The 115,343-nt window shown below is 70.4% G+C and carries 99 protein-coding genes (2 of these 99 cut by a window edge); 31 read left to right on the top strand and 68 right to left on the bottom strand.

Features of this window, described 5'->3' with window-relative positions:
* On the top strand, positions 1-390 hold the 3' portion of the coding sequence (locus KV097_RS01310; protein ID WP_220364887.1) for a pyridoxamine 5'-phosphate oxidase family protein. It extends 57 nt beyond the left edge of the window; only the last 390 of its 447 coding nucleotides appear in the window; its start codon lies beyond the left edge, outside the window; its stop codon occupies positions 388-390.
* Between the two features lie 504 nt (positions 391-894).
* Here KV097_RS01310 and KV097_RS01305 read toward each other — a convergent pair.
* The 6 genes from KV097_RS01305 to KV097_RS01280 all read right to left on the bottom strand — a co-directional run bounded on the left by KV097_RS01305 (position 895) and on the right by KV097_RS01280 (position 7,499).
* Positions 895-2,472: an ABC transporter permease subunit gene (locus tag KV097_RS01305; RefSeq protein WP_220364886.1), complete on the bottom strand. Its 1,578-nt coding sequence runs from the start codon at positions 2,470-2,472 to the stop codon at positions 895-897.
* A gap of 65 nt (positions 2,473-2,537) precedes the next feature.
* On the bottom strand, positions 2,538-3,467 hold the full coding sequence (locus KV097_RS01300; protein WP_220364885.1) for an ABC transporter ATP-binding protein: 930 nt from the start codon (positions 3,465-3,467) through the stop codon (positions 2,538-2,540).
* 4 nt (positions 3,468-3,471) lie between these two features.
* A complete protein-coding gene (locus tag KV097_RS01295) occupies positions 3,472-4,260 on the bottom strand; it encodes a MerR family transcriptional regulator (protein ID WP_220342160.1) in 789 nt (262 codons plus the stop codon).
* A 284-nt stretch (positions 4,261-4,544) separates the two neighbouring features.
* The gene (locus KV097_RS01290; RefSeq protein ID WP_220342161.1) at positions 4,545-5,216 is read right to left on the bottom strand and encodes a GAF and ANTAR domain-containing protein; all 672 of its coding nucleotides are present in this window, start codon (positions 5,214-5,216) and stop codon (positions 4,545-4,547) included.
* Between the two features lie 124 nt (positions 5,217-5,340).
* Positions 5,341-6,315: an AraC family transcriptional regulator gene (locus KV097_RS19595; protein ID WP_220364884.1), complete on the bottom strand. Its 975-nt coding sequence runs from the start codon at positions 6,313-6,315 to the stop codon at positions 5,341-5,343.
* A 128-nt stretch (positions 6,316-6,443) separates the two neighbouring features.
* Positions 6,444-7,499, bottom strand: a complete 1,056-nt coding sequence (locus KV097_RS01280; protein WP_220364883.1) for an AMP-binding protein — start codon at positions 7,497-7,499, stop codon at positions 6,444-6,446.
* 61 nt (positions 7,500-7,560) lie between these two features.
* Here KV097_RS01280 and KV097_RS01275 point away from each other — a divergent pair, with 61 nt between their 5' ends.
* On the top strand, positions 7,561-8,433 hold the full coding sequence (locus KV097_RS01275; protein ID WP_220364882.1) for a 1,4-dihydroxy-2-naphthoate polyprenyltransferase: 873 nt from the start codon (positions 7,561-7,563) through the stop codon (positions 8,431-8,433).
* Between the two features lie 9 nt (positions 8,434-8,442).
* On the opposite strand, the gene KV097_RS01270 is transcribed toward KV097_RS01275, so the two are convergent.
* Positions 8,443-8,997, bottom strand: a complete 555-nt coding sequence (locus tag KV097_RS01270) for a hemerythrin domain-containing protein (protein WP_220364881.1) — start codon at positions 8,995-8,997, stop codon at positions 8,443-8,445.
* Between the two features lie 106 nt (positions 8,998-9,103).
* Between KV097_RS01270 and KV097_RS01265 the strand changes: the two genes are divergently transcribed.
* The gene (locus tag KV097_RS01265; RefSeq protein ID WP_220345379.1) at positions 9,104-10,702 is read left to right on the top strand and encodes an alkaline phosphatase; all 1,599 of its coding nucleotides are present in this window, start codon (positions 9,104-9,106) and stop codon (positions 10,700-10,702) included.
* Between the two features lie 33 nt (positions 10,703-10,735).
* Here KV097_RS01265 and KV097_RS01260 read toward each other — a convergent pair whose 3' ends face one another.
* Positions 10,736-11,620, bottom strand: a complete 885-nt coding sequence (locus KV097_RS01260; protein WP_220364880.1) for a diacylglycerol kinase family protein — start codon at positions 11,618-11,620, stop codon at positions 10,736-10,738.
* On the bottom strand, positions 11,617-13,221 hold the full coding sequence (locus KV097_RS01255; RefSeq protein WP_220364879.1) for an FAD-binding oxidoreductase: 1,605 nt from the start codon (positions 13,219-13,221) through the stop codon (positions 11,617-11,619). The genes KV097_RS01260 and KV097_RS01255 overlap by 4 nt, the downstream gene beginning before the upstream one ends.
* Before the next feature lie 48 nt (positions 13,222-13,269).
* On the opposite strand from KV097_RS01255, the gene KV097_RS01250 reads away from it, so the two are divergent.
* Positions 13,270-13,929 (top strand): TetR/AcrR family transcriptional regulator, encoded by a 660-nt coding sequence (locus tag KV097_RS01250; protein ID WP_220345382.1) that lies wholly within the window; start codon positions 13,270-13,272, stop codon positions 13,927-13,929.
* A 2-nt stretch (positions 13,930-13,931) separates the two neighbouring features.
* Positions 13,932-15,467, top strand: a complete 1,536-nt coding sequence (locus tag KV097_RS01245; protein ID WP_220364878.1) for a glycerol-3-phosphate dehydrogenase/oxidase — start codon at positions 13,932-13,934, stop codon at positions 15,465-15,467.
* On the opposite strand, the gene KV097_RS01240 is transcribed toward KV097_RS01245, so the two are convergent.
* From KV097_RS01240 to KV097_RS01205, 8 genes are all read right to left on the bottom strand, one after another.
* On the bottom strand, positions 15,464-16,561 hold the full coding sequence (locus KV097_RS01240; RefSeq protein ID WP_220364877.1) for a PLP-dependent cysteine synthase family protein: 1,098 nt from the start codon (positions 16,559-16,561) through the stop codon (positions 15,464-15,466). The two genes, KV097_RS01245 and KV097_RS01240, sit on opposite strands and share 4 nt — an antisense overlap.
* A 4-nt stretch (positions 16,562-16,565) precedes the next feature.
* Complete coding sequence (locus KV097_RS01235) at positions 16,566-16,832, bottom strand: DUF4229 domain-containing protein (protein ID WP_220342171.1); 267 nt, start codon at positions 16,830-16,832, stop codon at positions 16,566-16,568.
* Positions 16,833-16,858: 26 nt separating this feature from the next.
* Positions 16,859-18,514, bottom strand: coding sequence for a serine/threonine-protein kinase (locus KV097_RS01230; protein ID WP_220364876.1), 1,656 nt, complete (start codon positions 18,512-18,514; stop codon positions 16,859-16,861).
* Positions 18,515-18,621: 107 nt separating this feature from the next.
* The gene (locus KV097_RS01225; protein WP_220364875.1) at positions 18,622-21,066 is read right to left on the bottom strand and encodes an ABC transporter permease; all 2,445 of its coding nucleotides are present in this window, start codon (positions 21,064-21,066) and stop codon (positions 18,622-18,624) included.
* Positions 21,066-21,854, bottom strand: coding sequence for an ABC transporter ATP-binding protein (locus tag KV097_RS01220; RefSeq protein ID WP_220364874.1), 789 nt, complete (start codon positions 21,852-21,854; stop codon positions 21,066-21,068). Before KV097_RS01220 ends, KV097_RS01225 begins: the two co-directional genes overlap by 1 nt.
* A 102-nt stretch (positions 21,855-21,956) precedes the next feature.
* Positions 21,957-22,652 carry a response regulator transcription factor gene (locus KV097_RS01215; protein ID WP_301022180.1) on the bottom strand — a complete coding sequence of 232 codons (696 nt, stop codon included), beginning with the start codon at positions 22,650-22,652 and terminating at the stop codon, positions 21,957-21,959.
* A complete protein-coding gene (locus KV097_RS19590; protein WP_220364873.1) occupies positions 22,649-23,830 on the bottom strand; it encodes a sensor histidine kinase in 1,182 nt (393 codons plus the stop codon). Before KV097_RS19590 ends, KV097_RS01215 begins: the two co-directional genes overlap by 4 nt.
* A 63-nt stretch (positions 23,831-23,893) precedes the next feature.
* Positions 23,894-24,856 carry a threonine/serine dehydratase gene (locus tag KV097_RS01205; protein WP_220364872.1) on the bottom strand — a complete coding sequence of 321 codons (963 nt, stop codon included), beginning with the start codon at positions 24,854-24,856 and terminating at the stop codon, positions 23,894-23,896.
* A gap of 63 nt (positions 24,857-24,919) precedes the next feature.
* On the opposite strand from KV097_RS01205, the gene KV097_RS01200 reads away from it, so the two are divergent.
* A complete protein-coding gene (locus KV097_RS01200; RefSeq protein ID WP_220345389.1) occupies positions 24,920-25,177 on the top strand; it encodes a PLDc N-terminal domain-containing protein in 258 nt (85 codons plus the stop codon).
* A gap of 9 nt (positions 25,178-25,186) precedes the next feature.
* Here the strand turns inward: KV097_RS01200 and ccsB are convergent, their stop codons facing one another.
* The 6 genes from ccsB to hemL all read right to left on the bottom strand — a co-directional run bounded on the left by ccsB (position 25,187) and on the right by hemL (position 31,254).
* Entirely contained in the window at positions 25,187-26,191 is a 1,005-nt protein-coding gene (ccsB, locus tag KV097_RS01195; protein WP_220364871.1) for a c-type cytochrome biogenesis protein CcsB, read from the bottom strand.
* Positions 26,188-27,873: a cytochrome c biogenesis protein ResB gene (locus KV097_RS01190; protein WP_220364870.1), complete on the bottom strand. Its 1,686-nt coding sequence runs from the start codon at positions 27,871-27,873 to the stop codon at positions 26,188-26,190. The genes ccsB and KV097_RS01190 overlap by 4 nt, the downstream gene beginning before the upstream one ends.
* Entirely contained in the window at positions 27,873-28,607 is a 735-nt protein-coding gene (locus tag KV097_RS01185; RefSeq protein WP_255559003.1) for a cytochrome c biogenesis CcdA family protein, read from the bottom strand. Before KV097_RS01185 ends, KV097_RS01190 begins: the two co-directional genes overlap by 1 nt.
* A 26-nt stretch (positions 28,608-28,633) precedes the next feature.
* Positions 28,634-29,215 (bottom strand): TlpA disulfide reductase family protein, encoded by a 582-nt coding sequence (locus KV097_RS01180; RefSeq protein ID WP_220364869.1) that lies wholly within the window; start codon positions 29,213-29,215, stop codon positions 28,634-28,636.
* Positions 29,212-29,868 (bottom strand): histidine phosphatase family protein, encoded by a 657-nt coding sequence (locus tag KV097_RS01175; protein WP_220345394.1) that lies wholly within the window; start codon positions 29,866-29,868, stop codon positions 29,212-29,214. The genes KV097_RS01180 and KV097_RS01175 overlap by 4 nt, the downstream gene beginning before the upstream one ends.
* Positions 29,869-29,940: 72 nt before the next feature.
* Positions 29,941-31,254 carry a glutamate-1-semialdehyde 2,1-aminomutase gene (gene hemL, locus KV097_RS01170; RefSeq protein ID WP_220342183.1) on the bottom strand — a complete coding sequence of 438 codons (1,314 nt, stop codon included), beginning with the start codon at positions 31,252-31,254 and terminating at the stop codon, positions 29,941-29,943.
* Between the two features lie 222 nt (positions 31,255-31,476).
* Between hemL and KV097_RS18990 the strand changes: the two genes are divergently transcribed.
* Positions 31,477-32,880, top strand: a complete 1,404-nt coding sequence (locus KV097_RS18990; protein ID WP_255559002.1) for a lytic transglycosylase domain-containing protein — start codon at positions 31,477-31,479, stop codon at positions 32,878-32,880.
* A 15-nt stretch (positions 32,881-32,895) separates the two neighbouring features.
* On the opposite strand, the gene hemB is transcribed toward KV097_RS18990, so the two are convergent.
* The 7 genes from hemB to KV097_RS01130 form a co-directional block, all read right to left on the bottom strand.
* Positions 32,896-33,888, bottom strand: a complete 993-nt coding sequence (gene hemB / locus KV097_RS01160; protein ID WP_220342184.1) for a porphobilinogen synthase — start codon at positions 33,886-33,888, stop codon at positions 32,896-32,898.
* Positions 33,889-33,890: 2 nt separating this feature from the next.
* Complete coding sequence (locus KV097_RS01155; protein ID WP_220342185.1) at positions 33,891-35,567, bottom strand: uroporphyrinogen-III synthase; 1,677 nt, start codon at positions 35,565-35,567, stop codon at positions 33,891-33,893.
* 43 nt (positions 35,568-35,610) lie between these two features.
* Positions 35,611-36,534 carry a hydroxymethylbilane synthase gene (gene hemC, locus KV097_RS01150; RefSeq protein WP_220342186.1) on the bottom strand — a complete coding sequence of 308 codons (924 nt, stop codon included), beginning with the start codon at positions 36,532-36,534 and terminating at the stop codon, positions 35,611-35,613.
* On the bottom strand, positions 36,531-37,889 hold the full coding sequence (locus KV097_RS01145) for a glutamyl-tRNA reductase (protein ID WP_220364868.1): 1,359 nt from the start codon (positions 37,887-37,889) through the stop codon (positions 36,531-36,533). The genes hemC and KV097_RS01145 overlap by 4 nt, the downstream gene beginning before the upstream one ends.
* Positions 37,886-38,572: a redox-sensing transcriptional repressor Rex gene (locus KV097_RS01140; protein ID WP_220364867.1), complete on the bottom strand. Its 687-nt coding sequence runs from the start codon at positions 38,570-38,572 to the stop codon at positions 37,886-37,888. The genes KV097_RS01145 and KV097_RS01140 overlap by 4 nt, the downstream gene beginning before the upstream one ends.
* A gap of 182 nt (positions 38,573-38,754) precedes the next feature.
* Entirely contained in the window at positions 38,755-39,012 is a 258-nt protein-coding gene (locus KV097_RS01135) for a glutaredoxin family protein (RefSeq protein ID WP_301022533.1), read from the bottom strand.
* The gene (locus KV097_RS01130) at positions 39,002-40,555 is read right to left on the bottom strand and encodes an AMP-binding protein (RefSeq protein ID WP_220364866.1); all 1,554 of its coding nucleotides are present in this window, start codon (positions 40,553-40,555) and stop codon (positions 39,002-39,004) included. The genes KV097_RS01135 and KV097_RS01130 overlap by 11 nt, the downstream gene beginning before the upstream one ends.
* A gap of 62 nt (positions 40,556-40,617) precedes the next feature.
* Here KV097_RS01130 and KV097_RS01125 point away from each other — a divergent pair, with 62 nt between their 5' ends.
* Positions 40,618-41,493 (top strand): HAD family hydrolase, encoded by an 876-nt coding sequence (locus KV097_RS01125; protein WP_374106970.1) that lies wholly within the window; start codon positions 40,618-40,620, stop codon positions 41,491-41,493.
* 41 nt (positions 41,494-41,534) lie between these two features.
* Here KV097_RS01125 and KV097_RS19585 read toward each other — a convergent pair whose 3' ends face one another.
* From KV097_RS19585 to KV097_RS01085, 8 genes are all read right to left on the bottom strand, one after another.
* Positions 41,535-42,905: a 1-acyl-sn-glycerol-3-phosphate acyltransferase gene (locus KV097_RS19585; RefSeq protein WP_308289294.1), complete on the bottom strand. Its 1,371-nt coding sequence runs from the start codon at positions 42,903-42,905 to the stop codon at positions 41,535-41,537.
* The gene (locus KV097_RS01115; protein ID WP_220364865.1) at positions 42,898-43,881 is read right to left on the bottom strand and encodes an NAD-dependent epimerase/dehydratase family protein; all 984 of its coding nucleotides are present in this window, start codon (positions 43,879-43,881) and stop codon (positions 42,898-42,900) included. Before KV097_RS01115 ends, KV097_RS19585 begins: the two co-directional genes overlap by 8 nt.
* 16 nt (positions 43,882-43,897) lie before the next feature.
* Entirely contained in the window at positions 43,898-43,999 is a 102-nt protein-coding gene (locus KV097_RS01110) for a 30S ribosomal protein bS22 (RefSeq protein ID WP_019143756.1), read from the bottom strand.
* Between the two features lie 117 nt (positions 44,000-44,116).
* Complete coding sequence (locus KV097_RS01105) at positions 44,117-45,307, bottom strand: acetoin utilization protein AcuC (protein WP_220342191.1); 1,191 nt, start codon at positions 45,305-45,307, stop codon at positions 44,117-44,119.
* Positions 45,308-45,371: 64 nt separating this feature from the next.
* Complete coding sequence (gene proC / locus KV097_RS01100; protein ID WP_220364864.1) at positions 45,372-46,172, bottom strand: pyrroline-5-carboxylate reductase; 801 nt, start codon at positions 46,170-46,172, stop codon at positions 45,372-45,374.
* A 28-nt stretch (positions 46,173-46,200) separates the two neighbouring features.
* On the bottom strand, positions 46,201-46,812 hold the full coding sequence (locus KV097_RS01095) for a TetR family transcriptional regulator (protein ID WP_220342193.1): 612 nt from the start codon (positions 46,810-46,812) through the stop codon (positions 46,201-46,203).
* A gap of 82 nt (positions 46,813-46,894) precedes the next feature.
* Entirely contained in the window at positions 46,895-47,728 is an 834-nt protein-coding gene (locus KV097_RS01090) for a sugar phosphate isomerase/epimerase (protein WP_220342194.1), read from the bottom strand.
* A 51-nt stretch (positions 47,729-47,779) separates the two neighbouring features.
* Positions 47,780-48,703 carry a Ppx/GppA phosphatase family protein gene (locus tag KV097_RS01085; RefSeq protein WP_220342195.1) on the bottom strand — a complete coding sequence of 308 codons (924 nt, stop codon included), beginning with the start codon at positions 48,701-48,703 and terminating at the stop codon, positions 47,780-47,782.
* A 49-nt stretch (positions 48,704-48,752) separates the two neighbouring features.
* Between KV097_RS01085 and KV097_RS01080 the strand changes: the two genes are divergently transcribed.
* From KV097_RS01080 to disA, 5 genes are all read left to right on the top strand, one after another.
* A complete protein-coding gene (locus tag KV097_RS01080) occupies positions 48,753-49,499 on the top strand; it encodes a hypothetical protein (protein ID WP_220345396.1) in 747 nt (248 codons plus the stop codon).
* A gap of 69 nt (positions 49,500-49,568) precedes the next feature.
* Positions 49,569-50,207 (top strand): VOC family protein, encoded by a 639-nt coding sequence (locus KV097_RS01075; RefSeq protein ID WP_220342197.1) that lies wholly within the window; start codon positions 49,569-49,571, stop codon positions 50,205-50,207.
* 80 nt (positions 50,208-50,287) lie between these two features.
* Positions 50,288-50,734, top strand: a complete 447-nt coding sequence (locus KV097_RS01070) for a hypothetical protein (RefSeq protein ID WP_220345397.1) — start codon at positions 50,288-50,290, stop codon at positions 50,732-50,734.
* A 76-nt stretch (positions 50,735-50,810) separates the two neighbouring features.
* Positions 50,811-52,193, top strand: coding sequence for a DNA repair protein RadA (radA, locus tag KV097_RS01065; RefSeq protein WP_220364863.1), 1,383 nt, complete (start codon positions 50,811-50,813; stop codon positions 52,191-52,193).
* 59 nt (positions 52,194-52,252) lie between these two features.
* On the top strand, positions 52,253-53,359 hold the full coding sequence (disA, locus tag KV097_RS01060) for a DNA integrity scanning diadenylate cyclase DisA (protein WP_308289298.1): 1,107 nt from the start codon (positions 52,253-52,255) through the stop codon (positions 53,357-53,359).
* Between the two features lie 10 nt (positions 53,360-53,369).
* Here the strand turns inward: disA and KV097_RS01055 are convergent, their stop codons facing one another.
* Positions 53,370-54,149 (bottom strand): hypothetical protein, encoded by a 780-nt coding sequence (locus tag KV097_RS01055; RefSeq protein WP_220364862.1) that lies wholly within the window; start codon positions 54,147-54,149, stop codon positions 53,370-53,372.
* 47 nt (positions 54,150-54,196) lie between these two features.
* Between KV097_RS01055 and KV097_RS01050 the strand changes: the two genes are divergently transcribed.
* Positions 54,197-55,108 carry an A/G-specific adenine glycosylase gene (locus KV097_RS01050; protein ID WP_220364861.1) on the top strand — a complete coding sequence of 304 codons (912 nt, stop codon included), beginning with the start codon at positions 54,197-54,199 and terminating at the stop codon, positions 55,106-55,108.
* Between the two features lie 95 nt (positions 55,109-55,203).
* On the opposite strand, the gene KV097_RS01045 is transcribed toward KV097_RS01050, so the two are convergent.
* Complete coding sequence (locus tag KV097_RS01045) at positions 55,204-57,741, bottom strand: ATP-dependent Clp protease ATP-binding subunit (protein WP_220342202.1); 2,538 nt, start codon at positions 57,739-57,741, stop codon at positions 55,204-55,206.
* Between the two features lie 202 nt (positions 57,742-57,943).
* Positions 57,944-59,620, bottom strand: coding sequence for a glycosyltransferase family 2 protein (locus KV097_RS01040; protein WP_220364860.1), 1,677 nt, complete (start codon positions 59,618-59,620; stop codon positions 57,944-57,946).
* A gap of 215 nt (positions 59,621-59,835) precedes the next feature.
* On the opposite strand from KV097_RS01040, the gene KV097_RS01035 reads away from it, so the two are divergent.
* The 3 genes from KV097_RS01035 (at position 59,836) to KV097_RS19860 (ending at position 66,057) form a co-directional block, all read left to right on the top strand.
* Positions 59,836-60,774, top strand: a complete 939-nt coding sequence (locus tag KV097_RS01035; protein WP_220364859.1) for a class I SAM-dependent methyltransferase — start codon at positions 59,836-59,838, stop codon at positions 60,772-60,774.
* Between the two features lie 79 nt (positions 60,775-60,853).
* Complete coding sequence (locus KV097_RS01030) at positions 60,854-64,339, top strand: glycosyltransferase (RefSeq protein ID WP_220364858.1); 3,486 nt, start codon at positions 60,854-60,856, stop codon at positions 64,337-64,339.
* Between the two features lie 89 nt (positions 64,340-64,428).
* Positions 64,429-66,057 (top strand): hypothetical protein, encoded by a 1,629-nt coding sequence (locus KV097_RS19860; RefSeq protein WP_374106969.1) that lies wholly within the window; start codon positions 64,429-64,431, stop codon positions 66,055-66,057.
* A gap of 233 nt (positions 66,058-66,290) precedes the next feature.
* Here the strand turns inward: KV097_RS19860 and KV097_RS01020 are convergent, their stop codons facing one another.
* Positions 66,291-67,487 carry a glycosyltransferase family 2 protein gene (locus tag KV097_RS01020; protein ID WP_308289292.1) on the bottom strand — a complete coding sequence of 399 codons (1,197 nt, stop codon included), beginning with the start codon at positions 67,485-67,487 and terminating at the stop codon, positions 66,291-66,293.
* Positions 67,488-67,609: 122 nt separating this feature from the next.
* Here KV097_RS01020 and KV097_RS01015 point away from each other — a divergent pair, with 122 nt between their 5' ends.
* The gene (locus KV097_RS01015; RefSeq protein WP_308289291.1) at positions 67,610-68,917 is read left to right on the top strand and encodes a UDP-glucose/GDP-mannose dehydrogenase family protein; all 1,308 of its coding nucleotides are present in this window, start codon (positions 67,610-67,612) and stop codon (positions 68,915-68,917) included.
* Positions 68,918-68,970: 53 nt separating this feature from the next.
* On the opposite strand, the gene KV097_RS01010 is transcribed toward KV097_RS01015, so the two are convergent.
* Genes KV097_RS01010 through KV097_RS01000 form a run of 3 tightly spaced genes read right to left on the bottom strand, consistent with a single transcriptional unit; the run spans position 68,971 to position 71,676 of the window.
* Complete coding sequence (locus KV097_RS01010) at positions 68,971-69,309, bottom strand: Lsr2 family protein (protein WP_220364856.1); 339 nt, start codon at positions 69,307-69,309, stop codon at positions 68,971-68,973.
* 55 nt (positions 69,310-69,364) lie between these two features.
* Entirely contained in the window at positions 69,365-70,870 is a 1,506-nt protein-coding gene (gene lysS, locus KV097_RS01005; protein ID WP_220364855.1) for a lysine--tRNA ligase, read from the bottom strand.
* A gap of 35 nt (positions 70,871-70,905) precedes the next feature.
* A complete protein-coding gene (locus tag KV097_RS01000; RefSeq protein ID WP_374106968.1) occupies positions 70,906-71,676 on the bottom strand; it encodes a type III pantothenate kinase in 771 nt (256 codons plus the stop codon).
* A 381-nt stretch (positions 71,677-72,057) separates the two neighbouring features.
* On the opposite strand from KV097_RS01000, the gene KV097_RS00995 reads away from it, so the two are divergent.
* On the top strand, positions 72,058-74,292 hold the full coding sequence (locus KV097_RS00995) for an FkbM family methyltransferase (RefSeq protein WP_220364854.1): 2,235 nt from the start codon (positions 72,058-72,060) through the stop codon (positions 74,290-74,292).
* Between the two features lie 53 nt (positions 74,293-74,345).
* Here KV097_RS00995 and KV097_RS00990 read toward each other — a convergent pair whose 3' ends face one another.
* On the bottom strand, positions 74,346-75,368 hold the full coding sequence (locus tag KV097_RS00990) for a GDP-L-fucose synthase (protein ID WP_220364853.1): 1,023 nt from the start codon (positions 75,366-75,368) through the stop codon (positions 74,346-74,348).
* Positions 75,365-76,396, bottom strand: coding sequence for a GDP-mannose 4,6-dehydratase (gene gmd / locus KV097_RS00985; RefSeq protein WP_220364852.1), 1,032 nt, complete (start codon positions 76,394-76,396; stop codon positions 75,365-75,367). Before gmd ends, KV097_RS00990 begins: the two co-directional genes overlap by 4 nt.
* A gap of 200 nt (positions 76,397-76,596) precedes the next feature.
* Here gmd and KV097_RS00980 point away from each other — a divergent pair, with 200 nt between their 5' ends.
* A complete protein-coding gene (locus KV097_RS00980) occupies positions 76,597-78,921 on the top strand; it encodes a hypothetical protein (protein WP_220364851.1) in 2,325 nt (774 codons plus the stop codon).
* 355 nt (positions 78,922-79,276) lie between these two features.
* Here KV097_RS00980 and panD read toward each other — a convergent pair whose 3' ends face one another.
* The 4 genes from panD to KV097_RS00960 all read right to left on the bottom strand — a co-directional run bounded on the left by panD (position 79,277) and on the right by KV097_RS00960 (position 82,634).
* On the bottom strand, positions 79,277-79,699 hold the full coding sequence (panD, locus tag KV097_RS00975; protein ID WP_220364850.1) for an aspartate 1-decarboxylase: 423 nt from the start codon (positions 79,697-79,699) through the stop codon (positions 79,277-79,279).
* Entirely contained in the window at positions 79,699-80,565 is an 867-nt protein-coding gene (gene panC, locus KV097_RS00970) for a pantoate--beta-alanine ligase (RefSeq protein WP_220364849.1), read from the bottom strand. Before panC ends, panD begins: the two co-directional genes overlap by 1 nt.
* A complete protein-coding gene (locus KV097_RS00965) occupies positions 80,562-81,482 on the bottom strand; it encodes a Rossmann-like and DUF2520 domain-containing protein (RefSeq protein ID WP_220364848.1) in 921 nt (306 codons plus the stop codon). Before KV097_RS00965 ends, panC begins: the two co-directional genes overlap by 4 nt.
* A 111-nt stretch (positions 81,483-81,593) precedes the next feature.
* Complete coding sequence (locus KV097_RS00960; RefSeq protein ID WP_220364847.1) at positions 81,594-82,634, bottom strand: DUF6270 domain-containing protein; 1,041 nt, start codon at positions 82,632-82,634, stop codon at positions 81,594-81,596.
* Between the two features lie 163 nt (positions 82,635-82,797).
* Here KV097_RS00960 and KV097_RS00955 point away from each other — a divergent pair, with 163 nt between their 5' ends.
* A complete protein-coding gene (locus KV097_RS00955) occupies positions 82,798-86,022 on the top strand; it encodes a CDP-glycerol glycerophosphotransferase family protein (RefSeq protein ID WP_220364846.1) in 3,225 nt (1,074 codons plus the stop codon).
* Between the two features lie 517 nt (positions 86,023-86,539).
* Here the strand turns inward: KV097_RS00955 and KV097_RS00950 are convergent.
* From KV097_RS00950 to KV097_RS00940, 3 genes are all read right to left on the bottom strand, one after another.
* The gene (locus KV097_RS00950) at positions 86,540-88,792 is read right to left on the bottom strand and encodes a CDP-glycerol glycerophosphotransferase family protein (RefSeq protein ID WP_220364845.1); all 2,253 of its coding nucleotides are present in this window, start codon (positions 88,790-88,792) and stop codon (positions 86,540-86,542) included.
* Positions 88,793-88,981: 189 nt separating this feature from the next.
* The gene (locus KV097_RS00945; RefSeq protein ID WP_220364844.1) at positions 88,982-91,108 is read right to left on the bottom strand and encodes an acyltransferase family protein; all 2,127 of its coding nucleotides are present in this window, start codon (positions 91,106-91,108) and stop codon (positions 88,982-88,984) included.
* A 60-nt stretch (positions 91,109-91,168) separates the two neighbouring features.
* Positions 91,169-91,702, bottom strand: a complete 534-nt coding sequence (locus tag KV097_RS00940) for an SGNH hydrolase domain-containing protein (protein WP_220364843.1) — start codon at positions 91,700-91,702, stop codon at positions 91,169-91,171.
* Between the two features lie 223 nt (positions 91,703-91,925).
* Between KV097_RS00940 and KV097_RS00935 the strand changes: the two genes are divergently transcribed.
* Positions 91,926-93,035 (top strand): mannose-1-phosphate guanylyltransferase, encoded by a 1,110-nt coding sequence (locus KV097_RS00935; protein WP_220364842.1) that lies wholly within the window; start codon positions 91,926-91,928, stop codon positions 93,033-93,035.
* A 23-nt stretch (positions 93,036-93,058) separates the two neighbouring features.
* Here KV097_RS00935 and rfbA read toward each other — a convergent pair whose 3' ends face one another.
* Entirely contained in the window at positions 93,059-93,922 is an 864-nt protein-coding gene (rfbA, locus tag KV097_RS00930) for a glucose-1-phosphate thymidylyltransferase RfbA (protein ID WP_220364841.1), read from the bottom strand.
* 69 nt (positions 93,923-93,991) lie between these two features.
* Here rfbA and KV097_RS00925 point away from each other — a divergent pair, with 69 nt between their 5' ends.
* The 5 genes from KV097_RS00925 to KV097_RS00905 all read left to right on the top strand — a co-directional run bounded on the left by KV097_RS00925 (position 93,992) and on the right by KV097_RS00905 (position 99,966).
* Complete coding sequence (locus KV097_RS00925) at positions 93,992-95,755, top strand: DUF563 domain-containing protein (protein WP_220364840.1); 1,764 nt, start codon at positions 93,992-93,994, stop codon at positions 95,753-95,755.
* A gap of 26 nt (positions 95,756-95,781) precedes the next feature.
* Positions 95,782-96,780, top strand: a complete 999-nt coding sequence (rfbB, locus tag KV097_RS00920; protein WP_220364839.1) for a dTDP-glucose 4,6-dehydratase — start codon at positions 95,782-95,784, stop codon at positions 96,778-96,780.
* Positions 96,777-98,156, top strand: a complete 1,380-nt coding sequence (locus KV097_RS00915; RefSeq protein WP_220364838.1) for a bifunctional dTDP-4-dehydrorhamnose 3,5-epimerase family protein/NAD(P)-dependent oxidoreductase — start codon at positions 96,777-96,779, stop codon at positions 98,154-98,156. The genes rfbB and KV097_RS00915 overlap by 4 nt, the downstream gene beginning before the upstream one ends.
* 65 nt (positions 98,157-98,221) lie before the next feature.
* Positions 98,222-99,052: a hypothetical protein gene (locus KV097_RS00910; protein ID WP_220364837.1), complete on the top strand. Its 831-nt coding sequence runs from the start codon at positions 98,222-98,224 to the stop codon at positions 99,050-99,052.
* A complete protein-coding gene (locus tag KV097_RS00905; RefSeq protein WP_220364836.1) occupies positions 99,049-99,966 on the top strand; it encodes an SAM-dependent methyltransferase in 918 nt (305 codons plus the stop codon). The genes KV097_RS00910 and KV097_RS00905 overlap by 4 nt, the downstream gene beginning before the upstream one ends.
* Before the next feature lie 21 nt (positions 99,967-99,987).
* Here KV097_RS00905 and KV097_RS00900 read toward each other — a convergent pair whose 3' ends face one another.
* The gene (locus tag KV097_RS00900; protein WP_220364835.1) at positions 99,988-101,628 is read right to left on the bottom strand and encodes a long-chain fatty acid--CoA ligase; all 1,641 of its coding nucleotides are present in this window, start codon (positions 101,626-101,628) and stop codon (positions 99,988-99,990) included.
* A gap of 214 nt (positions 101,629-101,842) precedes the next feature.
* Here KV097_RS00900 and KV097_RS00895 point away from each other — a divergent pair, with 214 nt between their 5' ends.
* Entirely contained in the window at positions 101,843-103,225 is a 1,383-nt protein-coding gene (locus KV097_RS00895) for a M14 family zinc carboxypeptidase (protein ID WP_220364834.1), read from the top strand.
* An 87-nt stretch (positions 103,226-103,312) separates the two neighbouring features.
* Here KV097_RS00895 and KV097_RS19580 read toward each other — a convergent pair whose 3' ends face one another.
* The gene (locus tag KV097_RS19580) at positions 103,313-104,830 is read right to left on the bottom strand and encodes an Ig-like domain repeat protein (protein ID WP_220364833.1); all 1,518 of its coding nucleotides are present in this window, start codon (positions 104,828-104,830) and stop codon (positions 103,313-103,315) included.
* A 109-nt stretch (positions 104,831-104,939) separates the two neighbouring features.
* Between KV097_RS19580 and KV097_RS00885 the strand changes: the two genes are divergently transcribed.
* Positions 104,940-106,151: an NADH-quinone oxidoreductase subunit D gene (locus KV097_RS00885; RefSeq protein ID WP_220364832.1), complete on the top strand. Its 1,212-nt coding sequence runs from the start codon at positions 104,940-104,942 to the stop codon at positions 106,149-106,151.
* Between the two features lie 71 nt (positions 106,152-106,222).
* Entirely contained in the window at positions 106,223-107,029 is an 807-nt protein-coding gene (locus tag KV097_RS00880) for a metallophosphoesterase (RefSeq protein WP_220364831.1), read from the top strand.
* On the opposite strand, the gene KV097_RS00875 is transcribed toward KV097_RS00880, so the two are convergent.
* Genes KV097_RS00875 through KV097_RS00865 form a run of 3 tightly spaced genes read right to left on the bottom strand, consistent with a single transcriptional unit; the run spans position 107,026 to position 109,474 of the window.
* Complete coding sequence (locus KV097_RS00875) at positions 107,026-107,979, bottom strand: ABC transporter substrate-binding protein (protein WP_220364830.1); 954 nt, start codon at positions 107,977-107,979, stop codon at positions 107,026-107,028. The two genes, KV097_RS00880 and KV097_RS00875, sit on opposite strands and share 4 nt — an antisense overlap.
* A 14-nt stretch (positions 107,980-107,993) precedes the next feature.
* Positions 107,994-108,758, bottom strand: a complete 765-nt coding sequence (locus KV097_RS00870; RefSeq protein WP_220364829.1) for an ABC transporter permease — start codon at positions 108,756-108,758, stop codon at positions 107,994-107,996.
* Positions 108,755-109,474 carry an ABC transporter permease gene (locus KV097_RS00865; RefSeq protein ID WP_301022112.1) on the bottom strand — a complete coding sequence of 240 codons (720 nt, stop codon included), beginning with the start codon at positions 109,472-109,474 and terminating at the stop codon, positions 108,755-108,757. Before KV097_RS00865 ends, KV097_RS00870 begins: the two co-directional genes overlap by 4 nt.
* Positions 109,475-109,477: 3 nt before the next feature.
* On the opposite strand from KV097_RS00865, the gene KV097_RS00860 reads away from it, so the two are divergent.
* Positions 109,478-110,611 carry a betaine/proline/choline family ABC transporter ATP-binding protein gene (locus KV097_RS00860; RefSeq protein WP_374106967.1) on the top strand — a complete coding sequence of 378 codons (1,134 nt, stop codon included), beginning with the start codon at positions 109,478-109,480 and terminating at the stop codon, positions 110,609-110,611.
* Between the two features lie 18 nt (positions 110,612-110,629).
* Here KV097_RS00860 and KV097_RS00855 read toward each other — a convergent pair whose 3' ends face one another.
* The 8 genes from KV097_RS00855 to ftsH form a co-directional block, all read right to left on the bottom strand.
* A complete protein-coding gene (locus tag KV097_RS00855) occupies positions 110,630-111,229 on the bottom strand; it encodes a hypothetical protein (RefSeq protein WP_220345445.1) in 600 nt (199 codons plus the stop codon).
* 64 nt (positions 111,230-111,293) lie between these two features.
* Positions 111,294-111,776 carry a DUF3180 domain-containing protein gene (locus tag KV097_RS00850; RefSeq protein WP_220345446.1) on the bottom strand — a complete coding sequence of 161 codons (483 nt, stop codon included), beginning with the start codon at positions 111,774-111,776 and terminating at the stop codon, positions 111,294-111,296.
* Positions 111,777-111,781: 5 nt separating this feature from the next.
* Positions 111,782-112,345 (bottom strand): 2-amino-4-hydroxy-6-hydroxymethyldihydropteridine diphosphokinase, encoded by a 564-nt coding sequence (gene folK, locus KV097_RS00845; protein ID WP_220342254.1) that lies wholly within the window; start codon positions 112,343-112,345, stop codon positions 111,782-111,784.
* Positions 112,342-112,713 (bottom strand): dihydroneopterin aldolase, encoded by a 372-nt coding sequence (folB, locus tag KV097_RS00840; protein ID WP_308289289.1) that lies wholly within the window; start codon positions 112,711-112,713, stop codon positions 112,342-112,344. Before folB ends, folK begins: the two co-directional genes overlap by 4 nt.
* Before the next feature lie 2 nt (positions 112,714-112,715).
* Positions 112,716-113,120 carry a nuclear transport factor 2 family protein gene (locus KV097_RS00835; RefSeq protein ID WP_301022113.1) on the bottom strand — a complete coding sequence of 135 codons (405 nt, stop codon included), beginning with the start codon at positions 113,118-113,120 and terminating at the stop codon, positions 112,716-112,718.
* Entirely contained in the window at positions 113,113-113,967 is an 855-nt protein-coding gene (gene folP / locus KV097_RS00830; protein ID WP_255558999.1) for a dihydropteroate synthase, read from the bottom strand. The genes KV097_RS00835 and folP overlap by 8 nt, the downstream gene beginning before the upstream one ends.
* Positions 113,967-114,572 carry a GTP cyclohydrolase I FolE gene (gene folE, locus KV097_RS00825; protein WP_220342257.1) on the bottom strand — a complete coding sequence of 202 codons (606 nt, stop codon included), beginning with the start codon at positions 114,570-114,572 and terminating at the stop codon, positions 113,967-113,969. Before folE ends, folP begins: the two co-directional genes overlap by 1 nt.
* A 1-nt stretch (position 114,573) precedes the next feature.
* Positions 114,574-115,343: the 3' end of an ATP-dependent zinc metalloprotease FtsH gene (gene ftsH / locus KV097_RS00820; protein ID WP_220342258.1), read on the bottom strand. It continues 1,273 nt past the right edge of the window; only the last 770 of its 2,043 coding nucleotides appear in the window; the start codon falls outside the window, past its right edge; the stop codon is at positions 114,574-114,576.

Here is a 115,343-nt window from a genome sequence, read left to right as displayed (position 1 = left end):
CGGTGCTTCGACATCCGCAAACACTGCACCCTGGCCACACTCCGCAAGGACGGCTCGCCGCGGATCAGCGGCACCGAGGTCGAGTTCAGCGACGGCAACGTCTGGCTGGGCAGCATGCCGAACGCGGTCAAGGCTCTCGACCTCCGGCGAGACGGGCGGTTCGCCCTCCACTCGCCCTCGGTGGACCCGCCCGAGGAGGATCACTCACGGTGGACAGGAGAGGCCAAGCTCGCCGGAACCGCCGTGGAGGTGAACGACCTGGAGTCGGGCGGTTCGGGGCACCGATTCCGCCTCGATATCAGCGAGGTCGTCTTCACCCATCTCGCCAACGGCGGGTTGGAGATTCAGTCCTGGCACCCAGGCCGTGGCATTTCGATTCGGCGGCGGTAAGCCACAAGGTTTTAGCCCAGGTGAGCGTTGACGCCGCTTGGTAGATGTGTCCCGACGCCGTCCGCGCAATAGGGTCACAGCCTGTTAGACGTCGGCCCGCTCGGCCATGATCATCTCCAACGAGGACTCACCGAAGCGCCGGACGGCTGCACGCGGTTGCTGGCCTCGCGTCACCAGGGTGTCTGAGGGCACGCGCGGAGGAGGAAGGGAACGGTGCATCGGCAGGAAGCTCGGGGTATGGCGAGCAGGGAACGCGCCCCTTCGCCTATGCGCCGCGCGGAGCGAACGCGTTTGTGCAGGTCAGGTGGTGTCTTTCGGCCATTCTCGGCGTTGGCCAGCGACCACCAATAGTCCGCGTGATCGTTCCGCTTCAACGTCTGAATCGCCACGTCTGTGCAGGCCAGACGGGGCCTTGAGTCCGGTGCACAGTCCGCAAGAAGGTCTGTGGAGTGAGCCCGAGCTCGCCGTCCGGAGGCCGATCACCGGGCTGGGATGAGCAGTCAGTCAGGCGGCGAGGTCCCGCCGCCGCAAGAGGATCAGGGCTCCGGTGAGCGCGACAGTGGCCAGGGCGAGCAGCATGAGTTGGGCCGTGGGGCGGGTGCTGGAGGCGACACCCGCCGAGGTGTGGCCGAACATGCTGAGGTCGATGACGCGTGGAGGAACCTGGAGCTGCTTGCCGAGCAGGGTGAGTCCGCCGCCGGCGAGGAGTGGAAGCCAGGCGGACCAGGCGGCTCGCGGTGCTGCGGCGACGACGAGAGCGGTGAGACCGATGACGAGCGCTACGGCGGGCCACTGCTCGATCGACTGGCTGAAGGCGTCGCGGGCCACATGTGGACCGCCGATGAGCCCGCGACCGACCATCGCGGAGACCGTTCCACTCAGCGCGAGAGTGACCAGGGAGGCGACGGAGGCCGCGACGACGTAGGCCCGCAGCAGGGCTGAGTGGGCCGCTCCGGTAGCCCGCACGTGCTCGGCCAGCCCGGCGCGCTCGTCGGCGGCCGCCTGCACGACCACGGTGACGCAGACCGCGGCCACCACCAGGGCAGTGACCGTGCCCTCGAACGCGAAATAGGCGGCGGCGGGATCGCGCCCGGAGAGCTGGGCGCCCAGGAACCCGCCGTCGATGCGACCGCTGCGCATGTTGGCGATCGCTCCGCTGCCGAGGCCGGTGAACATCGCGGCGCCGGCCGTGATCAGCAGCCCGGACCAGATGAGCCGACGGCGGTCAAGGCGCCGCACCAGTCCTGTGACGTCGGTGATCGGTAGCCGGGCGCCCGTGCGCTGCGGGAGCCGGACGAGGCTGGCACCCACCTCGGTCGAGGTGGCCAAGCGCAGGAGCAGCCAGCCGAGCACGGCAGCCTCCACGGCTGCCGGCAGGAGCGACAACACCCGGTCGCCGTCGAAGGGTTGCGCCAGCGCACGCAGGGACATCGGCGCCACCCACTGCAGCGCGGGCGCGTGCTCGACGTCGGCGACCGCACGCACCCCCACCGCCACCGCCACCGCCAGCCCACCCGCGGCCCGGGCGCTCCACGTGGTCGGCAGCAGTAGTGCCAGCACCCCTGTGAGGAGCCCGACCAGGAGGAAGGTGAGCGCGACCACCAGGCCGAGAACTGCTGCACCGACCACGTCCACCCCGTCGACACGGCCGGCGTATGCCGCGGTCGCCGCGAAACATGCCACCCCGAGCCCGACGCCGACCCCGACGAGCACGACCATCGCGGCGCGGGCAACGTCGCGGCGCTGGTGGCCGGTGGACAGCAGCAGTTCGAGGGAGCCGTCCTCGTCGAGGGCTCGGGTGAGCCGGACGGCAAGCAGGATCGCCATGACCGCGGCGATCATCGTCAGGAACGTGCCCAGCTCCCAGGCGAACACCTGGGCCGGGGTTCCGGCCTGGCCGAGCTGGCCATAGAGAAACAGCGTGGCTGGGTCATGGCGCACCTGGGCCAGGGCCTCCCGGGCGGCGTCCGCATCGGCGTAGGTGGAGGCGTAGCCGGGCAGGGCGGCCGCGGCGAGGCCGCCAGTGACCAACAGCCAGGCCACCGTCCAGGTGCGGTGACGGCGCCACAGCAGGCACGCCACCCGGAGTGTCCCGCGTGTCGTACGCGATGGCGCTTGTACCCCCGGGTCCTGGGCGAGCGTGCCCGTCACCGGGCGGCCGTCGCGTAGTGGCGCAGGAACAACTCTTCCAGCGTGGCCGGCTCGCACGTGATCGAGGTCGCCCCAAGCGTCACGAGAGCAAGCAGCACCTCGTTGACCTCGCTCACCTCGACCCGCATCGAGACCCGATCACCGGTCCAGGAAACCTCGACGTCGGTGGTCGCGCCGGTTCCATCCAGGCGGCTCGCCAGCTCGCCTGGGAGCCGGTGCCGCAGGCCGAGGGGGACGACGGCACCGATGGTCGAGGAGGCGAGGTGGCGCAACTCCTCGACCCGCCCGGTCTCCACGAGCCGCCCGTCCTTGAGGATCGTGACCCGCTCGCACAGGTGCTCCACCTCGCTGAGGATGTGGCTGGACAGCAGTACGGTCCGGCCCGCGTCGGCGGCCTCCCGCACACACGCGGCGAACACCTCCTCCATCAGCGGGTCCAGCCCAGAGGTCGGCTCATCGAGCACAAGCAGGTCCGTCCGGGCGGCGAAGGCCGCAACCAACATCACCTTCTGGCGATTGCCCTTGGAGTAGGTCCGCACCCGGCGCGTGGGATCGAGCGAGAACGCCTCCACCAGCCGACGTTCGGCGGCTCCGTCGTAGGCGCCGCGGAGCCCGGCGAGCGCGTCGAGCACCTCCTGACCGGTCAGGTTGGGCCACAACGACACCTCACCGGGCACATACGACGTCCGCCGGCACACCGCGCCAGGGTCCACCCCCGGGTCCAGCCCCAGCACGCGGACCCGCCCCGAGGTCCCCCGGTACAGGCCGAGCAGGATCCGGATCGCGGTGCTCTTCCCGGCGCCGTTCGGGCCCAGGAACCCATGGACCTCGCCAGCGGTCACCGAAAGGTCCAGCCCATCCAGGGCACGGAAGTCGCCGAACGTCTTGACCAGCCCCTCGACGACGACGGCCTCTTGACTGCTCACGACCTCACTCCGCACTGGTCCACCCGCTCTCGATCTCACGGGTCAGGTGGCGCTGCATGGCCGCCCCGATCCGCCGACCGCGCTCGTCGCTCGTCACCTCGAACAGCGCATAGAGGCGAGCCACGACGTCGAGATCGATCGACGCCACGATCTCGGGAGTCCGGCCGCCCACCCGCCGCTTCATCCGCGCGACGTTGGCCGCGGCGAACGCGTCGACCTCCTCATCGCTGAGCTCCGCTGCAGTCAGCGACTCCGCGAAGGCCGCCATCGCCTCCTGCATCAGCTCCGGCGTACCCGCGAACAGTGCCTCCGCCTCCGACGGCACCTCGCCGCGGAAGTAGGCCAACTCCAAGAAGTCCCGCTCTGCGTTGATCGCACGTCGGGTGCCCGCGTCGGGCGCGCGTGCCTCGAGGTCGTCGTAGAAGTCCGCGACCACGTTCGGCAGCGGTGTCAGCGCGCCACCCGCCAGCACCGATTCGAGCAGCCGCGCCAGCCGCTCACGCCGATCGGCCAGTTCCACCAGCCGCGCATCCAACGTCGCCAATGCCTCACGCAGGTCACCCACCCCGGCCCCGGGATGGCTGGGCTCGGGAGCCAGAAGATCGGCGATCCGAGCCAGGCTCAGACCCGACTCGACCAGCCACCGAACCCGAATCAACCGCGCTACATGCTCCAAGCCATAGTCACGCACCCCACCCACCGTGGGCGGCACCGGGACCAGCCCACAGGCGTGGTAGTGGCGCACCGTCCGCACGCTCACTCCGGCCAGGTCTGCCGCGTCTCTCACCCGCATGCCACCAGCATGCCGCTGTGACGCTACGTCACAGCAAGTCCCGGCGAGCCCTCGCACAAGACTGCCGGGCCCGTGCGGCCCTACGGATCGGAACGAGAGATTGCGGGCGTCTGTCAGTGTGCTGCCGCACAGGTCGGCGCGGCGCTGGAGGAGAAGGTCGATCGCGACGCAGATGAGTGTGTTGTCGGTGATCCGCTCGCCGTTCACCCCCCGCGCGCGGTTGGAGTTGGCGGACGCGCCATGAAGCCAGATCGCGGAGACGAGCGAACCGCACCGAGGACCGGTCAGTCCTCGTCGGCGACCCGGGGCATCTGACGCGTCTCGATCAGCTCCTCCGCGACCTCCCGGAGCGGGACGTCACGGCTCATCGCGGACCGTCGCAGGACGTTGAACGCCTGATAGCCCTCGAGCCCGAAACGCTCCATGAGGATGCCCTGGGCCTGCCCGATCGCGACCCGGCCCGCCAGAGCGGACCGGAAGTTTTGCTCCTTGCGCGTGGTGGCGAGCACGACGGCGATCTGGGTGGCCGCGACGTAGCCGAGCTCTCGTGCCTCCACGTCGAAGGGATCCAGCGTCTTGCCGTACAGCGTCAGCGAACCGATCGTCTCGGCGCTGGTGAACAACCGATAGCTCACCATGCTGCGGATCCCGAGCTCCTCGACCGCACGTGGCCCCCAGAGCGGCCAGCGCGGATCCGTGGCGAGGTCGGGCGAATAGATCGTGGGGACGTCCACGACCGCATCGAGCGAAGGGCCCTGCCCGAGCTCGGCCTGGAGCTCGTCACCGCGACGCGCAAGGGAGTCGCTGGCGGCGAGGGTGTCGAAGGTGTGGAGGTAGGCGATCGTGATGCCGGCTGCCACGCATCCGTCGATGTAGGAGGCGACGAACTGCACGGACTGAGCGGCTGCTGCGTCGACCGTCTCTGCCGCCGAGATGTCGCGGGCCGCTGTCGCCATATCATGAAGCGCGCCTGCGGGCCGATTGATGATCACATCTGAGTGTGTGCGCTGGGGGTCCCCTCCCGACAGCCGCGGAACGAAGGCGGCCCGGCCACTATGCGCGTCGGGGGTGAGTCGGGTCTCATCGAGCACGGGTGTCTCCCGGGTTCTCGCCGTACAGCTCGCGGTACTCCGCGGCGAACCGGCCGTGGTTGTGGAAGCCCCAGCGCGACGCCACCGCCGTCACCGTGTCACCGTCGCGCCCCGCGAGGAGGTCGCGGCGCGCGTGGTCGAGCCGTACCCGGCGCGCGTAGGCCATCGGCGTCGTCCCGAGGTGGCGCCGGAAGGCGATCTGGAGCGACCTCGGCGTGACGCGAGCGGCGTCGGCGATGTCGGCCACGCTCAGCTCGGTGTCGGCGTGCTCCTCCATGAAGGCGATGGCACGGTTCACCGCGTGCTCTGACGCGTCACGGCGGTCCTGGGCCTCGTCGCGCATCGTCTCCTCGGCGATCGAGTCGCTCCCGAACATGATCAGCGCCGTACGGGAGAGCAGACGGCCGACGGCATCGAGCGATCGCGCCGAGACGATCTCCTGGCCGTCGGCCAGGAGATCCTCGACGTAGTCGACGAGGTTGCGCCAGTGGAGCACCGCGGCGCGGTCAGCGGGTCGGTAGCGGGTGAAGCGCATCGGCGCCGTCGGTCGGTCTCCACGAAGGTCACGCGTGGCGCTGGTCATCAGGTCCCAGCGCAGGCTGATGCCGCGCACGGCGAGATCGCTCGAGCGACCGGTGCAGGCGTCACCGGGTCCTGCGACCATGACCAGGTCCCCAGGGCCGGCCTGGTCGGTCGTGCCGCCGCGGACATACTCCGCCCAGCCTCGCCGCCCCTCCAGGATCGTGAGGTAGCCGAGCGGGTCGCAGTCATAGCTGATGTCGGCACCGAGGTCGACGTGGTCCAGCGTGAAGTCGCGGGTGTCGGCGCGCGAGAAGCCGACGTGTCGAAGATCGCCTGTCAGCCGCAGGTTGCTGCCGTAGGCGTGGTCGAGAACCTCACGGCCGAGCTCGGCATCGATCGTGCGGAGGTGGGACCGTCGTACGGGGTCGCCAAGGTCGGGCACATCAAACCTCCCAGCTTCGCCGCGACAGACCTCGCCACGGCAGATCACGCGCTGGGCACGCTTTTGAACCTCAGCTACGCCGCCAGTCTAGGGGGCGAAACCACCGATCTGTGAAGGCCCTCGGCAGATCAGCGCTTCTCGGCCAGTCGGCGGACGGCCAACCGGTCGACCTTCCCGTGCTCGAGGACGGGAATCTCCGGGACCACGACGACGCGACGCGGGGCCCAGGAACGAGGCAGCCCGGCGGCCTCCACCCCGTCGCGGAGCGCATCGAGGGCGGGTGCGACGGAGCCGGCCGCTGGCGCCACGACGGCCACCACGACCTGTCCCCACTCGTCGTCCGCGACGCCGACGGCCTCGGCTTCCGCGACCCCCTCGAGGCCACGCACGGCCTCGGTGACACGAGGGAGGGCGACGTTGACCCCACCCGAGATCACCACGTCGTCCACCCGGCCGAGGACGGTCAGCCGCCCGTCGTCGTCGAGCCGGCCCAGGTCATGAGTCCGGAGCCAGCCGCCCTGCAGCGCCTCGGCCGTGGCCCGGGGGTCGCCGTCGTACCCGTCGAAGAGGACGGCGCCGCCGATCCAGATCCGTCGATCGACGTCGATGCGCACGGCGACCCCGTCGAGCGGCACGCCGTCGTAGACGCACCCACCGGCGGTCTCGCTCATCCCGTACGTCCGGACGACCCGCACCCCGGCCTCTGAGGCGCGCCTCCGCAGGCTCGGATCGAGCGCGGCCCCGCCGACCAGGACCGCGTCCAGCTCGGCGAGGAGATCGAGCCGCCCTGCCTCCGCGAGCCGGTGGAGCTGGGTGGGGACGAGCGAGGCGTAGCGGCGCTCGCCGGTCATCGCCCCGATCGCCGCCTCCAGACCGGAGTGCTCCGACGCCACCACCGGCGCCGTGCCCCCGAGCACCGACCGGGCGAGGACCTGGACGCCGGCGACGTACTGCGGAGGAAGGTCGAGCAGCCACTGCCCGGGCCCGCCCAGACGAGCGTGGGTGGCGCGCGCCGACGCTGTCACCGCGCGACGGGAGAGCAGCACGTCCTTGGGTCGGCCGGTGGAGCCCGAGGTGCGGATGGTGAGCGGTGCGGGCTCGGCCTGCGCGGTCAGCCAGGCCTCCAGCGCCGCCTGGACCTCCCGCGCGGAGCCGCTCACCGGACGAAGGGATCGTTCCGTCACGCACCCACGCTAACCAACCCCTCGACGCGACGACGCGGCCCGGGTGGGAGGATGGGCGGTCGTGGCAACAGCATCGCAGTGGATCGAAGGCGCCCGGCCCCGCACACTCCCGGCGGCGGTGGCCCCTGTCGTCGCCGGCACCGGAGCCGCACTGTACGCCGGCGAGGCCGTCTGGTGGAAGGCCGCCGTCTGCCTGCTGCTGTCGCTCGCCCTCCAGGTCGGCGTCAACTACGCCAACGACTACTCCGACGGCGTCAAGGGCACCGACGACGACCGGGTAGGCCCGTTGCGCCTGGTCGGCTCTGGTGCGGCCGACGCTGCGGCGGTCAAGCGTGCCGCACTCGTCTGCTTCGCTGTCGGCGGCCTCCTCGGACTCCTGCTGGCGGCGACCTCAGGGTGGTGGCTGGTCCTCGTCGGCGTCGCCGCGATCGCGGCGGCGTGGTTCTACACCGGGGGCTCTCGGCCGTACGGCTACCACGCACTCGGCGAGGTGAGCGTCTTCGTCTTCTTCGGACTCGTCGCCGTGATGGGCACCACCTACGTCCAGGTGGGGGCGTTCACCTGGCCCAGCCTCGCCGCGGGGATCGGTGTGGGCGCGCTCGCGTGCGCCATCCTGGTCGCCAACAACCTGCGCGACATCCCCACGGACACCGCCACCGGCAAGCGGACCCTCGCCGTCGTGCTGGGCGACCGGGGGACGCGGATCTTCTACGTCGTCCTGCTCGTCGTCACCCTCGTCACCGTGTGGTGGCTGGCCTCGTACACGCCCGCGGCGCTCCTGGGTCTCCTCGCGTTCCCCTGGGCGCTGCGGGCCGCGACCCCGGTGGCACGCGGCGAGCGGGGCTTGGCCCTCGTCCCCACGCTGCGCGACACCGGGATCGCCGAGCTGGTCCTCGCCGTCGGCGTGGCGGTCGGGTTGGCGATCGGAGGCTGATCCCTCCGGTCACTCCTCGTCGTCGTCGAGGAGCCCTTCCTTTTCGGCACGCGTGACGAGCTCACGGACGTTGTCGATCCGGCCGCAGTCGGCGTCGACCTGGGCGTTGCGCTCACGGGCGAACGCCTCACCGAGGTCGTGCCTCACCTTCTCGGCGACCGCCTCGCGCGCCGGGTTGAGGATCGTCAGCTCCTCCTCCGTCAGGTGGTGGTTGACCACCCGCGCGAGCTCCTCGACCGCGTCGTCGAAGGCCTGCGTGTCCGTGGCCACGAGCTCGAGCACGGCCAGCAGCGCCTGGTTGCCCTCGGCGTGCTCCTCCTCGCCGTGCTCCTCCTCGTGCGCGCCGATCGCGTCGCGGCGCCGCAGCGTCGGGTAGACCTTCTTCTCCTCCGCCTCCGCGTGGGCGACGTGCAGGGCGGCGAACGCCTTCCTGACGGCGTCACGGTCGGCGCTGGCGTCGCGGAGCTGCCGCAGGAGATCCTCGAAGCGCCGGTGGTCGTCGAGGATGAGGTCGATGACGTCGCCGGAGACGGGACGTCCGAGGTCGATGGCTGTGGTTGGCATGGCGCCAACGTAGACGGCCCGGCGCCCCCGCGCCGGTCACGAGCCCGCCCCCTGCATCTCACCGTGGAGTCACCTGGCGTTCGCCGGGGCCCGCGACCGTGTCTGCATGACCCAGACCCCGCCCGAACCCCAGCTCGGCCGCCGCACCCTCCTGCGGGGCGCGGCCGTCGTCGGAGCCGGAGCCGCCGTCCTCGGCTCCGTACCCGCCTCCGCCACCACCGCTCGCGCGACCTCCGGCTCCGCTGCCGCCCTGGTCCGTGGCGACCGCCCAGCCCTCACCCACGGCGTCCAAGCCGGTGACGTCCTGACCCGTCAGGCGACGCTCTGGTCCCGGGCCGACCGACCGTCCCGTCTCGTCGCGGAGATCGCCCGAGACCGCTCGTTCCGAAGGTCCGTGACCGTCCAGGGCCCGGTCGTCACCCCCGACACCGACTTCACGGGCCGCTTCACCGTGCGCGGGCTCCCGTCCGGCGCCGATCTCTTCTACCGCGTACGCGCGGTCGACCTCCGCGATCCCCGTCGCTCCAGCGCACCGGAGACCGGGCACCTGCGGACCGCGTCGCGCCGACGCGAGGATGTCCGGTTCCTGTGGTCCGGCGACATCGCCGGGCAGGGATGGGGGGTCAACCCTGCGTACGGCGGCTTCCGCATCGTCGACGCGATGGCGCGACGGCGCCCCGACTTCTTCCTCTGCAGCGGCGACAACGTCTACGCCGACGGCCCGCTCAGCGAGACGGTCACGCTGCCCGACGGCACGCTCTGGCGCAACGTCGTGACGGAGGAGAAGACGAAGGTCGCCGAGACCCTGGCCGAGTTCAGAGGACAGTTCCGCTACAACCTGCTCGCCGACAACTGGCGCCGGTTCCTCGCCGAGACACCGCAGGTGACGCAGTGGGACGACCATGAGGTGACCAACAACTGGTATCCCGGCGAGCTCCTGACCGACGCCCGCTACACCGAGAAGCGCGTCGACGTGCTCTCCGCGCGGGGGCGGCGGGCCTTTCACGAGTACATCCCGGTAGCGCCGATCTCGCCCGACCCCGACGGACGGGTGTACCGCGTCCTGCACCTCGGCCCCCTGATCGACCTGTTCGTGCTCGACATGCGTACGCACAAGGACCCCAACACCGCCGACAAGGAGACCCTCCGCGACGGAGGCGTGCTCGGCGCGAAGCAGACACGCTGGCTGATCAGTGAGCTCGAGAGGTCGCGTGCCACCTGGAAGGTGATCGCCGCCGACCTCCCGGTCGGCCTGGTCGTGCCGGACGGGACGGAGCAGGAAGGCATCGCCCAGGGCGACCCGGGAGCACCGCTGGGGCGCGAGCTCGACATCGCTCCCGTCCTCACCGCACTGAAGCGTGCCGGCATCCGCAACCACGTGTGGCTGACGGCCGACGTCCACTACACCGCCGCGCACCACTACTCGCCCGACCGGGCGGCGTACCAGGACTTCGACCCGTTCTGGGAGTTCGTCTCGGGTCCGCTGAACGCCGGGGCGTTCGGCCCGAACGCGCTCGACGCGACCTTCGGGCCACGTGCGGAGTTCGTGGCGGCACCACCACGGGCGAATACGTCACCCGCCGAGGGGTTCCAGTTCTTCGGGGAGGTCGAGGTCGACGGCGACACGGCTGCCCTGACGGTCACGCTCCGCGACGTCGACGGTGGCGCCCTGTTCTCGAAGACGCTGGTGCCCCACCGCCGCTAGCCGCAGCCGAGTGAGGTTCGTCGACGCGTGTGCTCAGACCGGCACCACCATCCGCAACGCGCCGGCACGCACGCGGACGGTGATCGGCAACGCGCCGATCTCGTCACCGTCGATGCCGACGGGGACCGGTCCGTCGGCGGCGATCGTGACAGAACGCGTCCGCACCACGTCGACGGCATCGCGGCGCACGTGCGCACCGGTGCCTGCCTCGACCATGTAGGCGGCCATGTGGCGGCGTCCGAGGCCGTCGGTGCTCGCGACCAGCAGGTCGATGAGCCCGTCGTCGACCCGTGCCGACGGCACGATGTCCAGCCCGCGGCCGTACCGGCCGGAGTTCGCCGCGATCACGCTGTGCGCGCGTACGGTGCGGGTCCCGCCGTCGGTGGTCAGCGTGAACGTCGGTGCCCGCCACGTGAGCATGGCCAGCGGTCCGCTCGCCCGGTAGGCGACGACCGCGGGGAAGCGGCGCATCCGGTTGATCAGCCGGGTCGCTCGCGAGTCGACCCCGACGTAGACGTTGCCCAGGACCACGACGCCGTCGGCGTCGAGCACGTCGATCGGGCGCACGGGCCCGTGCAGGAGCATCTCGAGGAGCGTCGCCGGGTCCTCGGTGATCCCGAACCCTCGGGCGAAGTCGTTGCCGCGACCACCGGGAACCACCGCCATGACTCCGTCACCCCGGACGACACCACCGCCCACGTCGCGCACCATCCCGTCTCCGCCGACGGCGACCACGACGCGGCCCGCGCAGGCCGCCTCGAACGCCGCCTCACCGACGTGGTGCACGCTGGTCGTGACGACGGTCGCGACGTCGACCCCGGCCGCTTGAAGGCGCTCCTCGAGCGGGTCCCAGACCCGTTGGGAATCGCCCCGTCCCGAGATCGGGTTGACCAGCGCGGTGATCTGCCGGGTGCTCATCGCGCCACCAGGACGCCGGGGTTGAGGATCCCCGCCGGATCGAGCGTCGCCTTGACGGCACGGAGGACCTCCACACCGAGCGGCCCGATCTCCTCGGCGTACGGGGCACGATGGTCGGTCCCGACCCCGTGGTGGTGGCTGATCGCTGCCCCTGCGGCGCGGATGGCGGCGTTCGCCGCCGCCTTCGCCGGGGCCCACTGGGCGAGCGGGTCGTCCGCCTGGGCGCAGGCGATCGTGAAGTAGAGGGACGCCCCGGTCTCGTACACGTGCGAGACGTGGCAGAGGACGATCGCCGGGGTGCCCTGCTCGCCGAGCGCCCCCTGCACCGCCTCGGTGACCGCAGCTTTGAGACGTGGGACGTTCGACCAGAAGGTGACCGTCTCCAGGGTCTCCACGAAGGCGCCCGCATCCAGGAGGGGGTCGCGTTGGTAGGGCCCATGGAAGCGGCCGCGCCGCCACGCCTCGCCGGATTCCAGACCGAGCGGCTCGCCACCGCACGCCTGAAGCACCGCCGTGGCACGCCCGCGGCGGACGGCGACGTCCTCCGGATCGCCCTCGTAGCCGGTGATCGCCAGGCATCCGCCCTCGCCCGGCGCGGGGCCGCCCGACGGGTCGGCGAGGTTGATCGCGGTCTCGGCCTCGTCCGAGAGCCGGAGCACGGTGGGCAACGGCCCGTCCTGGGCCAGGCGGCGCACCGCCTCCAGGCCGGCCCCGAACGACGGGAACCGCCATCCCTCGAACACGCGCTCGCGCGGCACGGGCCGGACCCGGACGGTGAGCGACGTGATCACGCCCAGGACACCCTCCGAGCCGAGGACGAGCTGACGAAGGTCGGGTCCGGATGCGGACTTCGGCGCGGTGCCGAGCTCCAGCGTCCCTCGCGGGGTGGCGAGGACCAACCCGACGACCATCTCGTCGAAGCGCCCGTAGCCCGCCGAGGACTGGCCCGCCGACCGTGCGGCCGCGTATCCGCCGAGCGAGGCGCCCTCGTACGACTGCGGGAAGTGCCCCAGCGTGAAGCCCTCCGCCTGGAGCAGCTCCTCGGCACGGGGGCCGCGCATCCCCGCCTGGAGCGTCGCCGTCCGCGACACCGGGTCGAGCGCGACGGGGGCGTCCAGGCGGGCCAGGTCCAGGGCCACCATCCCGGCGAAGCCTTCTCGGTCGGGAGCCAGACCGCCCACCACGGACGTCCCGCCCGAGTAGGGGACGACGGCGACGCCTGCCTCGGAGCACGCCTGCAGGACGCGGACCACCTCGTCGTGCGACCCCGGCCGCACGACCAGGTCGGGCGCATCGGCGACGTCGCCGGCCCGCATGCGCAGGATGTCGGGCGTCGACCAGCCGCGGGTGTGACGCAGACGGTCCATCTCCTCGTCGCTGACGTACGCGGCCCCGACGGCCGCCTCCAGCGCGGTACGGGCGGAGGCCGGCACCGCCGGGCCTGGCAGCACCACGTCCTCCGGGGCCACCGCGACGCTGCGGGGGCGCACCCCGAGCGCGTCGAGCGCCTCCTTGGTGGCCGGGGAGAGCCCCGTCGCGTGGGCCGGGTTGCCCCACCGGTCCGGCGCGAACTCCACGACAGGCAGTGCCAGCTCCGACATGGTTCTCCGATCTCGACACCCTCGATGTCATGCTAAGTTGAACACATTATGGCGAAGCGTTTCAATGCCGGATCGGAGCTCGAGCGGCTGCGTGCCCGCCCAGCTGACTCCGGCAAGGCCATCCCCGAGGATCGCATCCTCGACGCGGCCGCGGACGCGTTGCTCGACAACGGCCTCGAGCGCGTCACGATGGCCGACATCGCCACGCGCGCCGGTGTCGCCCGCGCGACGCTCTACCGCCGCTGGGAGAACGTGCACTCGGTGATCGCCGCGCTGCTCACGCGCGAGTGGACGGCCGTCGCGACCGAGGCCGCCGACCGCGTCTTCCCGACCGGACGCGAACGCGTCGTCGCCGCGGCCGTCGCCACCATCGCGACCATCCGGGCCCATCCCCTCCACCGCGCGATCGTCGACTCCGACCCCGAGTTTCTCGTGCCCTACGTGTTCCAGCGCATGGGGAGGACCAGCACGCACATGCTGCAGGTGCTCGAGGACCTGCTCCGAGAGGGGCACCACGACGGATCGATCCGTCCCCTCGACGTCGCCCTGCAGGCGCGTACGGTCCTCCTGCTGGCGTGGTCGTTCGCGATGACCGCACCGGCGGTGACAGCGTCCGCCACCGGCAGCGGAGTCACCCTCGAGGCACTGGACGACCAGCTGGCCGAGGCGCTCGACCGCTATCTCTCCCCCGACCGCCGCGAGGACTGACGATGCACACCGCGCCTGCCTCGCTCGACGCCGCCCGTCGGGCCCGAGAGCTCGACGACCTGGCCTCGGGGGACGCTGTCGACCTGCTCGTCGTGGGTGGAGGCGTGACCGGGGCCGGGGTCGCTCTGGACGCGGCGTCGCGAGGGCTGTCGGTCGCCCTGGTCGAGAAGCACGACCTGGCCTTCGGGACCAGCCGGTGGAGCTCCAAGCTGGTCCACGGTGGGCTCCGTTATCTGGGCAGCGGTGACGTCGGTCTCGCCTACGGGAGCGCCGTCGAGCGCGGTGTGCTCATCGAGCGCACGGCACCCCACCTGGTCCAGGCGCTTCCCAACGTCTTTCCCCTGCTGGACGGTGTGAGTCGCAGGACCGCGGCGACCGTACGGGCCGGCTACCTGATCGGAGACGCCCTTCGTCAGGCGGCCGGGACGTCGAGCCGGACCCTCCCCCGCTCCCGCCGTCTGTCGGCGCTCGAGGTCCGGCGCTACGCCCCCACGATGCGTGCCGACGGCCTCCGCGGGGGCCTGGTCTTCTGGGACGGGCAGGTGGTCGACGACGCGCGGTTGGTCGTCGGCATCGCCCGGACCGCGGCCTCCCTCGGAGCACGGGTCCTGACACGGACGAGCGCGGTCGAGCTCAGCGGCACCGGTGCGGTGCTGCGCGACGAGCAGACGGGCGCCACGATGCAGGTCGACGCCCGGATGGTGGTCAACGCGGCGGGCGTCTGGGCCGGGACGCTCGCCGACGGGGTCCGTCTGCGGCCGAGCCGCGGGACCCACCTCGTCCTGCGGGCGGAGACGCTGGGCGGGCTCACCTCGGGACTGACCATCCCGGTGCCGGGTGCTACGAACCAGTTCATCCTCGTGCTGCCGGCCTGGGACGGCCGCGTGTATGTCGGCCTGACCGACGAGGAGGTCCACGGCGACGTCCCCGACGTCCCGGTCGCCACCGAGTCCGAGATCGCGTTCCTCCTCGACACGGTGTCGCCGGCGCTCGAGCGCCCACTCACCCGCGACGACGTGGTCGGCACCTTCTCGGGCCTGCGCCCGCTCCTCGACGGAGAGGGCGGACGCACCTCCGACCTGTCGCGCCGACACGTCGTGCTCACGGCCGACGACGGCCTGGTCAGCATCGTCGGCGGCAAGCTGACGACCTACCGCCGGATGGCCGAGGACGCGGTCGACGCCGCACTCGAGGCAACGCGGCGCACCGCCGGGCCCTCACGGACCACGACGCTCCCGCTGGTGGGGGCCGCCGATCGGGTGACGCTCTCGCACATCCCCGCTCCCCAGCGGCTCGTCGCCCGGTACGGGACCGAGGCCGCCGCGGTCCTCGCCGACGCCGAGGGAGACCCGACCCTGCTCGAGCCGATCGCCCCGCACATCGCGACCACGCCGGCCGAGCTGCGGTTCGCCGTACGCCACGAGGGAGCGCTGGACGTCGACGACCTGCTCGACCGACGGACGCGTGTCGGTCTCGTGGCGGCCGACCGAGAGATCGCGCTGCCGTTCGCCGAGGCGGCCCTGGAGGCCGACCGCTAGACGCCGCCCGCGCCGGGCGTGAACCGTCCGGTCGCGTCGTAGTTGGCCAGCACCGCCTCGTAGGGCGCCAGGTCGAGTCCCTGCTGCGCTACCCAGTCGTCGTCGTAGTAGGTCGACGCGTAGCGGTCACCGGAGTCGCACAGCAGCGTCACGACGCTGCCCGACTCCCCCGCGGCGCGCATCCGCTCGATGACGGTCAGCGCGCCCCACACATTCGTGCCGGTCGACCCACCCACGCTGCGCCCCAGCCGGCGGGTGCACCAGCGCATCGCCGCGACGGAGGCCGCGTCGGGGACGCGCAGCATGTCGTCAATGACGCCTCCGACGAACGACGGCTCGATCCGTGGCCGGCCGATCCCCTCGATGCGCGACGGCATCCCGGTGGTGTGGTCCGACGTGTCGAGCTCCCACCCGTCGAAGAACGCGGAGTTCTCGGGGTCCGCGACCATCACCTGCGTCGGGTGTCGGCGGTAGCGGACGTAGCGGCCGATCGTCGCCGACGTCCCACCGGTCCCGGCACCCACCACCACCCACGACGGCACGGGGTGCGGCTCCTCGCTCATCTGCGCGAAGATCGACTCGGCGATGTTGTTGTTGCCGCGCCAGTCGGTGGCGCGCTCGGCGTAGGTGAACTGGTCCATGTAGTGGCCGCCGCACCGGCGGGCGAGGCTCGCCGCCTCGGCGTACATGTCGGCAGGGTCGTCCACGAAGTGGCAGCGCCCGCCGTACCACTCGATCAGAGCGATCTTGCTCTCGCTGGTGCTGCGCGGCATGACGGCGACGAACGGCAGACCGACGAGGCCCGCGAAGTAGGCCTCGCTCACAGCGGTGGAGCCGCTGGACGCCTCGACGATCGTGGTGTCAGGGCCGATCCAGCCGTTGCAGAGGGCATAGAGGAACAGCGACCGCGCGAGCCGGTGCTTGAGGGAGCCGGTCGGGTGGACCGACTCGTCCTTGAGGTACAGCTCGATGCCGGGGGAACCCGGCAGAGGGCAGACGTGGAGGTGGGTGTCGGCGCTTCGGTTGGCGTCGGCATCGACCCGCCGTACGGCTTCGTCGACCCAGGCCCGCCGCTGCGCGGACGAGCGAGGCACGGCCTCAGTCCACGTCTTCGGCGCCGCGCGCCGCCTCGAGCCGGTCGTTCATCTTGTCGGCGCGGGCCTTGAGCGACACGGCAACCTCCTCGCGGAGCCCTCCGAGCAGGAAGAACGAGGCCACCGCCGAGATCGCCAGCGCGATGAGGGCAACCCACAGCACGGTGACGTCGCTGACCTCGAGCCAGATCGACGACACGAGACCCACGACGACGAACGCGACGGCGAAGAATCCCAGTCGCGCGAGGGTGTACCGGACGAAGGCGCTCACATGTCGAGGATACCCGGGCCGCGCACTCAGCTGTCCTGCGGACCTGTCACCGGAGGCGGCGTCCCGGCGGGCGAGGACGGCAGCGCCTCTCCCTCGTCCGTCGGCGGCGCGGTGGTCGGCGCGGCCGTCGTCGGTGGCGGTGTGGTTCGGGTCGGGGTGGGCGGGGCGGTCGTGGTGGGCGGCGCGGTCGTCGGCGTCGGAGACGCGGTGGTCGGCGTCCGAGTCGGTGACGTCTCCGTCGGCCTCGTCCGCGTCGGCGTCGTCCGGGTGGGCGTCGTCCGCGTCGGCGCGGGCCTGCTGGTCTGCGTCGGAGAGGGGGAGCGCGTGCTGCTGGTCTCCGTCGGCGTCGTCCGCGTCGGCGTCGGGGTGGGGACAGGGTCGGACGGATCGTCACCGCTGGTCAGGACGAGCCCCACGGCCACTGCGGCGGCGATGAGCACCACCGCGACCGCGATCAAGGGGGCGCGGCGTGCCCAGGGCGAGGGCTCGTCGGCCGGACTGCCGGTGTCGTCGAGGGCTGAGCCACCACCGGTCGGCGGCTCGTCGCTGGCGGCCAGCGGCGCGGTCGCTCCGGCGGCAGCCGCCGGGGCCACCGCCTCGGCCGTGACGGGCTCCTGCTCGGCCGTGTCGGTGACGGGATCCGGCTCCTCCGGGTCACCCTCAGCCTGTGCCGCGGAACCGAGCGCCGCACCGGCCGCGGCACCCCCGGCAGCAGCGCCGATCACCGGGCCTGCGGCGGGTGCCGCGGCCTCCGTGGGATCGTCCGCGACCGGAAGACCGACCACCGTGTCGCTGCCTCCGGGGTCGGTGACCGTCACGCCGGCCGCGGCGAGCGCGGCCGCGACGTCTCCGCCGTCACGCACCGCCCGCAGTGCCGCCGCGGCACCCCGCGCGTCCGGCCGCTCGTCGGGGTCGCGCCGTGTCATCGCACCCAGCGCCAACGCCCAGTCGGGCCCGAGCGACTCCGGGATGCGCGGCGGACGGTGCAGCCGTGCCGACAACGTCTCGACCCGCGTGCCGGGGAACGGGTCCTCACCGGTGAGTGCCTCCAGGAGGACCAGGCCCAGGGCATAGACGTCGGCGCGCGGCCCGACCTCGTCCAGGACCGCCTGCTCGGGGCTCAGATAACGCGCCGTACCGACCAGAAGGTCGGGCGAGGTCAGACGAGTGCCCTCGAGATAGCGGGAGACCCCGAAGTCGGTGAGCTTGACCCGCGGCGCCGCGCCGCTCCGCTCGACGAGCATCACGTTGGACGGCTTCACGTCCCGGTGGAGCACACCGTTGTCGTGGATGGCCGCCAGCGCGTCGGCGAGCTGCGCTCCGATGTCGGCGACCGTCTCGGGATCCATCGGCCCGTCGACGAGCACCCGGCTGAGCGTCTTGCCGGGGACGTACTCCATCACCAGGTACGGCGCCTCACCGTCGGCCTGGACGTCGAAGACCGTGACCAGGCCGGGGTGGGAGACGCCGGCGCCGATCCTCGCCTCCATCTCGTGACGGCGCAGCGCGTCCTCGACCTCGACCCCCGCCTCGGCGCGCATCATCTTGACGGCGACGACACGACCGAGGAGCTCGTCACGCGCCCGGTACACGTCGGCCATGCCGCCACGGCCCACGAGCGCCAACAGGCGGTAACGCCCGTCGACCAGCTCACCGACCCGGCCGTTCGTCGGCTCCGACATCGACCGCGGCCCCACCTTTCATCGTCGTCGGTCGCGCTCCGACGACGCGACCTCCTCCATTGTGGCGGGTCGGAGGGCCGCCGGCCGAGTGCGACGCGGACAGAGCGTCAGAGCATCGCGATTCCCTTCGCCGGCGACACCCGCGTGGCCCGCCGTGCCGGGACCACCGAGGCGATCAGACCGGTCGCCGTCGTGGCGGCGAGCACGATCGCGACCTGGAGCCACGGCACCGAGAACGCGACGTCGTCGACGAGACCCTCGGTGAGCGCCCGGACGCCGAGCCATGCGTACGCACCTCCGAGGGTGGTTCCCAGCACGGCGCCGACTCCGGCCATGAGGAGGGCCTCGCCCGCGAGCGTGCGTCGAAGCCCGCCGCGGCTGAGGCCGAGCGCCCGCAGCAGCGCGTTCTCCCGCGAGCGCTCGAGGATCGACAGGCTCAAGGTCCCCGTCATGCCGACGACGGCGATGAGGACCGCGACGGCGAGCAGGCCGACGACGACCGCCAGCATCACGTCGAGCTGCAGGCCGATCCAGGTCCGCTGGACCATGCTTCCGGCGACGTCGGCACCGGCGGACCGGGCGACGGTCGCCGTGTCGGCCATGACCTGTTCCTCGGGCGCCCCACCCTCGCCGCGCGCCCAGACCGCGCGCGGTTCCGCTGCCACGCCCAGCTCGTCGAGCACCCCCGGTCCGACGAGGACGACCTCGCCGAGCGACCCGCCGCCGCGTGGACGGAGGTCGAGCTCGCCGAACGTCGTCCGCAGCCGGGCGCTCTCGCCGTACGAGAGGTCGAGGGCGGTCGAGAGCTCCTCACCGATGACGAGCTCTCCCGGACCCGGGACCACCGTGTCGCCGTGGACGATGCGCGCCGCCGCCGGCGACACCTCCAGCGCCAGCACACGGTGCCCGTCCATCTCGACCTCCCCTCCCGGCAGGGTGGCGACCGAGTCGACGCCGTCGACGCCATCGACGCGGTCCCCGACACCCTCGGCGAGAGGGCCCCCGGCCGCGACCACCCCGACGTCGAGCGCGTACGACGCGTCCAGGTCCCGGTCGATCGACCCGCGCAACGAGGCGGTGCCGATCACCACCATCGTGATGAGCGTGACGCCGATGAGGAGGGAGGTCGCCGTCGAGGCGGTCCGGCGAGGGTTGCGGACGACGTTGTCCGCCGCGAGCCGGCCCGAGACACCGCTGCGTCCGACGACCGGCCCGACCAGCCGGAGGAGGGCGGGGACCAGCAACGGGGCGAGGACGACCACGCCGAGGAACGACGTCATGCCGCCGGCGAGGCCGACCGGGATCAGGTCACCGGTCCCCAGGACCAGGCCGGCGCCACCGACGGACACGAGCACCGTGCCCAGGGCCACGCGGATCCTCCCGGCGCCCCCGGAGAGTCCGGTGGTCTCGTGCGGGCGGAGGGCCTCCAGCGGTGTGAGGCGACCGATCCGGCGAGCAGGCAGGACCGTCGCCCCCACCGCGACCAGCACGCCGAGGGCGAACGGCAGGCCGACGCCGAGCGGGCTCAGCGACACCGCCCCGAAACTGATCCCGGCCGTCCACGCGCGCAGGGCGGCGACGGTCGCGTGCCCGAGTCCCCAGCCGACCAGCACCCCGACCGTCGAGGCCGCCACTCCGAGGGCGAGCGACTCCAGGCGCAGCGAGCGGACGATCTGACGGCGGGTCGCGCCGACGCAGCGCAGCAGCGCGAGCTCACGGCGGCGCTGGGCGAGGACGGTCGTGATGGTGCTCGCGATGACCAGCGTCCCGACGAATGCCGAGATCGCGGCGAACACCAGGACCATCCGCTGGAGAATGTCCACGTCGTTGGTGGCCTCCGCGACCGCGGAGTCGACCCATGCCTCACGATCGGCGACCGGACGCTCGGACCTGTCTGCACCCACGGCAGACCGCAGCGCCTTCCCCGTCGCTGCCGCGGTCGTGTCGGCGACGCGCACGGACACGTCGTCGGCCGTGAGGACGTCACCGAGCCGCGAGCCGACCTGCTCCGAGACGTACACCGTCGATCCCAGCGTGCCGCCCGGGCTCGTCGTAAAGCCGGTGATCGCCACCTCCACCGGGCCGCGTTGCCCGAAGACGCGCACGGTGTCGCCCAGCGCGACGTCGTACCGCTTCGCGCTCGAAGCGGCCATGAGCGCCTCCCGCGGCCGCTGCGGAGCGACTCCGTCGGTGACCTCCTGCCACCTCAGGTCTCGGTCCGCGGCGACTGTGCCGACACTCATCAGCTGCCGGGCCGAGCGGGCCTCCACCTCCACGAAGCCGAGCCGGTTGACGACCGCCCCCTCGACGCCGTCGACGGCCCGGATCTGGTCGACGAGCCGGTCCAGGGTGCGGGAGTCGTCGGCAGACGTGTCCACGACCAGGTCGGCGCCGGCGTACTGCGCGACGACGTCCGACCTGAGCCCGTCACGCGCCGAGCCGCTCAGGGCGTTCACGGCGACCATGAAGGCCACCGACATGACGATGGCGGTGACGGCGGTGACGTAGCGCCGGGAGTGCGCCCGCAAGGACCCCCAGAGCACCGTGCGCATCAGGCGTCCAGTCCGGCGATCGCGGTGACGACGTCCTCGGCGGTGGGGCGCTCGAGCGTCCCGGCCAGCCGCCCGTCTCGCAGCAGCAGCACACGGTCGGCGTACGCGGCCGCGGTCGGCTCGTGCGTCACCATCACGACGGTCTGCGCGAGCTCGTCGACCGAGCGGCGGAGGAAGTCGAGAACCTCGGCGCTGGAGCGGCTGTCCAGGTTGCCGGTCGGCTCGTCGGCGAAGACGACGTCGGGCGAGGAGAGCAGCGCCCGCGCGATCGCGACCCGCTGCTGCTGGCCGCCGGAGAGCTCCGACGGACGGTGCGAGAGTCGGTCGGCGAGGCCGAGCACCTCGATGAGCGTGTCGAAGCGCCGCAAGTCCGGCTCGCGACCCGCCAGGTCCAGCGGGAGCAGGATGTTGTGGCGCGCGGTGAGGGTGGGGAGCAGGTTGAACGCCTGGAACACGAACCCGACGTGCTCACGCCGGAACCTCGTGAGGGCGTTGTCGTCGAGGTCGCCGAGGCCCGTACCCGCGACCTCGACCTCCCCGGAGGTCGGCGAGTCGAGCCCGGCCAGGCAGTGCATGAGCGTGGACTTCCCCGAGCCCGACGGGCCCATGATCGCGGTGAGCCGGGCGCGCTCGATGGTGAGGTCGACGCCGTCGAGAGCCCGGACCTCCGCCGGACCGCGGCCGTAGGTCTTGACGAGCCCGCGGGTCCGCGCGGCCGCCGTGTCGGTGGGGGTCTGGACGCCGCCCGGCACGGCCGAGGCGAGAGAGGAGACAGGGATCGATGACATGACGACCACGCTAGGAACCGCGGCCGTCGTGAGCGTCGACCCGCGGACCCCTCTCCGACGTGCGCGGTCATACCGCGGTCGTACGTGCCAGTGTCCTTCGGCTCAGGTGGTCGGGCGCACCAGCGCGGTGTCGTACGCGAGGACGACGAGCTGCACCCGGTCCCGGCTGCCGGTCTTGGCCAGCAGCCGCCCGATGTGAGTCTTGACGGTCGGCTCCGCGACGACGAGTCGCCTCGCGATCTCGGAGTTGGTGAGCCCTTGCGCGACGAGGACCAGCACCTCGCGCTCTCGATCGGTGAGCATGTCGAGGCGATGGTCGGGGGCGGCCTCACCGTCGGGCAGCTGGTCGGAGAACCGCTCCAGCATCCGCCGGGTCGCACTCGGCGCCACCACCGCGTCGCCGCGGTGCACGTCACGGATCGCGGCCAGCAGCACCTCCGGCGGGGCGTCCTTGAGCAGGAACGCCGACGCGCCAGCCCGCAGTCCGCTGTAGACGTACTCGTCGAGGTCGAACGTCGTGAGCACCACGACACGGGCGGTCGATCCCCGCTCGCTCAGGACACGCGTCGCGGCCACACCGTCCAGCCGCGGCATCCGGACGTCCATCAGCACCACGTCGACGCCGGTCACCGACAGCCGCTCCACGGCCTCGAGCCCGTCGGCCGCCTCGCCGACGACCTCCATGTCCGGCTGCGACTCCACCAGCATCCGGAAGCCCGCCCGGACCAGCTGCTGGTCGTCGACGAGGAACACCCGCAGCGGGCGCTCGGACGACCCCTCCTCGGGCAGGTCGCTCACCTGGTCTCCTTCCCGTACGGGATGCGGGCCTCGACCCGGAACCCGCCACTGGCCAATGGTCCGGCCACGACCGTGCCGTCGTGGATGGCGATGCGCTCCCGGATGCCGCGGATGCCGTGTCCTCCGCGCGGCGAGGGTCCGGCAGCCACCGGCTGGGTGCCCCCGTCGTCCTCGACGCAGACCAGCACGTGGTCGGGGAGCACACCGACCTGGACCCGCGTGCGGACGCCGGCGCCGGCGTGCTTGAGGGTGTTGGTGAGCGCCTCCTGCACCACGCGGTAGACGGTCAGTCCGGTGGTCGTGTCGACCGCCGACAGGTCTCCCGTGACCTCGGCACGGACGTCCAGCCCGCTGCGGCGCACCTGGTCGACCAGGGTCGGCACGTCGGTCGCCGTCGGCATGGGCGCCCGCTGCGTCGCGTCGGAGGCGTCGTCGTCGCGCAGGAGCCCGAGCAGGCGGCGCATCTCGGCGAGGGACTGGCGCGACGTGCGCGAGATCGTCTCGAGGGTCTCGCTCGCCGCCTCGGGCCGCGTCCTCGAGGCGTAGAGCGCGCCGTCGGCCTGGACGACGATCACCGACAGGCTGTGCGCGACGACGTCGTGCATCTCGCGGGCGATCCGTGCGCGTTCGGCCGCGGCGGCGATCTGTGCCTGCTGCTCGGCGTCACGCTCGAGCTGGCGGGCCCGCTCCTCCAGGCCGACGACGTACTCCCGCCGCGTGCGCATGTAGGCGCCGAAGGACCACGGCGCAGCGACGACGAGGCTCATGACGACGATGTTGCCGACGATGCTGGACTCGGGCGAGGACGCGTACCAGTCGAGGGTCGAGAGGAGCACCCCGAGGAAGCCGACGCCGAGCCCGGCACGCCGAGCCCAGAGCGGGCCGTACGCGGCGACGGAGTAGAGCGCGACGAGGAGGGCGACGTCGGCGTAGAGCGGTTCGTCGGTCAGGACCAGCTGGCCCGCCAGCAGCAGCGACACGAGCGTGAACGACGCCACCGGGCGTGTACGGCGCCATGCCAGCGCCAGGAGGATGAGGATCTGGTAGCCCGCCTCGCCGGCGGTGCCCGCGGTGCCCAGGTTGAGCGCGAAGGGGACGAGCGGCAGGGCGAGTGCGCCGGCCAGGGCCGCGTCCACCGCGAAGGGGTGGTCACGCGTCCACGCCGTCACTCTCCTCACCTGGCCAGGGTAGGCGGCCGGAGCCGCTCGCCCATCAGACCGTGGTCTGATCCTGTCGACGGGTCAGACCAGCCGAGCGAGCACCGCCGGGTCGATGTTGGCCCCCGAGGCGATCGCGACCGTGGTCCCGGCGGTGTCACCGACCACGCCCTTGAGCACAGCCGCCGCAGCGACCGCACCGCTCGGCTCGACGACCACCCGGGCGCCGCGCACGACGGCGCCCACCGCCGCGAGGATCTCCTCCTCGGAGACCGTGACCACGTCATCGACGTAGGCCGTGATGTGGTCCCAGTTCAGCACGCCGACCGAGTCCGTGCGGAGCCCGTCGGCGACCGTCCGAGACGTGTCGGCGACCGACCAGACCCTGCGCTCCCCCGCCGCCCAGCCCTCCGCGAGGTCTGCCGCGAGCTCCGGCTCGACCGCGACCACCCGGACGTCCGGGCGCAGAGCCTTGACCGCCGCGGCGACGCCGCTCACCAGGCCGCCGCCGCTGACCGGGACGACCACCGTCGCCAGGTCGGGAACCTGCTCGACGATCTCCAGCCCGACCGTGCCCTGGCCGGCGATGACGCGCGCGTCGTCGTACGGCGGGATCAGCGCGGCACCGGTCTCCGCGGCGATCTCCTCCGCACGCGCGTGCCGCTGCGAGGGGGCGACCATGACGACGTCCACACCCCACCGACGGGTCGCGGCGACCTTGACCTCGGGGGCGTTGTCGGGGATCACGATGGTCGCGTGGACCCCGGCGACACGGGCCGCGTACGCGACGGCCTGCGCGTGGTTGCCCGACGAGTGGGTCACGACGCCCGCACGACGCTGCGCGTCGTCGAGAAGGGCCACGGCGTTGGTGGCGCCGCGCAGCTTGAACGCTCCGGTCGGCTGGAGCCCTTCCGCCTTCACGGCCCACGGGACGCTGCCCTCCGGCGTCACGAACGGGACCACCGGCGTCCGCAGACAGGTGCCGGCGATCCTTTCGGCCGCGGCCCGGATGTCGTCGAGGCCGACCAGGGAGGATGCGATGCTCATGTCGCCAGCCTAGGGCGGCTCCTGGGCCTGCCGACGGTTCGGGCGCACCGGTACCCTGGCCGCATGGGCAAGGCGATTCCGGTCATCATCGTCGTGGCGTTCGCGGTGTACGCGCTGTTCGACGTCATCGCCACACCGCCGGACCGGGTCCGTTATCTCCCGAAGCCGCTCTGGGCGATCGTCGCGCTGGTGCCCGCCCTCGGAGTCGCGACGTGGCTCGTCTTCGGCAAGGTGCGCACCAAGCCTGCCGGCCCTCCGCGGCCCCAGCGCCCCATCGCGCGCGGCCCGGACGACGACCCCGACTTCCTGCGGGGCCTCTGAGCCCGGAGGCTACTTCGCGTACGAGTGGAGGCCGGGGAAGAAGAGGTTCACGCCGACGAAGTTGAACACGAACGTCGCGAACGCGATCAGGGCGAGGATCGCGGCGGCCCTGCCCTTCCAGCCCGCTGTGGCGCGGGCGTGGAGGTAGCCGGCGTAGGCCACCCAGGTGATGAACGCCCAGACCTCCTTCGGGTCCCACCCCCACGGACGACCCCACGCATGCTCCGCCCAGATGGGCCCGGAGATCAGGGCCGCGAACGTCCAGACAGGGAACGAGAAGGCGGTCACGCGGTAGGCGAGCTGGTCCATCGCGGCGGCCTTGGGCAGCCGGCCGAGGTAGCCCTTGGCGCCACCCCTCGCGTCGGCGCGGGCGCGCAGCAGGTAGAGCACCGAGGCGCCGGCCCCGACGAGGAAGCCCGCGCCGGCGACCATCGCCGAGATGACGTGGATGACGAGCCAGTACGAGTCGAGAGCCGGCACGAGCGGACCGGCCGGCACGTACACCGTCATCGAAAGACCGAGCACGACCACCGAGAAGCCGAGGACGATCGGCGCCAGCCACTGGACCTGCATGAGGACGACCATCACGAGGTAGCCGGCGAGGACGACGGCGATCCCGGTGGTCGCGAACTCGTACATGTTGCCCCACGGGACCCGCTCGGCCGCCAGACCGCGCCCGACGACGCCGGCGAGGAGCACGAGGAAGCCGAGGACGGTCAGCGAGAGCGCGACACGGCCGAAGAGGTCGGAGCGTTCCTCGGCGGTCTCGGCCGCGGCGTCGGTCGTCGCCGTGGTCGTCGCGCCAGAGGCGTCCGACGACCCAGCACCCGACCCAGCCACCGAGATCGCCGCGTCCGCGAGCGCGGGCTCGACGGCGCGGGCCGAGCGTTCGGCCCGGACGGCCTTCGAGCCGAACGCCCACTGCGCGACCGACGCCAGCCACGCCAGCGCCAGCACCGCGGTCGCCGACGCGATCGCGGCGTTGGAGAAGTTGGCCCAGTCCTCGAGTGTCATCCCTCGTCCTCGCTCGTACGGCGCGATCCTGTCGCTCCCACCGCGGCGTCATCGGTCTCCGACGCCGCGTCGTAGTCCTTGCCAGTATGCCCCGTGCGCTCGACGAGCCGCTCCGTGAGGTCGTCGACGCTCTGCGCGACGTCGCTGCGAGGGACGCGGTCCAGCGCGGCGACCTCGACCACGGTCACGCCGTCCTCGCGTCGACGAGCGCGGACCCACGTCCGTCGCGGTCTGATCGTCAGCGACAGGATCAGACCCATCACGCCGACCGAGACGCCCCACAGCGGAACCATCACGCCGGGCTGGGCGCTGAACTGGAAGCGGACGAACTGCCGGAGCTCCACGAACTCGACCGTCCCTGCGCCGTCCGGGAGCGAGACGCTCTGGCCCGGCCCGAGCATGATCCGCAACGGCTCCCCGTCGTCACCGGTGAACTGCGTGAGGTTGTCCTTGTCCAAGATGTAGACCGACTGGGTCTCGCCGTCGTCCAGCCCGAGGTCGCCGTAGTAGGCGAACAGTCCGAGCAACGGGTTCGCGGCGGCCGGGTGCGCCGAGACCGGGATGTCGTCGTCACCGGTCGAGACGGCGGTGGGGAGGAAGAAGCCCTGGAAGCCGAGCTGCTGGGGTCGCGCGTCGGCGACCTTCACCACGCCGTTGGACGTGTAGCTCGGGTCGGAAGGAAGGAACGGCACCGCATCCTCGAACACGACGCGACCGTTGCCGTCCTTCACCCGGATCACCGGGGCATATCCCTGGCCCACGAGGTAGACCGACGCACCGTCGACCCGCAGCGGATGGTTGACCTTCAGCTCGTACGGACGCGGCTCGTCACCAGGGCGGTCGGTGACGGTCCCGGTCGCGACGAAGTCGCGTGGCGCCCCGCGCTGCGGTCCGTCGGTCTCGAACGTCGCGTCGAAGTCGTCGAGCGTCAGCGAGAAGGGCGGCAGGTCGTCGGTGTCGAACAGGCCCCCGGAGGTGAACTCGTCGAACTGGGTGAGCGTGTTGGAGAAGCCGCTGCCCTCGGTGACGATGGCGTTGCCGCGATAGCCGAGCAGGCTCATCGACGCCACGCCGACCAGCACGACCACGAGGCTGACATGGAAGACGAGGTTGCCGAGCTCGCGCAGGTAGCCGGTCTCCGCACGGACCTCGCCCTCGACGACGTCCCCGGAGGCGTCGGCGTCGGTGACCGTGTCCTTGCGGGCGCGACCGAGGGCCCCCCGGGCGGCGGCCAGGACCGTCTCGACGTCGGCGGTCGTCTCGTACGTCGCCGACGCCGGGAGCCGGGAGAAGTTCTTGGGGGCACGCGGCGGACGGGCCCGCAGCGCGGAGGCATACACGCCCACGCGCGGGATGATGCAGCCCACCAGCGACACCATCAGCAGGATGTAGATCGCGCTGAACCAGACCGACGTGTAGACGTGGAAGGCCCCCAGCGTGTCGAGCACAGGCGCCAGGTCGGGGTGACGCTCGAAGTAGGCCTGGACGGCGCGGGCGTCGACCGACCGCTGCGGCACGATCGAGCCCGGGACCGCCGCGAGCGCGAGCAGGAGCAGGAGGAACAGCGCCGTACGCATCGACGTCAGCTGTCGCCACGCCCACCGGGCCGTCTCCACGAACGAGAGCGCCGGGGCAGCGCCTCCACGGCCCTTCTTGGTCGGAGCCCGTCGATCGTCTGCCATCACACCACCGGCCTGAAGCTGCCGACCCACGAGGTCAGCTCCGTCATCAGCTGCCCCCACAGCCCTGTCACGAGGAGCACGCCGACGACGACGAGCAACCCTCCACCCACGAGGGAGATCACCCGCTGGTGCCTGCGCACCCAGGAGGTCGCCCGCGCGAAGCGGCTGAACGCCACCGCCGCCAGCAGGAACGGGATGCCCAGCCCGAGGCAGTACACGAAAGTGAGGAACGCGCCACGACCCGCCGTGCCCTCGCCGTAGGCGAGGGTGAGCACCGCGCCCAGCGCGGGCCCGATGCACGGCGTCCACCCGATCGCGAACAGCACCCCGAGCAGCGGGGCGACCGCGAGGCCGACCGACGGCACGGCGTGGATCCGGACGTCACGCTGGAGCCACGGGACGAAGCCCATGAAGCCCAGGCCCAAGACGATGACGACGACTCCCATCACGATCGCGATCGGCCGCTCGTACTCCCTGAGCTCGTAGCCGATCGAGCCGAAGAGCACCCCGTAGGAGACGAAGACGGCGCTGAAGCCCAGCACGAAGAGCACCGCGCCGGCGAGCAGTCTCCCGCGCTGCCTGGCCGACTTGCCGTCTGCCGCCACCTCGGCCGCGGTCATCCCCGAGACGTAGGAGAGATAACCCGGGAGCAACGGCACGACGCACGGCGAGAAGAAGGACACGAGCCCTGCCAGGAGCGCGACGGCCGTGGCGACCAGCAGCGATCCGGACATGACGGCGTCTGAGGCCCATCCACCCATCAGACCGCTCCCGCTTCCTCGATGAGACCCCGCAGCGTCGACTCCGTGATCGAGCCGAGGATGCGGGCCGAGACGGTCCCGTCCGGGGCGATCACCCAGGTCGTCGGGACCGCCATCGACGGGAGGCTGTCGCGGAAGCCGAGCACGGCCTGACCGGTGCGGTCGAAGATCGAGGGGTAGCCGATGTCGAAGTTCTCGTCGTAGGCCAGCGCGGCCGCGCGGGAGTCGCGGATATTGATGCCCAGGAACTGCACGTCGTCACCGGTCTCGGCGTCGAGCGCGGCGAACGCGGGCGCCTCGACCCGGCAGTCGGCGCACCACGAGCCCCAGACGTTCACGACGACTGTCTTGCCGGCGAAGTCGGACAGCGCGATCGGGTCGCCCTCGAGGGTCTCCCCGGACAGCTCCGGGGCCGGCTCGCGCTCGGCCGGCTTCGGCACGGTGATGCTGCCGTCGCCGGCCACGAAGCCACCCGTCGTCTCGTCTGCCTGCGTCGACGACGAGCAGCCGGCGAGCAGCGCCACCGCGGCGACGGAGGCGAGCAGTCGCGCAGCGAGAGGACGGATGGCGTGGGAGGTCATGCGCCGCCGACGAACTTCTTGCGCAGCTTGGCGGGGATGAGGTCACCGGCCGGCTCGTTGTAGGCGACCGCCACCGGCACGTCGCCCTCGTAGGTCACCGAGGTGACGCTCGCGAGGGAGCACTGGCGTCGGCGGGGGTCGTGGAGGTAGCGGCGTCGCTCGACGGTCAGCCGTGAGACCCAGATCGGCAGCTGGTGCGAGACGATCACGGCCTCGTGCCCGCGCGCCGCGTCCCGTGCGTCCGCCATCGCGGCGAGCATCCGGGCGGCGATCTGCGTGTACGGCTCGCCCCAGGACGGCTTGGAGGGGTTGCGCAGCATCCACCACGTGACGGGGTGCCGGAGGGACCCGTCACCGACGCCGAACGTCTTGCCCTCGAACCGGTTGCCCGCCTCGATGACACGCGGATCGGTGGTCACCTCGAGGCCCAGCGTCGCGGCGATGGGCTGCATCGTCTCCTGCGCGCGCTCGAGGGGCGAGGCCACCAGGTGCGTGACGTCGCCACCGTCGAAGTACTCCGCGCCCCGCTCGGCCATCTGGCGGCCAAGGTCGGAGAGGTGGTAGTCGGGGAGGCGTCCGTAGAGGACACCAGCGGGGTTGTGCACCTCGCCGTGCCGCATCAGGTGGACGATGGTGCGGTCCTGGGTCGTCATGGGGTCATTCTCGCGGGTCGTTCGAGGATTGCGGTGGGGTGGTCGCCCAGCAGGGCCGAGAAGGCACGCCGGTCAGGCCCGGAGCGCCTCGGCGGCAGCCTGGGCCGCCGGCACGAGAGCCCGCTCGACGGTGTCGAGGGCATCGTCGTCGAGGGCGTGAGAGACGAACCACGCCTCGAACGCGCTCGGCGGCAGGTAGACGCCGTTGTCGAGCATCGCGTGGAAGAACGCCCGGTACGCCGGCTGGCTCTGCGCCTGCGCGTCGGCGAAGTCGACGACGGCGTCCGTACGGCCGAGGAAGGCGCTGAAGAGGTTGCCCGCGGCCTGGACGACATGAGGCACACCGGCCGCGTCGAGGGCCTTGTCCACCAACCCCTGGAGGGTGGTCGAGACGGCGTCGAGGTGGGCGTACACGTCGTCGGTGGCCAGGCGCAGCGTCGTGAGGCCGGCTGTCGTGGCCACCGGGTTCCCCGAGAGGGTGCCCGCCTGGTAGACCGGACCCTCCGGTGCGAGCTGTCGCATGATCTCCTCGCGACCACCGAACGCCGCCGCGGGGAACCCACCACCCATGACCTTGCCGAACGTCATCAGGTCGGGGGCCCACCCTTCGTGGGCACCGTCCAGACCCCAGTGCCCGCTGCGGCTGACCCGGAAGCCGGTCATGACCTCGTCGGAGACGAACAGGGCGCCGTGGGACCGGCAGGTCTCGGCAAGGAACGCGTTGAAGCCGGGAAGCGGCGGGACGGCGCCCATGTTGCCGGGCGCAGCCTCGGTGATGACGCAGGCGATCTGCGCGCCGTGCTCGGCGAAGGCCGCCGCGACGGCCTCGCGGTCGTTGTAGGGCAGCACGATCGTCTGTGCGGTCGACGCCGTGGGGATGCCCGGCGTGCCCGGGAGCCCGAACGTGACGACGCCCGAGCCCGCCTCGACCAGGAGCGCGTCGACGTGGCCGTGGTAGCAGCCGGCGAACTTCACGATCAGGTCGCGGCCGGTCCAGCCGCGGGCCAGCCGGATCGCCGACATGGTGGCTTCGGTGCCCGAGGACACCATGCGCACCAGGTCGACCGGGGTACGAGCGACGATCTCCTCGGCCAGGGCGACCTCCGGCTCGCTCGGCGTGCCGAAGGAGGTCCCACGACTCGCCGCGTCGCGGACGGCCTCGATGACCTCTGGGCGCGCGTGGCCCAGGAGCATCGGCCCCCAGGAGGCCACCAGGTCGACGTAGGTGTTGCCGTCGACGTCGGTGAGGATCGCGCCGCGACCCTCGCGCATGAAGCGGGGCGTGCCCCCGACAGCGCGGAAGGCGCGGACCGGGGAGTTCACTCCACCCGGCGACACGGCACGGGCGCGATCGAACAGCTGATGGGAGATCTCGGATCCGGACACCCTGCCATTGTCCCTGACGGGCCAAGCGCGCCCGAGCCGACGAGCGGCGGCGGTCCGCGGGCTCCGCAGGTACGCGGCGGTGACCCAACATCGCGTCTAGGCTGGAGGCTAAGGATGTGCTGAGACGGTGGCCACATCACGCCACCCTCACCTAGGGTGAGCGGTGGACGGACAGTGTCACACCAGGTTCGGGTTCGGGCCACGAGGGAGTTGATCGGCGGCATGGGGGCAGCACGCAGAGGCCAGAAGGCCAACGGCAAGCGCACCAGCTGGTGGCAGACCACCGCTGCGCTCCTGCCCTGCGCGATGATCGCCGGCGCCTGGGGCGCTGCCGTCGCCCTTCCCAAGCAGCCCGGGCCTGTGGACAGCGCCGCCTACTCCGCGTACGCCGAGGGCTCCCCGCAGGTCCCGGTCACCGGCCCCGACCTCCAGGTCACGCCCCTCCAGGACCCCGTCGAGCAGCAGTCGTCCAGCAACGCCGTCACTCCCGCCGCGCTCGTCGGCGCACCGTCGGACATCCCCGGACCCGCGCTCGCCGCCTACCAGCGTGCCGCCAACGTCATGGCGGTCACCAAGCCGGAGTGCAAGCTGTCCTGGGAGCTCCTCGCCGCGATCGGCCGGGTCGAGTCCAACCACGGCCAGTTCGGCGGCGCGACGGTGACCAGCACCGGCGCCACCTCGCGCGCCATCATCGGCATCGCGCTCGACGGCACCAACAACACCGCACGCATCCCGGACACCGACAAGGGCGCCTGGGACGGCGACGCGAAGTGGGACCGCGCGGTCGGCCCGATGCAGTTCATCCCCTCCACGTGGTCCTCGGTCGGCGTGGACGCCGACGGCGACGGCAAGGCCGACCCCAACAACATGAACGACGCAGCGCTCGGCGCGGCGGTCTACCTCTGCGTGGGCGGCCACGACCTCAGCGTCGAGGCAGGCGCGCGCGCCGCCCTCATGTCCTACAACCGTTCGACGGCGTACGCCGACCAGGTGCTCGCGCTCGCGGCGAGGTACGGATCGTCCAGCCCCGTCTCGATTCTCCCCAGCTTCCCCTACCCGAGCAGCCCGGTCGCGCCGCTCGGGCCGGTCGGACCCCGACCTCCGGCCGCCGGCGTTCCCGGTGGCCCTGGAGCCGGCGGTTCGCAGCCGACGCCGACGATCGTGGCGCTCGGGATCGAGAAGCCGCCGACGCCGAAGCCGCTCGACCCCGGCGGCATCACCTCGCCCAAGCCCGGCACGCCGACGGTTCCCACGAAGCCGCCGACCAAGCCTCCGACGGATCCCACCAAGCCTCCGACGGATCCCACGAAGCCGCCGACCACGCCGCCGACCAAGCCGCCGACCAAGCCGCCGACGGATCCCACCAAGCCGCCGACCGACCCGACCGACCCGACGACGCCTCCGACGACCGAGCCGCCCGCCACGACCGAGCCGCCCGCCACGACCGAGCCGCCCGCCACGACGGAGCCGGACCCGGAGCCGACGACGGCAGAGCTGGCCCAGGCGTTCTGCGCGACGCTCGACGTCAGTGCAGACACGCTCCAGACGTGCATCGCGGCCTACGTCGGGGCTGCTCCCAACGGCACCGAGGCGGCGAAGGCCGCCGCCCGCGCCGCCGCCGTCTGACCGCGGAGGCCAGGCTCAGCGTGCGAGCCGCGCGGCGAACTCGCTCGCCCAGTAGGTGAGCACGATGTCGGCTCCGGCACGCCGGATCGACACGAGGGTCTCGGCGATCGCCGCCTCACGGTCGATCCAGCCCTGCGCGGCGGCCGCTTCGACCATCGCGTACTCGCCAGAGATGTTGTACGCCGCCACGGGCACGTCGACGGAGGCGCGCACCGAGGCGACGACGTCGAGGAAGCCCATCGCCGGCTTCACCATCACCAGGTCCGCACCCTCCGCGACGTCGAGGGCGACCTCGCGCAGGGCCTCGCGACCGTTGGCCGGGTCCTGCTGGTACGTACGCCGGTCGCCGACCAGCGTCGAGTCGACGGCCTCGCGGAACGGCCCGTAGAAGGCCGACGCGTACTTCGCTGCGTAGGCGAGCACGCCGGTGTCGGTGAAGCCTTCGGCGTCCAGCGCCCGCCGTACGACCCCGACCTGTCCGTCCATCATCCCGCTGGGTCCGAGCAGGTGGGCGCCCGCCCGAGCCTGGGCGAGCGCCATCTCGGCATAGATCTCCAGGGTCGCGTCGTTGTCCACGCGCCCCTCGGCGTCGAGCACACCGCAGTGCCCGTGGTCGGTGAATTCGTCGAGGCACAGGTCCGACATCACCACGAGCTCGTCCCCCACCTCGGAGCGCGCGTCGCGGATCGCCACGTTGAGGATCCCGTCCTCGTCGGTCGCGCCCGAGCCGGTGGCGTCCTTGCGGGTGGGCACCCCGAACAGCATGACTCCCCCGAGACCCAGCTCCGCGGCTTCGGCGACCGCCTTGCGTGCCGAGTCGCGCGTGTGCTGGACGACCCCCGGCATGCTCGAGATGGCTCGCGGCTCGGTGAGCCCTTCCGCCACGAACATCGGCAGCACCAGCTGTCGCGCCTCGACCGACGTCTCCGAGACCAGCCGGCGCATGGCCGGCGTGGTGCGGAGACGTCGGGGCCGGACGTCAGGGAACGAGCCGTCGCGATCGACCATCGTCAGCTCCGGCGGCGCGAGCCCTTGGTGCGCTGCGACGGCTTCGTGACCGGGTCACCGGCCTCCACCATCGCCTGCCGGCGCTTGGCGCCGAAGTCGGCGAGAGCGTCGGCCAGGACCTCGGCCGACGGCGTGGGTGCCACGACGTCGACGCGCAGGCCGTGCTCCTCGGCGGTCTGTGCGGTGGCCGGGCCGATGCAGGCGATCACGGTCGTCGCGTGCGGCTTGCCTGCGATGCCGACGAGGTTGCGGACCGTCGAGCTCGACGTGAAGACGACCGCGTCGAACTTGCCGCTCTTGATCGCCTCGCGGGTCGGCGCCGGCGGCGGCGCCGCACGGACGGTGCGGTAGGCGGTCACGTCGTCGACCTCCCACCCGATCTCGACGAGCCCGGCGACCAGCGCCTCGGTGGCGATGTCGGCACGCGGCAGGAACACGCGGTTGATCGGGTCGAGCAGCTCGTCGTACGGGGGCCAGTCCTCGAGGAGGCCCCGTGCGGACTGCTCGCCGCTGGGGATCAGGTCGGGACGGATGCCCCAGGCAGCGATCGCCTCGGCGGTCTTCTCGCCGACGGCGGCGACCTTGAGTCCGGAGAACGCCCGCGCGTCGAGGCCGTACTCGTCGAACTTCTCGCGGACGGCCTTCACGGCGTTGACGCTGGTGAAGGCCACCCACTCGTAGCGGCCCTCGACGAGGCCGCGCACAGCCTTGTCCATCTGCTGCGGGTTGCGAGGCGGCTCGACGGAGATCGTGGGGACCTCTTCCGAGACGGCGCCATAGCTGCGGAGGCGGTTGGCGAGCGTGGCCGCCTGCTCCTTGGTACGAGGAACGAGCACGCGCCAGCCGAAGAGCGGCTTGGTCTCGAACCACGAGAGCGTCTCGCGCAGGTCGACGACGTCACCGATGACGGTGACCGCCGGCGGGGCCATCTTGGCGGCCTTGGCGTCGGCGGCGATCTTCTCCAGCGTGGAGACGATGGTCGTCTGCTCGGTCGTCGTGCCCACCCGTGTCATGGCCACCGGGGTCCCGGGAGCCCTCCCGGCCTCGATGAGACCGTTGGCGACGTCCTTGATGGTGTTCACCGCGCTCAGCAGGACCAGGGTCTGGTCACCGGCGTACGGCGTCCAGTCGACCTTGGTCTCCCCCATCCGGATGATCGACACCTCGCGGTGCGTGCGGTTGGTCAGCGGCACGCCGGCGTAGGCGGGGACGGCCGAGGCCGAGGACACGCCGGGGACGATCTCGAAGGAGATGTTGGCCTTGTCGCACGCCTGGGCCTCCTCGGGCCCGGTCGCGAAGGTGAACGGGTCGCCGACCAGCAGGCGGACGACGTTCTTGCCGCCCTTCGCGTGCTTGACGACGAGCCGGCCACGGGCCGCGGGGGTCAGGACGCCGCCGTCCTCGCCGTGTCCTCCGTCGACGACCTGGGCCCCCTCGGGCACCAGGGCCGCCTGGTCGGGAGACTCGGTGATGACGATGTCGGCGGCGTCGAGCAGCTCCTTGGCGCGGAGGGTGAGCAGGCCGGCATCACCCGGGCCGGCTCCGACGAAGCTCACGTGGCCGACGGGTCGCTTGACGGCGCTCGTGGCGGTGTCGTCGGCTGTCACCTCAGGCACGGCGGCCTGCTCCTCGGTCGCCTTGCGCTTGCGGGTGGCGGTGGTGGTGCTCACGTTTCTCATTCCTCGTCTGCCTCTGGGTTGACTGGCCCACGGGGGTCGGTGGTCATGGGGTCACGACCCGCATCAGCGAGTCGGCACCCTCGGCGAGCATCTCGGCAGCCAGACGCTCTCCGATCCCGACCGGGTCCTGCACGGATCCGGTCGATGACAGTCGGATGGACGGTGCGCCGGAGGGATCTCCGACGAAGGCCCGCAGCCACAGCCGGGCAGTGCCGTCGTCGTCGACGACCTCGGCCCACGCCCCCACGGGTGCCGAGCATCCCGCCTCGAGCGAGGCGAGCAGGCTGCGTTCTGCGGTGACGGCGGCGCGGGTCGCGCCGTCGTCGAGGCGGGCGAGCAGGCCGGCGACCTCGTGGTCGTCGGCGCGGCACTCGCACGCCAGGGCACCCTGGCCTGGTGCCGGAAGGACCTGCAGCGGGTCGAGCAGCTCGGTCGCCTCCTCGATCCTGCCGAGCCGGCGGAGGCCGGCGGCGGCCAGCACGACCGCGTCGAGCTCACCGGTGCGGACCTTGCCGATCCGCGTGTCGACGTTGCCGCGAAGGCCGACGACCTCGATGCCGAGGCCGAGCGCGTTGATCTGGGCGGCTCGCCGCGGGGACCCGGTCCCGACGCGGGCGCCGGGCGGGAGCTCACCGAGCGTCATGCCGTCGCGGGCGACGACCGCGTCGCGGGGGTCCACGCGCGGCGGGGTGGCCGCGAGGAGGATCCCGTCGGCCGACGACGTCGGCAGATCCTTGAGCGAGTGGACGGCGACGTCCACCTCGCGGGCGAGCAGCGCGTCGCGCAGGGCGGACACGAAGACGCCGGTGCCACCGATCTCGGTGAGGGGTCGCGAGCTCCGGTCGCCGTGAGTCGAGACGGTGACGAGCTCGGTCTCGACACCGGTCAGCTCACCGAGCCGCTCGGCGACCTGGGCCGACTGGGTGGTTGCGAGCGCGCTCGCGCGGGTCCCGACGCGCAACGTCATGCGCGGTCCTCCTTCGGCGAACCTGGCGAGAACCCCTCGGGTGCCTCGGCAGCAGGCGTGGAACGAGTCGGCTCGACTGCGCTGACCGCGTTGATCACGGCCGGGTCGAGGGCGAACAGGTCCGCGAGCGCGTTGGCGTAGGTGAGTGCGTCCGGCCGTCCCGCCATCGCCTTGATCCGGACGGTGGGCTGGTGGAGGAGCTTGTCGGCGACCCGGCGGACGGCCTGACGCAGCTCGTCGACGACCTCCGGATCGACGTCGTGGAGCCGCCCCTCGAGCCGGACGAGCTCCGCGTCGACGACCGCGGTCGCCATCGAGCGCAGCGCGACGACGGTCGGGGTCACCTTCGCCGCGTGACGAGCGGCGAGGAACGCCGCGACCTCACCGGCGACGATCCCGCGCACCGCGTCGATGTCGGCGGCGCCCTTCTCGTCGGCCAGCATCTCCTGCAGCTGGGCCAGGCCGAGGACCATCACGCCCGGGAGGGCGGCGACGTCCTCGTCGATGTCGCGCGGCAGCGCGAGGTCGATCAGGACGTACGGGCTGGTGCGCGCCGTGGTCGCCGCACGGACCTGCTCGGCCGTGATGACCGAACCGGTCGCCCCGGTGCACGACACGACGAGGTCGGCCTCGGCGAGGGCGGCGTCGAGCTCGCCCCACGGCACGGCCGTCCCCCCGACCGTGGCGGCGAGCCGCTCGGCGCCGGCGTGGGTGCGGTTGGCGATGGTCACGCTCGCGACACCCCGACGTGCGGCGGTGGTCGCCGACAGCGCCGCCATGGCACCCGCTCCGACGACGAGGACGCGCATGTCCTCCAGGCGGTGGCCCGCCTTGGCGACGAGCTCGAGCGAGGCCATCACCAGAGACGGACCGGCCCGGTCGATGTCGGTCTCCGCGTGACCTCGCTTGGCGATCCGCAGCGCCTGCTGGAAGAGGACGTTCAGCGCCGGCCCCACCGTGGCGTCGTCCTGTCCGCGCTGCAGCGCGGCCCGGACCTGGCCCAGGATCTGGCTCTCGCCGACCACCATCGAGTCCAACCCGGAGGCGACCGAGAAGAGGTGCGCGACGGCCGCGTCGTCGTAGTGCACGTAGATGTGGCGGAGCAGGTCGTTGCGGGTGAGTCCGGACTGCTCGACGAGCAGGTCGGAGATGTCCTCCACCGAGCCGTGGAAGCGCTCGGCCTCGACGTAGATCTCGACCCGGTTGCAGGTCGAGACGACCAGCGACTCGCTCACGTGATGGGCGTCGAGTGCCTGCTGCGCGACCTTCGCAACCGCGTCGCCGTCGAGCGCGACCCGCTCAAGGACCGAGACCGGCGCGCTCCGGTGGGAGACGCCCACGACGAGGACGCTCATGCCTGGACCTCCTGCGCGGGCGTGCGCTTGCGCTGCTCGTGGTACGCGAGGATCTGCAGCTCGATCGAGAGGTCGACCTTGCGGACGTCCACGCCGTCGGGGACGACGAGGACGGCAGGGGCGAAGTTGAGGATGCTCGTGACGCCCACGGCGACGAGGCGGTCCGCGACCTCCTGTGCGGCCTCGCCAGGGGTCGCGATCACGCCGATCGAGCATCCGTGCTCGGCGACCACGTCGGCGAGGTCGTCGATGTGGGCGATCGAGAGCTCGCCGTGCCTCTCACCGACGCGCGAGCGGTCGCCGTCGACCAGGGCGACGATGCTGAAGCCGCGGGAACGGAAGCCACCGTAGTTCGACAGCGCCTGACCCAGGTTGCCGATGCCGACGATGACGACGCTCCAGTCCTGGTTCACGCCGATCTCGCGGGCGATCTGGTAGCGGAGGTACTCCACGTCGTAGCCCACGCCGCGGGTGCCATAGGATCCGAGGTACGAGAGGTCCTTGCGGAGCTTCGCGGAGTTCACCCCCGCGGCCGTGGCGAGCTGCTCGGACGAGACGGTCCGCAGACCTGACTCACCGAGCCCGGTGAGCGCCCGGAGATACACCGGGAGCCGAGCAACCGTCGCCTCGGGGATGCCCGACGAGGCGGGACGGCCGTTGGCCTGCGCTCGCAGCTGGTTCACGTCGCTCCTGGACCGCGGTACGGATTCCGGGTGTCGCTGGGGGGTCGGATACCGGCGAACACCGGCAAACCCACTGTAAGAGTTTGTGAACGTGAGAACAAAATCGAGCGCGGTCTGGGTCGGGTGACTCGGGTCACCTGCGCCGGGGCCTCCGGCGTGCGCGCGTCAGCGCACGGAAGCGCTCAGGCCCCCAACGCCGCCCGCAGCCGCTCGGGGTCGACCCGCCAGAAGTCGTGCTGGCGGCCGTCGACGAAGGTGACCGGGATCTGCTCGCCGTAGGTGCGCATCAGCTCCGCGTCTCCGCTGATGTCGACCTCGCGCCAGGACGTCCCGGTCTCCGCGCACACCTGCGCCACGAGGGCGATCGCGTCCTCGCAGAGGTGACACCCGGGCTTGGCGTAGACGACCACCCGGGCCGGCTCCGTCGGATCAGCGCTCACTCTGCAACCCCAGGACTCCTCGCGCCTCGGCCGCCCTCAGGCGGCTCTTGGAGATCTCGCCGGTCGTGGTGTGCGGCAGCGAGTCGGTCACCACGATCTCACGCGGCACCTTGAAGCGCGCCAGCCGACCGCGGGCACGCTCGCGGAGCGCCTCGGCGAAACCGTCGGTGTCGTCGAGACGGTGTGACGGCACGACGTAGGCGCGGACGGCTTCGCCGGTCTCGCGGTCCTCGACTCCGACCACGGCCACCTCCGCAACCCCCGGCGCGTCGGCGAGCACCTCCTCGACCTCGCGGGGGAACACGTTGAAGCCCGAGACGATCACGAGCTCTCGCAGCCGGTCGACGAGGGTCAGGTCACCGTCGGCGTCCAGGATGCCGACGTCGCCGGTCGCGAACCATCCGTCCCCGTCCGGCCCGCCCGAGCCGTCCGGCCAGAACCCGCTCAGGAGGTTGGGACCGCGGAGCCAGATCTCACCCGGGTCGCCGAGCTCGGCGTCCGCGCCGTCCTTCTCGACCAGGCGCAGCTCGAGGCCCTGCAAGGGCGCGCCGACCGACCCAGGCTTGTCGACGGGCCGCCCGAGCGTCGTCGTGACGACCGGGGCCGCCTCCGTGAGCCCGTACCCCTGCTGCAGCGTGTGCCCCGTCGTCGCGGCGAACTCCTCGACGAGGTCGGGCCCGATCGGCGCGGCGCCGCTGAGCACCGTCCGCACCCCGGCGAGCGCCGCCGCGACGCCCGGCCGGCCGCTCCACGCGGCGACCACCGGAGGCGCCACGGGGACGACCGTGACCTGGTGACGCACGATCGCGTCGAGGCATCCCTGTGGGTCGAACCGGTCGAGGAGGACCGTCGTCGCCCCCTGCCGCAGCGCCTGTCCCAGGACCGCGTTCAGCGCGAAGACGTGGAACAGCGGCAGCACGGCGAGCACGACGTCGTCACGTCGGACCGGCGGCGGCTCCACGGCGGCGACCTGGTCGAGGTTGGCGAGGAGAGCGCGATGGCTCAGCACGACGATGCGCTGCTCGCTCGACGTGCCGGAGGTCGGCATCAGCAGGGCGGTCGCCTCCGGGTCCGCAGGCGCCGGCGGGAGCCCACGTGGACCAGGATGGATCTGGAGCAGGTCCGCGAAAGGACGGACCTGGGGATCAGGGTCACTCTCGCCGGCGACGACGGTCAGCAGGCCTGCGCGGGCGAACACCGACGCCCAGTCGGGGTCGCACAGGACGAGCCGTACGCCGGTGATGGCGCACAGCGCCGTCACCTCGTCGCCCGGAGCACGGGGGTTGACGGGCACGACGACCAACCCGAGACGCAGCGCGGCGAGATAGGAGATCGGCAGCTCGAGGCGGTTGGTCATCACGATCGCGATCCGCTGCCCTGCGACGAGTCCTTGGGCGGAGATCCAGGCGGCCACCGCCGAGACCCGGTCGTCGAGACCCTCCCACGTGACCGACCGGCCGGGTCCGTAGCCCTCGACGAGCGCCATCCCGTCGGGGTCCTGCTCCGCCTGCTGCCGGACGAGCTCCGCGACGTTCACCGTCATGGCGTCGAGTCTTGCACAGCACGATCACCATGCCCCCCTGCCCCGATCTGTACGCTCGTGCCGTGGATGCGAAGGGGCACAGACGACCGCAGAACCTCCGTGCTCGATCGATGCTGGCCGGGGAAGCCTCGGCGGCCGCGGCGGAGGTGGAGACCAGCTTCACCGTCCCTCCTGACTCGACGGCAGCGGCGTTCTTCGACGTCGACAACACGATCATGCAGGGCGCGTCGCTGTTCCATCTCGCCCGTGGCCTCTACAAGCGCAAGTTCTTCACCACCCGTGAGATCGCGGACGCCGCCTGGAAGCAGGCCTACTTCCGCTTCGCGGGGGTCGAGGATCCCGAGCACGTCGAGTCGGCGCGCGCGGCGGCGCTCGCCTTCATCGCCGGCCATGCGGTCAGCGAGCTGGAGCTGGTCGGCAACGAGATCTTCGACGAGACGATGGCGAGCAGGATCTGGCCGGGCACCCGCGCCCTGGCGCAGCGGCACCTGGACGACGGGCAGCGGGTGTGGCTCGTCACGGCGGCCCCCGTCGAGATCGCCCGGATCATCGCCCGTCGGCTGGGGCTCACGGGAGCGCTCGGGACGGTCGCGGAGTCCATCGACGGCGTCTACACCGGTCGCCTGGTCGGCGACATGCTCCACGGTCGTGCCAAGGCCGACGCGGTGCTGGCGCTCGCTCGAGAGGAGGGTCTCGACCTCGATCGCTGCTCCGCGTACTCCGACTCGTTCAACGACCTGCCGATGCTCTCGCTCGTCGGCCACCCGTACGCGGTCAACCCTGACTCGCACCTGCGCTACCACGCACGCAAGCACGGATGGGACGTCGTCGACTACCGGACGGGGCGCAAGGCGGCCAAGGTCGGTCTCCTCGGCGTGGCGGCCGCCGGAGCGGTGACAGGTGCCGCCCTCGGCGCAGCGCGCGCCCGTCGACACTGAGACCCGCCGCCTGAGACCGCCGCCCGGCCGAGGTCGACGACTCAGACGAACGGGTGCCCGCGGTCCACCAGCAGCGCATAGAGCGTCTGCTGGATGGTCTCGCGCACCTGGTCGGTGACGTTGAAGACGAGCATCGGGTCGTCGGCGGCCTCGGGGGGATAGGCGTCGGTGCGGACCGGCTCCCCGAACTCGATGATCCACTTGCTGGGCAACGGGATCAGCCCGAGCGGGCCGAGCCAGGGGAAGAACGGCGTGATCGGGAGGTACGGCAGCCCGAGCAGACGCGCGAGCGAGGGGACGTTGCCGATCATCGGGTAGATCTCCTCGGCGCCCACGATCGACACCGGCACGATCGGCACACCGGCGCGCATCGCCGCAGACACGAAACCGCCGCGTCCGAACCGCTGGAGCTTGTAGCGCTCGCTGTACGGCTTGCCGATCCCCTTGAACCCCTCTGGCCAGACGCCGACGATGTGCCCGTCGCCGAGCAGACGCTCGGCATCCTCGTTGCAGGCCAGCGTCGCGCCCATCTTGCGGGCGAGCTCACCGGCGAACGGCAGCTCGAAGACCAGGTCGGCGCCGAGCAGCCGGAGCGTGCGCTGCGCGTGGTCGTTGACGATCAGCGTCGTCATCGCGGCGTCGACCGGGATGGTGCCGGAGTGGTTCGCGACGACGAGGGCGCCGCCGTCGGAAGGGATGTGCTCCGCCCCGCGAACCTCGATGCGGAACCACTTCTCGGCCAGTGGACGGATCGCCGCCATGCCGATGGCGTGCAGCTGGGAGTCCAGCCCGAACTCGTCGACCTCGTAGTCACCGGCGATCCGCCGGCGCACCAGGGCGAGCAGCTCGGCAGCCTTCGCCTCCCAGTCCTCGCCGAGGACCGAGCGTGCGCCTTCGACCAGCGCAGACACCAGCTCGGCGAGCGGGATGCCCGGGGCCGCCTCTGCGGCGGGCTCCTGCTCGTTGTCCACGACGAGCGAGAACGTGGGCCGCTCGTGGGTGGTCGCCTCCGGAGTGGGCGTCTCCCGGTCCGGCTCCGGTGCGACGTGGAGGGGCTCCGGCTCGACCCGCGCGGGAGTCACCGTGATGACCTCGACCGGGCTGCCGATCGCGGGCACGTCCGCCTTCGGCGCGATCTGCACGGCCGGCTTCTCGACGGGTGCGGGCCGGGAGGAGGGCGCCTTCGCGGCAGGGGCCGCCTTCTTCACGGACGCCTTCTTGGCGGCGGGTGCCTTCTTGGCCGGCGCTTTCTTCGCAGCCGGAGCCTTCGCGGTGGCTGTCTTCTTGGCGGCGGACGCCTTCTTGGCCGAGGCCTTCTTGGCCGGCGCCTTCTTGGCCGAGGCCTTCTTCGCAGCGGTCTTCGTCACCTCCGGCGAGCCGATCGGAGGGTGCTCCTGCGGGGCGTCAGACACGGGTGCCTCCCATCGCGGACAGCACACCGGGCTCGATGGTCTCGGCGAACGCGTCCAGGGTCTGCGGAGTGGAGTAGAGCATCTCGTAGCCGAGCTCACGCTCCAGCTTGGAGCCGTCGCACACCCGGCCGTACTTGAACAGTCGTGCCAGCTCCGGCGTGAAGTCGGAGCTCATCATCCGCACCATGCGCTGGGTGACGCTGTTGAACCCCACCGACGGCAGGCGCAGCAGCGGACGTCCGAGCCGACGTGCCGCCTGGCTCAGCGCGAGGACCTGGGGTCCGACGACGTTGTAGGTGCCGGTGACGTCTCCGGTCGCGGCCAGCGAGAGGACGTTGAGCGCGTCGAACGGGTGCAGGAACTGCAGCCGCGGGTCGTAACCGAGCATCGCCGGCAGGACCGGGAGCTGGAGGTACTCGCTGAAGGGGCCGAGCACGTCGGCCGCCAGGACGTTGCCGAGCCGGAAGGTCGCGATCGTCACGTCGGGCCGACGGCGGCCGAAGCCGCGGACGTACGCCTCGATGTCGACGGCGTCCTTCGGGAAGCCGCTGCCGGCGACCGACCGGGAGGGGGTGTGCTCGGTGAACATCGCCGGGTTGCGCGCCGACGTCCCGTAGACGGCGGTCGAGGACTGGACGACGAGCCGCTCGACCGTCCGGGAGTTCTGGCACGCAGCGAGGAGCTGCATCGTGCCGATGACGTTGATCTCCTTGACCGCGCTGCGCGAGCCGAGCTGGCGCTGCGGGGCCCCGACGTTCATGTGCACCACGGTGTCGACGTCCTCGACGGCCAGGACCTTGCCGACCACCGGCGTGCGGATGTCGGCACGCACGTACTTGATCCCGTGAATGTCGCCGGGCGGCGGCTGGACGTCGAGCCCGACCACCTTGTCGATGCCTGGCGTGACCGCCAGACGACGCGCGAGCCTCGACCCGAGGTCGCGCGCGACGCCGGTCACCAGGACGACGCGACCCATCGTGGTGACCCGGGGGCTACTTGCCGAGACGACGACGCTGGACGCGTGTGCGCTTGAGCATCTTGCGGTGCTTCTTCTTCGACATGCGCTTGCGGCGCTTCTTGATGACAGAACCCACGGTTCACCTTCTCTGCTTCACACGGCCACACACGAGGCGTCCCGGACGTGGGACGACCCAGCCAAGGGTACGGGTTCGGCGGGCATCGGGGTCAAGCGGACCCGGGTTAGGCCGCGATCACGGCATCGGGTCGAGCCCGTACAGAGGGAAGAGCGCGTTGCGGGTGGCGAGGATCTGCCGGTCCAGCCAGCTCGCCGGGTCGTACCCCTCGCGCCAGTCGCGGTAGGACGTGGACCGTCCGTCGGTCATCCGCTGGGGGGCCATGCCCCCGCTCTTGAGCGCGACGACGTGCTCACGCCATGCCGGGGGTGTGGGGGTGTCGAGCTCGATCGGACGTCCGGCGACGATCGCCATCAGGTGCGCCCACGAGCGCGGCACCACGTCGAGCACCGCGTAGCCGCCGCCTCCGAAGCCGACCCAGCGTCCTGCGCACACCTCCTCGGCGAGGTCCCGCAGCGCGAGGTACGACGCACGCTGACCGTCGACGCTCAGCATCAGGTTGGTCAGCGGGTCGTCCATGTGGGAGTCGCACCCCTGCTGGGTCACGAGCACGTCGGGCTTGAACTCTCCGACGAGCTGCGGGACGACCGCGTGGTAGGCGCGCAGCCACCCGGCGTCGGAGGTGCCCGGAGGGAGCGCGACGTTGACCGCGGTGCCGATGCCGTCGTCGGTGCCGATCTCGGTCGCGACCCCGGTGCCGGGAAAGAGCGTCTGCGGAGTCTCGTGGAGCGAGACGGTCAGGACGCGAGGGTCGTCGTAGAAGATCTGCTGGACGCCGTCGCCGTGGTGGGCGTCGACGTCGACGTAGGCGACCCGCTGCGCCCCGTTGTCGAGCAGCCACCGGATCGCGACAGCCACGTCGTTGTAGACGCAGAAGCCGCTCGCGCGGTCCGGCATGGCGTGGTGAAGGCCGCCGCACACGTTGAGCGCGCGCAGGCTCTGACCGGTCCAGACCCGCCGCGCCGCCTCCACGGACGCGCCGACGATCAGGGCGCCCGCGGTGTGCATGTCGGCAAAGGTCGGGTTGTCGTCGGTGCCGAGCCCGGCGGCGAGGTTCGGGACGGACGGGTCCGCGCTCACCGCGCGGACCGCCTCGATGTAGGCCGGGGTGTGGACGGTCGCGATCAGATCATCGTCGGCAGCCTTCGACCCCACCCGCCGAAGGTCGTCGCCGACCACCCCGAGCTCGGTCGCCAGCTCCATGGCCAGGTCGACCCGGATCGGCGCCATCGGATGGGACGGACCGAAGTTGTAGCCGGTCAGTCGGTCGTCGGAGACGACGCATGCGGTCCCGGGTCGGTCATCCATACCGTCAGCCTAGCCCCGGGCGTGACGTGGGTCTCTGCCCTGTCGCGTCCCCTTCACGACCGCGTCAGTCGCCGATCTCGCGGGAGCGGTCCCGGGCGGCCCGGGTGGCGGCGATGAAGGCAGCGCGCAGCCCGCGCTCCTCCAGCTCGCTCAACGCCGCCGCAGTGGTCCCGCCCGGCGAGGTGACGCGCTCGCGGAGCACCGCCGGGTGCTCGCCGGTCTCGGCGGCCAGCCGGGACGCTCCCACGAACGTCTGAACGGCGAGATCCGTGGCGGTCGCCCGCGGAAGTCCGAGATGGACCCCGGCCTCGACCAGCGCCTCGATCACGAGGAACACGTACGCCGGACCGGACCCGGAGATCGCTCCGGCGGCGTCCTGGAGCCGCTCGGGGACGCGGACGACGATGCCCACGGCGCTCATGATCTCGTCCACGACGGCGAGCTGCGCGTCGTCGCAGTGCGTCCCCGCGGAGATCACGGCGACGCCCGCCCCGACCTGCGACGGCGTGTTGGGCATGACGCGGACGACCGGCGTGCCCTCGGGGAGCGCCGCCTCGAGCGCCGTCGTCGTGATCCCGACGGCGAGAGACGCGACGAGCGTGCCGGGGCGCAGGCGGGGACCGATCTGAGCCAGGACGCCGGCGACGTCGTACGGCTTGACGCCCACGAGGACGACGTCGGCCTCCGCCGCCGCCGAGAGCGCGTCGGTCACCTCGACCCCGTACGAGGCGCGCAGCGCGGCGGCGTGCTCCTCACGGCGTACCGCCAGCACGAGGTCGGCAGGACGCCAGCCGTGCGCGAGCATCCCCGAGACGATCGCCTCTCCCATCGCGCCGGCACCGACGACCGCAACTCTGCTGCCCATGGTCTGAGGATAGGGGTGACGGTCTCCGTCAGGCGCTGTGGTCGCGTGCCGGCGAGGTGGCGAGGGCGTCGAGGCCGAGGTAGCTCTGCACTGTCGGGCCGACCACGGCGACGAGCTCGTCGACCGTCATCGTGGCGAGCGGCTCCACCTCGAGGAGGTAGCGCGCGGCGACGAGGCCCACCATCTCCGCGAGCAGGAGTGCCGGCACCGCAGGTGGCGCATCCGGCCGGTGGCGCCGCAGCAGCTCCCTCACGGGACCGTCGAGGATGGCGTCGCGGACGATCGCTCCCTGGTCGGCGCTGCCGAGCCCGCTGCGAGCCATCGCGACCACGGCCTCCCGGTTGGCCGGATCGTCCCACGCCGTCAGCATCGCCCGGACGAAGGCGCTGCCGGCGTCGTCGGTCGAGGCCACCAGGACCGGGCCGAGGGCGACGACCGGGTCCACGGGAAGCGCGAGTGCGGCGCGGACGAGTCGCTGCTTGTCCTTGAAGTAGTGGTGGACGAGCGCCGGATCGACGCGGGCCCGCCGTGCGACCGCGCGGATGGACGTGCCGTCGTAGCCGCGCTGCGCGAGCTCGGCCCGTGCGGCGACGACGATCTCGCCCCGCGTGTCGGGTGCGCCCGGGCGTCTTCCTGCCATGGCGGCAGCGTAAGGCCGAGAGGGGGTCGCGAGGCGCTCTTGTTCACACTCGCGGCCCTCGCGTCGTCGGGTGTCCGCCGGGTCAGTGGTCGCCGGAGGGGACGATCGAGGCGAGGTGGAGACGGGTGAACGCCAGCGCTTCGGCCAGATCGGCCTCGCGCTCCGCCCGGTCGGCGGCCTTGCGCGTCGTCACCTCGACCACCACGTCACCGGCGTAACCCCGCTCGGCCAGCACACCGAGGAGCTCGCCCACCGGCTGCTCGCCCCGCCCGGGGACCAGGTGCTCGTCGCGTGCCGACCCCGTGCCGTCGCCGAGGTGGACGTGCGCCAGCCGCCGCCCGAGCTCGCTCGCCATCTCCACCGGGTCGCTGCCCGACGTCGCACAGTGGGAGACGTCCAGGGTGACGTGCTCGTAGCCGAAGACCACCGGGTCCCAGCCGGGCGCGTACGCCTGGAACTCGCGCTTGCCCGTACGCCACGGGTACATGTTCTCGACGGCGAAGACGACCCCGGTGCTCTCCTCGAGCTCGGCGACACCGTCCTCGAACGCGCGTCCGTACTCGCGCTGCCAGCGGAACGGCGGATGCACCACGACCAGTCCGGCGCCGCAGGCGCGCGCCATCTCCGCGCTCTTCTCCAGCTTGACCCAGTGGTCGGTGCCCCAGACCCGCTGGGTGATGAGCAGGCACGGAGCGTGCACCGAGAGCACGTCGATCCCGTGCCGCTCCTGAAGCTCGACGATCGCGTCGATGTCGGCGCTCGTGGCGTCGGTGCCGACCATCACCTCGACGCCGTCGTAGCCGAGGCGCTTGGCGATCTCGAATCCCACCTCCGTCGACTCCGGATAGACCGACGACGTCGACAGCGCCACGCGGGCGGCGGGGACGGAGACGGGGTGAGCGGGGTCGTCGGTCACGGGACCAGGTTACGCGCCGAGGCCCACGGGCCCCGTCGGAGGCGAAGGGGGTCACATGTGGTCATGGCGCTCGAGCAGGACACCCTCGCGCAGCGCCCACGGGCAGATCTCGAGAGCCGGCAGGTCGAAGAGGTCCATCACGGCGTCGGCGATGACGGCGCCGGCGACCATCTGGTGCGCGCGGTTGGCCGAGACACCGGGACGCTGGGCGATCGCGCTCACCGGCAAGGTCCGCAGCTCCTCGAGGTGGGCGGCCAGCAGGTCGCGCTCGAGGACGCGGCGCACGTACGTCCCTTCCTGGGACGGTGCCGCGCCGCACAGCCTGGCGAGCGAGCGGAACGTCTTGCTCGTCGCGACCGCGTGGTCGAACCCTCCTCCTCGACGGAGCGGACCGACGCTGGCGGCGATCTGCTGACGGACGAACAGGCGTGTCTCCTCGTACTGCGCGTCGGAGGGCACCCCGTCGGGGAAGCGGTCGCGGGTGAGGCGACCCGCGCCCAGCGGCAGGGATGCGCAGACGTCGGGAGTCTCGTCGCGGCCGGCCGCGATCTCGAGCGAGCCGCCACCGATGTCGAACACGCCGAGCCGGCCGGACGACCACCCGAACCATCGGCGGACGGCGAGGAACGTGAGCCGGGCCTCGTCCTCCCCCGGCAGCACCTCGAGCCGGACCCCGGTCTGCGCCTCGACCTTGGCGAGCACGGCGTCGGCGTTGACGGCGTCGCGGACTGCGGAGGTCGCGAAGGCGATCACCTCCGAGCACCCCTTGTCGGCCGCCACGGCACGTGCCTCGTCGACGAAGCGGACCAGCGCCTTAACCCCTCGCGGCTCCACCGCGCCCTCGGCGTCGAGGTGCTCGGCCAGCCGCAGCGGCTCCTTGTAGGTGAAGGCCGGCAACGGCGGAGCGCCCCGGTAGGCGTCGACCACCAGGAGGTGCCCGGTGTTCGAGCCGATGTCCAGGACTCCGATGCGCATGGTGGTGAGCGTACCGAGCGGCCTCGTCTCGCCGGTCTACAGTGAAGTCGTGCCCGAGGTGCTGCTCGACTTTCCCCGCGCGTGGGCGGAGTTCCCCGACCCTGCCGACGACACGCAGGTGTTCCGGTGCGACCTCACCTGGCTCACGTCGCGCTGGACCTGCATCTTCGGACGCGGGTGCCGCGGCATCTATGCCGACGCACCCGACGTGGGCTGCTGCACGCTCGGTGCGCACTTCGCCGACGACGCCGACTACCGGCGCGTCAAGAAGTACGTGAAGAAGCTCGGTCCCGACGACTGGCAGCACCACGCCGAGGGCACCGCGCAGGGGTGGACCGAGACCGACGAGGAGGGCGACCTCAAGACCCGGGCTTACGAGGGTGCGTGCATCTTCCACAACCGCGAGGGCTTCGCCGGTGGCGTCGGGTGCGCCCTCCACAAGTGGGCGCTCGACCACGAGGTGTCACCGGTGCGGACCAAGCCGGACGTGTGCTGGCAGCTTCCGATCCGCCGGCAGTTCCGGGACGTGGAGCGCGGCGACGGCACCTCGTACACGGAGGTGTCCATCGGTGAGTACACGCGGGCCGCGTGGGGTCCGGGAGGCCACGACCTCGACTGGTACTGCTCGGCCAACACCGAGGCCCACGTCGGCCTGGAGCCGGTCTATCTCTCCAACGCCGACGAGCTGACCGCGCTGATGGGCCTGGACGGGTACACCGCTCTCGTCTCGCTGTGCGAGGAGCACCTCGCCGGCGAGCACCGCAGGACCCGGCACCGCGCCGACCCGGGCGCCTGAGCGACGACCACCGTCCGGAGGACGCACCCCGGTGGCCCGACGACGATGTGCCGGGGGCCACAATGACCCATGCGCCTGGACCATCTCTCGTTCGCCGCCGGCCCTGACGGGCTGGCCGCCACCACGTCGCGGCTCGGCGAGGCGCTCGGTGCGTCGTTCGTGGACGGCGGCAACCACCCCCGCTTCGGGACCCGCAACATGGTTCTCCCCCTCCTCGGCGACCAGTACCTCGAGGTCGTGGCGGCTCTGGACCACCCGGCGTCTGACAAGGCGCCCTTCGGGCAGGCCGTACGCGCCCGCACCGACCTCGGTGGCGGCTGGCTGGGATGGGTCGTCCGTGTCGACGACATGGGCCCCGTCGAGCACCGCATGGGCCGCCACGCGGTGCCGGGCAACCGGCGTCGACCCGACGGCTTCAACCTCGAGTGGCGGCAGATCGGGGTCCGCGGGACCCAGGCCGACCCCCAGCTGCCGTTCGTGGTGTCGTGGGACGTCCCCGACTCCGAGCACCCGTCGCGCTCGGGTCCGGCGAGCGTGCAGCTGCGCTCTCTCGAGATCGCCGGGTCGCCCGACCGCGTCACCCAGTACCTCGGGGAGTCGGTCCTCCACGCGCTCACCGACGTCGACGTGCGCTGGGTGGCCCCGAACGGGTTGCCGGGCATCGTGGCGGCGACCTTCGCGACGGCCCGCGGTGAGGTCCGCATCTAGGACCGTGCGCCTCGGTTCGTGTGGTTGAACTGAGTACGACAACGGATGTCCGTAGTGATTCCGGACTACACCCTTGATCCATGAGCAGCGTTCTACGGATCTCCGGGCACCTGGGTGACACGGCCACCGTCGTGACCAGCATCGCCGTGACGGCCGTGCTCGGCGCAGTCGGAGCGCACCTCCTCATCCTCCGCAACCTCGACGCCGCCGGCTTCGAGGCCGCGGCCGTGATGTCGGCGCTCGTGGCCCTCAGCTGCTTCGCCGGCGCCCTGGCCCTGATGCGTCTGACGGGCAGGCTCCGTCCGGCGCTGTGGGGCTACCTGCCCGGTCTGGTCGCCGTCCTCGCCACCGGTCTGCTGCTCAGCGAGGGCAGCACTCGGGCGGCCGAGGGCGCCGTGTCGCCCCTGCTCGGCGCCCTGATCCTCGTGCTCCCGAGCACCTGGGTCCCGATCTACGGGGCCGTGCGCGCCCATCTCGACACGCGCCGGGAGGATGCTGCCGCGCGCTCGTGGCGCGGCCGGATCTGAGCAGCTCGGTCACCGCCCGCACCGCTACGGGCGCGTCCGTGCAGGACTGTCGGTGCTCTCACCTAACGTGTCCGTCATGGCCAAGACCACGACCCCGGTGCGGTGCACGGAGTGCGGCTGGACGAGCACCAAGTGGGTCGGCAGGTGCGGCGAGTGCCAGGCCTGGGGCACGGTCCAGGAGGTCGGTGCCCCCTCCCCCGCCACCCGCACGGCCGCGACGACGGTGACGCGCAGCGCCCTGCCGATCGGTCAGGTCGACGTCGAGAGCTCTCGCTCACAGCCGACCGGCGTCGCCGAGCTCGACCGGGTCCTCGGCGGCGGTTTCGTCCCCGGCGCCGTGGTGCTGCTCGCCGGCGAGCCCGGAGTCGGCAAGTCGACGCTGCTGCTCGAGGTGGCCGCACGCTGGGCCCGCGGTCTGGCCACGACCCTCTACGTCTCCGGCGAGGAGTCGGTCGCGCAGGTCCGGCTGCGCGCCGACCGCACCGGCGCGGTCCACGACAGCCTCTACCTCGCGAGCGAGACCGACCTCGGTGCCGTCCTCGCCCACGTCGACGAGGTCAAGCCGTCCCTCCTCGTGGTCGACTCCGTCCAGACCATCGGCTCGTCCTCGGTCGACGGCACGCCGGGTGGGGTGACGCAGGTCCGTGAGGTCACCTCGACGCTCATCCAGGTGGCCAAGTCCCGCGACATCCCGACGATCCTCGTCGGCCACGTCACCAAGGACGGATCGATCGCGGGTCCGCGCGTCCTCGAGCACCTCGTCGACGTCGTCCTGCACTTCGAGGGAGACCGCAACTCGCGGCTGCGCCTGGTCCGGGCCGTCAAGAACCGCTACGGCCCGGTCGACGAGATCGGGTGCTTCGACCTCTCCGAGTCCGGCATCGTCGAGGTGCCCGACCCGACCGGGCTCTTCGTGTCGCGTCACCACCAACCGGTCTCCGGCACCTGCATCACCGTGACGATGGAGGGCCGTCGCCCTCTGCTCGCGGAGGTCCAGGCGCTGGTGTCGCCGACGGAGCTGCCGCAGCCACGCCGAGCGACCAGCGGTCTCGACAGCTCGCGGATGGCGATGATCCTGGCCGTCCTCTCGCGACGATGCGGGCTGGCTCTCGGTCGCGCCGACGTCTACGCCGCGACGGTCGGCGGAGCCCGCCTGAGCGAGCCGTCGGTCGACCTCGCGGCCGCCGTCGCCGTCGCGTCGGCCGCGACGGACACCCTCGTCCCGACCGACCTGGTCGCGCTCGGCGAGGTCGGCCTCGCCGGAGAGGTGCGGCGCGTGACCCACCTGGGGCAACGCCTCCGCGAGGCAGCCCGGCTCGGATTCCGTCGTGCCGTGGTCCCGCGAGACGGCTCCGACGTGACTCCGGGCACCACGGACGTCCCGGGCCTCACGGCCCTGCCGGTCGATGACCTGGCCGGCGCGCTCCGCGCTCTCGGCATCGGCTCTCGCGACGGTTGACGCGCGGCGGCCTCGGCCTCAGGGGCCTGCCATTACACTGACGGAAGTCATTGAATCAGATCTCGCGGGGGAGCCAGGTGTCGATCAACGATCGCGCGAGCGGGACGCCCTCGATCCTCCGGGCGACGCTCGCCTCCGTCGCGCCCGGGACCGCCCTGCGCGAAGGCCTCGAGCGCATCCTGCGCGGCCGCACCGGCGCGCTGATCGTCTTCGGCCAGGACAAGGACATCGACGCCCTCTCGACCGGCGGCTTCGTTCTCGACGTCCCCTTCACGCCCACCGCCCTGCGCGAGCTGGCCAAGATGGACGGCGCGATCATCCTCGACAGGGGCGCCACCCGGATCCTCCGGGCAGGCGTGCACCTGATGCCCGACCCGTCCATCCCCACGCACGAGACGGGCACCCGGCACCGCACCGCCGACCGTGTCGCGCGCCAGACCAACGTCCCGGTGATCTCGGTCTCCGCCTCGATGCACATCATCGCCCTCTACGTCGACGGCACCCGCCGCGTGCTCGAGGAGGCCGGCGCCATCCTCGGTCGCGCCAACCAGGCGCTCGCCACCCTCGAGCGCTACAAGCTGCGGCTCGACGAGGTCTCCGGTGCGCTGTCGGCCCTCGAGATCGAGGACCTGGTGACCGTACGCGACGTCGCCGCGGTCGCTCAGCGCCTCGAGATGGTGACCCGGATCGCCGCCGAGATCGAGGACTACGTGCTCGAGCTCGGCACCGACGGGCGTCTGCTGTCGCTCCAGCTCGACGAGCTCGTGACCGGAGTCGAGAGCGAGCGTGAGCTGATCGTGCGCGACTACGCGCCAGGCGGCCGGCGCGGCAAGCCTCCCGCCGAGATCCTCGAGGACCTCTCTCACATCGTCGCGGGCGACCTGGTCGACCTCGGCGCCGTGGCCCGGGCCCTCGGCCTCGGCACGGGTGAGCACCTCGAGTCGGCCGTGTCACCCCGCGGCTATCGACTGCTCGCCAAGATTCCCCGTCTGCCCAACACCGTCATCGAACGCCTCGTCGACCACTTCGGCACGCTGCAGAAGCTTCTCGCGGCGAGCATCGAGGACCTCCAGACCGTCGACGGCGTCGGCGAGCTGCGAGCCCGCAGCGTCCGCGAGGGCCTGTCCCGGCTCGCCGAGTCCAGCATCCTCGAACGCTACGTCTGACGCCTGCGCCTCACGGGGTGCGAGACGTGGCGGGAGCGCTCCCAGGCTTCGGCGGTGTCGCCGGCGTCGCACCCGGGTTCGGCGCCGGCTTCGCGGCCGGCGACGTCGTGGGGGCAGGAGTCGGCGTGGGAGTCGGGGGCGCCACGAGCGTGAACCGTGCGACCGCCGGCTCTCCCCCGAGGATCGCCGCGTATGCGCTGTAGGGCGCCGGCTTCGCGAAGGCGCCCTCCTCGTCGCACGTGTCGGCGTTCGCACGCCCGTCCCACGTCACATCGATCACGGTGGCCCACGTCGGGTGGACGTCGACCGTACGGCCCTGGATCTCGCCGCAGGCCTGGGTGTCCCAGACCGTGGTGTCCTTCGACCTCACGCTCAGCACGAACGTCGAGGGGTCGATGCGCACCGTGCACGGCTTCGTGGCGGTGCTCGACACGCGCAACGTCACCGGCACCGTGCCGCCGGCACGGGCGCCCTCGACGACCGACGGCGTCACGAAGACCGTCTCGGGCGGACACACACCGTCGACGGCGGCGAGGCGGACGTCCACCGCGACGTCCTTGGCCTTGCGGGGCTTGTGTGCCCGGGTCGGAGCCGTGGTGGCAGAGGGCTCCGGCCTGGCGACGGACGTCGACGTCGCTGGCGGCTCTCCGCCCGCCTTCTGGTCGTCTCCCCCGCCGATCACGCGGAGGGCGAGCCAGCCCAGCAGGAGGACGGCCGTCAGGACGACGAGCCGCCGGCGCCAGTAGACACCGGGGGGCAGCTTGCCCGAAGGGCGCATCACCGAGCTCACGCCCACCAAACTAACCGTCGCGCCCGCCGTGGCAGGATCGACTCGCCATGGTCTCTCCCACCTCCTTGACTGGGTCCGCCGTCGCGGAGCCCGACGCCGTGCACGACGCCGTCACGACCTGGTACGCCGCGCACGCCCGTGACCTGCCCTGGCGGCGCGAGACCGCCACGGCCTGGCACGTGCTCGTCTCGGAGATCATGCTCCAGCAGACACCGGTGGAGCGGGTGGTCCCCGTCTACGAGGCCTGGATCGCCCGCTGGCCGACGCCTGGGGCGCTGGCAGCCGAGGCGAGCGGCGAGGCGGTGCGTGCCTGGGGGCGCCTGGGCTATCCCCGCCGGGCGCTCCGACTCCACGCCGCAGCGGTCGCGATCGGCGAGCGCCACGACGGGGTGGTCCCCGACGACCTCGAGCAGCTCCGCGCGCTGCCCGGAGTCGGTGAGTACACCGCGGCGGCCGTCGCCGTGTTCGCCTACGGTCGCCGGCACGCCGTTCTGGACACCAACGTCCGGCGCGTCCTCGCCCGGCTCCTCGAGGGCGCGGGCCAGCCGGCGCCGTCCCTGACCAGGCCCGAGCGGCTGCTCGCCGCCTCCGTCCTCCCGCCGGACGACGAGACCGCCGCGGTGTGGTCGATCGGGCTGATGGAGCTCGGCGCACTCGTCTGCACCGCCCGTACGCCGTCGTGCGCCGCGTGCCCCGTGCGCGGGGCGTGCCGGTGGTACGCGGCCGGGCGGCCGCCGTACGAGGGTCCCGCACGCCGCGGGCAGCCCTGGGCCGGCACCGACCGACAGTGCCGCGGACGGCTGCTGGCCGTGCTCCGTGAGGCCGAAGGCGCCGTCGCGGGCGCAGCACTCCGTGCGGTCTGGGACGACACCACGCAGCGCGAGCGCGCCCTCGACGGCCTCCTCGACGACGGGCTCGTGGTCACCGCCGGGCCCGACACGTACGCCCTCCCTGGCTGAGGCGGAGCTGCTCCGCCCGCTCCCGCCGGGTGCGGGGACGACGAAGGGCCCGCGACGGTCGTCGCGGGCCCTTCGTCGTGCGTACGTCGCCGGGATCAGCTGGCGGTGGCGGTGCCACCCTCCGTGCCGGCGTTGCCGCTGCCGGCCGTCGCCTCGAACGGCGTGTCCGGCAGCTCGGCCTTCGGCTCGCCCTTGAAGGTGAAGGTCGCGGTCGGACCCTCGCCCTCGACGTCGACCAGGACGATCTGACCCGGACGGACCTCACCGAAGAGGAGCTTCTCGGCGAGCGTGTCCTCGATCTCGCGCTGGACCGTACGACGCAGCGGTCGAGCACCGAGGACCGGGTCGAAACCACGCCTCGCGAGCAGCTCCTTGGCGGCAGGCGTGAGCTCGAGCGCCATGTCCTTGTCCTTGAGCCGCTTCTCGACGGAGTCGAGCATCATGTCGACCATGTCGATGATCTCGTTCTGGGTCAGCGGCGGGAAGACGACGATCTCGTCGACACGGTTGAGGAACTCGGGACGGAAGTGCTGCTTGAGCTCCTCCGACACCTTGGCCTTCATCTTGTCGTACGAGCCCTGGACGTCGCTGGCCTGGCTGAAGCCGAGGTTGACGCCCTTCGCGATGTCACGCGTGCCCAGGTTGGTCGTCATGATGATGACGGTGTTCTTGAAGTCGATCATCCGGCCCTGCGAGTCGGTCAGGCGACCTTCCTCGAGGATCTGCAGCAGCGAGTTGAAGATGTCCGGGTGGGCCTTCTCGACCTCGTCGAAGAGCACCACCGAGAACGGCTTGCGCCGCACCTTCTCGGTGAGCTGGCCACCCTCCTCGTAGCCGACGTAGCCCGGAGGCGAGCCGAACAGCCGCGAGACGGTGTGCTTCTCCGAGAACTCGCTCATGTCGAGCTGGATGAGCGCGTCGTCGTCGCCGAATAGGAAGTTGGCGAGCGCCTTGGACAGCCACGTCTTGCCGACACCCGAGGGTCCGGCGAAGATGAACGACCCACCGGGACGGCGCGGGTCCTTGAGGCCCGCACGCGTGCGCCGGATCGCCCGGGAGAGCGCCTTGATGGCCTCTTCCTGACCGATGACCCGCTTGTGGAGCTCGTCCTCCATGTTGAGCAGTCGGGTCGACTCCTCCTCGGAGAGCTTCACGATCGGGATGCCCGTCGCCAGGGCGAGCACCTCGGCGATGAGCTCCTCGTCGACCTCGGCGACCTCGTCCATGTCACCGGCACGCCACTGCTTCTCGCGCTCGGTCTTGGCCGTCAGGAGCTCCCGCTCCTCGTTGCGCAGCGACGCGGCGGACTCGAAGTCCTGGACGTCGATGGCGTTCTCCTTGCGACGGCGGACGTCGACGATCTTCTCGTCGAAGTCGCGCAGGTCCGGCGGAGCAGTCATCCGACGGATCCGCAGCCGGGAGCCGGCCTCGTCGACCAGGTCGATGGCCTTGTCGGGGAGGAACCGGTCGGAGACGTAGCGGTCGGCGAGCGTCGCCGCCGAGACGAGAGCCTCGTCGGTGATCGTCACGCGGTGGTGGGCCTCGTAGCGGTCACGCAGGCCCTTGAGCATCTCGATCGTGTGCGCGATCGACGGCTCCGCGACCTGGATCGGCTGGAAGCGCCGCTCGAGGGCGGCGTCCTTCTCGAAGTGCTTGCGGTACTCGTCGAGCGTCGTGGCACCGACCGTCTGCAGCTCGCCACGGGCCAGCATCGGCTTGAGGATGCTCGCCGCGTCGATCGCGCCCTCGGCCGCGCCTGCGCCGACGAGGGTGTGGATCTCGTCGATGAACAGGATGATGTCGCCGCGGGTGCGGATCTCCTTGAGAACCTTCTTGAGGCGCTCCTCGAAGTCACCGCGGTAGCGGGAGCCGGCGACGAGCGCGCCCAGGTCGAGCGTGTAGATCTGCTTGTCGCGCAGCGTCTCGGGGACGTCGCCGCGGACGATGTCCTGCGCCAGACCCTCGACGACGGTGGTCTTGCCGACGCCGGGCTCGCCGATGAGCACCGGATTGTTCTTGGTGCGGCGCGAGAGGACCTGCATCACGCGCTCGATCTCCTTCTCACGCCCGATGACCGGGTCGAGCTTGCCCTCGCGGGCAGCCTGCGTGAGGTTGCGGCCGAACTGGTCGAGGACCAGCGAGCTGCTCGGGGCAGACTCCCCCGCCGGTGCGCCGGACGCCGCCGTCTCCTTGCCCTGGTAGCCGCTCAGCAGCTGGATGACCTGCTGACGCACGCGGTTGAGGTCGGCGCCGAGCTTGACCAGGACCTGCGCGGCGACACCCTCGCCCTCGCGGATCAGGCCGAGCAGGATGTGCTCGGTGCCGATGTAGCTGTGCCCGAGCTGGAGCGCCTCGCGGAGGCTGAGCTCGAGGACCTTCTTGGCGCGCGGGGTGAAGGGGATGTGTCCGCTCGGGGCCTGCTGGCCCTGACCGATGATCTCCTCGACCTGCTCGCGCACGGCCTCGAGCGAGATGCCGAGGTTCTCGAGCGCCTTGGCGGCGACTCCCTCACCCTCGTGGATGAGACCAAGAAGGATGTGCTCGGTGCCGATGTAGTTGTGGCTGAGCATGCGCGCCTCTTCCTGGGCGAGCACGACAACACGACGGGCGCGGTCGGTGAACCTCTCGAACATGCAACTCCCCTTGATCCGAGACCTTGTGCAAAGTCGGGTCTCTGTCCACTCCATGCTAGTGGGAGAGGACAACGGCAGTGGACCGCCTGAAAGCGGCGGTGACGCCTGAATACAAGGGATTCGGGGCCTTCGGGCTTCCCGTGTTCACGCAGGGCGAACACCCGACGCAGCGATGTTCACCCAGAGCGAACGGCGGCAGGATTCAGTAACCGCCGCGGCGGGCCGTCGGGGTGCCGAGAGCGGGGGCGTACAGACCCGCCCACTGATCGGTCGCCGAGGTGAGGAAGTGAGCGTCGGGCTTCGCCCAGGTGTGCCCATGCGAGTGGCGGGCGTAGACGAAACCGACGGAGGCAGTGACGTACATGAGCCCACCGGACCGGATGACCTCGAGGATGAGTCCCCGGTCCACCCCTCGCGGGAGGGGTCGCCAGCCGCCGACGGCACCAAGGTCCGCGCGCGAGATCATCAAGGTTCCACCGGCGGCAGCCTCGACGTAGCGCTCGCCACGCAGGGGGCGGCGGATGGTGACGTCCAAGTTTTCCACGTACGTGAACTCGTGCTGCTTGGCGACCAGCGTTCCGCCCGAGTAGTGGCGCCCGATCACGAGATCCCAGACATGATCCGGGCCGTAGAAGTCGTCATCGTCGACCTTCGTGATCAGCTCGCCGCTGGCGCGCCGCGTGGCTGCAGCCAGCACCTCACCGAGCGTGGCGCCGGCACTTGCCTCGACCACGTGCACCTCGATCCCGGCAGTGTCACTCAGATCGGGCGGGGCCACACCGTGGCACGCGACGATGACCTCGAGGCACGGATACGACTGACGAGCCAATTGCCTGACGACATCTCGGGCACGCTCTCCACGCCGCGTCGCCATGATCGCGGTGACCGTCGGCGGACGCGACAGGTCGAGCATCCCGCCAGCAGCTGGCCGCGGCAGGATTCCATGCTCGCGGATCACCAGGCGGCGCTGCCGGACGGAGCGCAACGTTCTTTCGATGACGGTGCGCTCGGCGAGCGGCGCGCGGAACAGGTCGACCACTGGGTCGACGAGGCCACCGCCGCGATGCAGGTCACGACCGCTGTGCAGCAGGACGCCGGTGGCGGCGACCTCCGCGAGGCGGGCCGAGGCGTTCAGTCCGACCGTTGGCGGGACCTGGAGGTCGGAGAGGTCCAGACTGGCAAGAGAGCGCAGGTACGCGACGTCGCCGGCCGCGATCGGCGCATGCCAGGCGAGCTCGCGGCGGCGACCCTTGGGGCGCTCGACAACCAGCCCTGCCTCGGTCCCCCAAGCGACCGCATCAACGCCGGCCCCGTCAATCCTGTCGATCGGATGGTGAACCCGCGGATCGATGCGGGCGATCGGACGACCTCGGCTGTCGAGCCACGCTGCCTCCTCCGCCCGCACGACGTGCGCCGTCGCCTGAATCGGCTCCACGTCGTCGGCGCTCGCTGCAACCGCGACGTCATTCGGGACCATGTTTGAGCCTTCAGGCTCAACTGCGGCCATGGGTGCGACGAACTGGCCGCTCCACGCCTGGATGTCCGGGTCATCGCCGACCGCACCGGAGAGCACCACACGCGCCGACAGCGGAGTGGTCCGCTGCACCTCAGGGTAGAACAGCGGTTCGACCGCTCGGATCACCTCGGCGACGGCAACGGGCTCACTGGTCCGGACTGCGACGTGCGCCTCGCCCTGAGAGATCTGGACCGACAGCTCGGCGAGATGCGGGAGGTGTCCCAAGCGCCCCGTCCACCCGGGACGCGGCGGTGCCCACCCCGCGATCGTCAGGGTCACCTCGAGGGCCATCTGGGCGCCGCATACACCTGCGGCGGCCCGGCCGAGAGCTGCACGCTCGTCTACATGGATCTCCACCGTCACGTCGTTCACTCCTGCAGGAGCGCACCGGGGGTACGCACGTGGTCTCTGTCATTACCCTTCGAGGCTTGTTGTGGGTTCACACCACTACAGTCATGTGACCGCGTAGGTGGATACCCTGGCCGAAACGCTACGGCAAGCGCCGTCATCCGGGAGGCTACGTGAGGAAACTATTGCTGCCCTACGCGGGCGCAACACTTGCCGCGTTGGCTGCTTCCGTGGCCGCGACACTAGGCTCGCGCACCACCTTCGGCGTGCTGATCTCCGGCTCCCTCGCTCTCGCCGTCGTGAGCGTCGCACTCACTGCCCGGGAGCTCATGCGGCGGGTGCACGCGCTCGGCCACAAGGTTGAGGCGCTCAGAGCAGCACATGCCAAGGAGACCAGCCGCACCCGCGAGCTCACCTCGCGCGCCGCGGACGGCGCCGAGCGGACCAGCCGCGAAGGTCGGGCACTGCGTGCCGAGCTGACTCGGGCACTGGGTGGCCTCAGCCTCCGTGACCTGCGCGACACCCTCGAGCAAATGCCCTACGAGGCCGCGGAGCTGAACACGCTCCACGCCGAGCTGGTCGAGACACCTGGCGCGGTCCCGGCCATCGGGTCTCCGTCCGTCGCCCCCTCCACGGTGCTCGCCGCGGTCGACGAGCTCCGTCGCGCGCCGTCGAAGACGTCGATCGTCGAATGCGGATCCGGCGGCTCCACCGTGTGGCTGGCCTACGCGGTCGCCAGGGGTGGCGAGGGCCATGTTCACGTACTCGAGCACGAGCCCGCTTTCGCTGCGCGTACGCGGGAGCACCTACGCCAGCACAGCCTCGAGAAGTACGCCACCGTTCATGACGCCCCATTGCGCCATGTTGAGGTCGATTCGGAATCTGCCACCTGGTACGACACGAGCGGGCTCGAACTGCCCGCGTCCATCGACCTCCTGGTCGTCGGCGGTCCTGCGCCCAGCGTGACGGCGGACGGGCGCCTCCCGGCGTTTCCCGTGTTGGCAGACCGTCTCGGCGTCGGCGCACGAATCATCCTCGACGACGCGGGGTCGCTCTCCTCGGACAGTCTCGCGCGCAACTGGCAGACGGTCGTCCGTGATGGGCACCTGCTGCGCCGGGTCTTCAGCCAAGGCCGCACAGTCGTCTTCGAGGTCGTCGAAGTGGGCTGACTCGCTGGCGTCCCTGCAGCGATCGCACACGAGACGTCTATCCTTCCCCGGGAAGCAGCTCATGTAGTCAGGGAGACAGATGCCAACTAGCCTCAGCAGCCGTGCTCGTCGTGCGGCGGGCCGCATCGGGCGGAAGGCCAGGCGACAACGTGCCCACGAAGGATCCAAAGACGGCCGCCTGCTGCTTGCATCCGAACTCTTCGACCCCTGGTACTACGGGCTGCAGGCGGGTAGACCCCTCTCCGCTGCGCAGGCGGCCGATCACTTCATCCTGCATGGCGTGCACGACGGGTTGCTCGCCAACCCGCTGACGGATTTTCTCAGCGGGGACCCGAGCCCGGAGACGATTCTTACCGAACTGCTCGACGGGTCGGCCCGCCTCCGCCCGGTACGCAACCTTCTCGACGACGTCGCGCTCGTCGAGGCGTTCCCGACGGCTGTCGAGCACGCTGGCGGGCCCGTCGGCTACTTCCTCGAGAACGCGCATTCCGGGGCTCCCGTTCCCGTTCTGGGAACCCGTTCGTGGGAGGCCTTCGTCAGGCTCAGGACCCGTCAGGGACGAATCCTCAAGCAGATCGTGCAGTCGGGCCTCTTCGATCGCCTCTACTACGAGCAACAGGCCGGTCGAACGTTCAACAGCCAGACGGCGGCGATCTGGCACTTCCTCGAGGTCGGCGAGCCGTCGGACCTGTCGCCCAACCCGCTGTTCGAGCGCTCCTGGTACAGGCGAAGCTCATCGTTCGGTGGCGGGATGGCGTTCGCCCACTTTCTGCGAACCGGCCAGACCCTGGGTGCCGCGGGTCCACACTTCGACGCCCCGGCTTACCTCGCCGGCCACCCCGAGGCCGGCGCGCATCCCGGCGGCCCGCTGGGGCACTATTTTCAGAACGCCGGTGCCGACACACTGACCGTTCCCGACCAGTCCCGCGACGTTCAGGCCGTCACGCTCGACAAGTTGCGCGATACGCTCGCCGAGGTCGCACAGATGGCGGCGGACCAGTCGAGCGCCACGCGCCAGGCTCGAACCTGGGCACGCTGGTCGATCGTCACCGGAAATCCTGCCGATGGCCCCACCCGAGGGCCGACGGTCGGCGTCCTCTCCGACGGTCGCGAGTGGGACAGTACAACCGCTGGCCGGCTTGCCTCGCTGGAGTCGCAGCGGTACCGCGACTGGGTGCTGCGGGTCGCGGTCGACTCGGGCGCCCCAGTCCCGCCGGCAGTGGCCGAGGCTGCCGCGGCGGACCCTCGGGTCTTGCCGGTCGGCGTCGACGGTGATGCATGGGCAGACCGCGCCAACGCCCTCGTCGCCTCCGCGGAAGAAGAGCGGATCGCGTTCTGGCGGCCGCACGAGACGTGGTCACCACGCTTCCTCGACAGCCTGCTCGCGGCCGTGAACGACGGCTCGGGGGCCTACGGAGCCGTTGTCGAGGCAGAGTCAGATCTCGTCCGCACCGAACTCGGTCCGCAGGAGACTTTGATCTGGCGCCCGGCTCGCGGGCTGGCCGGCATGCTCGTCAGCAGGAGCGCGCTGCAAGAGGTTCCCTTCCGCGTCGAGGCCGGTGATCAGTACGGTTGGGATCACCTGCTTCGGAGTTCGTTCCCACGCAACTTCGTCCCTTTCATTGCGGCGCGAGACACACACGCCAGCTCGGCACCGCTCCCACCCGGCGTCATGACGTCGTACGAACACGTCATCCGCGCGGAACGGATCATCGACTGGGACTTGCTGAGGGAACGGGCGACCGAACGGATCGAGTCGCGGGTTTCGCTTCTCGTTCCCACGTTCCGCGACTGGCGGTACACCGCCACCGCGGTCGCCACCGCGCTCAATACCGGCTCAGGCGACATGGAAGTCGTCGTTCTCGACAATGGATCGAGCCGCAACGTGAGCCGTATCCTCACAGCGCTCACCGCAGCCGATAGGCGAGTCCAGGTGCGCCGGGTCGCGTGCAACACGAATTTCGCCACTGGCTCGAACCTCGCTTTCGCAGCCTCGACCGGGGCACGTGTCGTGTTCCTGAACAACGACACGGACCCTCGTGAGGGTTGGCTCGAGCCACTCGTCAGCGCACTCGACGACCCCACGGTCCGCGGCGCCCAGCCGTTGCTCCTCTACCCGGACGATTCCGTCCAGACCGCCGGGACCGTCTTTCACGGTCCCCACCTGGTGCCGAGCCACTTCCTGACGTCGCACCCCCGCGAGGACGTGCCCTCGGCGCAAAAGCTCCGGTTTCATGCCGTCACGGCCGCCTGCCTGGCAATGCGCGCCGACACCGTAGCCGCCGCGCGCGGGTTCGACCCCCACTTCGTCAACGGCATGGAGGACGTCGACCTGTGCCTGCGTCTCGGAGGAATCAACGACAAGGTGTTCGTGACCGTGACGGACTCCCAGGTCGCCCACCACGAGAGCAAATCCCTGGGCCGGTCCACGCGAAACGGATCCAACCGCCTTCTCCTGCTCGCGCGCTGGGGCGCACGGCTTCCAGGACCGGAGAAGGAACCGTGGACCTCGGCAGGCTTCGAGGTCGTTGCCGCCCCGCTCACCGGCGCGGTCCCGAAAACAAGCTGCCGCACCGCAGTGACTCCAATCCTTCGACGTCTCCGGACGTCCGTGTCCGCCGGCAACGCAGCCGGACTGCCACGTCTGCGGTGGGCGATCAAGATCGCCGCCCCCGGAGGCCCGAGGGGAAACGGCTGGGGTGACGTGGCCTTCGCCGACGACCTCGCGCGTGCATTGCGATCCTGGGGACAGGAGGTTGTCGTCGACCGGCGGCATGCCCACCAGCGGCCGCCGTCGGACTACCTCGACGACGTGACGCTCACACTTCGCGGGCTTGAGCGCGTTGCGGCCCAGCCCGGTGCCACCAACCTGCTCTGGGTCATCAGTCACCCGGACCTCGTTCAGGATGACGAGCTCGGAGACTCGTTCGACCTGGTCTACTCCGCCGGGGCGCCGTGGGCCGAGATTGCGACGGCTCGTTCAGGCCGCGAGGTCCGTACCCTGCTCCAGGCGACCAACACCGACCGATTCACGACCAATGGGCCAGTCATGGACGGGCTCGAGGTGCTGTTCGTCGGGCGCACACGCAATGTGTTTCGCCCAATCGTCCGTGACGCCATTCGGGCGGGCGCCGACCTTGCCATCTTCGGGAACGGTTGGGAACAGTTCATCGACATGCGCCATGTCCGGGCGGAGCAGCTCGACAACATTCTGGTCCCTGACGCGTACCGAGGAGCTCGGATCGTCCTGAACGATCACTGGGACGACATGGCGCGACTCGGGTTCTTCTCCAATCGCCTCTTCGATGCGGCGGCGAGCGGGGCACGGGTTGTGTCCGACGCGGTTCCCGGGCTGGAAGACCTGTTCGGCCCCTCTGTCCAGGTCTATCGATCCGTCGAGGAGCTCGCCTCCCTTCTTGACCCCGCGGGGGACGGGTGGGCGAGCGACGCGGAGATCGCCCGGAACGCAGCACGCATCGCGCAGGAACACTCCTTCGTCGAACGCGCACGGGTCTTGCTCGCCGACGTTCTCGATCTTCGCGGCGTCGCGCACACGCTGCGCTGAGCATCATGTGAAACCGTGCGGGCCCGACCGTCGCGGTCAGCCGGTCAGCATGACTAGAGTTGGTGCGTCGCTTGGAGAGGTCACTGCAGATGCACAAACCGTGGGTAGTCGGTGGTCTGGTTGTCGTCGCAGGCGTCGCAGGTGCCCTCATCGGGCTCCTCGCGGGTGCCTCACCCGTGTCAACTGGGCTGCTCGCGGTGGCCGGCGCCTCGGCCATGCTGCTTGTCGTCGTCACGTTGATGGCAGCTGCACTCGTCCGGACCGCGGCCGCGATCCAACGCGACGTTCGCCGCCAAGCGCGAATAGTCGGGCGCATCGACCGCCATACGCGCCGACAGCGGGGCAGGACCGCTGCGATTCAGCGTCGGCTGTCCACTCTCGGCGAACACACCTCCCGGGTTGAGAAGGCGTCAGCTCGCACGACCGTCGTGCTCGGTCAACGGTTACCCGCCCTCGAGAGATCCGCTGACCGGCTGCTGCGGGAGGTCCGCGAGCTGCGACCTCCAGCGCCGCAACGTCTCCACACCGGCGCTGACCTGACGACCGCGGCATCTGCGACGCTCAGCGCCACCGTCTGCGACGGTTCCCGGCCACACGTCGTCCTGGTGCTGCAGACCTTCGGCCCGACTGCGGTATTCGCGGGCATCCGCACGGCGGTGGTGGCGGCCGCAGGGTTCGCTGTCCGTCTCGGCCTACCGCTCCGCGTCGTCGTGTGCACGGACCTCCCTGGCGAACCGGCTGCCTCGCTCGAGACGTTGCGCCGCGTCGTCAGCGAGTCCTCGTCGCCGGCAGTCGCCGAGGAACTCCGGTTGAGTGCACCCAACTGGCCGGACCAACACGGTCACCACCCCGACGACGTGTGGATCGCTACGTTCTGGACGACTGCGTACGCGGTCGCCGAGCTCGTGCGCGCGGGCCGTGTCCGAGCTGATCGGTGCGTCTACCTTGTCCAGGACTGGGAACCGAGCTTCTACCCTGGAGGTGACCTCCAGCTCAAGGCAGCCGGGACCTACGACGAGAACTTCGCGATGCTCGTGAACTCCCTGCCCCTCGCCCGCTACGTCAGCGACCAGACCGGACGACCGATCGATCCGCGCTACGTATTCGCACCGGAGCTCGACGTGGAGCCGCTCCAGCGGGCCGCCGCGAACTGGAAGCCGGGCTCAGAGGGCGCTGTGCGTCTGCTCTACTATGCACGCCCATCCAAGCCACGGAACATGTTCGCGCTCGGCCTTCAAGCCATCCGGATCTGGGCGGAGAGACTGCCCGACGATGTCACGGTTCACGTCACGCTCGCCGGCGAGGAGCTTGACGGTGTCGACCTGGGACCGCGCGTCTTGGCCGATCCGGTCGGGAAGTTGACGTACGAGCAGTACTACGAGGTCCTCGCCCAGACCGACCTCGGACTCGCGCTGATGTCGAGCCCTCACCCGGGGCACCTGGCGATCGAACTCCCGATGGCTGGGATCCCGACCGTCACCAATCCGTTCGGCGACTATCGCGATGCCTGGTTCGACGGCCTGACCGTCTCAACCCATCCGGCCGCCGGGGCGCTTGCGGCCGCACTCGACATCGCCCTCAGCGAGGCGACTGCCCTCCGATCGAAGGGCCGCGAGCCCGGCGAGCAACGCATCGACCTCGGTGGGAAGCTGTCTGACGCCATCGACGCCGTGTGCGAGGTGTTCTCCGCGGGAGCGGGGAAGAAGCCTGCACGGTGACGAATCGAGGCACTCCGGGCGCCGCCCGCTCGGCGTCAGCGCGACGGAACGATCGCTCACGTGGAGCCAACGGGCTGGTCGACGCAGGGCTGAGCTTGAGGAAGAACTCATTCCCGGCGGTCGGGAGGAAGTACTCCTCGCGGCCACGTCACTGCGCAGTCTCCCTGTCGATCTCGGAAGACTATGCGCGAACGGAGCCGCGGTGCCAACGTCTCGTCTTGCGCGCGGCGGACCTAGCGACGACGTAGGCGTTGCAACGGCCGCGCGACAGCACGCGCGACGCGGTAGCTCCTGCTCTCTCGGACAGCAGCCAGCTCACTGCGGGCCTGCGCAAGATTCTGCTTCGTCGCCCTCAGCCGCTTCTTCAGCTCCTTCTCGCGCTGAGCCGCTGCCGCAGCCGCCTTCTTCGCCCGTGCCTCCGACGCGCGGAGGTCGTCGCGCGCACGCTCGCTGACAGCAAGGTGAACCCGTTCCAGAGGGATGATGATCCGCGCCACCTGTGCGCTCGCCTTGACTTCGTCTGGTCCGAACTCCTCATCCGAGACGTCGTCGAGCGCCTGCTCTAGGCGGGAGGGCACTATAGCCCTTCCGTCGGCGAGCACTCCGCTCAGCGCCTCGAGGAGCGAAGTGTCGCGGGAGAAGGCTGGGTCCCCCTGCGGATCGACGGGGTGTCGATAGAGATAGAACTCCTCGACAAACCCCGCCTGCAGACGCCGGTAGTCCCGCATTCCGTGGTGGTTCGGGCTCGGCCGCAGCGTCGGGCTAGCCTCATAGGCACGGCCCGACATCTCAACCTTTGCCCGGTGCTGATCGAGCGACCTCCACGGAAGATGCAGCACCTCGAGCCGGAATGCCTCATCAGGCGCGCCGTTGCTCGGAATACTGACGAAGTGATTGCCTTGGGCGACCGTGACGTCCGACGAGCCGACGTGCACGGCGTTCGGCGTCGGCTGCGCGTGGAGCCCTGCAAGATCCATGAGGTCGGCAGCGTCGCGCTCATCTCTCCACACCAATCGGCGTAGCCCTGGTCCGCGACGGGCCGGAGTCCCCGTCAGGTTCGTCACAGGAACAGCGAAGGCCCCGAGGCTTGGTGGGATGCGCTCGAACGCGTCACGCAGCGAGAGGCTTCGATCGACGGGCAGCCAGAACTCGTCGGCGTCCGCATTAAGGACCCACGTTGCATCGTGAACCTCATAAGCACGCCGCGCCATCGCTGTGACGACCTCAGACTGCTGCTTGGCATGGCGCGGGTCGTCGTGCAGCTCGACCACGCCGTGTGCCGCGTACTCCGACAGGATCTCCCTGGTTCCGTCAACCGAGGCGTTATCCGTGGCGATGATCAGGTCCACACCCTGCGCGAGATGGTGCTCGACCATCGCTGCCACGATGTCAGCCTCGTCCCTCACCATCAGGGTCATCACGAGCTTCACGTTGACCTCCATCAACCGCGTCGGGTCCTCGAGCGGCCGTGGCGGCCGCCCAGTGCATGATACGGCGCGCACGCTCGCCTGGGTCCCGCCCGGGCGCGATCTGTGGTTGCTACCCTTCCGGCGTGAAGATCTCTGTAATCGGCTGCGGCTACCTCGGCGCTGTCCATGCCGCGTGCATGGCGTCCATCGGCCACGATGTCGTCGCGATCGATGTTGACGAGCCAAAGGTGGCGCAGCTCGCCGCCGGCGAGCCGCCCTTCCACGAACCGAGTTTCCCCAAGCTGTTGTCAGATGCCCTTGCATCGGGTCGCCTCACCTTCACGACGAAACCGGCAGAGGCGGCCGATGCCACGGTTCATTTCATCTGCGTCGGCACGCCACAGCGGACGGGTGAGCTGGCCGCTGACCTCTCCCACGTTCAGGCAGCCTTCGCCAGCCTCCTGGAGGTCGTCAAGCCGGGCGACACCATCGTTGGCAAGTCGACGGTCCCGGTGGGTACCGCTCAGCGACTCGCCTCCCACCTCGCCACTGTCGAGCCGACGGCTAGCCTCGTCTGGAACCCCGAGTTCCTGCGTGAAGGATTCGCCGTAGCCGACACCCTTAAGCCTGACCGGATCGTGTACGGCGTCGACGGACAGTCGCCATCCGCAGTCGCCACGATCGATGAGGTCTACGCGCCCGCCCTCGACGCCGGAGTTCCCCGGCTCGTCACCGATCTGGCCACCGCCGAGTTGGTGAAGGTCGCCGCGAACGCATTCCTCGCCACGAAAATCTCCTTCATCAATGCTATGGCGGACGTCTGCGACGTGGCTGGGGCCGATGTCACTGCCCTCGCCGACGCTATCGGTCATGATGCCCGGATCGGGCGCCGTTTCCTGAACGCGGGACTCGGTTTCGGGGGTGGCTGCCTCCCGAAGGACATTCGGGCGTTTCGTGCTCGCGCCGAGGAGCTGGGTGCCACCGACTCCGTCGGCTTCCTGCGAGACGTCGACGCCATCAACATGCGTCGCCGTGACCGTGCCGTCTCGTCGGCTGCTGCCCTTCTCGGGGGCAATCTTGACGGCGCACGGATCGCCGTCCTCGGCGCCGCGTTCAAGCCTGACAGTGATGACGTCCGCGACTCACCGGCACTCGACGTGGCCGTACGCCTGCAAGCGCGCGGCGCCCGGGTGCGCGTGACCGACCCTGCTGCGGTTGCGACGGCACGAGCTACCCAGCCCGATCTTCAGATCGTGACAACTGTCGACTCGGCGGTCCAGGACGCTGACCTCGTCATGCTGCTCACCGAATGGCGTGAGTACGTCGCGCTGGATCCGGTCCGGCTCGCTGCACAGGTCCGGCATCCGCGCGTCTTCGATGGGCGTAACGCCCTGGATCCGCACGTCTGGCGTGCTGCTGGATGGACATATGAAGCGCTAGGGCGACCCTGATCCAGCTGGGCATGGCCACGGTCCCCTGCCCCAGGGGGGGCATCACACCGTGGTCAGTGCGCAGCCTCGAATGCTGCGCGGACCTCTCCACTGACGCGTCCCCGCTCCGAGACCTCGTAGCCGTTCTCGCGCGCCCACTCACGGATCTGCGACGCCGAGGAACCGCCCGCGCTGGTCGCGCGACGGCGCGAGCCGCCCGCTGACGACCGACCGCGCCCGCGGGACTTGCGCGCCTCCGCGACATACGGAGCAAAAGCGTCCCGCAGCTTCTGTGCATTCTTGGCGGAGAGATCGATTTCGTACATCACTCCGTCGAGACCGAAGGAAACCGTCTCGTCGGCATCTCCGCCGTCGATGTCGTCGATGAGTATCACTTGAATCTTCTGTGCCATGGTGGCAACATACGCGCTCCACCGAATGGGTCACAATTCCTATTGCCCGCGGGACTCAGCCTTCGCGTGCAGCGGGAAACAGAATTGCCTCGCGAATTCCGACGCCCATCAGAAGCATCACCAGCCGGTCGACGCCCAGACCCATCCCGCCGGCCGGCGGCATCCCGAACTCCAGCGCCCGCAGGAAGTCCTCGTCGACGTCCATCGCCTCGGGATCCCCGGCCGCTGCCAGGGCGGCCTGCTCGGTGAGCAGCTTGCGCTGGAGCACCGGGTCGTTGAGCTCGGAGTACGCAGGGGCGAGCTCGACGCCGTTGATGATCAGGTCGAACGCCTCGGCGAGCCCCGGCTTGCTGCGGTGGGGCTTGGCCAGCGGCCGTACCGACTGCGGATAGTCGGCGACGAAGGTGGGCTGGATCAACGTGTGCTCGACGAGCTTCTCGAAGAGCTCGAGCACGATCTCGCCGGCGCCCCAGCCGTCGCGCAGCGCCACCTCGTGCGTGGCCGCGAGCGCCCGCAGCGTATCGGCGTCGGTGTCGTGCGTGACGTCGGCGCCGACGGCCTCGGCGACCAGCTCGTGGATGCTGGCCCAGCGCCAGTCCGCCTCGAGATCGATGTCGCTGCCGTCACGGCCGGGCACCACCGTCCGCCCGAGCGCCCGGGCGGCGTCGCGGACGAGGTCGCGGAGAAGGTCGGCCATCGTGTGGTAGTCGCCGTAGGCCTGATATGCCTCGAGCATCAGGAACTCCACGTTGTGGGTGTTGTCCACGCCCTCGTTGCGGAAAGTCTTCGCGATCTCGTAAACGCGGTCCACACCGCCAACCAGAGCGCGCTTCAGGTGCAGCTCCAGAGCGATGCGTAGAAGCATCTCCTGGTCGAACGCATTCATGTGGGTGGCAAAAGGACGAGCGGCGGCACCGCCGTTGGTGAACTGCAGCACCGGGGTGTCGACCTCGACGAATCCCTTCTCGTCCAGAGTGCGCCGCAGCGACCGCAGGATCGCCGCCTTCGCGCGGACGACCTCGCGCGCTTGCGGACGAACCACGAGGTCGACGTAGCGCTGGGTCGCGCGCAGCTCCTCCGAGAGCGGGTTGTGCTCGTTGGGCAGCGGGCGCAGCGCCTTCGCGGCGATCTGCCAGACGCTCACCTGGACCGACAGCTCGCCGCGCCGGCTGGTGACGACCTCACCCTCGACGGCGAGGTGGTCGCCGATGTCGACGAGCGCTTTGAAGTCCGCCAGCGACTCCGCGCCGACGTCGGCGAGCGATATCATGCCCTGGATCTCAGAGCCGTCCCCCTCGCGCAGACGGACGAAGCAGAGCTTGCCTGTGTTGCGCAGGAAGATCACCCGACCGGCGGTGGCGACGCGCTCGCCCGTGTGCGCGTCGGCGCCCAGTGCCTCGGCGTCGTGGGCAGCCACGATCTCCCGGATCGAGTGCGTGTAGGGCACGTTCAGCGGGTACGGCGGTACGCCCGCGTCGAGCATTCGCTGACGCTTCTCGCGCCGGACCCGCATCTGCTCCGGGAGGTCGTCTGCGGGCACGGTGGGGGCGGCGTCGGTCATACGCCCCAGGGTAGTGGGGGCCCGAGCCGGCAGGATCAGGCGTTCCGGGACGCGACGATCCGCAGCCCGATCAGGGTCAGGTCGGGTTCGTGCGCGGTGACCGTGGTGCACTCGCCGAGAACCACGTCGGCGTTCCTCCCGGTGGCCACCACGGCAACGTCGTCGCCGCCGAGCGCGCGGATCATCCGCGTCACGATGCCGTCGACGAGACCGGCAAACCCGAACACCATCCCCGACTGGATCGCCTCGACGGTGTTCTTCGCGATCACGCCGCGCGGGCGCACCAGCTCGACCGACCGCAGCTGTGCGCCGCGGCGGGCCAGCGCCTCGAGCGAGATCTCGATGCCAGCCGAGATCGCGCCGCCGACGTAGCGTCCCTGAGCGTCGACCACGTCGAAGGTGGTGGCGGTCCCGACGTCGACGACGACGCACGGCCGACCGGCATACAACACTCCCACGGCCGCGGCGTTGACGATCCTGTCGGCTCCGACCTCGCGGGGGTTGTCCATCAGGATCGCCACCCCGGTGCGCGTCCCGGGCTCCACGATGGACACCACGCAGTCGTCGTAGTGCCGCTCCAGCAGCAGGCGCATCTCGTGCAGCACCGCCGGGACCGTGCAGGACAGCGCCACGGCCTCCACAGGGCCGGCGTCGCACTGCTCGAGCAGCCCGCGGAGCAGGAGCTGCCACTCGTCCGCGGTCCGCGTGTCGAGGGAGGCGACCCGCCAGCTCCCCACCAGACGGTCGCCGTCGAACGCGCCGACGACCGTGTGGTTGTTGCGGACGTCCAGGCAGAGGAGACTCACGTGCTCATCATGGCGCAGCGCGCCCGGCATTTGCGTCGGCGAGGACATCGCCGCGCACCGTGCCGCTGCCGGGCACCGGCTCTGCGGGTTCGGACCCGATGCCGACGATGCGGTTGCCGGTGTCGTCGGACGTGCGCGAGTAGGCCCGCGAGAACGGCGACGAGGTGTCCGAGCGTGGTCGCGTCTCGGAGGACGTGCGCGCCGCGTACGAGGCGGCTCACTGACCGCGCGCGACATCATCCGGGCAGGCGGGACGAGCGTCCCTGCTCACTGATCACCGTCGACCTCCTGGCGTTCACCACACCTGAGGATTCGGCGCCGGAATCCTTGCGGCGAATGTCGGCCATTGGTTAGGGTCAGCAGACCTCGGAAGGGACACTGATGGTCACGACTGCAAGCTTCTTCGGCGTCGAGCTCGACAGGAAGCTCGCCCCACGGCCCGCATCCACCAGCGAGATCCTCGAGGTCTTCGAGATCCTCAAGCCGAAGGCGTCGGCGACACCGCTGATCCGAGTCGGCGGCGAGATCGACGGCGCCTATCTCGTGCCGGACGATCTCGACGGGATCGCCGCCTGCTTCTCGCCGGGCGTGAACCGGATCAAGTACTTCGAGGACTACCTGACCGACAACTACGGCATCGCAGCCCACATGGTCGACTTCTCGTGCGACGTCGACGAGTTCGTGACCCCGCTGCGCGAGGGCAAGCAGACGTTCGCCAAGAAGTGGCTGGACGTCGTGCCCGGAACCGACAACATCAGCCTGGACGACTGGGTCGACGAGCACGGCTCGGAGGGCGACCTGCTCCTGCAGATCGACATCGAGGGTGCCGAGTACCGCAACCTCCTCGGCACCTCCGACGAGACGCTCGCCCGGTTCCGGATGATCGTCCTCGAGGTCCACAACCTCGGCAAGATGCTCGACGAGCCGATCCTCAGCGGAGCCATCGCGCCGTTCTTCAGGAAGCTCGCGAAGAGCTTCACCACGGTGCACGCCCACCCCAACAACTGCTGCGGCGACTTTGAGGTACCCGGGACCGACATCCGGATCCCCCAGGTCCTCGAGCTCACCCTGGTCCGGAACGACCGGTTCACCCCGAGAGCCGGCACCCCGCTGCTCCCGCACCCGCTCGACGTGGGCCGGAACGTGCCGCGCGTCCCGCCGATGTTCCTCTCCGACGCCTGGTGCGACTACCAGCGGCCGCTCGAGTCGCGCGTCAAGATGCTCGAGGACGCCCAGCGCTACCACGAGGAGTACGAGTCCACGACGACCGCCACCGAGGACGAGCTGAAGTCGGTCCTCGCTCTCACCATGCGGAGCCTCCAGACGCTCAGCAGGCTCGGAGGACGCAAGCCCGGAAGTCTTGGCGAGCTGGTCGAGGTCGCGGCAGGCCGGCCCTACACGCTGAGCTCGGCGTACGACCGGACCAGCCGGATCGGGACCATTGAGCCACGGGACAACTACTTCTTCCACACCGGCTTCGGTCCGGGACAGTCGATCCGCGTGGACCTCGGCACTGCGAAGACGGTGCGCCGCATCGAGCTGACCAACCGCCGCGACATGCGTCAGGACCGCGCACGCCACATCTTCGTCGAGCTCACCGGGCCTCGGGGGACAAAGCGGGTCTTCCCCCTCTTCAAGGACGGCAAGCTCCCCGGTGGCAGCTGGCAGGAGGCATCGCTCGAGGTCCCGGACATCGCCGCGCGCTACGTCCGGATCATCAACCCCCTCAACACCGCGCTGCACCTCGCCGACCTGCGGGTGTTCGCCGTCGTCGGAGACGGCCCGGCGATCCCCTCCGCCCCGACGCCGCAGGCCACCCGTGTCACGCGCGCATCCCGCCGGATCGCGCGTGGCGTGAGGCGTCGGCTCAGGCGGAAGGCACGGAGGGGCTCAGCGTCATCCGGCTCGACCCGGCCTCTGGCAACGCGACCCGCGCCTCCCACCGAGGCCATGCCGCCCGCTCCCGTGACGACCTCGCCGGGGACGGAGCTGAACGTCATCGACGGCTGCGCCAGGTTCGGCGTCCCGATCCGGGGACTCATCCATGTCGGCGCCAACTCCGGCCAGGAGTATCCGGAATACCAAGCACGGACGACGGGCCCGCTGCTCTACGTCGAGGCGATCCCCGCCCTCGCCGAACGCGTGCGCCAGCGGCTCGATCCCCATCGTCCTCACGTCATCCGGCAGGCGCTGCTGTCCGACACTACCGGCGATGCGGTGACCTTCCACGTCTCGTCGAACGGCGGTGCTTCCTCGAGCATGTTCGAGGCGGGACGCCACGCCACCGAGTACCCGAGCGTCACCTTCGAGGAGAAGGTGGAGCTGGTGACCGAGCGGCTCGACGACATCGTCTCCGAGCGTCCCGAGGCCGCCGATTACAACGTCATCCTGCTCGACGTCCAGGGAGCAGAGTTCAAGGTCCTCCAGGGCGCGCCGGACCTCCTGACCCAGGTCGACGCCGTCCTCGCCGAGGTCGCGCCAGAACCCCTCTACGAGGGAGGTTGCACCTTCCTCGAGGTCACCAACCTGCTCGCCGAGGCAGGTCTCGTCTTCCGCGATGCCGTGATGACGTCCAAGGGCTGGGGCGAGGCGCTCTACACCCGCAGCAAGGGGTGAGGGAGCAGAATCCCCTCTCGTATCTGAGGTCCGGACCCTGGGTCAGCCCGGCGTCAGCGCCTGAGGTCGAGGACGTGCTCCCGATACCACGCAACGGTACGTTCAAGGCCTTCCTGAAGACCGATCTTCGAGGTCCAGCCGGCCGCCGCGAGCTTGGAGACGTCGAGCAGCTTCTGAGGGGTCCCGTCGGGCTTGGTGGTGTCCCACTCCGTCGTGCCCTCGAACCCGACGACCTCCGCGATCGTGTCGGCGATCTCGCGGATCGTGACGTCCGATCCCGTGCCGACGTTGACCTGCTGAGGCCCGTCATAGTGCTCGAGCAGGTGGAGGCAGGCGTCGGCCATGTCGTCGGAGTGGAGGAACTCGCGCCGCGGGTTGCCCGTGCCCCAGTTGGTCACGGTGTCCCGCCCTGCCTGGACGGCCTCGTCGTAGCGCCGGATCAGGGCGGGCAGCACGTGGGAGCCGGTCGGCGAGAAGTTGTCGTTCGGGCCGTACAAGTTCGTCGGCATCGCCGAGATCCACGGTAGTCCGTATTGTCGGCGTACGGCCTGGATCTGAAGGATGCCGGCGATCTTCGCGATCGCGTAGGCGTCGTTGGTCGGCTCGAGGTGGCCGGTCAGCAGTGCGTCCTCGATGATCGGCTGCTCGGCGTACTTGGGGTATATGCACGACGACCCGAGGAAGAGGACCCGCTCGACACCATGGGCGAGCGCCGCATCGAGCACGTTGCCCTGGATCCGCAGGTTGTCGCTGAGGAAGTCCACGGGGTAGGTGGAATTGGCCAGGATCCCTCCCACCTTGGCGGCGGCCAGCACGAGGTATCTCGGTTTCATCACGTCGATGACCCTGAACGTCGCGTCGCGGTCCAGCAGATCGAGCTCGGACGAGCTCCTGCCGACGAGGTTTGTGAACCCCTCCGACTCGAGCTTGCGCCAGATCGCCGAGCCCACGAGACCCCGGTGGCCCGCCACGTAGAAGGTCGCGTCGCGGTCCAGCGGTCCTGGCGTGTACGCGACCTGGTCCCTGTCGTCGACAACCCTCTGCAGGGCGGCCCGCTCGCTCGTCGCGCTGCTCATGCGATCCTCCAGGACGGCAGGTCGACCTTGTCGATCCACGGTGTTCCAGCGCACTCCAACGCCTCGATGTCTGCATCCACCATGAGCTTGGCCAGAGCATACCCGTCGATCGTCGGCTTCCAGCCCAGCTTCTCGGCCGCCTTTGACCCGTCACCGATGAGGGCGTCGACCTCGGAGGGACGCAGGTAGCGCTCGTCGAAGCGGACGTGGTCCGTCCAGGTCAGCCCGGCGTGGGAGAAGGAGATCTCGAGGAACTCCCGCACAGTCAGGCCGGTGCCGGTGGCGAGCACGTAGTCGTCGGGCTCGTCGACCTGCAGCATCCGCCACATCCCCTCGACGTACTCCGCCGCGTAGCCCCAGTCGCGGATGGCGTCCAGGTTGCCCATGTAGAGGTGCTCCTGCTTGCCGGCCTTGATCGCGGCGACGGCCCGGGTGATCTTGCGCGTCACAAAGGTCTCACCTCGACGAGGCGACTCGTGGTTGAACAGGATCCCGTTCACCGCGTACATGTCGTACGCCTCGCGGTAGTTCTTGGTGATCCAGTAGCTGTAGAGCTTGGCCGCGGCGTACGGGGAGCGCGGGTGGAACGGCGTGTCCTCGTTCTGCGGGGGCGGAGTCGAGCCGTACAGCTCCGAGGAGGAGGCCTGGTAGAAGCGGGTGTCGATGCCGGCCATGCGCACGGCCTCCAGCAGCCGGATGGTGCCGGTCCCTGTGGTGTCTGCGGTGTGCTCCGGCTCGTCGAACGAGACCCGTACGTGGGACTGTGCGGCCAGGTTGTAGACCTCGTCGGGGTCCACCTCGCTCAGCAGCGTCACCAGGCGGGCTCCGTCACCGAGATCGCCGTAGTGGAGGAAGAGCTTGGCGTCCGGGTCGTGGGGATCGACGTAGAGGTGGTCGATCCGCGCCGTGTTGAAGGTCGACGCGCGACGGATCAGGCCATGCACCTCGTATCCCTTGGCGAGCAGGAGCTCGGCGAGATACGACCCGTCCTGGCCGGTAATGCCGGTGATGAATGCGCGCTTGCTCAATGGGGTTCCTTGCCTCGCGCGGCGCCAGGCATCCCTGGCACCTACCAGAGCAGCACAGACTACATCGCTGAGAGTCGCGATCAAGATGTTCCGCGCGATCTCCGCGCTTTGACGGCCGCCTCTGTAGTCTTCGACCCACGGCGAGTCCTGTCGCCAGGCGCGCCTCGTGCCGCCGTTTGGACGATGTGAAGGAGAGGTCTGTGGGTGCGCTGGCAGCTTCCAAGCGGACGGACGGTGCCGACCTGCCGGTCATCCCGAGAGGCACTGTCCTGCTGCCGGTCGGCGACAAGTTTGCCGGGACCATCGACATGCTCACGCACGACTGGTTCAAAGCGCTGCCGGTGATCCGGGGGTTCTCCCCCGTCAGGTTCGGCAAGAAGCGGCAGCTCCGGCTGTCGGCGCAGCTCGCCGACGCGCACGCCGACTACCTCGTCGTCGACAACACCACGGCGCTCGCGAGCATCGGCGAGATGGAGTCGTCCCGCCGATGGCGCCGACGGTACGACGCCTTCGTCGCCACCTGCCTCGAGCACTTCCCCGCCGACCGCATCATCCTCGTACGCTCGCACGCGTCGCGGCTCTGGCTCGACGACAAGCTAGAGCCTGCGCCGACCGTCGCGACCGCCGAGCAGGCGAGGGTCCTCGCCGAGCTGGACGACTACTTCATCACGAAGACCTCCTGCCGGGTCTCCGACGTCGCGCTGCGGCACTTTCCAGTCGGTCCGGACGCGTTCGTGTTCGACAAGTCGATGGCCTCCGACCTCGAGCGCGACATCGTTCGGCTGTGCTCGACGCAACCTCGACGCCGCCCGTTCGCCCTGGGCACGGTGTTCCACCGGTCCGCAGCCTCTCTCTCCACCTTGCCGGTCGTCGCCGACACGATCGTCTCCCGGGTGACCGAAGGAGCTTCCGTCGACGCTGCCGAGGTCGCGGAAAGGCTGAGCGGCTCTGCCGATGCCACCTGGGACGACCTGATCGCACTCGTCTACCTCCAGTCCTCCGGCAGCGACCCGGAGAAGGTACAGCGCTGTGTCGCGGCGGCTGCTCGACAGCAGCGATCCGCACCCGCTCGGGAGACCGCGCACCTGTTCCGGCGGGGCCTGGAGGCCTTGCGCGCGAACCCGGGGTGCGCCGTCGCTCTGCCCCGGCGGATTCCCGACCTCGACGACGTCGTCTACGTCGATCGCCGGGGGCACCTACGGTTCGGCGCCGACGGCACCATCACGCGTTCCCTCGCCGACCAAGGTGAGGAGTTCGACGCCCACGGCGTCGCCGACGCGAGCACGACGCTCTCACTCGGCACCGTGTCCCGTGCGCTCGGATCCTGGCCGCTCTATCTGGAACGGGCCCGTCGCGGACACACGGACGCGCTGGTCGTCGCCGTACGGTCGCCGCTCGAGCTCGTCGCGAGTTGCGCTTGGCTGGACTGGGAGGAGCTCCTCGACGCCGAGAACCTGGTCGTCGTGGGCCCCGACGGCGCGGTGCCGCCGCCGCTGGCGGCCAAGGTCGACCTGTCGTTCCTCTTCGACCCCGCGACACGTGTCGTCCGGGTCAACGGCGGAATGATGGACCAGGTCCAGATCATCGCGGGGTTCGCCAGTGACTGCGCCTCCGCCGGGAAGAACATCTACCTCCACGACTTCCACTACTCCTACGTCCGAGTCCACAACGGGTTCGTCGCCTCCCAACTCGCTCCGTGGCTTGAGGAGCGCCGCATCACCCGGTTGATCTCACGACCGCTCCACGACTCGTGGGTCGCCGCCATCCGGGAGATCTCCGTGCCCGATGACGCCGTCCGCAACGCGCTGACGTGGATCAAGCTGGGCCTTCACGAGCTGATGGGCTACGCCCAGTGGGGCTATCCGACCGGTGTGCGGATCGTCGAGGCCAAACCCGACTTCCCCGTGGTGATGATGAAGACGGCCGCAATCCAGCGGGACCTGATCTCCCGTGACCTTCCGCCCGTGCCGATGTTCATCCACCCGATCATGATCGCCCCGTTCGACGGCCGTGGGCGCAAGGCCTTGCGCAAGAGCTTCAGCTACTCCCACCTGCGCCCCGACGAGCTCAGCGGCGAGAACGCGCGCGTGAGGCGGTTCCTCGAGTCCTCACCGACGCTCGCGGTTCACGTGCGCCGCGGGGACTACGTGCAGGGGGGCTTCCCCGACTGGCACGCGGGCGCCTCGCAGTACAAGCGCGCCATCGAGTACGTGCGCGAGACGGTGTGGACGCAGGGCCAGACCCTGAACATCGCGGTGTTCTCCGATGACCCGACGTTCGTCAGCCTGCACGCGGACGAGTACGGGCTCGACCTGGCCGACGGGGAGGTCCTCACCATCGATTGGAACTGGCACTTCGATGCCGTCTGGGACTCCTACCTCATGTCCTTGTGCCCGGTCGTGATCGCCTCCGTCGGACGCTTCGCCGCGACCTCGGCGATGCTGGCCGACGCCCCGAACACGCTCGTCCGGACGGTCGAGGACCGATCCTGGGTCATCTGGGGGGCCGAGAGCCACCGCGCGTGACCGCCGCGCGTCCTGCGGTGACCGGGCCCATCAGGAGGTGCGCTCGGCCACGGTGCGCAGGCCGATGAACATGAGGTCTGGCTCGCGCGCCGGGATCATCCGCGCCACGTTTCCATCGACGAGTCCCGCGAACCCGAACACCATCCCGGACTGGACGGCCTCGACGGGGTTCTCGCGATCACACCCCGAGGCCGTACGAGCTCGACCGACCGCAGCTCCGGCCCTCGCCGGGCGAGCGCCTCGAGCGAGATCTCGATGCCGGCCGAGATCACGCCGCCCATTTGGGGCATCTCGTGCAGGATCGCCGTCAGCTCGACGCCGTCGAAGACACGGCTCCATCTGACGAATCGCGTACTCAGCAGGTCGGGGCAGTGCGATCTCCGCGCACGGTGGCGGTGCCGGGGACCGGCTCGGCGGGGTCGGAACCGGTCCCGACGATGCGGTTCTCGGTGTCGACGAACACCACGCGGGGCTGGAGGTCTCGGGCCTCGGCATCGGTCACCTGTGCGTACGCGATCAGGATGACGAGGTCGCCAGGGTGCACCAGCCGGGCGGCAGCGCCGTTGATGCCGATCACGCCCGAGCCGCGCTCGCCGGCGATCGCGTACGTCTCGAGCCGCGCGCCGTTGTCGATGTCGACGATGTGGACGAGCTCACCGGGCAGGATGTCGGCGGCCTCGAGCAGGTCGGTGTCGACGGTCACCGACCCGACGTAGTGCAGGTCGGCCTGTGTCACCGTGGCGCGGTGGATCTTGGACTTCATCATCGTCCGCAGCATCAGCGATCCTCTCCGGCGCCGAGCCGGACGGCAATGTTGTCGATCAGACGGGTGGAGCCGAGCCGTGCGGCGACCAGCAGGCGCGCCTCGCTTCCGGCGACCAGCTCACCGAGCTCGGGCGAGCGCAGGGTGAGGTAGTCGACGTCCAGGTCGCCGGTCTCCTCGAGCACGGTGTGGGCCGCGTCGAGCACGGCGTCTGCACCTCCGGCTCCGGCGTCCGCACCGGCACGCAGCGCCCGGGACAGGGCGAGCGCGCGCCGGCGCTCGTCGGCGGTGAGGTAGCGGTTGCGCGACGAGAGGGCGAGCCCGTCGTCCTCGCGGATCGTCGGGCAGCCCACCACGTGCACCGGCATGCACAATGTCCGCGTCGCCTGCCGGATCAAGACCAGCTGCTGGTAGTCCTTCTCCCCGAAGACGGCAACGTCGGGGCGGGTCAGGCCAAGGAGCTTCGTGACGATCGTGAGGACGCCACGGAAGTGGGTGGGCCGGACCGCCCCTTCGAGCTCGCCACCCAGCGGGCCAGCGTCGACCGTCACCCCGCGCGCCTCCGGGCCGTCGGGATACATCTCGCTGACCGCGGGGTGAAAGACGACGTCCACGCCGGCACCGGCGAGCGCCGCCAGGTCGGCGTCCCAGGTGCGGGGGTAACGGTCCAGGTCCTCCCCCGCCCCGAACTGTGTGGGGTTGACGAAGACCGACACGACGACCACGTCGGCCAGCTCGCGGGCGCGGGCGACCAGCGCGAGATGACCCTCGTGCAGCGCCCCCATCGTCGGGACCAGTGCGAGCGAGCGTCCCTGTGCGCGCGCGGGCGCGAGCGCGGCGTCCAGGTCGCCTCGCGTGGCGGCGACCAGCGGTCGGCTCATGCGCCGGTCCGGCTGTCCTCGGAGACCAGCGTCGCCAGCACGTCCCACTCCGACTCGCGCAGCACCTTGCGGATCGCCACCGCCCGGGCCGCGTCGAGGCGCCCGTCGGCGACGGCGTGGGTGGAGGTCGCGCGTGCCATCGCCACGTAGGCGTCGAGGATGGGGGCCGGCTGCTCGTGCAGCGCCGCCACGTGCGCGCGCACCGTCTCCACGTCGCCCCGCACGACCGGGCCGGTCAGCGCGGCGTCCTCGTAGAGCAACGCGTTCTCGAGCGCCGCGGTCAGCAGCGGCCGCAGCACGGCTGCCGGGTCCTCGGCGCCGGTACGGCGCAGGATCTGCATCGCCTGCGAGACGATCGTGACCAGGTGGTTGGAGCCGTGCGCGAGCGCTGCGTGGTAGCTCGTACGGTCCTCGTCCCGGATCCACATTGGCCGCCCGCCGAGGTCGGCGACCAGACACTCGGCGATCTCACGCTCGGCCGCGTCTGCGGTAAGGCCGAAAACGGCGCCGTCGAGTCGGCTGAGGTCGACGTCGGTGCCGGTGAAGGTCATCGCGGGATGCAGGGCGACCGGCCGCGCACCGACGTGCGCCGCCGCGGCGAGGACGCCGAGTCCGTGACGCCCGCTGGTGTGCACCACGACCTGCCCCGGCCGCAGGTGCCCGTCGAGGGCGAGCTCGGCCACGAGGGCCGGAAGGGTGTCGTCAGGCACCGCGAGCAACAGGACGTTCGCACGTGCGGCGACGTCCGCAGGCATCAGCAGCGGGACTCCGGGCAGCAGCGTGTCGATCCGGGTGCGGGAGGCCGCGGAGCGGCCGCTCGCCGCGACGATCTGATGGCCGGCGTCGCGCAGCCGGGCGGCGAGCACCGCGCCGACGCGACCAGCACCGACCACGCCCACGGCGTGGAGGAAGGTCATCGATGTGCCTTTCGTTCCAGTCCCCGCGGGGTACCAGACAAACGGACCTGGTCAGTGTACGTCTCTGGAGCGTTGCCGTGGCGAAGCTGTGCGGCGCATCACACTACGAGGTCATGGGCGTCGGACGGGGTGCTGGGAGCTCCGCAGTCGCCGAACGCCGCGAAGTGCCCGGCGCTGTATCGCGTTGCTGACCGTGCCCCGAGCAGCCCGCTTCTCCGACGCACGTACGCGTTCTTGCTCGCGCTCCAACGCGGCCTCCAACTGGTCGGCCTTTCGGGCGGCCGTAGCCGCCCCGAAAGTGGCGATGTCGGCGAGCTTGGCGGGGTCGACGCCGGATCGGGCGAGGTGGATCTGGTGGAGTTCGCCGAGGAAGCGTCCGTAGTAGTCCATCGAGTAGTGGACGTAGAACGGGCCCCACGGGTGATCGTCGAAGGTGGGAAAGTCCTCCTCGGTCAGATCGATCACCTCGACGCCGTGAGCCGCGGCCGCGTAGTCGTCGAACATCCGCCAGCAGGCGTCATACAGTTCGACGTCAATCTTGGTCACTTTGCGGTGCTTGCGTAGCGACACTGTCCGCGCCTTGTCCGGAAGCCAGAGGCGGTCGGTGTTGCGGCCTCGATGGAGGACCACCACGGTGTTGGGCAGTTCTCGGCGAACCATCGCCATGAACGCGTCGAACGCCTCTCGCCATCGCGACATGTATGCGTCCGGGTCGTCCTGCACCCTCATCGTGACTGCGTCACCGGACTCCGTCATTCGTCGATAGAACGGGGTCGGCCACAGCTTCCAGCGGTTGTTGGTCACCGCCGAGCCACCGGGCAACTGGAGTATGCCGAAGTGCACGTCGCCGAAGAAGTCGAGGACTAGGTAGCCCGGGGAGGCATCGAAGAGCGCGCCGAGAAACTCTTTGCTGGTATCTGTCCGCACGTTCCAGCGGTCGTACTCGGAGGAGCCCGGCGTGTAGTCGTCCTCCGCCAGATCCACCGGTTGAGACATCAGGCTGATGAGAGACGACTGATTCTGCATCAGCACGCAGGTGTAGTGCCGCTTGTAGTCAGGGTTGAAGCGAGAGTTGAAGGCATCGCGGGTAATACAGCTGCCGAAGATCGCAACTGTCGACGGGCCGGACCGCTCAACTTCGCCGCTCAGCACTAGTTCACCTCCACGACGCCCTGCCGTCACGTACGCCCTCCCCTCTCGACGCTTCCGGGCAACCGAGCGTGAGGGGTGAATGAGGCGCGCTGCATACTTGTCTGCGATGACATCGTACTGGAGACGGCAGCAGCCGTCGGACGCGCGAGGAGCGATCGAGAAAATGACCGCACGACGCCAGCAGCCACCGGCCCCGTCGCCGTGGTCACGCCTACCGCGTCCGGTCCGCCGTCTCGCGTCCCGCGTACGCGGGCGCCGCACGCCCGCGCTCTCGGTCATCATCCCCGTCTACAACGTCGAGCCCTACCTGCGCGAGTGCCTCGACAGCACGCTTGGCCAGACCTTGACCTCGCTCGAGGTCATCGTCGTCGATGACGGTTCCACCGACGGCAGCCCTGACATCATTGCCGAGTATGCGCGCAAGGACAGCCGAATCCGGGCCTTTCGACAGGAGAACGCGGGACAGGGCGCAGCCCGCAACCTCGGCGTCGAGGCATCCCGTGGCGAGTTCATCACGTTCCTCGACGCCGACGACACGATCCCGCGCGGGGCCTACGGGTATATGGTCGACTCCCTTCGCAGATCGGGCTCCGATTTCTCCGTCGGCTCGGTCCAGCGCGTGCAGAACGGCCGCAAGTCCCCTGCTCCGTGGGACGAGAGCATCCACGCCAGGGACCGTTTCGGCGTCACGCTCGCAGAGTTCCCGGACGCGCTGCAAGACGTCATCGCCTGCAACCGGATGATCCGCCGCGACTTCTGGATCGAGAAGGTGGGGGGATTCCGCGGCGGTATCGCGTACGAGGACCACGTCCCGATGGTCGCAGCTTACGTTCGCGCAGACCGTTTCGACATCCTCAAGCGGGTGACGTACTGGTGGCGCATCCGCGAGGACAACACGTCGACGGGCCAGCAGAAGCACCAGCTCCAGAACCTCGTCGACCGGATCGCGGTCAAGGACGAGGCCCACGCCCTCCTCGTCGACGAAGCTAGCCCGGAGGTATTCGATGCCTGGGTCGGCCGGGTCCTGAACCTCGACTTCGCCCCCTTCCTGCGGCACGCGCTCAACGCCGACGACGAGTACCGCCGTACGCTCTCGGCGGCCTATGCCCGGTACTGCGCCATGGCCACCCCCTCGGCGTGGAGCTGTGTCAGCCTCTCCAAGAAGCTGCGTGGCTGGCATGCCGCCAAGGGTGACTGGGGTGCCGTCGACCTCACGGACACCTACTTCCGCAACCACGGGAACGTTCCGCCCACCTGCGTGACCGACGGACGAGTGTTGGCCGACCTCGAAATCTGTGACCGGCTCGATCCCGCGCTTCCAGACAGTCTGCTCGAGCTTTCAACGCTCGAGACCGACCTCCTCACCGCGCTCCTGCGGATCCGCTGGAGCACGCCGACGACCCTGGAGGTCGACGGCTGGGCGCTGATCAAGGGAATCGACCTGGAGCACGCAACCCCTCGGCTCTCCCTGCGCCTCGTTGGTTCGAGCACCGGAACGGTCCTCACGCTGGATCCTCGCCCCGCATTCCATCCCGAGCTGCGGGAAGCGGTCGCCCACCGCTACCAGAACTACGACGCCGCTGGCTTCGTGGTGACCGTCGACGCCGCCGACCTCGACGCTCTGCCCCCGGACCGCTGGACGCTTGAGGCGGACGTCGAGGTCGCCGGGGTCCGCCGCCAGGGCGGATTCCACCGCGCCATCGTCAGCAGCTCGGCAGCGCTGCCCCACCGACCGCACCCGCTTCCGGGTTCCGAAACCGTGGTGACCCCTTCCTGGCACCCCGAAGACGGATTCGGGATCGTCGTGGAAGACCCCGCGGAGAAGCCCTTCGTCGACAAGGCGCCCGGGCCCGCCGCAGAGGTGCACCAGGCCGCGCTCGAGGACGAGATCGTGCTTCGGGTGAAGCTACACGGCGTCACGGCGAGCTCCGTCGCTGCAGCCTCGCTCACCAGTCCACGACACGTGGTGGCGTGCATGGCCGCAACCCCTGAGGGCGACGACGTCATAATCCGCTTCCCGGTTTCGGAGTCGCGATTCGGTGGACCGATCCTTCCGCTCGTTCATGGAACCTACTCGGTCGAACTCACCCTCGACGACGGCCAGTCGATCCTCGCCCGGGTCGCCGACGGTCTCGGCCATGAGCTCCCACGCCGGGACCACAGCAGCCGGCTAGATGCCCGATGGACAACCAAGAAGTCGGGTGAGCTGCGGCTGACACTCCTCGCGCCGCTGTCGGTCGATGAACGTGGTGCATGGGCGCGGACGCGGCTCCAGCAGCGCTACCAAACGGAGGCGCACGCCCCCGAGAACAGCGTCTTCTTCCAGTGCTACCGGGGGGAGTTCGCCACCGACAGTCAGCGTGCTCTGCACGACGAACTTCGACGATCCCGGCCAGACCTGACCCTCTACTGGGGCGTCGCCGACTACGCCACGGTCGTTCCCGAGGGCGGTGTGCCACTCCTCATCGGGTCGGCAGCTTGGCACGACAAGCTCGGCTCGTCGCGATACCTCTGCAACAACATCGACTTCGACTCGTTCTTCCGCAAGAAGCCCCACCAGCGCTACCTCCAGACCTTCCACGGTTACCCGTTCAAGTCGATGGGCGCCTCCTTCTGGCGCGGCAAGCTCTTCTCCCCGGGCCGGGTCGCCGAAGAGTGTGAACGCCGCAACACCGAGTGGGACGCTATCCTCGTCCCAGCTGAATTCTGCGCCGACTTCTACCGTGACGAGTACGCCTACGACGGCGAGATCCTCGCTGTCGGTTATCCGCGCACCGACGCGCTCGTCAATCCGGGAGCACAAGCGGTCCGCACGGAGACCCGTCGCCGGCTCGGGATCGCCGCGGACAAGACCGTGGTGCTCTACGCACCCACATACCGCGACAAGCTCACCACGCGCACCTTCGCAGCAAAGAGATTCGACGAGTTGGACATCGAACGACTCTGCCAGCGCCTGGGTGAGGGGACGGTGGTGCTCCTGCGAGGCCACAACAACAACGTCCGTGAACTCGATCGCGTTCGGGGACATGCGCAGGTCATCGACGTCACCGACTACCCAGAGATCAACGACCTGACGCTCGCGGCAGACGTGGCCGTGCTCGACTACTCCTCCCTGCGCTTCGACTGGGCAGTCACGGGCAAGCCGATGGTTTTCTTCGTGCCGGACCTCGAGGAGTACTTCGATCTGCGTCCGCCCCTCTTTGAGTTCTCGGCGAGCGCACCGGGGCCATGGGCCCGCACGACGGACGAGGTCATCGATCTCCTGGCCGATCTCCCGTCTGTGACGAGCCAGTACGCTGAGGCGATGGCATTGTTCAACAAGACGTACAACGCCCATCACGACGGGCATGCCTCCGAGCGAGTCGTCGCCGCCTTCTTCGGTTCCTGAGCAGGATGTCCGTCGCCATCGCGCTTCGCGCCGAGACGTCGACGTGGTTACGGCGCACCGTCTGTTGTGGTCCCTGCTCGAACTGACCCGGTAGCGGCTGGTGCTCCCTCTCCTCGCGAGGCTGCGGCGTTATGGCGAGCGACTGGGGTCGCCGTAGCGGCCAGTTACTCGGACACGAACGGAGGCCGTGGCGGCGGCCTCCCGGACCCTGGTGTTCCTCCCGTTCTTCGTTGCCGGCTGGTACGCCCGCGAGCAGGGGGCCGCTCGCCCTCCTGCACCGTTCACCTCCGTGCCGGAGCAATCCACCTTGCGGCTACCATCCTGTCGAGATCCTGATGCACCTCGTGCCCCCGTGCGCGCGATCGAGCGAGGGTGGATCGACCGAGAGATGGACGATCCCGGATCGATCCTGGCGCCGGTCGCGGCCGTCGTCGTATGGACGGCTGACGGTCGACACGGGTGGCGGACCGCTGGCACCCCCACGGCTCGGCTGGTCGCTTCCTCCAGCCAACCCGTGTCAGTACTCGTAGATGGCATCGACCACGCGAGCCGCGGCGTTACCGTCATCGAGCGGATTGAACCGCTCGATCCAGGCCGCGTACCGCGGCTCGTGAGAGGCATGCACCGACGCGACGTCCCTCAGCACGGCGACGACATCGTCGAACGAGCGCACGAGCGGACCGGGCGAGACCTCTGCGAGGTCGAAGTACATCCCGCGTCGCTCATCCCGATAGTGCTCGTAGTCCGGGACGAAGAAGACCATCGGCTTCCCGGTGCGGCTGTAGTCGAACATCACTGAGGAGTAGTCGGTGATGAGGACGTCCGCCGCCAGAAACAGGTCGTTGATCTCAGGATAGGCGGTGACATCACGCACCTGCCCCCCGTCGGCGGGGCGACTCCACCGCCTGATGTTCATATGCCCACGGACCAGAACAACGTAATTCGGCCCGAGAGCAACGGCCAGTCGCTCGACGTCGAGCAGGTCAGGCATCGTTCGCGATCCATCACGCCAGGTCGGCGCATAAAGAACGACGCGACTGCCCGCCGCAATGCCGAGCCTGTCCCTGACCATCGTCGCGCGCGCTGATGGCGCCTGCCACAAAGCATCATTACGCGGGTAACCGAGCTGGTGGATCGGGCCTTCGTAGAACCACGCCTCGGGGAAGATCGCGGCGCTGTGCGGATTCGGAGCTAGCAGGTGATCCCAGCGTGAGACGTACGCCCGGATCTGCTCGGGGAACTCCGACCGTGTCGCGGTTGCGGGCCGGTGATAGCCAAGCAGCTTCAGCGGAGTGCCGTGCCAGGTCTGGACGACCTCCTGCCCGTCACGTCTCTCAAGCCCGGCGGGCAGACCGGCGTTGAAGGTGAGGAAGCGGGAGCGGGCCACCACCTCCCACCATTCACGCGTGTAACGCAGCACCGGTGTGGCGTCGGGAGGCACCGGCACTCCACGGTGAGCAATCCCGAAGTACGACCGCAGCGGCGATCTGCGCGCCCTCAGCTCAGTGTGGATGGCAGCAGCACTGTCCGTCGCACTCGTCCCGCCATAGCATTCGAAGTACGCGATCTGCTCCACCCCCTGCCTGGCACGGTAGTCACGCCGGAGCTGGCGCTGGGCGTAGGCGCCACGTTCGTCGTCGGCGAGCGGCGCCGCGAGCACAATGCGCAGCTGACCCTTCGCCGTCTGCTCAGCGCGGACCCGTAGCTCGTCAGTGCAGCGGTCTGCGAGGTCTCCGGTGAATTGCGGGCCAACCGCCACCGGGACCGGCTGTCCCTCGCGCTCCGCGACGACGAGGTACCTTCCTGGGGCGAGGAGCATCCGTCTCCCCCATCGCGAGGGGCGCAGGTCGACGACTGCAACGCAGGTGTCGCCGTCACCTGCTGACAGCTCGATGGTCGCGGTCGCGAGTGGCCCGCGCAGGAACACCTCGACGCCATCGACCGGGTCGGCGTAGGAGCACTCCATGACCAGACGGTCGCCCTCGAGCCTCCATCTCGCCACCTCCAGAACCGGCTCTCGGACGAGCTCCACGTAACCGCGTGCTCCCCTCGCGACGGAGATACCACCCGGGACGCCGGAAATCCTGGCGCCGTCGCGACGTGCCCACTGCACACGGAGCTCGTCGCCACCTTCCGTGGTCACTCGCACGTCCCAGCGCACGCCGCCAGGAAGGTCGCGCGGGACCACCACAGCCGTCCGTGCATCGCCCGGGACCACGGCGGCATCCAGACGTGCGGTCCCGTCGACTTCAACCAGGCTGGCACCGATGAGGCGGCGCTGCGTCTCGAGGAGCAGCACCGCGCCACGCGGCTCCTGGTCGAGCAGCTCCACGAGCACCACCGGGGCATTGACCGCCGCGACGACGAGCCCGTCGTTCCACATCGCCCTTATCCGGCGGCCGCCGACCACGTCACTGACCACCGCTCGAGACAGGCAACCACGATCGCGGGCGTCGAACGTCCCAGTTCGGTCGATCCCACCTCGCCGGACCCGATACACGAGCCGCCACGTTCGGCGCGACTGACTCTGCACCACCCTGCCGAGATCGAACCGGGCAACAAACCCGCTCCCACGCTGGTCAGCCGCGACGTCGTCGACGATCTCCGCCACCCTGGCGTCCTGCACCTGTCGCAGGGTCGTCGGCTCGATCCTCGTCCGGCCCGCGCCCGTCAACCAGATCGCCAGTTCGCGCGGATCGGTTGTGGGCGCTACACCTGGGAGGACCACCCAACCGGCAACCTCGAGCACGGTGGGGGTCAGCCAGGTCACCGAAGCGATGCACGTCCGGGCCCGGGCGCCGCCGGGCACCCCTGGTTCGCTCCGGCGCGCTCGCCCTGTGGTCCATGACAGGACGGCGGCGAGGCAGCTCCTCGGCGACATTGGCCCCTCCCCGCCCTCTCCTGTAGACAAAGCAACCCCGAAGATTAACAGGCCCACCGGATGCGAGTGACCGAAACCCTAGTCCGCACGACCCTGCGCAAGGGCCGCGACGAGCACCGGATCGAGGTACGGCGCGAGCGTCCGTGCATAAGTCGCTGTGAGATGTGAGCCGTCGAAGTAGACCGGAACTCCACCGACTGCCGCTTCGCAGACCTCGTCGCGACAGATGTGGTCGGTCAGGTCGGCGACAGACGCCGTGCCGATCTCGCTCGCTGCGTCGACCGCGGGTTCCTCGGGCAACCAGTCGGAACGCTTCCCCTCGCACACTCTGAAGTCGTCGGGGGATGCCGCGAGGCAGTCTGGGATCGACCGGCCAGGTGCGGGCGTATCACGCACGACCACCGTGGGAGCGCCCGAGCGACTGATCTGCCGCAGGACCGCGGCGTAGCCCTCACGGTATGCCGCTGGAGCGTCGTCGTCCTCCGTGTTCGCGAGGCCGGCGGACATGCGGTTCGACATCACCACGAGGTCGTACCCGGCCGCGAGCCGATCGGTGACCTTCTTCCCCCACTCGCGGCAGCGCCTCGACTGGGACTCTGTGTCGAATCGTTGGTTGACGTCAGCGTACGCGCACCGCGACGCCAAGTAGGTGGTGATCCGCCAGCCCCGAGCCGCCGCGATCTCCTCGAGAGCGGGCAACCATTGACCGGCGTGCGAGTTGCCGACAAGCGCGACGGAGACGTCGGCGTCACGCTCGCCGAAGGTGCAGGTGACGACCGGGAAGTCCGGGAGGTACGACCAGCAGTCCTTGCCGCCCGACACCTTCGCGTAGGCGTTTGACTTGTCCTCAGCCGCTGCCGCGGGGGTCGGCACGACGGGTGTCGAGGTTGTCCTTCCGCATCGTTCAGGATCGTCGAGCGCCGCCGCGCCGAAGCACGCCGGGTCCGAGGCCATGGCGCGCGCGAGCGCAGCCTCCGAACTCGACTGGCGGCGATCGACCTCGGCGACCTGTGCCGCAGCCAGCCCGACGACGGCCACCATCCCGATTACCGCCATGAGGTACGTCGTCCTCAACGAGGTGCCCTTCCGGTCACCGCGAAACCGATCCTCCACATACCGCTTGGTCAGGTCGGCAAGAACCAGGGTGGTGAGAACGACGATGACGGCGGTGAGTGCATTCAGCTCGCGCGCCCCGGTGGCGTACGGGACCAGCACCACGAGTGGCCAGTGCCACAAGTAGACCGAGTACGAGATACCACCCAGCCACTGCACGGGCCGGTTGGCGAGGGCGGAACCCAGGGTGCTGCCCACGGGCGCGTCCGCGACGATGACCAAAGCGGTCGCGAGGACGGGCACCGCGGCATACCAGCCAGGGAACGGCGTCTCACGTGTGTAGACCATCGCCACGACGACGACGATTGCCAAGCCGACGAAGGCAATCACCACCCGCAGGCTCGCAGAGCGGATGAGACGACCGGTGCGTGCCCGCCCGACGGCGACCGCGACCAACGCGCCGACGCCCAGCTCCCAGACCCGCGTCGGGGTGACGAAGTACGCCGACGCAGGTTCGGTCGCCGTCGCGTAGACGGACCACGCGAACGAGACCAGAACGACCCCACCGAGGCCAACGGGCAGCACCTTCGGCGCCAGCTGGCGAGCGCGAAGACGGACGGCGAGCGCGGTCAGGAGGAGGAGGAGCACGGGCCAGAAGGCGTAGAACTGCTCCTCGACGGATAGTGACCAGAAGTGCTGCACTGGCGTCGCCGCATTCTCGGCCGCGAGATAGTCGACGGAATCGCTGGCAAGCAACCAGTTGGCGAGGTACAGGGCGGCAGCACCTGCCTGTCGTGCGGTGTTCTCCCACTGCGTCTCTGGTGCCACCAGTCGGGACGCGACGAGCGTGCATGTCAGTACCAGCAAGGAGGCCGGCAGCAGCCTTCGGATCCGCCGCGACCAGAACACCGCGAGGTCCCGGCCGGTGCGCGGGGGTCTGCGGAGCAGGTGAGAGGTGATGAGGAACCCGGAGATGACGAAGAAGACGTCGACTCCGACAAAGCCGCCGCTCAACGACGACGGCCAGACGTGGTAGACGACGACCAGAGTCACCGCGACGGCGCGGAGGGCCTGGATGTCCGCGCGAGTGCCGCGCGTCGGCACCAGCTCACTCGCCGTGCCAGCGACCCGCTGAGCACTGTCGACAGCCATGCTGCACTACCTCGTTCAGTCGAAATATGACGTTCGGGCCAGGGTAGGCCGCGGTTGACACTAGTCGAGCAGCCCGGCCCTGGTCAGCGCCTGCCTGAAGTAAGGGGCCAGGGTGCGAGCGTAGGTGATCGTGACGTGGTTGCTGTCGCGGTAGACGTTGGCGCCGCCGATCACAGTTGGGCACACCTCGTCGTCGCAGTACCAGCGCGTCATGTCCAGGTGGAAGGCGCGCTTGCGGCCAGCCCTCTTCGCCGCCTCCTCGTACGGGTCGAAGAGGCTGTCGACGGACTCCTGCCGCGACAGCGCACATGTGTCGACACCCTCGGCACCCACCTTGACCAGGCAGATGTTCGGGTCGGACTCCGGCGTCCGGCCGCCTTCGGGATTGTCGCGGAGGGCGACGATCGGGACCTTGGCGTCGATCGCGGGCTTCCACACGTCCCGGACGAACTGCTGCCACAGCATCCGCGGCACCCAGATCAGCACCGCGACCAGCGACGCCGCGAGCACCAGGTACCCCGAGATGACGAAGAAGACGTCGACCCCGTGGTAACCGCCCGGCAACCGGTTCGGCCACAGGTGGAAGATCACCACCAGCCCGACTGCGACGGCGCGCAGCCCTTGGATCTCGGGCGCCGCATCTGGGTTGCTGCGGGCGGGTGCTCCTCGACCGTGGGGCGAGCGCGCGGGCTCGGGGTGGTCGGGGACATCGCAAAGCGATGTACCTGCCGGGGGAACGCGTCCAGACCGGGCCAGGCACGCTCAGGGCCTGACCCCCCTACCCTGGACCGATCACCGTCCGTCCCAGAGGAGCACCATGTCCGACGCTGTCCCGTCGTTGCAGGCGATCGTCCCCGCGGGCGGCGCGGGAACACGGCTCTGGCCCGTGTCGCGCACCTCTCACCCGAAGTTTCTGCTCGACCTGACCGGAACCGGCCGTTCGCTTCTCCAGCAGACGTACGACCGCTTGGTCCCGCTCGTCGGTCCCGGCGGTGTGAACGTCGTTACCGGCGTGCGACACCGTGATGCGGTGGCCGCCCAGCTGCCCGAGCTTGGGGAGGCCAACCTGGTCGCCGAGCCCGGACCCCGCGACTCGATGCCGGCGATCGGTCTGATGACCGCGCTGATCGCACGACGCGACCCCGACGCGATCGTCGCCTCGTTCGCTGCCGATCACCTCGTCGCAGGTGCGGAGGAGTTCGCCGACGCCGTCCGCCAGGCGGCCGCCGCGGCCGCCGCGGGCTACGTGACCACGATCGGGATCGCCCCGACCGCCCCCTCGACGGCCTACGGCTACATCGAGAGCGGTGCCGCCCTCGAGGGGGTGCCGGGCGCACCGGACGGCAGCGTAGTGACCCGCTTCGTGGAGAAGCCGGACCTCGACTCCGCGCGCGAGTACCTCGCCTCCGGGCGGTTCCGGTGGAACGCGGGGATGTTCGTCGCTCGCGCCGACGTCCTCCTGGAGCACCTGAGTCACCAGCAGCCCCGGATGCGCGAGGGCCTGGACGTGATCGCCGACGCGTGGGACGGGCCCGCCCGGGCGGCGACCCTCGACGAGGTCTGGCCGACGCTCACCAAGATCGCGATCGATCACGCGATCGCCGAACCGGTCGCGGCCGTCGGTGGCATCGCCATCGTCCCCGGCACCTTCGGCTGGACCGACGTCGGCGACTTTGCCGCCGTGGCGGAGGTGCTGTCCGGCACGGAGGGCCGGACGGCGGCGCTCGGCGACCCCGCCCTGGTCGCCTCGGTCCGCAGCAGTGGACTGGTGGTCACGGACCGGCGCACGGTGTCGGTGCTGGGTGTCGAGGACGTGGTGGTCGTCGACACCCCCGACGCCGTCCTGGTCACGACGACGACGCACGCCCAGGAGGTCAAGTCGCTGGTCGCGCACTGGCGCGACGCCGGTCGTGACGACCTGCTCTGACCCCCTCCCGAGAGCGACCGTGCTCAGAAGTCGAGGAGCCCGAGCAGATACGCCCCGTATCCGCTCTTGACCAACGACTCGGCGCGCTCGCGCAGCTCGTCATCGGTGAGGAACCCGGCACGCCAGGCGACCTCCTCCGGGCATCCGATCTTGAGGGCTTGACGGCTCTCGATCGTCCGCACGAAGTTGGACGCATCGTTCAACGAGTCGAACGTCCCGGTATCGAGCCAGGCAGTTCCGCGAGGCAGGATCTCCACCTGGAGCCGCCCCGCGTCAAGGTAGACCCGATTGAGGTCAGTGATCTCCAACTCGCCACGCGGCGACGGCTTGAGGGATCTGGCTATCTCGACCACGTCGGAGTCGTAGAAGTAGAGCCCCGGAACCGCGAAGTTGCTCCGCGGGTGGGCAGGCTTCTCCTCCAGCGACAACGCCTTGCCGGACTCGTCGAATTCGACGACGCCGTACGCGGTCGGGTCGCTGACCTGGTACCCGAAGATCGCCGCGCCCTCGAGCGCGTCGAAACGCGTGAGCTGTCCACCCATGCCAGGCCCGTAGAAGATGTTGTCGCCCAGGATGAGCGCGGCCGCGTCGCCGTCCAGGTGGTCCTCGCCGAGGAGGAAGGCCTGAGCGAGTCCGTCGGGGCTGGGCTGCTGGACGTAGGACAGCGAGATGCCGAAACGGGAGCCGTCCCCCAGCAGCCGCTGGAACTGCGGCGCGTCCTCGGGTGTGGTGATCACGAGAATGTCCCGGATGCCGGCGAGGACTAGCGTCGACAACGGGTAGTAAATCATCGGCTTGTCGTAGACGGGGACGAGCTGCTTGCTCGTCCCCAAGGTGATCGGGTGCAGCCGGGATCCGGTCCCGCCGGCCAAGATGATGCCTCGCATGCCGTCATGGTAGGGGGCAATCCGGCGCGCGCTCGATGCGCGACCCCCCAAGCACGGCACGATAGCCCCATGACGCGGGAGACCCTTGACACGATCGGCCTACGGCGAGGCGTGCCGCAGGCCTCCGACGATCGTGACTACCTGACCACCTACGAGGCAGCCGTCGGCCGTATGCGGGCGCCGTTGACGGACGTGGTCGTCGTCGCCCGCGGGTACGCGATCGCACTCGGCAACACGTTCGCCGAGCGATACCCGGACTCGACCGTGCACGTGCTCGCAGGCGAGTGGAAGCCGCCCGAGGGCGTCGAGGATCAGGACCCGCTGTCCAACGTGCACGTCCACCACTGGCAGCGCACCGACGACCTCGTGGCCGTTCTGTCCACGCAGCCACGTCCGCAACTGCTCGTGCTGGCGCTGCACCGGAAGACGGAGGCCAAGGTGGCCGCCCTGCGAAAGGTGCACGGGTTCGTCCAGGCCGAAGGCGTCCTCGCGGTCGAGAACATCGACCGAGCCCCCACGGACGTATCGACGTCGCCGGCCGGGGACTCCTTGCGCTCCGTGATCGAGGAGGCTGCTCGTCGGGCGCCCGAACCTCCGCCGAAGCACGGCTGGTCCACGTGGCTCGACGCCTTCGCCCAGTCGATCGGCGACGTCACCTACCACGGGCAGCTCGCCCTGGTGTCCAAGCGCGAGACGCTGGGGCGCACGCTGCGCGGCGAGGAGACGGTCGAGGTGCTCGCGGCCCGTTACGGGGAGGCCAGCCCGGTGACGGTACTCGAGTCGCAGCCGGGCTTCCCGTTCGAGGGCTGTGCCAGGGTCGCCTCCCACGGACGGGGACCCGAGCTCGCGAGCGGGCCGTTCACAATCCCGACGCTCGAGCTGCGCCACTACTCTCGTGCCCTCGTCTACCCGCGCCAGCTGGTGGCCTACGACGAGTACTGGCTGCCCGACACGTTCCGACACCAGCATGCGACCCGCCTCCGGCACCGAGGGATCCTGAAGTCCGGCGACCACCTGGCGATGGTACGACCGGACTGGCGGCCGGCACGACGGCGCCGCTGGGATGGCCCGCTGTACTACCTCGACACCGAGTTTCCCGGACACTTCGGCCACGTCAGCACGGAGGTCGTGTCACGGATGTGGGGCTGGGAGCGGGCACGGCAGGAGTTCCCCGAGATCCGTCCGCTGATCTCGCTACGACCGGGCACGTCGACGGTGCCAACCTTCATGCGCGAGATCTTCGACGCCTACGGCATCCCCTCGTCGAGGCTCGTCGTGCAGCAGGGAGACGAGATGCTCGAGGTCGCCGACATCGTTGGCGCCGACCCGGAGTTCGAGAACCCGCGGTTCGTCTCCCCCGCCATCGTGCAGACCTGGGAGAGGATCCGCGACGCGTTCGCCTCGGTGGAGCCGCCCGTCCGCGCGGAGCGCATCTTCGTCACCCGAACGGCTCGTCGCCTCTGCCAGCAGGCACCCGAGATCGAGCGGTTCTTCGCCGACCGTGGTTTCGCGATCGTCAGACCCGAGGACTACTCGTACGGAGAGCAGGTCCAGCTCTTCGCCCAGGCCCGGATCATCGCTGGCTACGGCGGGAGCGGGATGTTCACGATGATGCACGCTCCTCACGCTCGCGTGATCCTCATCTCCGGCGACGGGTACTCCGCGAAGAACGAGGCGCTCATCGGGGCGGTCAACGGCAACGAGGTGCACTACTTCTGGGGCCGGACGCAGAGGAGCGACCCCGACCCGAGCAGGCGTCGGGTCGCCTTCGGTGATGACTTCACCTTCAATCTCCGCCGTCACCGCTGGGCGTTGCGCCGGCTTCTCAACTAGAGCCACCTGCTCGCTACCCTGGTGCGATGCGGAAGATTCTCGTGACCGGCGGCGCCGGGTTCATCGGCTCCAACTTCGTCCATCACCTGGTCGAGACGACCGATGCCTCGGTCACCGTCCTCGACAAGCTCACGTACGCGGCCAACCGCGAGGCGATCGACGCGCTTCCCTCCGACCGCGTGAGCATGGTCGTCGGTGACGTCGCCGACGCCGAGGCGGTCGACCCGCTCGTCGCCGACCACGACGCGGTCGTCCACTTCGCCGCCGAGTCGCACAACGACAACTCGCTGTCCGACCCGAGCCCGTTCGTACGCACGAACCTCATCGGCACCTTCACGCTGCTCGAGGCCGTTCGCCGCCACGGCACGCGTTTCCACCACGTGTCTACCGACGAGGTCTACGGCGATCTCGAGCTCGACGACCCGGCACGCTTCACGGAGACGACGCCGTACAACCCGTCGAGTCCCTACTCGTCGACGAAGGCCGGATCAGACCTGCTGGTGCGAGCGTGGGTCCGGTCGTTCGGCGTCGCGGCGACGATCAGCAACTGCTCCAACAACTACGGCCCCTTCCAGCACGTCGAGAAGTTCATCCCCCGTCAGATCACCAACGTCCTCGACGGCCGGCGCCCGAAGCTGTACGGCCAGGGTCTGAACGTCCGCGACTGGATCCACACCGAGGACCATTCGAGTGCCGTCCGCACGATCCTGGAGAACGGCAGGATCGGCGAGACCTACCTGATCGGCGCCGACGGCGAGAAGAACAACCGCGAGGTCATCGAGACGATCCTCGAGCTCATGGGCCAGCCTGCCGACGCGTACGATCTCGTCACCGACCGTCCGGGCCACGACATGCGCTACGCGATCGACTCGACCAAGCTGCGCAACGAGCTGGGGTGGGCACCGCAGTTCACCGACTTCCGCGCCGGTCTCGAGGCGACCATCGCCTGGTATCGCGACAACGACGCCTGGTGGCGTCCCAAGAAGGAAGCCGTCGAGTCGAGGTACGCCGAGGTCGGTCAGTGAGCTCCGGTCCCACCGTCCGCTCGACGCCGATCGACGGTCTGCTCGTCGTCGACCTGCCTCTGCACGGCGACAATCGCGGGTGGTTCAAGGAGAACTGGCAGCGCGAGAAGATGGTCGCGCTCGGCCTCCCGGACTTCGGCCCCGTCCAGAACAACGTCTCCTACAACGCCGCCGCCGGCGCGACCCGCGGCATCCACGCCGAGCCGTGGGACAAGCTCGTGTCGCTGATGACCGGCAAGGCGTTCGGGGCCTGGGTCGACCTGCGACCCGGCCCCGGTTTCGGGACGACCGTCACCGTCGACCTGCACCCGGGCGTGGCGGTCTTCGTCCCGCGCGGAGTCGGCAACTCCTACCAGGCGCTCGAGGACGGCACGACCTACGCCTACCTCGTCAACGAGCACTGGCGGCCCGACGTCGTCTACACGGCGGTCGCGCTCGACGACCCGGCGCTGGGCATCGACTGGCCGATCCCGATCAGCGAGGCGGAGGTCTCCGACAAGGACCGCGCCAACCCGCTGCTGGCCGACGTCACGCCGATGGAGCCGCGTCGCGCGCTGATCCTCGGCGGGTACGGCCAGCTCGGGCGCGCGCTGCGAGCGGTGCTTCCCGACGCCGACGCCGTGGACCTCGACACGTTCGACATGACTGACCCTGGTGCCTACGAGACGATCGACTGGTCGCGCTACGACACCGTGATCAACGCCGCCGCCTACACCGCGGTCGACACCGCCGAGACACCGGAAGGCCGGGTGGCGGCCTGGGCCGCCAACGCGACCGCGCTCGTGCACCTCGCGACCACCGCCGCGCGACACCGGTTGACCGTCGTCCACGTGTCCAGCGACTACGTGTTCGACGGCACCCGTGAGGTGCACGACGAGTCGGAGCCGTTCTCTCCGCTCGGCGTGTACGGGCAGACCAAGGCCGCGGGTGACGCGGTCGTCTCGACGATCGCGCGCCACTACGTCGTGCGGACGAGCTGGGTGATCGGCGACGGCGGCAACTTCGTCCGCACCATGGCGCGCCTGGCGAAGGACGGCGTCAGCCCGTCGGTGGTCGACGACCAGCTCGGGCGCCTCACGTTCACGACCGAGCTCGCCCGGGGCATCGTCCACCTGATCGAGACGAGCGCTCCGTACGGGGTCTACAACCTCAGTGGAGGCGGCGCGCCGATGTCCTGGTACGACGTCGCACGCGAGGTGTTCGCGCGCTGCGGCCGCGATCCGCAGGACGTCACCCCGATCTCCACCGAGGCCTACGGCGAGGGCAAGGAGCTTGCACCGCGGCCCCGGCACTCGGTGCTGGACCTGACCAAGATCGAGTCCACCGGGTTCGAGCCGCTCCCGGTAGGTGAATCCCTGGACTCGTACCTCGCTTGACCTCCCGGACGGACCGTGGTTCTGGCTACAGTGTCGTGCAACCCGCCCTCAGGAAAGAGACACACGTGAGCCACGCTGCGCGGTCGTTCGCCGTCCGACGGATCAAGCCCCTGGTCAGCGACGCCGCCTGGGCGCGGCTCCGAGACCCGCTGGGACGGCGCGCCGCCCGCGGGCCGGCCGCGAAGTCGCGGACAGAGCACCTGGCGGAGATGGACCTCACGCAGCTGGCGAAGCACTTCCGGACCGACAAGTGGGGCAACCACCGTTACACCCCCCACTACGAGTACCACTTCGCGCCCCTTCGTGACGAGAAGATCAACGTTCTCGAGATCGGCATCGGCGGCTACGCCCGCGAGGGCCGTGGGGGCAAGTCGCTTCGGATGTGGAAGCACTTCTTCCGCAACGCGCAGATCGTCGGACTGGACATCGCGGACAAGTCGTTCGTCGACGCCGAGCGGATCACCACCTACCGCGGGAGTCAGACCGACCCCGAGGTGCTCCAGCGCATCATCGACGAGGTCGGCGAGCTGACGATCATCATCGACGACGGAAGCCACCGCTCCGAACACGTGCGGGCTTCCTTCGCCTACCTGTTCCCGCGGCTCGCCGACGGCGGGTTCTACGCGATCGAGGACACTCAGACCTCGTACTGGCCAGAGCGCGGCGGCAGCGAGGACCTCGACGACCCGACGACGACGATGGCGCTCGTCAAGTCCCTCGTCGACGGCCTCAACCACGAGGAGTTCGTGGACGAGGCGTACGAGCCCAGCTACACCGATCGTCATGTGGTGGCCGTCCACTGCTACCACAACCTGGTGATCATCGAGAAGGGCGACAACCTGGAGGGCACCCGCCGTCGAGCCATCCTGCGGGCCCGGTACGCAACTCCGGCGTGATCTCCTGGCGCGTGGCCTGGCAGGAGGGGTTGTACGGGCCCGGCGGCTTCTATCGCCGCGAGCACCCGGTCGACCACTTCCGCACCTCGGTGCACGCCTCCGACGCCTTTGCCGCAGCGGTGCTGACCTACGTACGCCGTGCCGGCCTGAGGGCGGTGGTCGACGCTGGCGCGGGCCGCGGCGAGCTCCTTCGGACCCTCGACGCCGCCGCGCCGGGTGAGCTGGACCTTCACGGCGTCGACCTCCGGCCCCGCCCGGACGACCTCCCGCCGACGATCGGCTGGAGCCCTGAGGTCCCCGACGGCGTCGACGGCCTGCTGATCGCCAACGAGCTGCTGGACAACCTCCCGTGCGACGTGGTCGAGCGCGACGAGGACGGGGCGCTGCGGGTGGTGATGGTCGACCCGGCGACCGGCGAGGAGGAGCTCGGCCCGCTCGTGCGCGACCCGGACACCCTGGCGTGGCTCGACCGTTGGTGGCCGTGCCCCGACCCGGGTGAGCGCGCCGAGGTGGGCCTGTCGCGGGAGGCGTGGTGGCGGGACGCGGTCGGCAGGGTGGTCCGAGGAGCGGCGATCGCGATCGACTACGGCCACCGCGCCGACGACCGTCCTCCGTTCGGCAGCCTGCGGGCCTACCGCAGCGGCGCGGAGGTCGACGTGGTCCCCGACGGCACCCGCGACGTGACGGCACACGTCGCTGTCGATGCCCTCGCGGACGCCGTGGGCGGCACCCTGCGTCGTCAGCGAGATGTGCTGCGCGACCTGGGTGTCGTCGGCGCCCGCCCTCCGCTCACGCTCGCCTCCACCGACCCGCACGCCTATCTCGCCGCGCTGGCGGCGGCCTCCGAGGCCGCCGAGCTCACGGCGGCCGGCGGTCTCGGTGACTTCTGGTGGATCGTGACCGAGGTCCCCTGACCGGACGACCCCGGAGCCCCGTCACTCGCGTCGGCGCACGTCCAGCGTTCCGTCGGCGTACGCCTTGCGCAGCACCTTCTTGTCGAACTTGCCGACCGAGGTCCGGGGTACGGCCTCGATGAACGTCCACGCCTCAGGCAGCTGCCATGCCGCGAAGGACCCCGCGAGGTGGTCTCGCAGCGCCTCGGGAGTCACGTCGGCGCCCGCGCGGACCACGACCGTCGCGAGGGGGCGTTCCTGCCACTTCTCGTCGGGGATCCCCACGACCGCGGCCTCGACGACGTCCGGGTGGGCCATCAGCGCGTTCTCGAGGTCGACCGACGAGATCCACTCACCGCCCGACTTGATCACGTCCTTCGCGCGGTCGGTCAAGGTGATGTAGCCGCGTGGATCGATCGTCCCGACGTCACCGGTGCGGAGCCAGCCGTCGGAAAACTTCTCGGGGTCGTCGTCAAGGTAGTAGGAGCCGGTGATCCACGGGCCACGCACCTCGACCTCTCCGACCGCCTCGCCGTCGTGCGGCAGCTCCTCTCCACCGTCGCCGACGAGCCGCGCCTCGACGCCGCCCAGGAGCCGGCCCTGGCCGGCGCGGAAGCGCCACGCCTCTTCCTCGTCCACGCCGAGCGGCGGCTTCCCGGAGGTGGCGACGGGAGAGGTCTCCGTCATGCCCCACGCTTGCTGGATGCGCACGCCGTGGCGGTCCCAGAGCGCGCGCTGCAACGACTCCGGGACGGCGGAGCCGCCGCAGAGGACGGTGCGCAGCGAGCTCAGGTCGGAGGGGTGCTCGTCGATCCGGCCGAGGATGTCGTTGAAGACCGTCGGCACGCCGCCCGCGAGGGTCGGGCGCGTCTCCTCGATGAGGCGTACGAGCGGCTCGGCCTGGAGCCAGCGGTCGGGCATCACCAGCGACGCGCCGACCAGCACGGCCGCGTACGGGAGGCCCCAGGCGTTGGCGTGGAACATGGGGACGATCGGGAGCACGCGATCCTCCGGGCCCATCCCGGCGTTGTCGCCCATCGCGATCGACATCGAGTGCAGGTACGCCGAGCGGTGGCTGTAGACGACGCCCTTGGGGTGGCCGGTGGTCCCGCTCGTGTAGCACATCGCGGCGGCGTCGTGCTCGTCCACCGACGGCCACGCGAAGTCGTCGTCGGGGGCAGCGGCGAGCTCGTCCTCATAGCGCAGGACCGTCCTACCCGACGCCTCTAGCGGGCTGAGGTCGGCCTCCGCGGCCTCCGGCCCGGCCACCAGGACGTGGGTGACGGTCTTCATCTGCGGGAGCACCGCCGCGAACGGCGCGACGAGCGAGGCGTCCACGACGACCACCGCATCCTCCGCGTGGTTGACGACGTAGGCGACCTGCTCGGGGAACAACCGGATGTTGACGGTGTGCAGGACCGCGCCCATGGCCGGCACCGCGAGATAGCACTCGAGGTGCTCGACGTTGTTCCACATGAAGGTGCCGACACGCTGGTCACCAGTCACCCCGAGCCCTCGCAGCACCTGCGCCAGGCGCGTTGCTCGGCGGCCGATCTCGCCGTACGTGCGGGTCCGGGTGCCGTCGGGGGTGGCGGTGACGACGGTGGCGTCGGCGTACGCGGTCGTGCCGTACCGCATGAGGCGGCCGAGGCTGAGGGGGACGTCCTGCATGGTGCTGCGCATTCGGGGCCTCCGAACGAGTGTGGCGTGGCTCACACAGTGTGCCGGAGGTTCCCGTTTTCGTCATCGGCTAGCAGGGACGAGCCCCACTTGTCTGGACTTTTCACAGACTGGAGTTGCCGAGTCGGTGACGGACCCTCACGGTGGGGGAACACGTGGCCGCCGCGGGGGCTCGACGTCTTCGGCGAACGGTGGCCTCAGGCGAAAGGACGATCCCTTGCGCTCCACCTCCCCACCCCGACCTTGGTCCACGATCCTCGCGACCGCCGCAGGCATCGCACTCGCAGCCTCCGCGCTCGTCGGCAGCGGCACGTCAGCCGGTGCCGGACAGCGCGACGACGGTCTGGAGGCGGCCCTCGCCGCGGCGGCCGAGGACGCCCCGGCCGCGCTGCAGACGCCGTTCGAGCAGTCCGGCGGCGCGACCTGGACGACCCACCCGCAGTCCCTGGCGTTCTACCGCCAGCTCGACGCCTCCTCGCGACGCGTCACGGTCGGCACCATCGGCCGTACGACGCGGGGCCGCCCGCTCCAGCTCGTCTCGATCGGCTCTCCCGCGCCGAAGTCGCAGGCCGAGGCGGCCGGTGGCTCGGTCGCGATGTTCGTCTGCTCGGTTCACGGCAACGAGCCCTCCGGCCGCGAAGCCTGCATGAAGCTCGCCCGCGACCTCGCTACGAGCACCGACGCCACGGTGACCCGGTTCCTCGCCCGGACCACGGTGCTCATCGTCAACGCCAACCCCGACGGATGGGTGGCCAACACCCGCGGCAACGCCGACGGCGTCGACGTCAACCGTGACTACCTCGAGCTGTCGACGCCGGAGGGCCGGGCGATCACGAAGGTGATCCGCGACTGGAACCCCGACGTCCTCAACGACCTCCACGAGTACGGTCCCAACCAGTACTACCGGACCGACCTGCTCCACCTCTGGCCGCGCAACCGCAACGTCGACGACCAGGTCCACTCGCTCAGCAAGGAGATGAGCGAGGAGTACTCCGCCGCCCAGGCGCGCAGCGAGGGCTTCACCGCCGGGATCTACGGCCAGTACGTCAAGGACGGCGAGCCGTTCCTCCAGGTGGCCGGAGACGAGCAGGTCCGGATCCTCCGCAACTACGCGGGGCTGGTGAACGTCGTGGGCATGCTCAGCGAGACCGCGACCCGTCCGCTCAACGACGAGGAGGCGGCCGACGTCCGCGTCCTCAACAACCGCCGGGTCGACACCAACTACGCGAGCGCGCTCGGGTCGACGCAGATGGTCGCCGAGAACCGCGCGACGCTGGCTCGGGAGACCGCGGCCGCCGCCGAACGGCAGCGCGAGCTCGGCGCGACGCAGGGCGGGGTCGTCTATTTCGGGGGCCAGGACGACATGCTGCCGACCGATCCCGACCAGGTCGAGCCCGAGCCGATGTGCGCCTACCAGATCACCGAGGCGACCTTCCAGGACCTGCGTCGGACGCTGCGTCTGCACGACCTGAAGGCCACCCGCAACGCCGATGGTCGAGTGGTGAGCCTCGCGCAGGCGAACCGCGCGCTCGTGCCGCTGATGTTCGACACGCGGTCGGAGTACCGCCTCGCCGAGGGGACGCCGCTCGAGACCTGCTGACGCCGTCACCCACCGCAGGACTCGCAGCTGCGACCGCCGTCTGGTCGCAGCTGCGAGTCCTCTGTCATCGGACGGTCTGGCGGAGCGTCAACGGACCCGGAGCACCGCGCGCGCCGACGAGCCGGTGAAGGCGGACGAGCCGCCGTACACGATGCGCAGCGCGTGCTTGCCGCGCTTCTTCAGCCGGGACAGCGTCACGGTCACCGCGCCGCGCCTGGCCGCCGTGAGCGTCGCTCTGCCGACCCGCTTCTTGCCGTCGAAGACGGTGACCGTGCCGGTGGGACGGATCGTCGTGCCGCGGCCGGTGACGGTCACCGTCACCTTCGCCCGCTGCTTGCGGGTCACCTTCTTCTTGGACAGTCGGACCTTCGCGCCCGTACCCGCCTTCGTGATCCGCACGGCGGTGCGTGCCGCCGCCGTCGTCGGCGAGAAGTCGGCACGGTACGACGCGATGATCTGGTGCGTCCCGACCGCGAGTCCTGCTGGGACGGCCACCGTCGCCGCACCCCGTGACAGACGCACGGTGCCCAGCGACCGGCTGCCCGCCGTCAGCGCCACGGTCCCCGCCGCGTAGGTCGCGCCACGAGCGACCGACACCCCCACCCGTGCGGCCCGTCCGTACGTCGTGACCGCAGGCGTGACCGTCATCCGGGCAGTAGCCGCGAAGGGTGTCGCCGAGTAGTAGACGGTCCAGATCAGCGGGCCGAGGTCGGCACCGGCGGCGACCCCGAGAACCCGCGCACCCGCCACGGTGGCGCGCGTCTCGCCGATCGCCTGGGACCAGGTGGGCTCCCCGCCGCCGGACAGGCCCGCGACGGACGCCAACGCGATGCCCTTCTCTGTCCTCGCGGTCTGGCCCGGGTGACGGTAGGTCACGTCAGCGCGCAGCTCACCGGTCATGCCCTGGGTCACCCACTCGAGGTCGGAGACCACGACCTCCCGGCGCGGGCTGGCCAGCCGGACGACGCCACCGGCCTGGATCCTCGCCGGGTACGCCTTGCGCATGTCCGTGATCGGGAATCGGAACCGGTCGGTGAACCTCGGATCGCGCACCGCTCCGCCCGAGAGCGTGACGCTGCCGCCCTCGGCTGCCACCGTGGCTCGAAGGGTGTCGCTGACGCCCCACACGAAGGCGGAGTTGGGCCGGTCGTACGGCGCCCCTGCCGGCGCCGGGCCGGGATAGCGCAGCTCCTGCCGGACCACGACGGAGCCGCTGCCGGTGACGGGGCCACCGGTGGTCGGCGTGAACGTCGCGGTGACCACCCCGGTGCCGACCGTCAACGGGCCTGACACGCTGCCGGCGTAGACCGCGTCCGAACCCTCGACCGGCTCGAGCGTGACCGTCTTGCCGTCGAAGGCCGCTGTCATCGTGCCCGTGGTGACGTCACCGGTCACGGTGAACGAGACCCAAAGGCTGCTGTCGGCCCACGCCTCGGTCCAGCCGTTGTAGCTGAGGGTGCTCTGCTCGGCCTTGGCCGGCGAAGCCGCCAGGACTCCGGCGGCGAGCAGGACGGCGACGAGGGCCGCGACCAGGCGCCTCGCGTCGAACGAACCCCCGCTCCGACCGTTCCAAGGGCTGGGAGCGTTCAGGCGAAGGGTCGGCACGGGTCTCCTCGGTGTCGTAGCGCGCCGCCGCGCGCGGGCACATCATTGCACCGCGCGGGTCAACCCGTCTCCTCTCGCCTGCAGTCACGGCGCCGCTAGGCTGAGCGGCATGCCGAGCGACGAGGTCTCCCCTCCCCGCACGCTGACCGTCGGCGTCGGTGCGGGCTCGGCGGGCTTCGGGCACGAGCGCGGCGGCGGCGTCGACCTCGGCACCACCGACATGGTCCTCAACGTGGGCCCCCAGCATCCCGCCACCCACGGTGTCCTGCGGCTGCGCCTGACGCTGGACGGTGAGCGCATCGTGCACTGCGAGCCGATCGTCGGCTACATGCACCGTGGGGCCGAGAAGCTCTTCGAGGTCCGGGACTACCGGCAGATCATCGTCCTGGCCAACCGTCACGACTGGCTCTCCGCCTTCTCCAACGAGGTGGGCGTCGTCCTCGGCGTCGAGCGGATGCTGGGCCTCGAGGTCCCCGAGCGCGCGACCTGGGCACGCATGCTGCTCTCCGAGCTCAACCGAGTCCTCAACCACCTCATGTTCATCGGTTCGTACCCCCTCGAGATCGGTGCGATCACGCCGATCTTCTACGCCTTCCGCGAGCGAGAGACGATCCAGGAGGTCATGGAGGAGCTCTCGGGCGGGCGCATGCACTACATGTTCAACCGCGTGGGCGGCCTCAAGGAGGACCTCCCCGCCGGCTGGCTCGGTCGCGTCGGCGCTGCGACCGCGGCCGTGCGCAGCCGCCTCGGGCAGATCGAGGACATGTTGCTCGGCAACGAGATCTTCGTCGCCCGCACCCGAGGGGTCGGTGTGCTGTCGCCCGAGCTCGTCCAGGCGTACGGCGTCTCCGGGCCGATCGCCCGCGCGTCGGGTGTCGACTTCGACCTTCGACGTGACCAGCCCTATCTCGCGTACGACGAGCTCGTCGCCGACAAGACGCTGCGGGTGGTCACCCGTCACGAGGGTGACAGCTATGCACGGTTCGCATGCCTCCTCGAGCAGGTGCGGGTGTCGCTCGACCTCGCCGACGCCTGCGTGGCCCGGTTGCGCGAACTGCCGCAGGGGCCCGTCAACGTCAAGCTCCCCAAGATCCTCAAGGTCCCGGAGGGCTCGACCTACACGTGGACCGAGAACCCGCTCGGCATCAACGGCTACTACCTGGTCTCACGGGGAGAGAAGACACCGTGGCGCCTGAAGATGAGGACGGCGTCCTTCAACAACATCGCGGTGCTGCCCGAGATCGTGCGCGGCTGCGTCGTCGCGGACCTGATCGCGATCCTCGGCTCCATGTTCTTCGTGGTGGGCGACATCGACAAGTGACGCCGGGCGGTGTGCCCGACGCCACGGCGGGTCGATCTGCCGACTCCCGCCGCGCGCTCTAGGGTCGGTGCGTGGGAGACGTGTGGGCGGTGAGCGACATCCACGGGCACCGTGACGCGCTGGTGGAGGTCCTGAGGTCTGCCGACCTGATCGACGAGGACGAGCACTGGTCGGGCGGCGACGCTCGGCTGTGGTTCCTCGGCGACTACGTCGACCGTGGGCCGGACGGCATCGGGGTGATCGACCTCGCGCGCCGCCTCGAGGGTGAGGCGGCCGACGCGGGCGGCTCTGCCTCGGCAATCCTCGGCAACCACGAGATCCTCATGCTCGGCATGCACCGCTACGGGCCGACGCCGGTCCCCAGCGACGGCCGCTACAGCTTCGAGGCCAACTGGATCGGCAACGGCGGTGTCGTCAGCGACCTCGAGCGTCTCGACCAGGACCGGATCGACTGGCTCACGACGCTGCCGGTGATCGCCACCGACGCCGACCACCTGCTCCTGCACTCCGACACGACGGCCTATCTGCTGTGGGGCGACTCCGTCGACGAGGTCAACGCCGCTGTGCGCGCAGAGCTGGAGATGCCCGATCTCGACACCTGGTGGGAGATGTGGCGCAGGTTGACGACGCGCTACGCGTTCGCTCGAGAGGACGGCGTCGCGGCTGCGGAGCAGATGCTGGGCGCGCTCGGTGGCCGACGCATCGTCCACGGGCACACCATCGGCGCGCTGGTGCGGGGCGGGCCGGTGACGCCCGAGGACGAGCCCGTGCTCTATGCGGACGGGCTCGTCCTCGACATCGACGGCGGGATCTATCTCGGCGGTCCGTGCCAGCTCGTCCGGCTCGACGAGCCTGATCTCCCCGGACCTCGCAGCTAGCCGAGCAGGCCCTCGTCCTCGAGGAACTTCTTGGCGACGTCGGCGGGCTTCTCGCGGTCGACGTCGACCGCGGTGTTCAGGTCGGCCAGCTTGTCCGTCGTCAGCTGGGCCGACAGCTCGTTGAGGGCATCGGCGGCACCCTTGTTGTCGGCGAGCCACGTGGTGTTGACCGCCGGGATCAGGTTCTGGGCGGGCTGGAGACCCTTGTCGTCCTCCAGGAGGACGAGACCGTCGTCCTCGAGCGAGCCGTCGGTCGTCGCGACCTGCACGAGCTGGACCTCGCCGTTGGCGGCGGCGTCCTTGCCCTCGCGGGTGCCGAAGCCGAGCGGGAGGACCTCCGTGATGTCGATCCCGTAGACCTCCTTGAGACCCTTGGCACAGTCCTGCCGGTCCTTGCAGTCGCGAGCCGCGGCGAGCTTGATGGGCTGCTTGGTGGCAGCGAGGTCGGACAACGTCGTGACCGAGTTCTTGTCGGCGAACTCCTTGGTGACGGCGTACGCGTTCTGGTCGGTCGCCTCGGCCGGCTCCAGCAGCGTCACGCCCGCGCCCTCGGCGAGCACGCTCACCTTGTCGAGGGAGTCCTCGACGTTGTTGCTGGTGACAGGCGTCGACCCGGCGCCGTTGGCCTGGTCGTTGAGGTAGTCGCCGATGCCGGAGAGGTATTCGGGGACGACCTGCACCTTGTTGTCGGCCAGCTGCGCCATGTAGATGTCGCGGGTGTCGACGAGCTTTTGAGTCACGTCGTAGCCCTCGTTCTCGAGCACCTGGGTGTAGAGCTCGGCGAGGATCTGCATCTCGGTGAAGTTCTGACCGGAGAGGGTCACCGATCCCTGGGAGCTGTCACCTCCACCGTTGTCGTCGTCTCCGCAGGCGGACAGCGAGACCAGCGCTGCGGCACAGACCAGGGCGGCGGCAGAGCGTCGGAGGCGCCGCAGTGTCGTGCTCTTCATCGGGGTTCCTTCCGTCACGACTCGGCGGCCGTGCTGTCTCGGGATCGGGCTGTCATCTCCGGCATCTGGACAAGACCATCATGGCGGGAACCGGTGACACGACGCATCGGGTCGACGCGCCGCTCGACGACGGCGGCGAGTCCCTCGAGGACGAGGGCGCCGCCCGCGACGAGGATGGCGCCCGCGATGACGTAGTCGTAGGAGTTGTTGCTGAAGCCGTAGGTGATCACGTTGCCCAGGCCCGGCCCTGCCACGAGGGCCGCGATGGTGGCGGTCGCCCACAGCTGCACGAGCGCGAGACGCACCCCGTTGGCCACCATCTGCGACGCGAGCGGGAGCTCGATGCGACGGAAGACCTGCCACTCGCTCATGCCGGTCCCCCGGGCAGCCTCGACGATCTCGGCGTCCACCTCGCGGACGCCGACGTACGAGTTGGTGATCACCGGCGGCAACCCGAACAGCACGAGCGCGATCAGCGTGGCCAGCCCGGCGCGTCCGTACGGCCCGAGCGTGGCGGTCCCGATCGGTCCCAGCGCCAGGAGCCCGAGCACCGCGAAGACGGGGACCGCGCGTCCGACGTTGGACACGTTGATGGCGAACGTGCCGCCCCGGCCGCGGTGACCCAGCCAGAGGGCGAGCGGGAGACCGACGACGAGGACGAGGACCAGCGCCGTCACCGTGAGCAGGACCTGCTCGACCAGCTGGGTCCACAGGCCGTCGCTGCCCTTCCAGCTCTCCGGCTCCAGGAGGAGGTCGATCGCACCGGCGAGCTCGTTCATGCGGCGGCCCCTCGCGTCCACGGCGTCACCAGACGGGCGAAGGCGACGATGACGAGGTCGAGGAGCACGGCCAGGACGACGCACAGGACGCTGGTCGTCAGCACCTGCGCCTTGAAGCTGTCGTCGATGCCGTTCGCGAGCATGTTGCCGAGTCCGCCGTAGGCCACGATCGTGCCGAGGGTCACCAGGGCGACGGTGGAGACGGTGGCGACGCGAAGGCCGGCCATCACGATCGGCAGCGCGAGCGGTGCCTCGATCCGCGTCAGCAGCCGGAGCCTCCCGTACCCGAGGCCCGTCGCCGCCTCCACCACCTCGTCCGGCACGCTGTCCAGCCCGGCGAGCACGTTGCGCACGAGGATGGACAGCGAGTAGAGCGCGAGCCCGATCACGACCGTCGTCGGGGTCAGACCGGTCGCCTGCGCGAGGATCGAGAACATCGCCAGCGACGGGATGGTGTAGACGAGCGTGGTGCTGCCGAGGAGCAGCGAGCGTGCCTTCGGACGGTGGCGGGCAGCCAGCGACAGCGCGACCGCGAGCACCAGTCCGAGCACCACCGAGGTGACCGTGAGGAGCACGTGCTGGACGGTCGCCTCCCACAGCTCCGGCGCGTAGCGGGTCACGTACTCGGGGCAGACCCACGAGTTGACCGTCCGTGCGTAGCAAGGGGGGTCGGCGGCGAGCACGGCGACGTTGCTCGCGTCGGCGACTAGGCTCACGTCATGCAACCTACCGAGGATGCGATGATCGTGCTCGAGCACGTCGGCAAGCAGTATCCCGACGGGTCGGTCGCCGTCGGCGACCTCTCCCTCACCATCCCCCGAGGGGCGCTCGTCGCCCTGGTCGGGCCGTCGGGGTGCGGCAAGTCCACCACGCTCAAGATGGTCAACCGCCTCATCGAGCCCACGTCGGGCCGCATCCTGGTCGACGGCGAGGACGTGCTGAAGGCGGACCCCGTGGAGCTGCGCCGCGGCATCGGCTACGTCATCCAGCAGGTGGGGCTCTTTCCGCACCAGACGATCCGCGAGAACGTCGCCACGGTGCCGACGCTGCTGCGCTGGAACCGCAGCCGGGCGCGAGCGCGCGCCGACGAGCTGCTCGACCTCGTCGGTCTAGACCCGTCGACGTACGCCGACCGCTATCCGCACCAGCTGTCGGGCGGCCAGCGTCAGCGGGTGGGCGTAGCGCGCGCCCTCGCCGCCGATCCGCCGGTCCTCCTCATGGACGAGCCGTTCGGCGCGGTCGACCCGATCGTCCGCGAGCGGCTGCAGGACGAGTTCCTGCGTCTGCAGCACGACCTGGGCAAGACGGTCATGTTCGTCACCCACGACATCGACGAGGCCGTGCGCCTCGGCGACCGCGTCGCGGTGCTCGCCGGCGGAGGAGACCTCCGCCAGTACGACTCACCCGCCGCGGTGCTCGGCAAGCCCGCCGACGACTTCGTCGCCGAGTTCGTCGGCGCGGACCGCGGGCTACGCAGGCTCGCGGTCACGCCGATCGACGTCGCTGACCTCGAGGACGCCCCGTTGGTGCGCGAGGACGCGACGGTCGCCGACGCGCGGCGGGTCGCCGAGGAGGCCGGGGTGTCCTCGGCGCTCGTGGTCGACGACGCGGAGCGGCTCGTCGGCTGGGCGCCCTCGGACCACCTCGATGGCTCGAGCGACCTCCGGGTACGACCGATGAAGGCTTCGGTCCACCGCTCGGCGACGCTCAAGGACGCGTGGTCGGTGATGCTCCGCTACGACGCCGGATGGGTGGCGGTGCTCGACGACGACCGGCGGCTGCTGGGCGTGCTCACCCCCGACTCCTTGCACGCGGCGCTGCGCCGCTCGGTGCGGGTGACCGAGCCGGTCTGACGAGGCCGCGAGAGCCGGTCAGGCTTCCTTGGCCTCGGGCAATGTCGCCTCGTCCGCCGGAGCGACGTGCTCCGCGTCGTCGGCCGCCTGCGCGCGAGCGGCGGCAGTCGCCTCCCAGCTGAGCAGGTCGACGATGGTGGGGACGTCGGCGCCGTCCCACAGCGTCATGGTCGAGGGCGCCGGCTCCTCGAGCTCTCCGCGCAGCGCCTCCACCTCACGCTGCAGGAGCTTGCGCTGAGCGTCGGTCTCCTCGGTGCGCGCCTCGGCGAGCCGAAGGGTGCCGTTGAGCTCGGCGATCCGCTTGGTCGTGATCGAGAGGGTCTCGTTGACCGCCTCGACGAACTCCATGTTCTCGCGGGTGCGGTCGATGGTGATGTCACGGTAGGCCTGAGCCTGCTCGGCGCGGTCCTTGAACCACTCGCGGCGCGTCTCCATCACCTCGTCGGCGACCACGCGCGCGGCCACCGCTCCGACGACGACCGCCGTGATCGCCGCCGCGATCAGTGTCCCCTGCGAGGCTGTCACCACCGCAACCGCAACGAACGCGGCAGAGGCCGTGAGGAACATGCTTGCGACGAGGATGCGCGTGGAGCGCTGACGGCGGCGATCGTGGGACATGGCAGAACAGTACGCTACGACTACGCCGCCGCAGGCGACCGACACCGCCGCGACGAGAGCGGTCTCAGGCCTGGGCCGGAGCGTCCTCGTCGTCGTCGTCCTTGGGCACCTCGCAGGCACGCTCGAGCGTGAGCGCCGCGGCCAGCGCGAGGAGTGCCGCCACGGCGGCTGCGGCGGAGTGGACGACGCGCTCACGGGGCAGCGCCAGCTCCATGTCGCCGGCGAAGGACAGCGCGAAACCGACGTAGTAGCCGGCGATCAACGCGGTCACGATCGCCGACGCCTTGGCCAGGGCGAGCAGCCGCAGGGCGCGTGTCGGGTGCATCGTGCGGCGCTCGCGGTGCAGCGACTGGAAGGTCGTCCAGGCGAGGAACGCGAGCGCGCCGGCGAGGAAGAGCATCGTGCCGGCGGCGACCCACGACACCGTGGGCGCAGGCTCGCCACGCCACTCGACGAACGGCCGTAACCCTCGCCCGACCGCGAGACCGACGACTCCCAGGACGGCGAGCTGGACCGGCGACGACCGGCGGAGCGGGCGAGAAGGCATCGGCGTCAGAGGAGGATCTCGAGGTCCTCGCGCCGCCTCACGCCGGAGGTGTCGAGGCCCTGGGCGAGGTCGACGACGAAGCCCTTGCCGGGGATCTCACCCTCGAGGTCGAGCTCGAGCCACGGCATCAGCACGAACGCGCGCTCGTGGGCCCGCGGGTGCGGGAGCGTCAGACGCTCGTCCTTCGCGACACGGTCACCGACCACGATGAGGTCGACGTCGAGCGTGCGAGGTGCGTTCTTCTCACCGCGCTCGCGGCCGAACGCGTCCTCGATCGCGAGGCAGCGGTCGAGCAGCGTGTGCACGGTGAGGGTGGTGTCGATGAGCACGACGAGGTTGAGGAAGTTGCGCGAGCCCTCGGGCGCGTCGACGGGCTCGGTCTCGTACACCGACGACACGGAGACGATGGTGACGCCGGGGGTGTCCGCGAGCGCCGCGACGGCGCCCTGCACGCTGTTGAGCCGCTCTCCCAGATTTGACCCGACAGCGATCACGGCCTGCCGGATCGGGCGCATGCCTCCGGTCATCGTGTCGGCATCAGGCATGTGCGGGTTGGGCGTCTCGGTCACGTACGGCTCCGCTCTATCGTCACGGCGACATCGGAGAACGTCACCGCTATCGGTGCATCGGGCTTGTGGACCGTGACGCTCGCCCACCGCACCGGCTCGAAGCCGAAGCAGATCCGCAGGATCCGGAGCGCGAGCGTCTCGATCAGGTCCACCGGGTCCGACGCGATGGCGTCCGCGACCCGTTCCGACAACGTACCGTAATGAACCGACGCGGCTAAGTCCCCGGTCTCCCCCGCGGGCGAGAGATCGAGCGCGAGCACGACGTCGACGACGAACCGCTGCCCGTGCTCGCGCTCGTGCGGCAGCAATCCGTGGTAGCCGTACGCCTCGATGCCCGTGACGGTGATCCGGTCCAGGTCTGGCGGCATGGTCATCCCTCCATCAACGGGCCCGAGTGGTGCGACCACAGCTTCCACCCGACCGGTGTCTCGACCAGCACGTCGGTCGCGACGCCGCGCCCTCCCGCGAAGACCGTGGGCGCCTCGCCCGCCGCCTCCGACAGGACGTTCTCGGTGCAGGAGACGACGGCCACGCTGCCGCGTCGGAGAACGCTGACGTCGGTGAGGATGAACTGGATGTAGCCCACGTTGGCCATGAGCATCGCGAACGAACGCACGATCGTGGGTGTGCCGAGGATCGCCTCCGCCCCCGGGTGGACGCACACGGTCTCGTCGCCGGGCAGCCACAGCGACGTCATGAGGTCCAGGTCGCCGTGCTCGATCGCGTCGTAGAAGGCCTGGTGCGTGCGGAGCACGGGGTCGGGCTGGTCAGCCACGGCGCCACCGTTCTGCGACGCGGACCGCGTCGGCGTTGTCGGGAACTTCATGGACACGGATCGCCCAGGCGCCGGCGGCCGCTGTCAGCGCCGTGACAGCCAGGGTGGCGGCCTCGCGGTGCAGCGGGTCTCGCAGGACGCCGTCGGGCTCGGCGAGCAGCTCGCCCAGGAACCGCTTGCGGCTCGCGGCCACGAGGAGCGGGTAGCCCAGCTCGGCGAAGGCGGCGAGGTGGGACAGGACGGTCCAGTTCTGGTCCCCCCGCTTGGAGAAGCCGATGCCGGGGTCGACGACGACCTGCTCCGGGCGCACGCCGGCGGCGAGCGCGGCCTCGACCGAACGGCGCAGCTCGGCGACCACGTCGGGGACGAGGTCGGCGTACGCCGTCGCGTCCTCGTCCTGCATCCGCGCCGAGTGACCTCGCCAGTGCATGACGACGTACGGAACACCCGTACGGGCCGCGACCTGGAGGATGTCCGGGTCGGCGAGGCCGCCGGACACGTCGTTGATGATGCGCGCGCCGGCAGCGACCGCACGCTCGGCGACCTCGGCGCGCATGGTGTCGACGGAGACCACCACACCGCGCTCGGACAACGCCCGCACGACCGGCTCGACACGGGCCAGCTCGGTGGCGGCGTCGACGCGCTGTGCTCCGGGGCGGGTCGACTCGCCACCGACGTCGACGATGTCGGCGCCGGACTCCACGAGGGCGATGCCGCGGCGGACCGCGTCCTCGGCGTCGAGCCACCGCCCACCGTCGGAGAAGGAGTCGGGCGTCACGTTGACCACGCCCATCACCTGGCATCGGCCGGCATCGGGCAGCAACGGCACGGCACGTCGCTCGAACATCAGCCGCCCTTGATGAGCGCCATCGCCTCGGCCCGGGTCGCCGGATCACGCAGCTGACCGCGCACCGCGCTGGTGACCGTCTTGGCTCCGGGCTTGCGGACCCCACGCATCGTCATGCAGAGGTGCTCCGCCTCGAGCTGCACGATCACCCCGAGGGGACGCAAGGTGTTGGTGAGTGCGTCGGCGATCTGTGTGGTCAGCCGCTCCTGCACCTGCGGGCGACGGGCGAAGATGTCGACCAGGCGCGCGAGCTTGGACAGCCCGACCACGCGCCCGTCGCTGGCGGGGATGTAGCCGATGTGCGCGACACCGGTGAACGGAACCAGGTGGTGCTCGCACATCGACCACAGCTCGATGTCCTTCACCAGGATGAGCTCCTCGTGGTCGACCGCGAAGGTGCGTGACAGCACCTCCGCCGGGTCGTGCCGCATGCCGGCAAAGATCTCCTCGTACGCCCGGGCGACCCGCGCGGGTGTGTCCTGGAGCCCGTCTCGGCCAGGATCCTCACCGATCGCGATCAGCAGCTCGCGGACCGCCGCCTCGGCCCGCGCCGCGTCGAACGTCGGGAGCGACCTCGTCGGCTCGTCGCCGCCGGACTCCGCCACCTCAGCGGTCTCCGGGAGACGGCGGCTCGGGAGTGCCTCCCGTCGGGTCGGCACCCGGGCCGTGGATGTCGGTCCCACCCTGACCCGGGGCGAGCACGATCGTGCCCTCCTCCGAGTCACGCTCCGGCTCGTGGCCGTTGATCTCCTTGGGCGAGATCACCGGTGGGAGCGTGGAGGGCTTGCGCGTCTCCGAGCCGGTCCAGGGAGGACGCGGCGGACGACGTCGCAGCGGCTCGAAGATGCGCGCGACCGACTCCTTGTCGAGCGTCTCGCGCTCGAGGAGCTCGAGGACCAGGGCGTCGAGCACGTCGCGGTTGTCGGCGAGGATGTCGAACGCCTCCTGGTGGGCGAACGAGATGAACTTGGTCACCTCTTCGTCGACGATCGCCGCAAGCTCCTCGGAGTAGTTGCGCGAGTGCCCGATGTCGCGACCGAGGAACGGCTCGGAGTTGTTCTCGCCGAGACGGACCGCGCCGATCCGCTCGGTCATGCCGTACTGCGTCACCATCGCGCGGGCGAGGTTCGTCGCCTTCTCGATGTCGTTGGCCGCACCGGTGGTCGGATTGTGGAAGACGAGCTCCTCGGCGGCACGGCCGCCCATCATGTACGCGAGCGCGTCGAGCATCTCTGCCCGCGTCTGGCTGTACTTGTCCTCGTCCGGCAGCACCATCGTGTAACCCAGGGCACGGCCACGCGGAAGGATCGTGATCTTGTGCACCGGGTCGCTGCCGGGGAGTGCCGCGGCGACGAGAGCGTGCCCGCCCTCGTGGT

Source organism: Mumia sp. zg.B17 (assembly GCF_019550915.1).
Classification (GTDB): Bacteria; Actinomycetota; Actinomycetes; order Propionibacteriales; family Nocardioidaceae; genus Mumia.
The sequence above is the reverse complement of the archived record's forward strand: the minus strand, read 5'-3'. Positions and strand labels throughout refer to the sequence as shown.

Bases quoted from the DNA above. Each gene is read 5' to 3' on its own strand.
- KV097_RS01095 (WP_220342193.1), bottom strand. From the start codon at position 46,812: ATGGCAGGAAGACGCCCGGGCGCACCCGACACGCGGGGCGAGATCGTC.
- folP (WP_255558999.1), bottom strand. From the start codon at position 113,967: ATGTTCGAGCGACGTGCCGTGCCGTTGCTGCCCGATGCCGGCCGATGC.
- KV097_RS00850 (WP_220345446.1), bottom strand. From the start codon at position 111,776: ATGCCTTCTCGCCCGCTCCGCCGGTCGTCGCCGGTCCAGCTCGCCGTC.
- KV097_RS00945 (WP_220364844.1), bottom strand. From the start codon at position 91,108: ATGGCTGTCGACAGTGCTCAGCGGGTCGCTGGCACGGCGAGTGAGCTG.
- KV097_RS00885 (WP_220364832.1), top strand. From the start codon at position 104,940: ATGCCGAGCGACGAGGTCTCCCCTCCCCGCACGCTGACCGTCGGCGTC.
- KV097_RS01070 (WP_220345397.1), top strand. From the start codon at position 50,288: ATGAGCAGCGTTCTACGGATCTCCGGGCACCTGGGTGACACGGCCACC.
- KV097_RS00900 (WP_220364835.1), bottom strand. From the start codon at position 101,628: ATGCGCAGCACCATGCAGGACGTCCCCCTCAGCCTCGGCCGCCTCATG.
- KV097_RS01270 (WP_220364881.1), bottom strand. From the start codon at position 8,997: ATGCCAACCACAGCCATCGACCTCGGACGTCCCGTCTCCGGCGACGTC.
- ccsB (WP_220364871.1), bottom strand. From the start codon at position 26,191: ATGACACTCGAGGACTGGGCCAACTTCTCCAACGCCGCGATCGCGTCG.
- KV097_RS01205 (WP_220364872.1), bottom strand. From the start codon at position 24,856: ATGAGCATCGCATCCTCCCTGGTCGGCCTCGACGACATCCGGGCCGCG.
- rfbA (WP_220364841.1), bottom strand. From the start codon at position 93,922: ATGCGAGGCATCATCTTGGCCGGCGGGACCGGATCCCGGCTGCACCCG.
- KV097_RS01190 (WP_220364870.1), bottom strand. From the start codon at position 27,873: ATGGCAGACGATCGACGGGCTCCGACCAAGAAGGGCCGTGGAGGCGCT.
- panC (WP_220364849.1), bottom strand. From the start codon at position 80,565: ATGAGCCGACCGCTGGTCGCCGCCACGCGAGGCGACCTGGACGCCGCG.
- KV097_RS19860 (WP_374106969.1), top strand. From the start codon at position 64,429: ATGCACAAACCGTGGGTAGTCGGTGGTCTGGTTGTCGTCGCAGGCGTC.
- KV097_RS01260 (WP_220364880.1), bottom strand. From the start codon at position 11,620: ATGAGCACCCGGCAGATCACCGCGCTGGTCAACCCGATCTCGGGACGG.
- hemC (WP_220342186.1), bottom strand. From the start codon at position 36,534: ATGACGTTGCGCGTCGGGACCCGCGCGAGCGCGCTCGCAACCACCCAG.
- KV097_RS00965 (WP_220364848.1), bottom strand. From the start codon at position 81,482: ATGACCTTCCTCCACGCCGTGGGCGTGGTCGGTGCTGGTCGCGTCGGC.
- KV097_RS01290 (WP_220342161.1), bottom strand. From the start codon at position 5,216: ATGGCGACAGCGGCCCGCGACATCTCGGCGGCAGAGACGGTCGACGCA.
- KV097_RS01155 (WP_220342185.1), bottom strand. From the start codon at position 35,567: ATGAGAAACGTGAGCACCACCACCGCCACCCGCAAGCGCAAGGCGACC.
- KV097_RS01175 (WP_220345394.1), bottom strand. From the start codon at position 29,868: ATGACGACCCAGGACCGCACCATCGTCCACCTGATGCGGCACGGCGAG.
- KV097_RS01295 (WP_220342160.1), bottom strand. From the start codon at position 4,260: ATGCGGGTGAGAGACGCGGCAGACCTGGCCGGAGTGAGCGTGCGGACG.
- KV097_RS01255 (WP_220364879.1), bottom strand. From the start codon at position 13,221: ATGTCGGAGCTGGCACTGCCTGTCGTGGAGTTCGCGCCGGACCGGTGG.
- KV097_RS18990 (WP_255559002.1), top strand. From the start codon at position 31,477: ATGGGGGCAGCACGCAGAGGCCAGAAGGCCAACGGCAAGCGCACCAGC.
- hemB (WP_220342184.1), bottom strand. From the start codon at position 33,888: ATGGTCGATCGCGACGGCTCGTTCCCTGACGTCCGGCCCCGACGTCTC.
- KV097_RS00955 (WP_220364846.1), top strand. From the start codon at position 82,798: ATGACCGCACGACGCCAGCAGCCACCGGCCCCGTCGCCGTGGTCACGC.
- panD (WP_220364850.1), bottom strand. From the start codon at position 79,699: ATGCTGCGGACGATGATGAAGTCCAAGATCCACCGCGCCACGGTGACA.
- KV097_RS00875 (WP_220364830.1), bottom strand. From the start codon at position 107,979: ATGAAGAGCACGACACTGCGGCGCCTCCGACGCTCTGCCGCCGCCCTG.
- KV097_RS00935 (WP_220364842.1), top strand. From the start codon at position 91,926: ATGTCCGACGCTGTCCCGTCGTTGCAGGCGATCGTCCCCGCGGGCGGC.
- KV097_RS01250 (WP_220345382.1), top strand. From the start codon at position 13,270: ATGGCGAAGCGTTTCAATGCCGGATCGGAGCTCGAGCGGCTGCGTGCC.
- KV097_RS01115 (WP_220364865.1), bottom strand. From the start codon at position 43,881: ATGGGTCGCGTCGTCCTGGTGACCGGCGTCGCGCGCGACCTCGGGTCG.
- radA (WP_220364863.1), top strand. From the start codon at position 50,811: ATGGCCAAGACCACGACCCCGGTGCGGTGCACGGAGTGCGGCTGGACG.
- KV097_RS01085 (WP_220342195.1), bottom strand. From the start codon at position 48,703: ATGCGCATCGGAGTCCTGGACATCGGCTCGAACACCGGGCACCTCCTG.
- KV097_RS01130 (WP_220364866.1), bottom strand. From the start codon at position 40,555: ATGACGGTGAACGTCGCGGAGCTCGTCCGGCAGCAGGCGGAGCAGGAC.
- KV097_RS00870 (WP_220364829.1), bottom strand. From the start codon at position 108,758: ATGAACGAGCTCGCCGGTGCGATCGACCTCCTCCTGGAGCCGGAGAGC.
- KV097_RS00990 (WP_220364853.1), bottom strand. From the start codon at position 75,368: ATGAGCAGCGCGACGAGCGAGCGGGCCGCCCTGCAGAGGGTTGTCGAC.
- KV097_RS01045 (WP_220342202.1), bottom strand. From the start codon at position 57,741: ATGTTCGAGAGGTTCACCGACCGCGCCCGTCGTGTTGTCGTGCTCGCC.
- KV097_RS00860 (WP_374106967.1), top strand. From the start codon at position 109,478: ATGCAACCTACCGAGGATGCGATGATCGTGCTCGAGCACGTCGGCAAG.
- KV097_RS01075 (WP_220342197.1), top strand. From the start codon at position 49,569: ATGCGCCTGGACCATCTCTCGTTCGCCGCCGGCCCTGACGGGCTGGCC.
- KV097_RS01230 (WP_220364876.1), bottom strand. From the start codon at position 18,514: ATGTCGGAGCCGACGAACGGCCGGGTCGGTGAGCTGGTCGACGGGCGT.
- proC (WP_220364864.1), bottom strand. From the start codon at position 46,172: ATGGGCAGCAGAGTTGCGGTCGTCGGTGCCGGCGCGATGGGAGAGGCG.
- KV097_RS01145 (WP_220364868.1), bottom strand. From the start codon at position 37,889: ATGAGCGTCCTCGTCGTGGGCGTCTCCCACCGGAGCGCGCCGGTCTCG.
- KV097_RS01180 (WP_220364869.1), bottom strand. From the start codon at position 29,215: ATGACCTCCCACGCCATCCGTCCTCTCGCTGCGCGACTGCTCGCCTCC.
- KV097_RS01245 (WP_220364878.1), top strand. From the start codon at position 13,932: ATGCACACCGCGCCTGCCTCGCTCGACGCCGCCCGTCGGGCCCGAGAG.
- KV097_RS00995 (WP_220364854.1), top strand. From the start codon at position 72,058: ATGGTCACGACTGCAAGCTTCTTCGGCGTCGAGCTCGACAGGAAGCTC.
- KV097_RS01265 (WP_220345379.1), top strand. From the start codon at position 9,104: ATGACCCAGACCCCGCCCGAACCCCAGCTCGGCCGCCGCACCCTCCTG.
- folB (WP_308289289.1), bottom strand. From the start codon at position 112,713: ATGCCGCCAGACCTGGACCGGATCACCGTCACGGGCATCGAGGCGTAC.
- KV097_RS01050 (WP_220364861.1), top strand. From the start codon at position 54,197: ATGGTCTCTCCCACCTCCTTGACTGGGTCCGCCGTCGCGGAGCCCGAC.
- rfbB (WP_220364839.1), top strand. From the start codon at position 95,782: ATGCGGAAGATTCTCGTGACCGGCGGCGCCGGGTTCATCGGCTCCAAC.
- KV097_RS01030 (WP_220364858.1), top strand. From the start codon at position 60,854: ATGCCAACTAGCCTCAGCAGCCGTGCTCGTCGTGCGGCGGGCCGCATC.
- KV097_RS00855 (WP_220345445.1), bottom strand. From the start codon at position 111,229: ATGTCCCACGATCGCCGCCGTCAGCGCTCCACGCGCATCCTCGTCGCA.
- KV097_RS01185 (WP_255559003.1), bottom strand. From the start codon at position 28,607: ATGTCCGGATCGCTGCTGGTCGCCACGGCCGTCGCGCTCCTGGCAGGG.
- KV097_RS01105 (WP_220342191.1), bottom strand. From the start codon at position 45,307: ATGGATGACCGACCCGGGACCGCATGCGTCGTCTCCGACGACCGACTG.
- KV097_RS01200 (WP_220345389.1), top strand. From the start codon at position 24,920: ATGGGCAAGGCGATTCCGGTCATCATCGTCGTGGCGTTCGCGGTGTAC.
- KV097_RS01010 (WP_220364856.1), bottom strand. From the start codon at position 69,309: ATGGCACAGAAGATTCAAGTGATACTCATCGACGACATCGACGGCGGA.
- KV097_RS01220 (WP_220364874.1), bottom strand. From the start codon at position 21,854: ATGTCATCGATCCCTGTCTCCTCTCTCGCCTCGGCCGTGCCGGGCGGC.
- KV097_RS00925 (WP_220364840.1), top strand. From the start codon at position 93,992: ATGACGCGGGAGACCCTTGACACGATCGGCCTACGGCGAGGCGTGCCG.
- lysS (WP_220364855.1), bottom strand. From the start codon at position 70,870: ATGACCGACGCCGCCCCCACCGTGCCCGCAGACGACCTCCCGGAGCAG.
- KV097_RS01225 (WP_220364875.1), bottom strand. From the start codon at position 21,066: ATGCGCACGGTGCTCTGGGGGTCCTTGCGGGCGCACTCCCGGCGCTAC.